The organism is Plantibacter sp. CFBP 8798, from assembly GCF_014841195.1.
Taxonomy (GTDB): domain Bacteria; phylum Actinomycetota; class Actinomycetes; order Actinomycetales; family Microbacteriaceae; genus Plantibacter; species Plantibacter auratus.
Map to the genome: position 1 here is coordinate 897120 of NZ_JACYTS010000001.1, position 112582 is coordinate 1009701.

At 70.3% G+C, this 112582-nt stretch carries 105 protein-coding genes (1 of these 105 running past the window's edge); 57 read left to right on the forward strand and 48 right to left on the reverse strand.

All coding sequences use genetic code 11. The features are described from left to right. Positions 1–348 carry the 5' portion of a type 1 glutamine amidotransferase gene (locus IFU30_RS04300; protein ID WP_079704920.1) on the reverse strand. Its footprint begins 402 nt before the window's first position, so the window shows 348 of its 750 coding nt (coding positions 1–348); its start codon is at positions 346–348; the stop codon falls past the left edge of the window. Between the two features lie 137 nt (positions 349–485). Between IFU30_RS04300 and dcd the strand changes: the two genes are divergently transcribed. After that, a complete protein-coding gene (gene dcd, locus IFU30_RS04305; RefSeq protein WP_056009122.1) occupies positions 486–1076 on the forward strand; it encodes a dCTP deaminase in 591 nt (196 codons plus the stop codon). Between the two features lie 63 nt (positions 1077–1139). Then, the gene (locus IFU30_RS04310) at positions 1140–1667 is read left to right on the forward strand and encodes a hypothetical protein (protein WP_071261813.1); all 528 of its coding nucleotides are present in this window, start codon (positions 1140–1142) and stop codon (positions 1665–1667) included. 24 nt (positions 1668–1691) lie between these two features. On the opposite strand, the gene IFU30_RS04315 is transcribed toward IFU30_RS04310, so the two are convergent. Next, a complete protein-coding gene (locus IFU30_RS04315) occupies positions 1692–2177 on the reverse strand; it encodes a MarR family winged helix-turn-helix transcriptional regulator (RefSeq protein WP_124768553.1) in 486 nt (161 codons plus the stop codon). Positions 2178–2222: 45 nt separating this feature from the next. Here IFU30_RS04315 and IFU30_RS04320 point away from each other — a divergent pair, with 45 nt between their 5' ends. Together IFU30_RS04320 and IFU30_RS04325 are read left to right on the forward strand one after the other, a co-directional pair. Then, the gene (locus IFU30_RS04320; RefSeq protein ID WP_124768554.1) at positions 2223–3173 is read left to right on the forward strand and encodes an EamA family transporter; all 951 of its coding nucleotides are present in this window, start codon (positions 2223–2225) and stop codon (positions 3171–3173) included. Further along, positions 3170–3607 carry a YdeI/OmpD-associated family protein gene (locus IFU30_RS04325; protein WP_192004431.1) on the forward strand — a complete coding sequence of 146 codons (438 nt, stop codon included), beginning with the start codon at positions 3170–3172 and terminating at the stop codon, positions 3605–3607. Before IFU30_RS04320 ends, IFU30_RS04325 begins: the two co-directional genes overlap by 4 nt. Before the next feature lie 60 nt (positions 3608–3667). On the opposite strand, the gene idi is transcribed toward IFU30_RS04325, so the two are convergent. Then, positions 3668–4213, reverse strand: a complete 546-nt coding sequence (gene idi / locus IFU30_RS04330) for an isopentenyl-diphosphate Delta-isomerase (protein ID WP_064297132.1) — start codon at positions 4211–4213, stop codon at positions 3668–3670. An 85-nt stretch (positions 4214–4298) separates the two neighbouring features. Between idi and IFU30_RS04335 the strand changes: the two genes are divergently transcribed. The 6 genes from IFU30_RS04335 to IFU30_RS04360 are packed head-to-tail and all read left to right on the forward strand — an operon-like array spanning position 4299 to position 9507. Further along, a complete protein-coding gene (locus IFU30_RS04335) occupies positions 4299–5372 on the forward strand; it encodes a polyprenyl synthetase family protein (protein ID WP_124768556.1) in 1074 nt (357 codons plus the stop codon). Further along, a complete protein-coding gene (locus IFU30_RS04340; RefSeq protein ID WP_192004432.1) occupies positions 5369–6337 on the forward strand; it encodes a phytoene/squalene synthase family protein in 969 nt (322 codons plus the stop codon). The genes IFU30_RS04335 and IFU30_RS04340 overlap by 4 nt, the downstream gene beginning before the upstream one ends. Beyond that, positions 6334–7914 carry a phytoene desaturase family protein gene (crtI, locus tag IFU30_RS04345; protein ID WP_192004433.1) on the forward strand — a complete coding sequence of 527 codons (1581 nt, stop codon included), beginning with the start codon at positions 6334–6336 and terminating at the stop codon, positions 7912–7914. The genes IFU30_RS04340 and crtI overlap by 4 nt, the downstream gene beginning before the upstream one ends. After that, on the forward strand, positions 7914–8267 hold the full coding sequence (locus IFU30_RS04350) for a lycopene cyclase domain-containing protein (RefSeq protein ID WP_159877475.1): 354 nt from the start codon (positions 7914–7916) through the stop codon (positions 8265–8267). Before crtI ends, IFU30_RS04350 begins: the two co-directional genes overlap by 1 nt. Then, the gene (locus tag IFU30_RS04355) at positions 8264–8644 is read left to right on the forward strand and encodes a lycopene cyclase (protein WP_124768559.1); all 381 of its coding nucleotides are present in this window, start codon (positions 8264–8266) and stop codon (positions 8642–8644) included. Before IFU30_RS04350 ends, IFU30_RS04355 begins: the two co-directional genes overlap by 4 nt. Further along, positions 8641–9507: a prenyltransferase gene (locus IFU30_RS04360; protein WP_192004434.1), complete on the forward strand. Its 867-nt coding sequence runs from the start codon at positions 8641–8643 to the stop codon at positions 9505–9507. The genes IFU30_RS04355 and IFU30_RS04360 overlap by 4 nt, the downstream gene beginning before the upstream one ends. Before the next feature lie 99 nt (positions 9508–9606). Here the strand turns inward: IFU30_RS04360 and IFU30_RS04365 are convergent, their stop codons facing one another. Beyond that, the gene (locus tag IFU30_RS04365) at positions 9607–10407 is read right to left on the reverse strand and encodes an isocitrate lyase/PEP mutase family protein (RefSeq protein WP_064297138.1); all 801 of its coding nucleotides are present in this window, start codon (positions 10405–10407) and stop codon (positions 9607–9609) included. A 205-nt stretch (positions 10408–10612) separates the two neighbouring features. Between IFU30_RS04365 and IFU30_RS04370 the strand changes: the two genes are divergently transcribed. The 6 genes from IFU30_RS04370 to IFU30_RS04395 all read left to right on the forward strand — a co-directional run bounded on the left by IFU30_RS04370 (position 10613) and on the right by IFU30_RS04395 (position 18567). Then, positions 10613–11722 carry a LacI family DNA-binding transcriptional regulator gene (locus IFU30_RS04370; protein WP_192004435.1) on the forward strand — a complete coding sequence of 370 codons (1110 nt, stop codon included), beginning with the start codon at positions 10613–10615 and terminating at the stop codon, positions 11720–11722. Positions 11723–11909: 187 nt separating this feature from the next. Then, complete coding sequence (locus IFU30_RS04375; RefSeq protein WP_191940389.1) at positions 11910–13586, forward strand: ABC transporter substrate-binding protein; 1677 nt, start codon at positions 11910–11912, stop codon at positions 13584–13586. 8 nt (positions 13587–13594) lie between these two features. Continuing rightward, positions 13595–14566, forward strand: a complete 972-nt coding sequence (locus tag IFU30_RS04380; protein ID WP_085512196.1) for an ABC transporter permease — start codon at positions 13595–13597, stop codon at positions 14564–14566. Beyond that, on the forward strand, positions 14563–15483 hold the full coding sequence (locus tag IFU30_RS04385) for an ABC transporter permease (protein ID WP_124768560.1): 921 nt from the start codon (positions 14563–14565) through the stop codon (positions 15481–15483). The genes IFU30_RS04380 and IFU30_RS04385 overlap by 4 nt, the downstream gene beginning before the upstream one ends. Continuing rightward, entirely contained in the window at positions 15480–17249 is a 1770-nt protein-coding gene (locus IFU30_RS04390) for an ABC transporter ATP-binding protein (protein ID WP_159877481.1), read from the forward strand. The genes IFU30_RS04385 and IFU30_RS04390 overlap by 4 nt, the downstream gene beginning before the upstream one ends. A 139-nt stretch (positions 17250–17388) precedes the next feature. Beyond that, complete coding sequence (locus IFU30_RS04395) at positions 17389–18567, forward strand: glycoside hydrolase family 1 protein (RefSeq protein WP_124768561.1); 1179 nt, start codon at positions 17389–17391, stop codon at positions 18565–18567. A 290-nt stretch (positions 18568–18857) separates the two neighbouring features. Here the strand turns inward: IFU30_RS04395 and IFU30_RS04400 are convergent, their stop codons facing one another. Then, on the reverse strand, positions 18858–19619 hold the full coding sequence (locus tag IFU30_RS04400) for a hypothetical protein (RefSeq protein ID WP_192004436.1): 762 nt from the start codon (positions 19617–19619) through the stop codon (positions 18858–18860). A gap of 149 nt (positions 19620–19768) precedes the next feature. Then, on the reverse strand, positions 19769–19954 hold the full coding sequence (locus IFU30_RS20295; RefSeq protein ID WP_249404632.1) for a hypothetical protein: 186 nt from the start codon (positions 19952–19954) through the stop codon (positions 19769–19771). Between the two features lie 39 nt (positions 19955–19993). Between IFU30_RS20295 and IFU30_RS20300 the strand changes: the two genes are divergently transcribed. Beyond that, entirely contained in the window at positions 19994–20329 is a 336-nt protein-coding gene (locus IFU30_RS20300; RefSeq protein ID WP_249404633.1) for a MarR family winged helix-turn-helix transcriptional regulator, read from the forward strand. 141 nt (positions 20330–20470) lie between these two features. Here the strand turns inward: IFU30_RS20300 and IFU30_RS04410 are convergent, their stop codons facing one another. Together IFU30_RS04410 and IFU30_RS04415 are read right to left on the reverse strand one after the other, a co-directional pair. Beyond that, the gene (locus IFU30_RS04410; RefSeq protein ID WP_079704937.1) at positions 20471–21241 is read right to left on the reverse strand and encodes an SDR family NAD(P)-dependent oxidoreductase; all 771 of its coding nucleotides are present in this window, start codon (positions 21239–21241) and stop codon (positions 20471–20473) included. After that, positions 21238–22140 (reverse strand): fumarylacetoacetate hydrolase family protein, encoded by a 903-nt coding sequence (locus IFU30_RS04415; RefSeq protein ID WP_192004437.1) that lies wholly within the window; start codon positions 22138–22140, stop codon positions 21238–21240. The genes IFU30_RS04410 and IFU30_RS04415 overlap by 4 nt, the downstream gene beginning before the upstream one ends. A 180-nt stretch (positions 22141–22320) precedes the next feature. Here IFU30_RS04415 and IFU30_RS04420 point away from each other — a divergent pair, with 180 nt between their 5' ends. From IFU30_RS04420 to IFU30_RS04435, 4 genes are read left to right on the forward strand one after another with little or no spacing between them, the layout of a single operon-like run. Beyond that, positions 22321–23610: an L-fuconate dehydratase gene (locus IFU30_RS04420; RefSeq protein ID WP_192004438.1), complete on the forward strand. Its 1290-nt coding sequence runs from the start codon at positions 22321–22323 to the stop codon at positions 23608–23610. Beyond that, on the forward strand, positions 23603–24556 hold the full coding sequence (locus IFU30_RS04425) for an aldo/keto reductase (RefSeq protein WP_085511962.1): 954 nt from the start codon (positions 23603–23605) through the stop codon (positions 24554–24556). The genes IFU30_RS04420 and IFU30_RS04425 overlap by 8 nt, the downstream gene beginning before the upstream one ends. After that, complete coding sequence (locus tag IFU30_RS04430; RefSeq protein WP_192004439.1) at positions 24556–25419, forward strand: amidohydrolase family protein; 864 nt, start codon at positions 24556–24558, stop codon at positions 25417–25419. The genes IFU30_RS04425 and IFU30_RS04430 overlap by 1 nt, the downstream gene beginning before the upstream one ends. Positions 25420–25462: 43 nt before the next feature. Then, positions 25463–25879, forward strand: a complete 417-nt coding sequence (locus IFU30_RS04435) for an RbsD/FucU family protein (RefSeq protein WP_192004440.1) — start codon at positions 25463–25465, stop codon at positions 25877–25879. A 22-nt stretch (positions 25880–25901) separates the two neighbouring features. On the opposite strand, the gene IFU30_RS04440 is transcribed toward IFU30_RS04435, so the two are convergent. The 4 genes from IFU30_RS04440 to IFU30_RS04455 all read right to left on the reverse strand — a co-directional run bounded on the left by IFU30_RS04440 (position 25902) and on the right by IFU30_RS04455 (position 29548). Continuing rightward, positions 25902–26312, reverse strand: a complete 411-nt coding sequence (locus tag IFU30_RS04440; protein ID WP_192004441.1) for a hypothetical protein — start codon at positions 26310–26312, stop codon at positions 25902–25904. Continuing rightward, complete coding sequence (locus IFU30_RS04445; protein ID WP_192004442.1) at positions 26309–27406, reverse strand: serine hydrolase domain-containing protein; 1098 nt, start codon at positions 27404–27406, stop codon at positions 26309–26311. The genes IFU30_RS04440 and IFU30_RS04445 overlap by 4 nt, the downstream gene beginning before the upstream one ends. 25 nt (positions 27407–27431) lie before the next feature. Then, entirely contained in the window at positions 27432–28007 is a 576-nt protein-coding gene (locus IFU30_RS04450) for an ArsR family transcriptional regulator (protein WP_192004443.1), read from the reverse strand. A 74-nt stretch (positions 28008–28081) separates the two neighbouring features. Next, entirely contained in the window at positions 28082–29548 is a 1467-nt protein-coding gene (locus IFU30_RS04455; protein ID WP_192004444.1) for an MFS transporter, read from the reverse strand. A gap of 178 nt (positions 29549–29726) precedes the next feature. Here IFU30_RS04455 and IFU30_RS04460 point away from each other — a divergent pair, with 178 nt between their 5' ends. From IFU30_RS04460 to IFU30_RS04500, 9 genes are all read left to right on the forward strand, one after another. Continuing rightward, entirely contained in the window at positions 29727–30473 is a 747-nt protein-coding gene (locus IFU30_RS04460) for an ABC transporter ATP-binding protein (RefSeq protein WP_192004445.1), read from the forward strand. A 2-nt stretch (positions 30474–30475) separates the two neighbouring features. Continuing rightward, positions 30476–31849: an FtsX-like permease family protein gene (locus tag IFU30_RS04465; protein WP_192004446.1), complete on the forward strand. Its 1374-nt coding sequence runs from the start codon at positions 30476–30478 to the stop codon at positions 31847–31849. A 97-nt stretch (positions 31850–31946) separates the two neighbouring features. After that, complete coding sequence (locus tag IFU30_RS04470) at positions 31947–34529, forward strand: AAA family ATPase (protein ID WP_192004447.1); 2583 nt, start codon at positions 31947–31949, stop codon at positions 34527–34529. A gap of 345 nt (positions 34530–34874) precedes the next feature. Then, positions 34875–36737 (forward strand): molecular chaperone DnaK, encoded by a 1863-nt coding sequence (gene dnaK, locus IFU30_RS04475; protein ID WP_064297153.1) that lies wholly within the window; start codon positions 34875–34877, stop codon positions 36735–36737. A gap of 2 nt (positions 36738–36739) precedes the next feature. Further along, entirely contained in the window at positions 36740–37414 is a 675-nt protein-coding gene (locus tag IFU30_RS04480; protein WP_192004448.1) for a nucleotide exchange factor GrpE, read from the forward strand. Between the two features lie 2 nt (positions 37415–37416). Beyond that, positions 37417–38418 (forward strand): DnaJ C-terminal domain-containing protein, encoded by a 1002-nt coding sequence (locus IFU30_RS04485; protein WP_079704948.1) that lies wholly within the window; start codon positions 37417–37419, stop codon positions 38416–38418. 30 nt (positions 38419–38448) lie between these two features. Beyond that, on the forward strand, positions 38449–38865 hold the full coding sequence (locus IFU30_RS04490) for a heat shock protein transcriptional repressor HspR (protein WP_064297156.1): 417 nt from the start codon (positions 38449–38451) through the stop codon (positions 38863–38865). 90 nt (positions 38866–38955) lie between these two features. Then, complete coding sequence (locus IFU30_RS04495; RefSeq protein WP_192004449.1) at positions 38956–39597, forward strand: hypothetical protein; 642 nt, start codon at positions 38956–38958, stop codon at positions 39595–39597. A gap of 39 nt (positions 39598–39636) precedes the next feature. After that, on the forward strand, positions 39637–40836 hold the full coding sequence (locus IFU30_RS04500; protein ID WP_192004450.1) for a class I SAM-dependent methyltransferase: 1200 nt from the start codon (positions 39637–39639) through the stop codon (positions 40834–40836). 90 nt (positions 40837–40926) lie between these two features. Here the strand turns inward: IFU30_RS04500 and IFU30_RS04505 are convergent, their stop codons facing one another. Continuing rightward, positions 40927–42399 carry a hypothetical protein gene (locus IFU30_RS04505; RefSeq protein ID WP_192004451.1) on the reverse strand — a complete coding sequence of 491 codons (1473 nt, stop codon included), beginning with the start codon at positions 42397–42399 and terminating at the stop codon, positions 40927–40929. 91 nt (positions 42400–42490) lie between these two features. Between IFU30_RS04505 and IFU30_RS04510 the strand changes: the two genes are divergently transcribed. The 6 genes from IFU30_RS04510 to IFU30_RS04535 all read left to right on the forward strand — a co-directional run bounded on the left by IFU30_RS04510 (position 42491) and on the right by IFU30_RS04535 (position 48917). Continuing rightward, on the forward strand, positions 42491–43408 hold the full coding sequence (locus IFU30_RS04510) for a DUF817 domain-containing protein (protein ID WP_192004452.1): 918 nt from the start codon (positions 42491–42493) through the stop codon (positions 43406–43408). 105 nt (positions 43409–43513) lie between these two features. Continuing rightward, positions 43514–45283, forward strand: a complete 1770-nt coding sequence (locus IFU30_RS04515; RefSeq protein WP_192004453.1) for a PAS domain-containing sensor histidine kinase — start codon at positions 43514–43516, stop codon at positions 45281–45283. A gap of 52 nt (positions 45284–45335) precedes the next feature. Continuing rightward, entirely contained in the window at positions 45336–45620 is a 285-nt protein-coding gene (clpS, locus tag IFU30_RS04520; protein WP_056009029.1) for an ATP-dependent Clp protease adapter ClpS, read from the forward strand. Then, positions 45617–46186: a DUF2017 family protein gene (locus IFU30_RS04525; RefSeq protein WP_192004454.1), complete on the forward strand. Its 570-nt coding sequence runs from the start codon at positions 45617–45619 to the stop codon at positions 46184–46186. The genes clpS and IFU30_RS04525 overlap by 4 nt, the downstream gene beginning before the upstream one ends. Positions 46187–46238: 52 nt before the next feature. Beyond that, positions 46239–47444, forward strand: coding sequence for a glycosyltransferase (locus tag IFU30_RS04530; protein WP_137242401.1), 1206 nt, complete (start codon positions 46239–46241; stop codon positions 47442–47444). A gap of 9 nt (positions 47445–47453) precedes the next feature. Then, on the forward strand, positions 47454–48917 hold the full coding sequence (locus IFU30_RS04535; RefSeq protein ID WP_192004455.1) for an MGDG synthase family glycosyltransferase: 1464 nt from the start codon (positions 47454–47456) through the stop codon (positions 48915–48917). Positions 48918–48927: 10 nt separating this feature from the next. On the opposite strand, the gene IFU30_RS04540 is transcribed toward IFU30_RS04535, so the two are convergent. Further along, complete coding sequence (locus IFU30_RS04540; RefSeq protein ID WP_192004456.1) at positions 48928–51186, reverse strand: beta-glucosidase family protein; 2259 nt, start codon at positions 51184–51186, stop codon at positions 48928–48930. Positions 51187–51292: 106 nt separating this feature from the next. Between IFU30_RS04540 and IFU30_RS04545 the strand changes: the two genes are divergently transcribed. Beyond that, positions 51293–51961: an ABC transporter ATP-binding protein gene (locus IFU30_RS04545; RefSeq protein ID WP_192004457.1), complete on the forward strand. Its 669-nt coding sequence runs from the start codon at positions 51293–51295 to the stop codon at positions 51959–51961. After that, the gene (locus IFU30_RS04550) at positions 51958–53700 is read left to right on the forward strand and encodes a hypothetical protein (protein WP_192004458.1); all 1743 of its coding nucleotides are present in this window, start codon (positions 51958–51960) and stop codon (positions 53698–53700) included. Before IFU30_RS04545 ends, IFU30_RS04550 begins: the two co-directional genes overlap by 4 nt. 112 nt (positions 53701–53812) lie before the next feature. On the opposite strand, the gene IFU30_RS04555 is transcribed toward IFU30_RS04550, so the two are convergent. Continuing rightward, positions 53813–54814 carry an ABC transporter substrate-binding protein gene (locus tag IFU30_RS04555; protein WP_197977379.1) on the reverse strand — a complete coding sequence of 334 codons (1002 nt, stop codon included), beginning with the start codon at positions 54812–54814 and terminating at the stop codon, positions 53813–53815. Between the two features lie 290 nt (positions 54815–55104). Here IFU30_RS04555 and IFU30_RS04560 point away from each other — a divergent pair, with 290 nt between their 5' ends. Together IFU30_RS04560 and IFU30_RS04565 are read left to right on the forward strand one after the other, a co-directional pair. After that, the gene (locus tag IFU30_RS04560) at positions 55105–55671 is read left to right on the forward strand and encodes a hypothetical protein (protein WP_192004459.1); all 567 of its coding nucleotides are present in this window, start codon (positions 55105–55107) and stop codon (positions 55669–55671) included. Next, a complete protein-coding gene (locus IFU30_RS04565; RefSeq protein WP_192004460.1) occupies positions 55662–56510 on the forward strand; it encodes a hypothetical protein in 849 nt (282 codons plus the stop codon). Before IFU30_RS04560 ends, IFU30_RS04565 begins: the two co-directional genes overlap by 10 nt. Before the next feature lie 19 nt (positions 56511–56529). Here IFU30_RS04565 and IFU30_RS04570 read toward each other — a convergent pair whose 3' ends face one another. The 4 genes from IFU30_RS04570 to IFU30_RS04585 are packed head-to-tail and all read right to left on the reverse strand — an operon-like array spanning position 56530 to position 60400. Further along, positions 56530–57333: an ABC transporter ATP-binding protein gene (locus IFU30_RS04570; RefSeq protein ID WP_192004461.1), complete on the reverse strand. Its 804-nt coding sequence runs from the start codon at positions 57331–57333 to the stop codon at positions 56530–56532. Position 57334: 1 nt separating this feature from the next. After that, positions 57335–58378: an iron chelate uptake ABC transporter family permease subunit gene (locus IFU30_RS04575; protein ID WP_192004462.1), complete on the reverse strand. Its 1044-nt coding sequence runs from the start codon at positions 58376–58378 to the stop codon at positions 57335–57337. Next, positions 58375–59445 (reverse strand): iron chelate uptake ABC transporter family permease subunit, encoded by a 1071-nt coding sequence (locus tag IFU30_RS04580; RefSeq protein ID WP_342450800.1) that lies wholly within the window; start codon positions 59443–59445, stop codon positions 58375–58377. Before IFU30_RS04580 ends, IFU30_RS04575 begins: the two co-directional genes overlap by 4 nt. A 4-nt stretch (positions 59446–59449) precedes the next feature. Continuing rightward, positions 59450–60400 (reverse strand): siderophore-interacting protein, encoded by a 951-nt coding sequence (locus IFU30_RS04585; RefSeq protein ID WP_192004463.1) that lies wholly within the window; start codon positions 60398–60400, stop codon positions 59450–59452. 122 nt (positions 60401–60522) lie between these two features. Between IFU30_RS04585 and IFU30_RS04590 the strand changes: the two genes are divergently transcribed. From IFU30_RS04590 to IFU30_RS04605, 4 genes are all read left to right on the forward strand, one after another. Continuing rightward, a complete protein-coding gene (locus tag IFU30_RS04590) occupies positions 60523–62685 on the forward strand; it encodes an ATP-dependent Clp protease ATP-binding subunit (protein ID WP_192004464.1) in 2163 nt (720 codons plus the stop codon). A 223-nt stretch (positions 62686–62908) separates the two neighbouring features. After that, positions 62909–63886: a PrsW family glutamic-type intramembrane protease gene (locus tag IFU30_RS04595; RefSeq protein ID WP_192004465.1), complete on the forward strand. Its 978-nt coding sequence runs from the start codon at positions 62909–62911 to the stop codon at positions 63884–63886. A gap of 87 nt (positions 63887–63973) precedes the next feature. Further along, the gene (locus tag IFU30_RS04600; RefSeq protein WP_159877549.1) at positions 63974–64393 is read left to right on the forward strand and encodes a hypothetical protein; all 420 of its coding nucleotides are present in this window, start codon (positions 63974–63976) and stop codon (positions 64391–64393) included. A 60-nt stretch (positions 64394–64453) separates the two neighbouring features. Then, on the forward strand, positions 64454–65107 hold the full coding sequence (locus tag IFU30_RS04605) for a DUF1345 domain-containing protein (protein WP_229940487.1): 654 nt from the start codon (positions 64454–64456) through the stop codon (positions 65105–65107). Between the two features lie 167 nt (positions 65108–65274). On the opposite strand, the gene IFU30_RS04610 is transcribed toward IFU30_RS04605, so the two are convergent. Both IFU30_RS04610 and acs read right to left on the reverse strand, forming a co-directional pair. Further along, entirely contained in the window at positions 65275–65856 is a 582-nt protein-coding gene (locus IFU30_RS04610; RefSeq protein ID WP_192004466.1) for a nitroreductase family protein, read from the reverse strand. Between the two features lie 80 nt (positions 65857–65936). After that, positions 65937–68033 carry an acetate--CoA ligase gene (acs, locus tag IFU30_RS04615; RefSeq protein ID WP_192004467.1) on the reverse strand — a complete coding sequence of 699 codons (2097 nt, stop codon included), beginning with the start codon at positions 68031–68033 and terminating at the stop codon, positions 65937–65939. A gap of 175 nt (positions 68034–68208) precedes the next feature. Here acs and IFU30_RS04620 point away from each other — a divergent pair, with 175 nt between their 5' ends. Further along, positions 68209–69150 (forward strand): NADP-dependent oxidoreductase, encoded by a 942-nt coding sequence (locus IFU30_RS04620; RefSeq protein ID WP_192004468.1) that lies wholly within the window; start codon positions 68209–68211, stop codon positions 69148–69150. A gap of 87 nt (positions 69151–69237) precedes the next feature. Here IFU30_RS04620 and IFU30_RS04625 read toward each other — a convergent pair whose 3' ends face one another. From IFU30_RS04625 to IFU30_RS04690, 14 genes are all read right to left on the reverse strand, one after another. After that, positions 69238–69582 carry a hypothetical protein gene (locus tag IFU30_RS04625; RefSeq protein ID WP_192004469.1) on the reverse strand — a complete coding sequence of 115 codons (345 nt, stop codon included), beginning with the start codon at positions 69580–69582 and terminating at the stop codon, positions 69238–69240. A gap of 159 nt (positions 69583–69741) precedes the next feature. Then, positions 69742–71187: a threonine synthase gene (thrC, locus tag IFU30_RS04630; RefSeq protein ID WP_079704979.1), complete on the reverse strand. Its 1446-nt coding sequence runs from the start codon at positions 71185–71187 to the stop codon at positions 69742–69744. Between the two features lie 92 nt (positions 71188–71279). After that, positions 71280–72389, reverse strand: a complete 1110-nt coding sequence (locus IFU30_RS04635; protein ID WP_192004470.1) for a threonine aldolase family protein — start codon at positions 72387–72389, stop codon at positions 71280–71282. 161 nt (positions 72390–72550) lie between these two features. Beyond that, entirely contained in the window at positions 72551–72988 is a 438-nt protein-coding gene (locus IFU30_RS04640; protein ID WP_079704981.1) for a hypothetical protein, read from the reverse strand. After that, positions 72985–74136 carry an ABC transporter permease gene (locus tag IFU30_RS04645; protein WP_342450801.1) on the reverse strand — a complete coding sequence of 384 codons (1152 nt, stop codon included), beginning with the start codon at positions 74134–74136 and terminating at the stop codon, positions 72985–72987. Before IFU30_RS04645 ends, IFU30_RS04640 begins: the two co-directional genes overlap by 4 nt. Continuing rightward, positions 74133–75017 carry an ABC transporter ATP-binding protein gene (locus IFU30_RS04650; protein WP_192004471.1) on the reverse strand — a complete coding sequence of 295 codons (885 nt, stop codon included), beginning with the start codon at positions 75015–75017 and terminating at the stop codon, positions 74133–74135. The genes IFU30_RS04645 and IFU30_RS04650 overlap by 4 nt, the downstream gene beginning before the upstream one ends. Positions 75018–75204: 187 nt before the next feature. Then, positions 75205–76209 (reverse strand): aldo/keto reductase family protein, encoded by a 1005-nt coding sequence (locus IFU30_RS04655; protein ID WP_064295523.1) that lies wholly within the window; start codon positions 76207–76209, stop codon positions 75205–75207. Between the two features lie 63 nt (positions 76210–76272). Beyond that, entirely contained in the window at positions 76273–76980 is a 708-nt protein-coding gene (locus tag IFU30_RS04660; RefSeq protein WP_192004472.1) for a response regulator, read from the reverse strand. Beyond that, entirely contained in the window at positions 76977–78380 is a 1404-nt protein-coding gene (locus tag IFU30_RS04665) for a sensor histidine kinase (RefSeq protein WP_192004473.1), read from the reverse strand. Before IFU30_RS04665 ends, IFU30_RS04660 begins: the two co-directional genes overlap by 4 nt. 134 nt (positions 78381–78514) lie before the next feature. Further along, positions 78515–79948: a DUF6421 family protein gene (locus IFU30_RS04670; protein ID WP_192004474.1), complete on the reverse strand. Its 1434-nt coding sequence runs from the start codon at positions 79946–79948 to the stop codon at positions 78515–78517. Between the two features lie 160 nt (positions 79949–80108). Next, entirely contained in the window at positions 80109–80948 is an 840-nt protein-coding gene (locus IFU30_RS04675) for an ABC transporter permease (protein WP_192004475.1), read from the reverse strand. Positions 80949–80979: 31 nt separating this feature from the next. Beyond that, the gene (locus IFU30_RS04680) at positions 80980–82041 is read right to left on the reverse strand and encodes an aliphatic sulfonate ABC transporter substrate-binding protein (RefSeq protein ID WP_192004476.1); all 1062 of its coding nucleotides are present in this window, start codon (positions 82039–82041) and stop codon (positions 80980–80982) included. 54 nt (positions 82042–82095) lie between these two features. Beyond that, positions 82096–83004, reverse strand: a complete 909-nt coding sequence (locus IFU30_RS04685; protein WP_192004477.1) for an ABC transporter ATP-binding protein — start codon at positions 83002–83004, stop codon at positions 82096–82098. A gap of 131 nt (positions 83005–83135) precedes the next feature. Then, the gene (locus IFU30_RS04690) at positions 83136–83717 is read right to left on the reverse strand and encodes a TetR/AcrR family transcriptional regulator (RefSeq protein WP_192004478.1); all 582 of its coding nucleotides are present in this window, start codon (positions 83715–83717) and stop codon (positions 83136–83138) included. 134 nt (positions 83718–83851) lie between these two features. On the opposite strand from IFU30_RS04690, the gene IFU30_RS04695 reads away from it, so the two are divergent. Continuing rightward, positions 83852–84238 (forward strand): DUF1304 domain-containing protein, encoded by a 387-nt coding sequence (locus IFU30_RS04695; RefSeq protein ID WP_079003829.1) that lies wholly within the window; start codon positions 83852–83854, stop codon positions 84236–84238. A 92-nt stretch (positions 84239–84330) separates the two neighbouring features. Beyond that, positions 84331–85344: an NADP-dependent oxidoreductase gene (locus IFU30_RS04700; protein WP_079001323.1), complete on the forward strand. Its 1014-nt coding sequence runs from the start codon at positions 84331–84333 to the stop codon at positions 85342–85344. 79 nt (positions 85345–85423) lie between these two features. On the opposite strand, the gene IFU30_RS04705 is transcribed toward IFU30_RS04700, so the two are convergent. Beyond that, positions 85424–86521: a Glu/Leu/Phe/Val dehydrogenase family protein gene (locus IFU30_RS04705; RefSeq protein WP_249404634.1), complete on the reverse strand. Its 1098-nt coding sequence runs from the start codon at positions 86519–86521 to the stop codon at positions 85424–85426. Positions 86522–86685: 164 nt separating this feature from the next. Here IFU30_RS04705 and IFU30_RS04710 point away from each other — a divergent pair, with 164 nt between their 5' ends. From IFU30_RS04710 to IFU30_RS04720, 3 genes are all read left to right on the forward strand, one after another. Then, positions 86686–87606, forward strand: a complete 921-nt coding sequence (locus IFU30_RS04710; RefSeq protein ID WP_079704991.1) for an AEC family transporter — start codon at positions 86686–86688, stop codon at positions 87604–87606. 161 nt (positions 87607–87767) lie between these two features. Beyond that, positions 87768–89360 carry an amino acid permease gene (locus IFU30_RS04715; protein WP_192004479.1) on the forward strand — a complete coding sequence of 531 codons (1593 nt, stop codon included), beginning with the start codon at positions 87768–87770 and terminating at the stop codon, positions 89358–89360. 159 nt (positions 89361–89519) lie between these two features. After that, positions 89520–91100, forward strand: a complete 1581-nt coding sequence (locus tag IFU30_RS04720) for a DUF4832 domain-containing protein (RefSeq protein ID WP_192004480.1) — start codon at positions 89520–89522, stop codon at positions 91098–91100. Between the two features lie 26 nt (positions 91101–91126). Here the strand turns inward: IFU30_RS04720 and IFU30_RS04725 are convergent, their stop codons facing one another. Next, positions 91127–92002 carry an exodeoxyribonuclease III gene (locus tag IFU30_RS04725; protein WP_192004481.1) on the reverse strand — a complete coding sequence of 292 codons (876 nt, stop codon included), beginning with the start codon at positions 92000–92002 and terminating at the stop codon, positions 91127–91129. Between the two features lie 171 nt (positions 92003–92173). On the opposite strand from IFU30_RS04725, the gene IFU30_RS04730 reads away from it, so the two are divergent. After that, entirely contained in the window at positions 92174–92872 is a 699-nt protein-coding gene (locus IFU30_RS04730; RefSeq protein WP_192004482.1) for a DedA family protein, read from the forward strand. Positions 92873–92962: 90 nt separating this feature from the next. Here IFU30_RS04730 and IFU30_RS04735 read toward each other — a convergent pair whose 3' ends face one another. Then, positions 92963–93913 (reverse strand): LysR family transcriptional regulator, encoded by a 951-nt coding sequence (locus tag IFU30_RS04735; RefSeq protein ID WP_079704995.1) that lies wholly within the window; start codon positions 93911–93913, stop codon positions 92963–92965. Positions 93914–93984: 71 nt separating this feature from the next. On the opposite strand from IFU30_RS04735, the gene IFU30_RS20620 reads away from it, so the two are divergent. Further along, positions 93985–94107: a hypothetical protein gene (locus tag IFU30_RS20620; protein WP_255376692.1), complete on the forward strand. Its 123-nt coding sequence runs from the start codon at positions 93985–93987 to the stop codon at positions 94105–94107. A 90-nt stretch (positions 94108–94197) separates the two neighbouring features. On the opposite strand, the gene IFU30_RS04740 is transcribed toward IFU30_RS20620, so the two are convergent. The 5 genes from IFU30_RS04740 to IFU30_RS04760 all read right to left on the reverse strand — a co-directional run bounded on the left by IFU30_RS04740 (position 94198) and on the right by IFU30_RS04760 (position 99410). After that, complete coding sequence (locus IFU30_RS04740) at positions 94198–94962, reverse strand: FadR/GntR family transcriptional regulator (protein ID WP_192004483.1); 765 nt, start codon at positions 94960–94962, stop codon at positions 94198–94200. Between the two features lie 53 nt (positions 94963–95015). Beyond that, complete coding sequence (locus tag IFU30_RS04745; protein ID WP_194718745.1) at positions 95016–95804, reverse strand: 3-oxoacyl-ACP reductase; 789 nt, start codon at positions 95802–95804, stop codon at positions 95016–95018. Between the two features lie 63 nt (positions 95805–95867). Next, complete coding sequence (locus IFU30_RS04750) at positions 95868–97223, reverse strand: aldehyde dehydrogenase family protein (RefSeq protein ID WP_192004484.1); 1356 nt, start codon at positions 97221–97223, stop codon at positions 95868–95870. After that, positions 97220–98056 carry a gamma-glutamyl-gamma-aminobutyrate hydrolase family protein gene (locus tag IFU30_RS04755; RefSeq protein ID WP_192004485.1) on the reverse strand — a complete coding sequence of 279 codons (837 nt, stop codon included), beginning with the start codon at positions 98054–98056 and terminating at the stop codon, positions 97220–97222. The genes IFU30_RS04750 and IFU30_RS04755 overlap by 4 nt, the downstream gene beginning before the upstream one ends. Beyond that, positions 98043–99410: a glutamine synthetase family protein gene (locus IFU30_RS04760; protein WP_079704999.1), complete on the reverse strand. Its 1368-nt coding sequence runs from the start codon at positions 99408–99410 to the stop codon at positions 98043–98045. The genes IFU30_RS04755 and IFU30_RS04760 overlap by 14 nt, the downstream gene beginning before the upstream one ends. A gap of 239 nt (positions 99411–99649) precedes the next feature. On the opposite strand from IFU30_RS04760, the gene IFU30_RS04765 reads away from it, so the two are divergent. From IFU30_RS04765 to IFU30_RS04775, 3 genes are all read left to right on the forward strand, one after another. After that, positions 99650–101206, forward strand: coding sequence for an amino acid permease (locus IFU30_RS04765; RefSeq protein ID WP_192004486.1), 1557 nt, complete (start codon positions 99650–99652; stop codon positions 101204–101206). Positions 101207–101367: 161 nt separating this feature from the next. Then, positions 101368–101916 carry an orotate phosphoribosyltransferase gene (pyrE, locus tag IFU30_RS04770; protein ID WP_175116436.1) on the forward strand — a complete coding sequence of 183 codons (549 nt, stop codon included), beginning with the start codon at positions 101368–101370 and terminating at the stop codon, positions 101914–101916. Beyond that, a complete protein-coding gene (locus IFU30_RS04775) occupies positions 101916–105566 on the forward strand; it encodes a hypothetical protein (protein ID WP_192004487.1) in 3651 nt (1216 codons plus the stop codon). Before pyrE ends, IFU30_RS04775 begins: the two co-directional genes overlap by 1 nt. A 24-nt stretch (positions 105567–105590) precedes the next feature. On the opposite strand, the gene IFU30_RS04780 is transcribed toward IFU30_RS04775, so the two are convergent. Further along, entirely contained in the window at positions 105591–106631 is a 1041-nt protein-coding gene (locus IFU30_RS04780; RefSeq protein WP_192004488.1) for an alcohol dehydrogenase catalytic domain-containing protein, read from the reverse strand. 61 nt (positions 106632–106692) lie between these two features. Beyond that, entirely contained in the window at positions 106693–107490 is a 798-nt protein-coding gene (locus IFU30_RS04785; RefSeq protein ID WP_079705004.1) for an HAD-IIA family hydrolase, read from the reverse strand. A 170-nt stretch (positions 107491–107660) separates the two neighbouring features. Here IFU30_RS04785 and IFU30_RS04790 point away from each other — a divergent pair, with 170 nt between their 5' ends. Next, on the forward strand, positions 107661–108266 hold the full coding sequence (locus tag IFU30_RS04790) for a TrmH family RNA methyltransferase (RefSeq protein ID WP_137243139.1): 606 nt from the start codon (positions 107661–107663) through the stop codon (positions 108264–108266). A gap of 247 nt (positions 108267–108513) precedes the next feature. After that, complete coding sequence (locus tag IFU30_RS04795; RefSeq protein ID WP_137242369.1) at positions 108514–108834, forward strand: hypothetical protein; 321 nt, start codon at positions 108514–108516, stop codon at positions 108832–108834. 430 nt (positions 108835–109264) lie between these two features. On the opposite strand, the gene IFU30_RS04800 is transcribed toward IFU30_RS04795, so the two are convergent. The 3 genes from IFU30_RS04800 to IFU30_RS04810 all read right to left on the reverse strand — a co-directional run bounded on the left by IFU30_RS04800 (position 109265) and on the right by IFU30_RS04810 (position 112554). Next, complete coding sequence (locus IFU30_RS04800; protein WP_079705006.1) at positions 109265–111142, reverse strand: YhgE/Pip family protein; 1878 nt, start codon at positions 111140–111142, stop codon at positions 109265–109267. A gap of 70 nt (positions 111143–111212) precedes the next feature. Next, positions 111213–111869, reverse strand: a complete 657-nt coding sequence (locus IFU30_RS04805; protein WP_192004489.1) for a hypothetical protein — start codon at positions 111867–111869, stop codon at positions 111213–111215. Continuing rightward, positions 111859–112554 carry a TetR/AcrR family transcriptional regulator gene (locus IFU30_RS04810; RefSeq protein WP_192004490.1) on the reverse strand — a complete coding sequence of 232 codons (696 nt, stop codon included), beginning with the start codon at positions 112552–112554 and terminating at the stop codon, positions 111859–111861. The genes IFU30_RS04805 and IFU30_RS04810 overlap by 11 nt, the downstream gene beginning before the upstream one ends. Positions 112555–112582: the final 28 nt, after the last annotated feature.

Here is a 112582-nt window from a genome sequence, read left to right on the forward strand (position 1 = left end):
ACCCACTTCGTGCGCGGCCGCCGAGTGGAGCGTGGCTCCGAGGGCCGTCGCGATGAGCTGATGCCCGAGACAGACTCCGAACACCGGGATGCCGAGCACCGCCGCATCGCGCACGAGCTGCGCTTCGAGCCCGAGGCCCGGGTGCTCCTCCACGTCGAGCGCGCCCATCGGGCCGCCGAGGAGGACGAGCCCGTCGAACCCGGTGATCTCGCGCGCCGGCGGCAGCTCACGACGCTCGACGATCGTGTCGAGCGTCCAGTCGATCCCCGACGCCGTCAGCACCTCGCCGAGCACCGCCGGTCGTTCCCAGGGGACGTGCTGCAGGACGAGGACGTGCGGTCTGGTCATCGGAGACCTCCAGGTCGCTGGGGCGGCACGACAGGTCTCCGCCGGGTCGCGGAGGTCGTCGCCGTGCGAGCATCGTAGCGAATCCGGGCGTCGTCACCGGCCCGAGGCATCGGGCTCCCGGCCGATACACTGTCACCGTGCTGCTCTCGGACCGTGACATCAAAGCCGAACTCGACGCCTCCCGCATCGCGCTCGACCCCTACTCGCCGGAGATGATCCAGCCGTCGTCCATCGACGTCCGCCTCGATCGTTTCTTCCGCCTCTTCGACAACCACAAGTACCCCTTCATCGATCCCGCGGAGGATCAGCCGGAGCTGACGCGCCTCATCGAGACGCTGCCGAACGAGCCGTTCATCCTGCACCCCGGCGAGTTCGTCCTGGGGTCCACGTACGAGCGGGTGTCCCTCCCGGACGACGTCGCCGCACGCCTCGAGGGCAAGAGCTCGCTCGGTCGTCTCGGGCTCCTCACGCACTCCACCGCCGGCTTCATCGACCCGGGCTTCACGGGCCACGTCACCCTCGAGCTCAGCAACGTCGCGACGCTGCCGATCAAGCTCTGGCCGGGGATGAAGATCGGGCAGATGTGCTTCTTCCGGCTCACGTCACCGGCCGAGCGCCCGTACGGTTCGAGCGAGTACAGTTCCAGGTATCAGGGACAGCGTGGACCCACCGCCTCCCGTTCCTTCCAGAACTTCCACCGGACCGACGTCGGCGAGACGCAGCGCTGACGCAGGACTGAGGCGGGCGTCCCGACGACGGGCGGGCAGGTGGACCAGCAGAAAGGCCCCGCCATGAGCACGTCAGAGCGACCCGACTTCGCCCGCGCGATCACCGCCGACGGGCCGACGCCGCTCTACCCGCGTCGCATGGTCCGGTTCGGGCAGTTCGTCGGGTCCTGGGACGTCCACTCGAAGCGCCTCGACGACGAGAGTGGCGAGTGGGTCGAGTCCGACTTCCGTTGGATCGTGTCGTACATCCTCGAGGGGCGGGCCGTGCAGGACGTCCAGCTCGTCGCGAACGACGCGGAACCGTCGGGCTGGGAGACGGTCAGTACGGCTCTCCGCGTCTACGACCGGTTGATGGGCGCCTGGCGGGTGAACTACGTCGAGCCACGGCGCGGCGAGTTCTGCCAGCTCGTCGCGACGCCGCACCGCTCCGACGGCATCCGTCAGGACGGCACGCGGAACGACGACAAGCTCATCCGATGGAACTTCAGCGGCATCACCGAGGACTCGTACACCTGGGAGAGCTGGGTGTCCGACGACGAGGGCGTGACCTGGTGGCTGCAGGAGCACAACGAGGGTCGCCGCATCGCCTGAGCGGATCCGTCTCCACCGCGACACTCAGGGGTCGGTCCGCGCCAGGCGCTCCAGGAACGACGCCAGCTGCTCGCGCTCGGCCGTGGAGAAGCCGTCGAGGACACGCTCCTCGGCGGCGAGATGATCGGGCAGAGCCGCTTCGACGAGGCGCTTGCCGGCCGGGGTGAGGGCGACGACCGTGCCGCGCCCGTCCTGCTCGCTCGGACGGCGCGTGACGAGACCGCGCTCGACGAGCTTGTTCACGCGCTGGGCGATCGCGCTCGACGTCACCATCGACCAGTGGGCGAGGTCCTTCGGCGCGAGCTCGTGCGGTGAGCCGGCGCGGAGCAGGGTGGCGAGCACGTCGAACGAGGCGCTGTCGAGACCGTGCTCGGCGAAGGTCGAGGACAGACGGGCGTCGACCGCCGTCGCCGCTCGCGACAGTCGTCCGATGACGGCCATGGGCGAGACGTCGAGATCGGGTCGCTCGGTCCGCCACTGGCTCAGGATGTCGTCGACGCGCGTGCTCATGCAGCCAGCGTAGCAATTCACTTAGCACTGAGCTATTCTTGCTCAGTGCTTAGCAATCAAATCCGTATCGCCGCCGTCACCGCCATCGCCCCGATCAGCTGGGGGACCACCTACCTCGTCACGAGCGAACTGCTCCCGCCGGGACGACCGCTGTTGGCAGCCGTGCTCCGGGCGCTGCCCGCGGGCCTCCTGCTCCTCGCGATCACGCGAACCCTGCCGGTCGGTGGCTGGTGGTGGCGGTCGCTCGTGCTCGGCACGCTCAACATCGGCGCCTTCTTCGCGTTCCTCTTCCTCGCCGCCTACCGACTGCCCGGCGGGGTTGCCGCGACCATGGGGGCGATCGGGCCCGTGCTCGTCGCCGTGCTCGCGAGCCTGCTGGTGGGGGAGGCGTTGACCGTACGTCGCGTCGTCGCCGGGTTCGCCGGGGTGCTGGGCGTCGCCCTCATCGTGCTGCAGGCCGACGCGCGTCTCGACGCGGTCGGCGTCGTCGCCGCACTCGCGGGGGCGGTCTCGATGTCGCTCGGATCGGTGCTGAGCAAGCGGTGGGGGAGACCGGAGGTCGGCCGCCGGATCGGCGCGCGTCGGCGCACGAACCCGGACCTCGACCCGAACGCCGGCAGCGGCGCACCGGTCTCCGGCCTCGCGCTGACCGCCTGGCAGCTCGTCGCCGGCGGTCTCGTCCTCGTGCCGGTGCTGCTCGTCGTCGAGGGACTTCCGTCGGCCGCCCCGGACGCAGCGGCGATCGGCGGGTACGCCTACCTCTCCCTCGTCGGCACGGCCCTCGCGTACGCCCTGTGGTTCCGTGGCATCGCCGCGCTGCCCGTCGGGTCAGTGTCCTTCCTCGGCCTGCTCAGTCCCGTCGTCGCCGTACTGGCAGGCCTCGTGGTCCTCGGCGAAGCGCTGAGCCTCGGACAAGTGCTCGGGATCGCGGTCGTCGCCGGCTCCCTCGTCCTGGTCTTCACCGCGAGGCGGCCCCGGGCCATACTGAGCGCATGAGATTCCGCACCGTCATCGAACTCCAGGGCAACAACACCGGCATCCTCATCCCCGACGCCGTCGTCGAGGGCCTGGATCGTGGCAAGCGCGTGCCCGTCGTCGTCACCGTCGGTGCGACCACCTACCGCAGCACCATCACGCCGATGGGCGGCCGGTACCTGATCGCATTGAGCGCCGCCAACCGCGCCGCCGCCGGGGTCGCAGGAGGCGACGAGGTCGACGTGGACCTCGAGGTCGACGACGCACCGCGCGTGTTCCCGCTGCCGCCCGAGCTCGAGACGGCGCTCAGGGGAGACGAGCAGGCGCTCGCCGCCTACGGAGCCCTGTCGTTCAGCCGGCAGCGCGCGCTGGCCGAGCCGGTCGCGTTGGCGAAGACGGACGCGACGCGCGACAAGCGACTTGCCGCGGCCGTCGAAGCGCTCCGCGGCGCCTGACCTCGCCCAGTCGCCTGAATCTGTTCGGAAACCGGCTCGATCCGCGCAGATCCGGGCGACTCAGCGGGCTGTGGACTCCGCGAGCAGCGGCACGACGAGCGGCAGCTGGAGCGTCAGCCACGGGCTGAACGCGAAGGGCGCCTGTTCGACGGACGCGAGGAGTGATTCGGGCTCGGCCCAGGCCCACTCCACGACCTCGTCGGGGTTCGGCTCGGGTGTCGCGTCCGTGTAGGCGACGTAGACCGGGCAGATCTCGTACTCGACCACACCCGAGGCGTCGACGGCGCGATACCGGAAGTCGGGCAGCACCAGTTCCGGCGCGGAGATCGGCAGGCCCAGCTCGGCGCTCGCCCGACGCAGTACGGCGTCCACGCTGTCCTCGTCCGGGCCGGGGTGTCCGCAGAACGAGTTCGTCCAGACGCCCGGCCACGTGAGCTTCGAGAGCGCGCGGCGGGTCACGAGGATCCGACCGTCGGGCCCGATGACGTGGCAGGAGAACGCGAGGTGGAGTGGCGTCTCCAGCGTGTGGACGGTCGCCTTCGGCGTGGTGCCGATGCGGGTGCCGTCCTCGGCGAGCAGGACGACGAGTTCTTCGGGTACCGACATGCGTCCATTCTCCCCGACGATCGGGGTGAACGCGAATGGACAGCTAGCGTACTAATCTCGCCGCTCCGTGAAGTAGCCTCGTGATATGGAGACCCACCACGTCGTCGACGCGCCCTATCGACAACAGCATCAGGTCGAGGATGCCCTCGAGCGTTTCCTCGAACTGGCGAAGACGCAGGCGGTGTCGTTCGGCGGCGCCGGCTATCTGCGGCTCTGGGAGACCATCGAGCGCAGCATGGCCGGCGGCAAGCGGTTCCGCCCACGGATGGTCATGACGGCCTACGAGGCGCTGGGTGGAACGGACATCGTCGCCGCGGCTCACGTCGCCGCCGCCTACGAACTCCTGCACACCGCGCTGATCGTCCACGACGACGTGATCGACCGCGACTTCGTCCGGCGCGGCAGCCCCAACGTCTCCGGCAGCTACCGCGACATCGCACAGACCGCGGGCATCCCGTTGCCGCTCGCCGAGCACCGCGGCATGTCCGTCGCCGTCATCGCCGGCGACCTCGCCCTGTCCGCGTCCTATCGCCTGATCGACCGGGCCGGGAGCGCCGACGCGGTCCGCACCCGCCTGCGCGAGATCCTCGACGACGCGATCTCCGCCTCGGCGGCCGGCGAGCTGGCCGACGTCGACTTCACGGTCGGCGGCGTCGTCCCGACGGTCGACGACATCATCCGCATGGAGCGCCTGAAGACCGCCTACTACTCGTTCGAGGCGCCCCTGCAGTCGGGCGGCGTCCTGGCCGGCGCTCCGGAGGCGACGATCGACGCGCTCGGAGCGTTCGGGCAGCAGATCGGTATCGCCTACCAGATCATCGACGACGTCCTCGGCGTCTTCGGCGACTCGAAGACGACCGGTAAGACGACGATCGGCGACCTCCGCGAGGGCAAGTTGACGGTCATGGTGGCGTTCGCGGCGGAGCAGCCCGAGTGGCACGCCGTCGAGCACCTCTTCGGCGACCCGGACCTCGACGAGGAGGGGGCCGCCGTCCTGCGCGACGTCCTCACGACGACGGGCGCCCGCCAGCACGCGACCCTGCTCGCCGGTGACTACGCCAACCGCGCCTGGGAGCAGCTGGCTTCGCCGAGCATCCCGGCGCAGCTCCGCGACGAGCTCCGCCCGATCGTCGCCACCGTGCTCGAGCGGTCGCGATGACCGCAGCAGGGGACGGGACCGGGCGACCGGCCGACGACGCCTCGGCGGTCGGCGACGCACGACAGCTCTACGACCGGGTCGCGCAGGAGACCGCCAGTATCGTCATCCGTCGGTACTCCACGTCCTTCGGTCTGGCGGCCAGGCTGCTGGGTGGCGACATCCGCCAGGACGTCGAGAACGTGTACGCACTCGTCCGCATCGCCGACGAGATCGTCGACGGCGTGGCCGCGGCAGCCGGGCTCGACCCCGAGCGGATCCTCCGCATGCTCGACGCCCTTGAACAGGACACCGAGGACGCGATGGAGACGGGGTACAGCAGCAACCTGGTCGTCCACGCCTTCGCCATCTCGGCGCGGTCGGCGGGGATCGAGGCCGACCTCACCCGTCCGTTCTTCGCGTCCATGCGCGCGGACCTCTCGCGCACCGTCCACACGCCGGAGACGTTCCGCGACTACGTGTACGGCTCCGCCGAGGTCGTCGGGCTCATGTGCCTGCGGATCTTCCTGCGCGGCCATGACGTCGACGACGCCCAGCGCTCCGCGTTCGTCGTCGGCGCCAGGAGTCTCGGTGCCGCCTTCCAGAAGGTGAACTTCCTCCGCGACCTCTCGGCCGACCACGACGAGCTCGGCCGCAGCTACTTCCCGGGTGTCGCCGTCGACGAGCTCACCGAGGCGCAGAAGCACAGCCTGCTCGACGACATCGAAGCCGATCTCGACCGCTCGGCAGCGGTCCTCGGCCGGCTGCCGAAGTCGAGCCGTCGAGCGGTCGCCCTCGCCCAGGAGCTCTTCTCGGAACTCGCCCGACGTATCCGGACGACGCCGGCCTCGGCGCTCGTCCGCACGCGTGTCCGGGTGCCCGACCCGGTCAAGCTCCGCATCGCCGCCGGCGCGCTCGCCGGTCGCACACCGGCCACGACCGGTACCACCGCCTCCATCCCGACGATCGACGAGAGTTCGCAGTCATGACCACCTCCCACAACCGGACCGTCGTCATCGGCGGCGGCATCAGCGGTCTCGCCACCGCAGCCCTCCTCGCCCGCGACGGCCAGCGGGTCACGCTGCTGGAACGACGCGAGGTGCTCGGCGGCCGCGCCGGCACCTGGGAGCAGGACGGCTTCACCTTCGACACCGGCCCGAGCTGGTACCTCATGCCGGAGGTCTTCGACCACTTCTACCGCCTCCTCGGCACCTCTGCGGCCGAGCAGCTCGACCTCGGGCGACTCGACCCGGCCTACCGCGTCTACTCGGAGGGCCGCGACGGGCACCTCGACCTCGCCGCCGACCGGGCCGGCAACCTCGCCCTGTTTGAGTCGGTGGAGCCCGGTGCCGGCGCGAAGATGGACGAGTACCTCCGCAGCGCGAAGGAGACGTACGAGATCGCCATCCGGAGCTTCCTGTACACGACGTTCGAGTCGTACCGGACGCTCGCGAGCCGTGAGGTCCTCGCCCGGATGCCGAAGCTCGCGAAGCTCCTCACGGAGGACCTCGACACCCTGGCCGCGCGCACCGTCTCCGACGTCCGGTTGCAGCAGATCCTCGGCTACCCGGCCGTGTTCCTCGGCTCCTCGCCTTTCGAAGCGCCGAGCATGTACCACCTCATGAGCTACCTCGACCTCGAGGACGGCGTGCTCTACCCGCAGGGCGGCTTCTCGCGGATCATCGACACGATCGCCGAGCTCGCCCGCGCCGAGGGTGTGGAGATCATCACGGGCGCCGAGGTCACCGGCATCACCACGATGGCCGCCGGCCGCCGAGCCAGGGTCGACGGCGTCAACTACCTCGATGCCGACGGTCGTCGGCAGCTGCTCCGCGCCGACCGCGTCGTGTCCGCCGCCGACCTGCACCACACCGAGACGACGCTGCTTCCCCGCGAACTCCAGACCTACCCGGCCGAGTACTGGGAGAAGCGCACCGCCGGTCCCGGAGCCGTGCTCGTCATGCTCGGCGTCCGTGGCGAGCTCCCGGAGCTCCTGCACCACAGCCTGTTCTTCACGGCCGACTGGCGCGACAACTTCGGCCGCATCTTCGGCGAGGAGACGAGCGTGCCCGACCCCGCGTCGCTGTACGTCTGCCGTCCGAGCGCGACCGATGCGGGCGTCGCACCGGACGGCCACGAGAACCTGTTCATCCTGGTGCCGGTCCCGGCCGATCCGTCCATCGGTGGCGGTGGAGACGCCCGGGTCGCGGAGATCGGCGACGCCGCCATCGCGCAGATCGCCGAGTGGGCCGGCGTCCCCGACCTCGCCGAGCGTATCGTGGTGCGTCGCGACGTCGGCCCGGCCGACTTCGCGACCGACCTCAACGTCTGGAAGGGCACCGCCCTCGGGCCGGCGCACATCCTCTCGCAGAGCGCGATGTTCCGGAGCGGCAACGTCAGCAAGAAGGTCGACGGCCTGTTCTACACCGGCGGCTCGACCATCCCGGGCATCGGCCTGCCGATGTGCCTCATCAGTGCGGAGCTCGTCGTGAAGCGCATGCGCGGCGACATCACCACCGGCCCGATGGCGGAGCCGTTGCGCGCGCGCGCCGAGGCGACCGGCTGATGGGTCTGCTGTACCTGCTGGCGCTGCTCGTCTCGATCACCGGGATGGTCATGCTCGACCGGCGGTTCCGGCTGTTCTTCTGGGCCGACCGACGGCGGGCCGCGATCATCCTGCCGATCGGCGTCGTGTTCTTCCTCGTGTGGGACCTGCTCGGTATCGGCACCGGCATCTTCTTCCGCGGTGAGACCTCGTTCATGACCGGGCTGCAGGTCGCGCCCGAGCTGCCGATCGAGGAGGTCTTCTTCCTGACGCTGCTCTGCTACCTCACGATGAACCTGTTCGGTGCGGCGCGACACACGCTCGGCCGGGTGTCCCGCCGGACGACCGGCGCCGCCGAGGTGAGCGGACGATGACCTACTGGGCCCTCAACGCATGGTTCCTCGCCGTCGTGGCGGTCGTCGCCCTGCTCGCGGTCGTGCGGCTCGATCGACGCCGTGCGAACGGACCGCGATCCACCGGTCTGTCGGCGGGCACCTGGCTGCTCGCGGTGGGCGGTGGGCTCGTCGTCCTCCTGCTCATGACCGCGCTGTTCGACAACATCATGATCGGCATCGGGCTCGTCGGCTACGACCCCGCACTCATCTCCGGCGCCTTCATCGGCATCGCGCCCCTCGAGGACTTCGCCTACGCCATCGCCGCGGCCGTCCTGCTCCCGTCGCTCTGGGTGCTCCTCGAGCGCCGAACCCCTGCTCCCGTCTCCCCATCCCCGTCCCAGGAGGACCCGGCATGAACCGACTCGGCCAGCTCGTGCTGTCCTCCCGACCGCTGTCGTGGATCAACACCGCGTACCCGTTCGCAGCGGCGTACCTGCTGACCACGCGTGAACTCGACCTCACGTTCTGGCTCGGGACGCTGTACTTCCTCATCCCGTACAATCTCGCGATGTACGGCATCAACGACGTCTTCGATTACGAGTCCGACCTGCGGAACCCGCGCAAGGGCGGCGTCGAGGGCGCGGTCCTGGACCGCCGGATGCACCGGTTGACGATCTTCGCGGCGGTCGTGACGAACGTCCCGTTCCTCGTCTACCTCGTCGTCATCGGGTCGCCGCTGTCGTGGCTCGTCCTCGCGATCAGCGTGTTCGCGCTCATCGCGTACAGCGCACCCGGCCTGCGGTTCAAGGAGCGGCCGTTCATCGATTCGCTCACCTCGAGCACGCACTTCGTGAGCCCGGCGGTCTACGGCCTCGTCCTCGCCGGCGCGGTCTTCACCCCCGCGCTCTGGGCGCTGCTCGTCGGCTACTTCCTCTGGGGGATCGCGAGCCACGCCTTCGGTGCGGTGCAGGACATCATCGCCGACCGGCAGGGCGGGATCGGCTCGATCGCGACGGTCATCGGCGCGGCGGCGACCGTCCGGTTCGCCTTCGTCGCCTACCTGGCCGGCGGTGCGCTGATGCTCGTGACCCCGTGGCCCATCCCGCTGGCCGGCCTGCTCGCGCTGCCCTACGCCGCGAGTGTGCTGCCGTTCTGGAACCTCCGCGAGGAGGACGCCGAACGGGCCAACGCGGGCTGGAAGCGGTTCCTCCGCCTCAACTTCCTGACGGGCTTCCTCATCACGATGCTCATCATCTGGTACTGGTTCCTGACGTCCTGACGGGAACCCGTGACCCTGTCTCAGGAGTCCCCGGGCGCGCCGCCGAGGTCACTTGGCGCCACGCCCGGATCCTCCTGAGAACGGGTCGTCAGTCGAGGCTCAGAGCTCGAAGGAGAAGCCGAGGTCCTCGGGGTACTCGCCGAGCTCGGTGAGGCCGGTCGCCGCGCGCTGGAGGGCGGCGAGGGTCAGGCCGAGCGTGCCGGGGCCGAAGCTGACGCGTGAGACGCCGAGTTCAGCGAGGCGCTTGAGCGGGACCGCGCCGGGGTAGCCGATGACGGAGATGCGTCCGTGCACCTGCTCGATCGCCTTGGCGACGAGCTCCTCCGTGCCGAGTCCGAGGAAGAAGACGACGTCCGCACCGGCCTCGAGGTAGGCGTTGGCGCGCGCGACGGCCTCGTCCCACGCCTCGGGGTCGCCTGCGAGGGTGTCGACCCGGGCGTTGATGACGAGCGGGATGCCCGCGTCTTCTGCTCCGGCGCGAGCGGCGGCGACGCGGGCCGCGGCCTCCTCGATCGGGAACTGCGGGGCCTTCGCGGCACCGACGGAGTCCTCGAGGTTGATGCCGACGGCACCCGACTCGACGATGAGGCGGCGGACGTTCTCGCGAACTCCGGCCGCGTCGGAGGCGTAGCCCTTCTCGAAGTCGATCGTCACCGGCAGGTCGACGGCGCCCACGATGATCTTCGCGGCGGCGATCGCCTCATCGACGTCGAGGCCGCCGCCGTCTTCGAGCCCGCGGACGTTCGACACCGAGTGGCTCGCCGAGGCGAGGGCGACGACGCCGGGGGCTTCGGAGACGACTTTCGCGGTGATGGCGTCCCAGACGTTGGTGACGATGAGCGGGGAACCCGGCTCGTGGAGGGAGTTGAGGAGGACGGCTTTGGCATGCTGATCGGTCATGTCCGCAGTCTGTCAGCGGACGTCCGCCGCCTAGCCGACAAGCGTCGAGAATTCAGGGAACGTTCGGGTTGGCTGCGGTTCCCGGCTCGTCGGGGCCGCTCCCGTGACGCAAGACGAGGGCGGTCCGCGCGTCAGCCCACGCCGCCGGTGGACCGGGCGGGCAGGATGCCGTGCGTATCATTGGTGGCCGAAGGAAGGCGTTCCCATGACGAAACCGCCGACGGTCTACGACGTCGCGCACCACGCCGGCGTCTCCATCGCGACGGTCTCGCGGGTGCTCAGCCGCCCCGACGACGTGAAACCGGCCACGCGAGACCGCGTGCTCGCCTCGGTCGGTGAACTCGGGTACGTCCCGAGTGGGGCCGCACGAGGACTCGCCGCGCGCCGCACCGGCGTCATCGGCCTGTTCTTCCAGGGGCTCGACGCGATGGACGACCTCGGGGACATCGCCCTCGAGGGTGACGAAGCGGCGGCCGGGGGAGCGCGCATCGTCCGCGACATCCCGGAGCGGACCGACACACGGACGCTCAACCTCTACTTCGACGAGGTGCTGCGCGGCTGCGAGCTGGAGTCCTGGCGGAGCGGGTTCGCACTGCTCGTCGGCGTCGGACGGGGATCCACGGCGACGCAGACCGTGCGCGACATGGCAGGTCGGGTGGACGGCCTCATGGTGTTGGCCGGGAGCGCGAGCGAGGAGGAGCTCGCGCGCCTGTCGCGGCACGTCCCGATCGTCGTGATGGCGGGGCCCCGGCGCGGCGACGACCTCGACCACGTCTCCGTGAGCAACGCCGAGGGGATGCGCACGCTCACGGCGCACCTCATCGACGACCTCGGTGCCCGAGAGCTCGAGTACGTGGCCGGAAGCCTCGGCTCGCCCGATGACGCGGAGCGCTGGAGTGGCTTCCGCGCGGCCCTCGCGGACCGGTCGCTCGTCGCCCCGGAGGAGCCGACCCTCCGCGGCGACTTCACCCGCGAGGGCGGGCGACGGGTCGGTCGGGAGCTGTTCCGACGCGACGGGCTGCCGCGGGCCGTCGTGTGCGCCAACGACCAGATGGCGCTCGGTGTGATCGACGCCGCCAGGATCGCCGGGGTCGCGGTCCCGGAGGAGCTCATCGTCACCGGATTCGACGGCATCGACGCCGGCCGCCTGTCCGCTCCGCGGCTCACGACGGTCCGGCAGCCGATGGAGACGCTCGGCCGGGTCTCCGTGCAGGCACTCGCCCGTCGTCTCGCCGAACCGAAGCTGCCCGCGATGTCCGTCCGACTCCCCGTCGAGGTCGTCCTCCGCGAGAGTTCCGAGTCGATCACGTCCTGATCATCGCCTCCCCTCGCGTTCACCATTCAGGAAGCCCGCGGCGTGCCGCGGCGCGTCCGTCCGCCACGAGGTCGCCGCGCCGAGGCTCTCCTGAATTGCGAACAGGACCGGATGTCCGACACGGGTTGCGCCGGGCAATGTATGCGCTTACACTCGACCGGTACAGACTTCAGCAAGGACGGTGGCGATGACGCACACGACGCACGAGCGGACCAAGGTCCGCAGGCGCAGACGACTCGGAGCAGCGGCGATGATCGCCGCGGCGGCCCTGCTCGTCTCCGGCTGCAGCATCCAGATCAAGAGCGAGCCGGATCCCTCGATCCCCGCCGACACGATGCTGCTGGCCTCCGACAAGGGCACCCCGATGCTCGAGCGGAACTTCAACCCCTACCTCGTGAACAAGCGCTCGGCCTCGAGTTACATCTACGAGCCGCTCGTGATCATCAACGTGCTCGACGGCAAGGAGACGCCGTGGCTCGCCGAGAAGGTCGACCTCCCGGACGCCCGCACGATCGACTACACGATCCGCGACGGCGCCACCTGGTCCGACGGTGAAGCCTTCACCCCTGAGGACGTCAAGTTCACCTTCGACCTCATCAAGCAGTACCCGACGCTCGACCAGAAGGGCGCCTGGCAGCACATCGACACGATCGAGGTGAAGGGCCAGCACGTCATCATGCACCTGCTCGACGACGACGCCCCCGCGGCCGACATCGTCTCGCAGACGCTCATCGTCCCGGAGCACATCTGGAAGGACGTCAAGAGCCCCGACACCTGGCGGAACCCGAACCCGGTCGGCACCGGCCCCTACGTCCTCGGCAACTACACCTCGCAGCAGTACACGATGGACAAGAACGAGACGTACTGGCAGGCCGACAAGATCGAGGTCAACCACCTCGTGATCCCCGCGGCCACCGGTGAACTCGACATCGTGACCAAGGGCTTCGACTGGGCGTACTCGTTCCTGTCGAACGTCGAAGGCACCTGGGGTGCGGCAAACGACCACAACAAGTTCTGGTTCCCGCCGGGAGGCGTGATCGGGCTCGTGCCCAACATGGACGTCGCCCCGTTCGACAACGTCGACGTCCGTCGCGGCATCGCCCTGGCGCTCGACCGCGACAAGATCGCCGACGCAGCGACCGAGGGCTACCTCGGTGCCGCCGGCCAGTCGAGCCTTATGCTCCCCAACCAGGAGGCAGAACTCGACCCGACCCTGCCGAACCAGGGCATGATCACGCAGGACACCGCCGGCGCCCTCGAGGCCTTCGCGGCCGCTGGGTACACCCAGCAGGGCGGCAAGCTCGTCGACGCGGCGGGCAAGCAGTTCAGCTTCTCGATCACGACCGCCAACGGCTACGCGGACTGGCTCCGCGCGGTCCAGGAGGTCCGCAAGGAGCTCGGCGCCCTCGGCATCGACGTGCAGATCAAGCAGCCGCAGCCGCCGGGGTACCAGCAGGCGATCCAGAGCGGCGCCTTCGAGGTCGCCATGGGTGGCATGGGCAACGGCATCATGTTCCAGGGCTTCAACAACAGCTTCAACAGCGAGTTCGCGAAGCCGATCGGCGAGACGACGTCCAGCAACTTCGGTCGTTACCGCAACCCGCAGATGGACCAGCTGCTCGCCCAGTACAAGGAGACCACCGACGAGGCCACTCGCCTGGGGCTGAGTCACCAGATGCAGCAGATCGTCTACAGCGACTTCCCGGTCATCGGCATGTACTACGGCGGACTCTGGGGCCTCTACAACGACAAGAAGTTCACCGGCTGGCCCGATGCGGACAACCCCTACGCGCCGCTGCAGACCTACGACCAGACCCCGCTCCTCGTGTTCACGCACCTCAAGCTCCGGAAGGACGGTGAGTGACCGTGTACATGGTGCGCAAACTCGGCCTCTTCGTCCTCACCCTGTGGGCGGCGGTCACGCTGAACTTCCTCCTGCCGCGGCTCATGCCCGGCTCCCCGACCGACGCCGCGATCGCGAAGCTCGCGCAGAACGGCCCGGTCTCCGCGGCCACGCGTGCGGCGATCGAGGCCCAACTCGGTGTCCCCGGCGGCAACCTCTGGGAGCAGTACGTCACGTACCTCCACCAGGTCGTCACGCTCGACTTCGGGGTCTCGTACACCTTCTTCCCGCAGTCGGTCGGTGAGCTCATCTGGCAGGCGTTCCCGTACACGATCATCCTGCTCGGGATCGTGACGATCGTCGCCTTCATCCTCGGCACCCTCATCGGCGTGCTCGCGGCCTGGCGGCGGAACACCTGGCTCGACGCCCTGCCGACGCTGAGCGGCACCTTCGCCAGCACGTTCCCGTACTTCTGGACCGCACTGCTCCTGCTGTTCTTCGCCGGCTACGTGCTCCACTGGTTCCCGACCTCGGGTGCCTTCGGCCCGACGGCTTCGCCTGCCTTCACCTGGGACTTCATCGTCGACGTCGCGTACCACGCGGTGCTGCCGGCGCTGACGATCCTCGTGACGAGCCTCGGTGGCTGGATCATCGGCATGCGCAACGCGATGATCAACACCCTCGGTGACGACTACGTGACCTTCGCCGAGGCGAACGGTCTCCGTGGTCGCACGGTCGCCATCAAGTACGCGGCCCGCAACGCGATCCTCCCGAACCTCACCGGCTTCGGGCTCGCGCTCGGCGGTGTGGTCGGCGGCTCGATCCTCGTGGAGCAGGTCTTCGGATACCCGGGCATCGGCTTCCTCCTGTTCAACGCGGTGATCGGACAGGACTACCCGCTCATGCAGGCGCTCTTCCTGCTCATCACCGTGAGCGTGCTCATCGCCAACTTCCTCGTCGACATCCTGTACGGCGTACTCGACCCAAGGACCCGCCGATGACCACCACACAGCACGTCAAGACACTGCAGTCCGACGCACCCGTCCGTCCGCCGCGGAGGTTCGCCTTCATCGGTCGATCGGCGGCGACGCTCTGGGCCAACTGGAAGTCCCGCCTCGGGCTCATCATCCTCGCGTTCTTCATCCTCGTCGCGATCTTCGCCCCGGTGCTCGCACCGTACGGCGCGAGCCAGGACGGGTTCCCCCGGAACGCCGACTCGAGTCCCGAGCACTGGTTCGGGACGACGGCGGCGGGCGAGGACGTCCTCAGCCAGCTCATCTACGGTTCGCAGATCAGCGTCACGGTCGGTTTCATCGCCGGCATCCTGTCGACGATCGTCGCCGTCCTGATCGGCCTCAGCTGGGGCTACATCAAGGGCTTCGGCGCCGAGGTCGTGAACTTCATCGTCAACCTGTTCCTCGTGGTGCCCGGCCTGCCGCTCATGATCGTCATCGCCGCGTACCTCCAGAACGGTGGGCTCGTGATGATCGTCGCGGTCATCGTCATCACCGGGTGGGCGTGGGGTGCCCGCGTGCTCCGCAGCCAGACGCAGTCGCTGCGTTCGCGTGACTTCGTGACCGCGGCCCGCTTCTCCGGCGACCGACCGTTCCGCATCGTGTTCAACGAGATCCTGCCGAACATGACGTCCCTCATCGCCGGTGGCTTCTTCGGTGCCGCGACGAGTGCGATCCTCGCGGAGGCCGGCCTCGAGTTCCTGGGCCTCGGCGACTCGTCGATCGTCAGCTGGGGCACCATCCTCTACTGGGCGCAGAACTCCAACGCCCTGCTCACCGGTCAGTGGATCCTCCTCTTCGCCCCCGGTCTCTGCATCGCGCTCCTCGCGATGAGCCTCACCCTCATCAACTTCGGTGTCGACGCGATCAGCAACCCGCGCCTCCGTGAAGGGAAGTCACGATGAACGCCGTCAACCTCCAGGCCGAGAGCGCATCCGCGCCGGCAGCCGGGACCGGAGCGCTCCTCGAGGTCCGCGACCTGTCCGTCGTCTACGAGTCCGTCGGCGCCGCGCCGGTCCAGGCGGTCGACCACGTGTCGTTCTCCGTCGGTGCCGGTGAGTTCATCGGGCTCGTCGGCGAGTCCGGCTCCGGGAAGTCGACGCTCGGCTTCGCGGCCACCCGCTTGCAGAAGCCGCCTGCCCGCATCAACGGCGGGCAGATCCTCTTCGGTGGCAAGGACATCCGCGAGCTCGGCGACGAGGCGCTCCGTGAGCAGCGTCAGGGCGGCTTCGCCATGGTGCTGCAGTCGGGCATGAACGCACTCAACCCGGTCCGCACGATCCGCAACCACTTCGTGGACATCTTCAAGGCGCACGGCCACGTCTCCCGCGACCGCTGGGACGCCCGGATGGCCGAGCTGGTCGACAAGGTCGGGCTGACGCCGCAGGTGCTCGCGCGTTTCCCCGGCGAGCTGTCCGGCGGCATGCGTCAGCGCGTGTCCATCGCACTGGCCCTGTCGCTCGAGCCCCGCCTCATGGTGTTCGACGAGCCGACCACCGCGCTCGACGTCCTCGTGCAGCACGCGATCATGGACACGATCACCGAGCTGCAGCAGGCCGAGGGGTTCACCGCCATCCTCATCAGCCACGACCTCGGCGTCGTGCTCGAGGCGACGCAGCGCGTGCTCGTCATGCACGAGGGTCGCATCGTCGAGGACGCCCCGAGTCGCGACATCCTCGAGCGTCCGCAGGACCCGTACACGCGGATGCTGCTCAGTCACTACGCCGACCCGCGCGCCGCGGTCGTCGAGCTGCCCGGCTTCCCCTCGCGTGCGAACCGGGGCACTGCTCCGGTGTCCGGCACCACGACGAGCGTCCCGACCGCGACGAGCGCGAGCTCCGAGTCGGGCAAGGCCTCGTCGCGCGCCGGTCGTTCGGCCGAGTCGGCGGTCATCGTCGACGCCGTCTCGAAGGTCTACCCGCCGCCGCGCCGCGGTGAGTCCGCGGTGACGGCCGTCGACGACGTGTCGTTCACGCTCGAACCCGGCCAGTCGCTCGCGCTCGTCGGGGCCTCGGGCTCCGGCAAGTCGACCATCGCGAAGCTCATCACGGGCATCGAGAAGCCGACCTCCGGCGCGGTCCGCTTCGGTGACCTCGACGTCGCCCAGCTGAACCGCAAGGGCATCCGGAACCTGCACAAGAACGTGCAGATGATCTTCCAGGACCCCTACGCGGCCCTCAACCCGCTGCACACGGTCGAGTACACGCTCACCCGCCCGGTGGTGAACTTCACCGGGCTGAAGGGCGACGCCGTCCGCAAACGGGTGCTCGAACTCCTCGAGACGGTGGGCCTCTCGCCGGTCGAGCAGTTTGCGGCGAAGCTGCCCCACCAGCTCTCCGGTGGACAGCGGCAGCGCGTCGTGATCGCCCGGGCGCTCGCGAGCGACCCGCAGGTGCTCATCGCCGACGAGCCCGTGTCGATGCTCGACGTGTCGCTGCGTGCCGGTGTGCTCGCACTGCTCGAGGACCTGCGCGAGCAGTGGGGCGTCTCGATGCTCTACATCACGCACGACCTGCTGTCGGCGCGACTCGTGACCGACAACATCATGGTCCTCAACCAGGGTCGCGTCGTCGAACGTGGCGAGACCGCGCACGTCCTGCAGCACCCGCAGGATCCGTACACGATCCAGCTGCTCGACGCCGTCCCCAACCCGGCCCGCGCCAAGCGCTGACGCCCGTCCCGTCCCTGCGTTTTCCCCGGCCCCGGCGCCCACCCTTCCGGTCCCTGAGCTTGTCGAAGGGCCCGGTCTTCCTCCCGGTCCCTGAGCTTGTCGAAGGGCCACACCTCTACATGAAACAGGAGCAACACCCGTGCTGACCTTCCCCGACGGCTTCCTCTGGGGCGCCGCCACCGCTGCCCACCAGATCGAGGGCAACAACATCAACAGCAACTGGTGGGTGCACGAGCACGAAGCCGGGACGAACATCGTCGAGCCCTCGGGTGACGCGATGGACAGCTACCACCGCTACCGCGAGGACATGCAGCTGCTCGCCGACGCCGGGCTCAACACCTACCGGTTCAGCATCGAGTGGGCGCGGATCGAGCCCGAGCGCGGCATCGTCTCGCGTGCCGAGGTCGACCACTACCGTCGCATGGTCGACACCGCGCACGAGCTGGGACTCAACCCGGTCGTCACGCTCATGCACTTCACGGTGCCGCGCTGGTTCGAGCGCGACGGGTTCTGGCGGGCGAAGGACGCCGCCGACCTCTTCGCGCGGTACACCGAGCTGACCCTGCCGATCGTCGGCGAGGGTGTCGATCACGTCTGCACCATCAACGAGCCGAACATCGCCGCGATGCTCGCCGGTGGTGAGGACGCGGCGAACCTCGTCGCGTACGGCCTGCCGAACCCGGACCTGTTCGTGGCGGATGCTCTCCTCGAGTCCCACAAGCGTTCGCGCGAGGTGCTCTCGCAGGTGTCCGGCCTGAAGTCCGGCTGGACCATCGCGACGCAGGCGTTCCGGTCGAACGGTGAGCCGGGCTCCGACGAGATGCTGCGCGAGTACGGCTACCCGCGTGACGACTGGTACCTCGAGCAGTCCGCCGGCGACGATTTCCTCGGCGTCCAGGCGTACACGCGCACGTTCATCGGGCCGAAGGGTCCGCTGCCCGTCGAGGACGGCGTCGAGACGACGCTCACCGGTTGGGAGTTCTACCCTCCGGCCGCAGCCGAGGGCGTGCGGAGCGCCTGGGAGCTGTCGGGCGGGGTGCCGATCATGATCACCGAGAACGGCATCGCGACCTCAGACGACACGCGTCGGATCGACTACACGGACGGCGCCCTGCGCGAGCTGCACGCCTGCATCCAGGACGGGATCCAGCTCGAGGGGTACCTCCACTGGAGCGCGCTCGACAACTACGAGTGGGCGAGCGGCTTCCGACCGACCTTCGGCCTCATCGCCGTCGATCGCGAGACCTTCGTGCGTACGCCGAAGCCGAGCCTCGCGTGGCTCGGGAACGTCGCGAAGGCGAACGGCCTCACGGAGTAGCTGAAGTGGTGCCGTCCCCAACTCAGGAGATGTCCGGTGTGTCGGGCTCGTGTGGGTTGCGACACGCGTCGGAGTCCTGAGATAGGGGCGCCGGGGTCGCGTGTGGTTTGGTCGTCCCCAACTCAGGAGATGTCCGGTGTGTCGGGCTGGTGTGGGTGGCGACACGCGACGGAGTCCTGAGAACGGGACGGTGGGTCGAACGGAGAGAGCCCCGGGCAGCGATTGCTGCCCGGGGCTCTGTGCATGGTGTTCGGCTGGGGTCCGCATGGGCGGAAGACGCCGGCGGCCGGTCAGCGCTCGCTGCGGGGGCCGCGACCGAAGCGACCACGCGGGCCGTGCTCGTGCGCTGTGTGCTCGTCCCGGCCGAAGGCTCGGGCGATGCTCTCGAGGCTGGCGAGCGTCGTCGCGAGGTCCTCGGGCGAGACGGCGTCGGCGACGGTCTGGCGGACCGCGTCGACCTTGGTGCGGAGCGCGTCGTGCGCCTCGCGACCGGTGTCCGTCAGGGTGATGCCGTCGGCGTCGACGATGACCCAGCCGCGGGCGGCGAAGTCCATGACGATGTCCGCGGTCGAGCGACGAGGGCCGCGGTGGTGGCCGTGGCCCGGGCCGAACGGTGCGCCGCCGGGTCGGTGATCACGACCGAAGCCGCGACCGGACTCGAGGCCGCGCCCGAAGGCCCGATCGCGAGCGGGGTGGCCGTGCTCGTGGCCGCTCGGACGCTCGGCGGATGCGGTGTCCGCCGTCGTCTCGGCGGTGCGCTCCGGGCGACCGAAGCCGCGACCGGGGCCGAACCCGCCGCGGCGGCCGAACCGTTCGGGGCTGCGCGGTCCGTGGCGGTGTGGCGGGAGCGAGGCGTCGATCTCCTCGACGCTCGACGCGCCGGAGGCGATGAGCTCGAGCGTGCGCCAGCTGCGGCGGCCGAGGCCGTCCTCGGCGAGCACCTCGTGCATCGAGTGCTTGAGCGCGTGATCGACGGTGCGGAGCCAGAAGCCGAGCGGGCGCTCGGCGGACTGGGTGGTGGACTGCTCTGGGGAAGTCGTGGGGGTGTTCATGGGTGGTCTCCTTATTTGCATGCTCTGTTACATGTAAATGTATAATGACATGTATGTCCGATGATCGTCAAGCGCAGCCCAGCGAACCCACAGCAACCGACCCGGTGGAGATGATCGAGCAGGCCCTCGTCCAGATTCGACGGGACCAGTCAGGCCGTCGCTTCGGCGGACGCGGTGGGCGCGGTGGGCCCGGTCATCACCACCACGATGAGCACGGGGGCGGTCATCGGCACGACGCTGACGGCGGCGCTGAGGACGAACGCGGGCGTGGGCGCGGTCCGGGCTTCGGACCCGGCTTCGGTGGACCCTGGGGTCCAGGCGGTGGCGCCCGTCACCCGCGCGAGCAGGCGATCGCCCAGGCGGCTCGATTCCGGATGCTGGACGCGCTCGCTCGTGACGAGGCGGCCGGTGGCATGGGGATCAGTGCGCTCGCGGAGTCGATCGGCGTCGACCAGCCGCGGGCGAGTCGGCTCGTGGCCGAAGCGACGAAGCGCGGCGAGGTCGCTCGCGCGGTCGACCCGAACGACGGTCGACGCAGCGTGGTGCAGCTGAGCGCCGCCGGCCGCGCGGTCCTGCAGGAGGCGCGCCGGGGTCGACGCGACGCGGTCACGACCGCGCTCTCGGGGTTCACGCCCGGGGAGGCGGCCCAGTTCGCCGCGTACCTCGAGCGCTTCGTCGCCGCGTGGCCGCGCCCCGACACCGACCGGTAGCTCGCCCGCCTGATCCTCGGGCCAGGGTTCGCAATTCAGGAGGAGTCAGGCGTGTCGGCCTGGGGATGGCCGTCTCGCGGGAGAACCGCCGGGGCGCTCCTGCGTTGTGGACGGTGAGGCGGCATCGGGACTCGGCCCTCGCTACTCGGGGCGGAGGCGGAGCTCCTGCATCCCGCCGTCGACGGCGATCGAGGTGCCGGTCGTTGAGCCTGATCGCGGGCTCGCCAGGTAGGCGACGGCACCGGCGACCTCGGTCGCGGCGACGAGTCGGCCATGCGGCTGGCGTGCCTCGAGTGCGGCGCGTTCGGCGGCCGGGTCGGCGGCGCTGTCGAGCAGCCGGCCAACCCAGGGGGTGTCGGCCGTGCCCGGGTTGACGCAGTTCACCCGGATGCCCTCGCGCAGGTGGTCGGCGGCCATCGCTCGCGTCAAGGACAGCACGGCTCCCTTCGTCGCCGTGTAGAGCGCGCGCTGGGGGAGTCCCGCCGTCGCGGCGATCGACGCGGTGTTCACGATCGCGGCCGACGGCGACTCGCGCAGGTGTGGGAGGGCCGCGCGCGTCACGCGAGCCATGCCGACCACGTTGATGTCGAAGACGCGGTGCCACTCGTCGTCGTCGTTGGACTCGATGGTGCCCTGCGCGCCGATACCGGCGTTGTTCACGATGATGTCGAGGCGGCCGAACCGTGCGACGACGGCGTCGATCGCCGCGCGGACCGACGCGTCGTCGGCGACGTTCGCCCGCACCGACAGGCGGGTGGCGGAGTCCTCGTCGGGCGACGGGTTCAGGTCGAGGATCGCGACGCTCGCGCCAGCTGCGGCGAGGCGTTCGACGATCGCGGCGCCGATCCCCGAAGCGCCGCCGGTGACGATCGCGACGAGTCCGTCGAACTCGCCGGTGTCTGCCGCGCTCATGCGCGGGCTCCGAGTGCCTCGGCGGGCTTGGCAGACGGCGCGATTCCGGGGACCGGGTCGACGAACCGCTGTCGCTGGCGGCCGAGGCCCTCGATCTCGACCTCGCAGACGTCGCCCGGTGCGAGGTAGGGGAACCGGCCGGAGAGCGCGACGCCCTCGGGTGTGCCGGTCAGGACCAGGTCGCCGGGTTCGAGCTGCAGGTACTGGCTGAGGTGCCAGATGACGGTGGCGACGTCGAAGATGAGGTCGGCCGTGCTCGAGTCCTGGCGCGGTTCGCCGTTGACCCAGCTGCGGAGTCGCAGGGCGCCGGCGTCGACCTCGTCCGGCGTCACGAGCCAGGGGCCGGTCGGGTTGAAGCCCGGAGCGCACTTGCCCTTCGACCACTGCCCGCCGCTCGCCGCCATCTGGAAGTCGCGCTCCGACACGTCGTTCGCGGTGACGAAGCCGGCGATGCGGCCGAGGGCGTCCTCAGGGCTGTCGAGGTAGGAGGTGCGCTCGCCGATGACGACGCCCAGCTCGACCTCCCAATCGGTCTTCGTGCTGCCGCGCGGGATGCGGACGTCGTCGTTCGGGCCGACGACCGTGTTCGGCGTCTTCAGGAACATGATCGGGATCTCGGGCGGAGCGGATCCGGACTCCGCCGCATGCGCCGCGTAGTTCATGCCGATGCAGACGACCGCACTCGGCCGGGCGATCGGAGCGCCGATCCGGAGCTCGTCGGCGCCGTCGAGGACGGGGAGCGCACCCGACTCGAGCGCGGCGCGAACGCGGGCGACGCCGCCGCCGGCGAGGAACGCTCCGTCGATGTCGGGGGTGATCGATCGGAGGTCGTAGGCGGTGTCGCCCGCGAACACGACGGGGGTCTCCCCGTCCGCGGGGCCGAGTCTGGCGAAGCGCATGCTGGTCCTTCCGGTTCCGCCGGTGCCCGCGTGCGGACCCGGCTCCGTAGCCGATAACGTCTGAACTCTACCGCCCGATCCGGCCGTCGCAACAGGTGATCTGGTCCACGCTGGGCGCATTGACAGCCCAGACATCGGATGTCTAAGCTCGGTGGCACCAGCCCGAAGGAGCATGCCGACGTGAGTACCATCATCGGATTCGAGACGCACGACGTCCGGTTCCCGACCTCGACCACCCTCGACGGCTCGGACGCCATGAACCCCGACCCCGATTACTCCGCCGCCTACCTGCGGCTCGTGACGGACGCGGACGACGGTCACGAGGGCCACGGCTTCGTCTTCACGATCGGACGCGGCAACGACGTCGAGGTCGCAGCGATCACCGCCCTCCGGGAGCACCTCCTCGGTCGCGAGGTCGAGCCCGTGCTCGACGCCCTCGGAGCCTTCTGGCGCGAACTCGTCTACGACTCTCAGCTCCGGTGGCTCGGCCCCGAGAAGGGCGTCATGCACATGGCGATCGGCGCCGTCGTCAACGCGCTCTGGGACCTCAAGGCCAAACGTGCCGGCCTGCCGCTCTGGCGGCTGCTCGCCATGATGACGCCGGAGGAGCTCGTCGAGCTCGTCGACTTCCGCTACCTGAGCGACGTCCTCACCCCGGATGACGCCCTCACGATCCTCCGACGCGCCGAACCGGGACGGGAGGCCAGGATCGAGGCCCTGCTCGCAGCCGGGTACCCCGCCTACACGACCACGCCCGGGTGGCTCGGCTACTCCGACGAGAAGCTCGACCGCCTGTGTCGCGAAGCGGTCGCTGACGGATTCACACAGGTCAAACTCAAGGTCGGCGGGAACGTGGAAGACGACGTCCGTCGCCTCGTCATCGCCCGCAACGCCGTGGGACCCGACATTCGGATCGCCGTCGACGCCAACCAGCGGTGGGACGTCGCGGAGGCGATCGACTGGATGTCGCGACTCGCCCCCTACGGCATCGCCTGGATCGAGGAGCCGACGAGCCCCGACGACATCCTCGGCCACGCGGCGATCGCCCGCGGCGTCGCCCCGATCCCGGTCGCGACCGGCGAGCACATGGCCAACCGCATCATGTTCAAGCAGTTCCTGCAGGCCGACGCCCTCCAGGTGCTCCAGATCGACTCCACGCGGGTCGCCGGCGTGAACGAGAACATCACGATCCTCCTCCTGGCCGCGAAGTTCGGTGTCCCGGTCTGCCCGCACGCCGGTGGCGTCGGGCTGTGCGAAGCGGTGCAGCACCTCTCGATGTTCGACTTCATCGCCGTGTCCGGGAGCGAGGATGGACGCATGATCGAATTCGTCGACCACCTGCACGAGCACTTCGTCGAGCCCGTCGAGATCGTTGCCGGCCGATACCGCGCGCCGCTCGCCCCCGGCGGCGGTTCGGAGATGCTCGCGACGTCGATCGCCGAGTTCACCTTCCGGGGCGCCGGTGCCTGACCTGCTCGTCCCGCGGCTCGCGTACGGCGCCGCCAACCTCGGCAACCTCTACCGCGAGCTCAGCGATGAGGAGGCCTGGGCGATCCTCGATGCGGCCTGGGAACACGGCGTCCGCTTCTACGACACGGCTCCGCACTACGGCCTCGGTCTCTCCGAGCGTCGGCTCGGCGCCTTCCTGCGGACGAAACCGCGCGACGAGTACGTCCTGTCCACCAAGGTCGGCCGTCTCCTCGTGCCGAACCCCGCGGGGGAGGGTGCGCTCGACACCGACAACGACTTCGTCGTCCCGGCGACCTTGCGGCGCGAGTGGGACGCGAGCGAGGCCGGCGTGCGGCGCTCGCTCGACGAGTCCCTCGAACGACTCGGACTCGACCACGTCGACGTGCTCTACCTCCACGACCCCGAACGCAACGATCCGGAGTCCGGGATCTCCGAGGGGATACCGGCGCTCGCCGCCCTCCGCGATGAAGGACTCGTCGGGGCGGTCGGGATCGGGTCGATGGACGTCGCCGCACTCCTCGCCGCGGTGCGCACGGGCCTGACCGATCTCATCATGATCGCCGGTCGGTACACGCTCGCCGAGCAGCCGGCGGGCGAGGAGGTGCTGCCCGCCTGTCTGGAACACGGGGTCGGTGTGGTCGCTGCCTCGGTGTTCAACTCCGGCCTGCTGGCCCGCGCCGTCCCCGACCGCGACGGACGCTACGAGTACGGTGCCGTCCCGCCGGAGGTCTTCGACCGCGCCGTCGACATCGCCGAGATCTGCCGTCGGTTCGAGGTCGAACTGCCCGCGGCCGCCCTCCAGTTCCCGCTCCGCCACCCCGCCGTGCGGACGGTCGCGGTCGGCGCCTCGCGGCCGGAGCAGATGATCCAGAACGTGGAGCGCTTCGAGGCTCCGATCCCCGAGACCTTCTGGACGGAGCTGCGCACCAGAGGGCTGCTCGGCTGATGCGGACGATCGACGCGCACCTCCATCTGTGGAATCGCGCCGACGGGTATCACTGGCTCGCTTCGGCCGACGAGGCACTTCGCGAGGACTTCACGCCGGAGTGCGCGGCCGCGGAGCTGCAGGCGGCCGGTGTCGATGCGGCGGTCCTCGTCCAGGCCGACGACACCGAGCTCGACACGATGTCCATGCTCAGCGCATCGGACGCTTTCAGTTGGGTGGCCGGCGTCGTCGGCTGGGTGCCGATCGACGATGCGAAGCGGGCCGAGGCCCTGCTCGACCGTTGGGGCGCGCATCCACGGTTCCGCGGCGTTCGTCAGCTGCTGCACGACGATCCCCGGGACGGACTGCTCCTTGCCGCCCCCGCCCGCCGGCTGGCGGCGGTCCTCGCGGACCGGGGGCTTCCGCTCGACCTCCCGAACGCCTTCCCTCGGCTGCTCAGTGACGCCACCGGACTCGCGCGGCTGGAGGAGGGGCTGACGATCGTCGTCGACCACCTCGCGAAGCCGCCGCGCGACGATCAGGCCTTCGCACGATGGGCGACCGAGCTGGCCGCGGCGGCGGCGTCACCGAACGTGGTCGCGAAGGTGTCCGGCCTCAACTGTGCCGGTCGGCCGTTCGTGGCGGCCGACGTGCGTCGGGCCTGGGACACCGCGCTCGCCTGCTTCGGACCCGAGCGGTTGATGCTCGGCGGCGACTGGCCGATGACCGTCACGAGCGGTGGGTACGGTGCGGTCTGGCACGAGCTGTCCGGTCTCGTCGACGAGTTGTCGCCGTCGGAACGCGATGCACTCCGTGGCGGGACGGCGACGCGCGTCTACCGGCTCGACCCCCGCGGGCCGGTCGGCGACGACGGACTGACATGATCGGGCAGACGGATGGACACGGAACCATGACGAGGAGGTCACCATGCTGACAGGGATCGACCCGGTGCTGAGCGGCGAACTGCTGCTGCACCTGGACGCGATGGGACATTCGGACGCGGTGGTGATCGCCGACGCGCACTTCCCGGCCGCCCGACTCGGCGAAAGGGTCGTGGTCCTCCCGACGCTGTCGACGCCGGAGGTCCTCCGAGCGGTGCGCACGGTGATCCCGCTCGACGACGAGCCCGTGCTCGACCTCATGGCGAGCGCCGACGGCACGGTGCTCGACGTCCAGCGGGAACTCATCGCAGCCGCCAGCACGACCGAGGACGCCGTGCGCTTCGTCGACCGCTTCGCCTACTACGACGAGGCCGCCACGGCGTTCCTCATCATCCGCACGGGCGAGACCAGGAAGTACGGGAACGTCACCCTGCGGAAGGGGCTCGTGCTCCCAGGCGCCTGACCCGCCCGTGGGCTGCGGTCGCTCACCAGCAGAGCGCGACGATCGCGGCACCGACGACGGCGTAGATCCCCGAGAGGACCTGCCGACCGCGGGTGCGGGGTGCGACCGCGGTCTCGACCGTCGCCCCGTGCTCGTCGATGGTCCGCTTCGGCTTGGGTGCGTGCCAGGGGAGAGTGTTCCAGCGGAGTGCTGCGCCAGCGAGTCCGAAGCCGACGATCGCGACGGCGAGGACCCAGGCCCAGGACCAGACGCCGACCGGCGCGGCGAGGGCGCGGGCGAGGGCGAGGATCACGATGCTGTCCACCGCGTCGACGACCAGTCGGTAGCGCTCGGTCGCCGCCCAGCGTCCCGTACTCCACGCGTGGACGACCTGGAGGGCGAGGACCCACGCGACGACGAGGGCGACGACGGCGGGGATCAGGATCTCGATCATCGTGCTGCTCCGATCTGCTCGAGGAGGGCGACGCCGGCCGCATCGACCGACTCCTGGGTCGCCGAGACGAGGACCACCGTGGTGCCGGTCGCCGGAACGACGCCGACGAAGGACGCGAAGCCGCCCGTGGCACCGTTGTGCCAGACGAGGTCCTCGCCGTCGATCGCCGTCCGATCGGTGATCCAGGCCCAGCCGATCTCGCGATCGCCGAACGCCGCCTGTGGAGCGAGTGCCTCGATGCCCGGCGCGCTGCCGTCGGCCAGTCGTTCCGCGAAACGCGCGAGATCCTCCGTGTCCGAGCGGATGCCGCCGGCAGGCCCGATCGCCGTGCCGGTCCATGCTGCGGCGGTCCGTCCGCCGGCGGTCTCGCCGAGGAGGTCGCGGCCGCCGAGGTCGGCCGCATCGCTCACGGGGCTGGTCGAGTCGAGTCCCATCGGACCGGTGATCCGCTCCTCGAGGAGGTCGGCGTAGCTGGTGCCGGCTGCCGAGCCGAGGGCGGCACCGAGCAGTTCGAAACCGAGGTTGGAGTAGGTGCCCTTCGGGGTGTCGAGGGACGCGGACCGCGCCTGCTCGAGCAGCTGGTCGAGGTCCTCGCCGTACGGATTCGCCGTCGTGAGCGCGAACCACGCCGAGGAGAGGATCGTCGAGAGGTCGATCGGCAGCCGGGGCAGGCCGGAGGTGTGGGTGGCGAGCTGCGCGAGGGTGACGTCCGCCGCTGGCGCGTCGCCCAGTTCGAGGAGGTCACCGAGCCTGGTCTCCGGGGTGACCTCGCCGCGCTCGATCGCGTCGGCGAGCAACAGTCCCGTGAAGGCCTTGCTCACCGATCCGATCTCGAACCGGGTGTCCGGCTGGGCGCCGATCGTCGCGGTGCGGGTGCCGTCCGGGGTGACCACGACGGCCAGCAGGGCCTTGCGGTCGGGGCCGGCGAGCTCGCGGACGGTGGCCGCGAGTTCGGCGTCGCCCGTCGCCTCGGAGGGAAGCGTCGAGGGCCCTGGCCGGAAGGCGAGCCCGATCGCGAGTGCGACGGCGGTGCTGACAACGGCGATGACCCAGACCCGTCTGGGTCGGGACGTGCTGCGTGGTGTGGTGGTCATGCGGGGTCCTTCCTGGGGTCGGTGGTCATTCCATGGCGGCGACGGCGACGAGCAGCGGGACGAGTCGCATGGGTGGGACCGCGACCCGTCCGCGGCCGGCGGGCTGCAGCCAGCCGGCGGCCGTCAGGACGCGGACGTGGTGGTAGACCTGGCCGGTCGTCCCGATGCCGTCGAGTTCGCCGAGGTCCGCGAGTGCGGAGGTGCCGTTGGCGACGGCCAGGAGCAGCTGCAGTCGGACGGGGGAGCCGATGGCTGCGAGTCGTGCCGCCGCCGTCGCGAGTGGACCGGAGCCTGCTGATTCCGCGGCGTCGGGGTCGTCACCGAGCGCGAGGAGGTCGTCGGTCGCTCTGGCGTACTGCCACTGCACGGGTCCACCGCCCGCGACGACCGATCCGGTGAAGAGGACCGCCCCGTGCTCGAGCGCCGCCGTGCGCTGTTCGAGCCCGCGGAGCGCCCAGAAGGTGTCGTCGGCATCGCCCGTCGCGGACGCGACGTCGTCCGGTCGCTCGGTGGTCGTGTCGTCGTCGGCCGGTCGGGCGAACACGGCGGCTTCGAGACGCGCGAGACGTGCCTCGAGATCGCCGGGGTCGATGGTCGTCATGACCTAAGTGTACAAATATCGTAATTACGAAATCAAGCTAGAAGGTCCGATGGCCCGAGCGGTGGCGGCGCGTGTCACACCCGCGAGGCGAGCCGCCCCTGCTTCGCGTGCACCGGGATCAGTAGTCCGAGGCCGATGAGCAGCACGAGCACGATCCCGAGGATCCCCCAGAACTGCGCCCCACCGAGCGTGACGAACAGTGCGAAGGCGGTCGGCGCGAGGAAGGACACGGCGCGGCCGGTCGTGGCGTAGAGGCCGAAGACCTCACCCTCGCGGCCCTCGGGGATGATGCGCGCCAGGAACGAGCGGCTCGCCGACTGCGCGGGGCCGACGAACAGGCACAGCATGAGGCCGAAGATCCAGAAGATCGTCGCGCCGCCCTCGTGGAGGAAGAACACGGCGCTTCCCGCGACGACGAGGCCGATGAGCGACGCGACGATGACGGGTTTCGGCCCCACCTTGTCGTCGAGCAGGCCGATCGTGATCGTCGCGATCCCGGCGACGACGTTGGCGGCGATCGCGAAGATGATCACCTCGCCGGGTGAGAAGCCGAAGGTCCCCGCGGCCAGGACGCCACCGAAGGTGAAGACACCGGCGAGCCCGTCGCGGAACACGGCGCTCGCGAGCAGGAAGTAGAGCGTCTGTCGGCTGTCGCGCCAGAGTTCCGCGATGCTCTTGGCAAGGACGCCGTAGGAGGCGAAGAACCCGACGTGCGGCCGGGCGACAGCCTGGGGTGCGTGGTACTCGGGCACCGCGAACAGCACGGGCAGGGCGAAGATCCCGAACCACGCCGCAGACACGAGCATCGCGACGCGGACGTCCATGCCGTCTTCGCCGGTGACGCCGAAGAGTCCGACCTCGGGGGAGATGAAGCCGAAGTAGACGATGAGCAGCAGCACGATGCCGCCGATGTACCCCATGCCCCAGCCGAGACCGGAGACCTTGCCGATGGAGGTGGGCGTCGACACCTGGGCGAGCATCGCGTTGTAGTTGACGCCGGCGAACTCGAACACGATGTTGCCGACCGCGAGGAGGACGAGGCCCAGCCAGAGGAAGTTCGGATCGGGGGCGACGAAGAAGAGGAGCGCGGTGATCGCGACGACGACGTAGGTGTTGAAGCCGAGCCAGAACTTCCGCCGCCCGGCGGAGTCCGACCGCTGGCCGACGACCGGCGCGAGGATCGCGATCAGCAGCCCGGCGGCGGCGAGCGCCCACCCGAGGGACGCCGACACCGCGGCCTCCTCGCCGAACGAGTCACTCGTCAGATAGACGGTGAACACGAAGGTGGTGACGACGGCGTTGAACGACGCCGAGCCCCAGTCCCACAGGCTCCACGCGAAGATGCGACCCTTACGACCCGCCTGCGCTTTCACGGCGGCGACCTGCGAGGTGTCGAGGTCGACGGTGGCTGCTGCGGCGTCGGGGGTGACGAGCGGTGGTGGCGGGAAGTTGCGGGGCCGGGATCCGAGACGCGGGGCTTCGTCGCCGTGCCCGCCTGTCCGGCCGGTGTCGTCGGTGCCACCTGGGGGAGTCGTGCTCATGCACTGAGGCTAGTGCCGCGTGGTGAACGGGCGGTAGCGCGGAGGCCCGGCGTTGCAGTCGACGACACCGAACTCTACATTTGATATTTCAAGGACATCGAGCGTAGCAGCCCCGATGCTCACGACCGACCTGAGGTGGTGGAGACACCGTGCTTGAACGACGAAAGACACTGCAACGATGAGCCTGGAAGCACGCGATCTCTCCTTCGGCTATTCACTGCATCGCCGCGACCCGGTCCACGTGTTGCGGGGGGTGAGTCTTTCTGTAGCCGCCGGTGAGTCGTTGGCGGTCGTCGGGCCCTCGGGATCCGGGAAGTCGACACTCTTGCACTGCCTATCTGGTCTCCGAGCGCCGACACATGGAAGCGTCGTGGCGTTGGGGACGGAGCTGTCATCCCTGACCGAGTGGGGTCGTTCCCGATTCCGGCGGCGGTCCGTCGGCTTCGTGTTTCAGGACTACAACCTGATCCCCTCCATTAACGTGCGGGACAATCTCGCGTTGCCAGCGCTCTTCGCCGGTCGCGCAGCCGGGCGTCAGGCGGTCGCAGATATCGCCGCAGACATCGGACTGTCGTCGCGCCTCCGGCATCGCCCGGACGAGCTGTCAGGCGGTGAACGGCAGCGCGTCGCGATCGGCCGGGTGTTGCTGTCGCAGGCTGAATTGGTCTTCGCCGACGAACCCACCGGTGCACTTGACACGTCGTCAGGACGGGTCGTGCTCGACCTCCTGTTCGGATCGCTCGGTCCCGAACGCACGATGGTGATGGTTACCCATGACCTCGATGCTGCTGCGCGGGCGGATCGTGTGCTGGTCCTCTGTGACGGTTCTGTCCACGCCGAGCTGACGTCCGCCACCCCGGCAGCGCTCTGGTCCGCCATCGAAACGGCCCGCGCGGACAGTGTCCATACGTCCGTGGGAGCATGACGATGGCCGGTCTCGTTCTCCGCACACTCCTGCAGCAGTGGCGGGTGTGGATCTCCCTGCTCCTGTTCCTGGCACTCGCGAACGCGCTCCTTGTCAGCGTGGGAGCGCTCGTGGAGGTCGCCGATCGGCTGCCCGTCCGGGAACAGCGCATCGTCCGGAATCTGAGCACGCCGATGTCCGGGATGGCCTCGGTCGCCGTCTTCGTCATCACCTCGAGCGCGGTCTCCTTGGCGGTGCAACTCCAGCGTCGACCGTTCGCGACCTGGAAGCTCGCGGGGATGTCGTCAGTGCGGATCGCCGGCGTCCTTGTGTCGCAGCTGATCGTGCTCGGGACCGTGGGTGGAGCGCTCGGGCTGCCGCTGGCCCTATTGGTCGCACCGCGGTTCACCAGCTGGGTCCTGCAGGCCAACGCGGTCACCGCGATCGTCGATGCCCCGGCGAGCACGCTGGTGCTCCTGTCGACCTGGGCGCTGCTCATCGGCATCCTGTTGCTCGCCGGTCTGCAAGGTGTCGGCTCGATCCTCCGGGTACCGGCGGTCGACGCGGTCCTGAGCGCGGAAGTCGTCCGCCGTCGCCCGACCGCGTTCAGGCTCACGCTCAGCCTGGTCATGTCGGCGGCGGTCCTCGCAGTGGCGGCCGGAATGGTCGGTTCGGCTAGCGGCGACGTGTCCAGTCGGCTCGGTCTCCTAGTAGGCCTCGCGATGCTCCTGTCGTTGCTCATCATCCCGCTGATCGCGCTGCACGTCTCGCGGATCGCTGCACTGTTCCTCGCGGCGTGGACATGGATCGTCCCACGTCGGTGGTCGACGGCTTGGTACCTCGCGCGTCGTGGCTGCGCCTTCCGCTTGGATCGTGTAGGCGTCTCCCTCGTTCCGCTCTACGTCGCGGTCGCCCTCGCGAATTCGATCTACACCGTGTTCGAGACCGCCGATTCCGCCAGGAGGGCGGCCGGGCTTGTGCCCGCCGGCGAGCACGGCATCAACCACTCCGGCGTCTGGACCATTCTCGGTCCGACGGTCGTCCTGGCGATCGCCGGCACCGCGACGGTCGTGGTGATGGCTGCTCGTGAGCGGGCGCGCGAGCGCGCGCTGCTGGCTGTGGGCGGCGTCAGTCACCGCTCGATCGTCGGAGCCGTCGTCGTCGAAGCCTTCATGTATGCCGTGACCGCGACGTTCCTCGGGCTCCTGACGGCAGCGGCTGTCTCAGCGGTGGAGGCTGAGGCGTTCGGTCGCCTCGAAGCGGGGGCGCGCCCGGTGCTCGCCGTCGCGCCAGGCCTCGCGGTCGGCGCTGGAGGCTTCTGTGTGCTGGCTGCCGCCCTCGCTTTGCCCGCGGCGCTGGAGCATGGTCGGGCCGCGGTGGACAGGCTCGCTCGCTGAAGGTTCGCTGGGACGAGGATCGTTGCCGGGAATAGCTTTGGGCATCCCGCGTTGGACTTGAGCGTACGACACTCAAGTTTGAATCCAGGAGGTTCACGTGCCCGAAGACTTCACCCAGGGCGGCGCAGCAGCAGACGGCGGATCGTCGTCGTTCGACGACTTCCTCGCCCGATACCTCGAGGGCGAGCGGGCGCGTTCGGCGCGGACCATCGACCTCAGCCGCTTCCTCACCGCACGGACGCAGGAGATCCTGCAGCGTGCCGGCCGGTTCGCGCTCGAGCGCGGCCAGAACGAGCTGGACGCGCTGCACATCCTGCGCGTCATCGTGAGCGAGGAGCCCGCGAAGGACGCCGTCGCGCGCCTCGGCGTCGACCCGAAGGTCATCGCCAAGGCCGCCGAGCAGCGCCTGCCGCAGGCGTCCTCGCCGAGCGTCAAGGACCCGGCCATCACGCCGTCGGCCCAGCGCGCGCTGTTCCACGCCTACCAGGTGGCCCGCGCCGCCGGATCGACGTACGTCGACCCCGAGCACCTCTTCTTCGCGCTCGTCATCAACCAGGACTCGCCCGCCGGTGAGGTCCTCGCCCGAGCCGGCGTCACGGCGGAGGCGTTGACCCAGGGCATGCGCCAGGCCGTCGGCGACCCCGGCGTCGCCACCGACGACCGGAGCGACGCCGAGGCGGACGACGCCGACTCCGACACCCCCATGCTCGACCGCTTCGGCACGGACCTCACGGCGCTGGCCGCCAGCGGCTCGCTCGACCCCGTGATCGGCCGCGCCGACGAGATCGAGCAGACCATCGAGATCCTCTCCCGCCGCACGAAGAACAACCCCGTGCTCGTCGGCGAGGCCGGCGTCGGCAAGACCGCGGTCGTCGAGGGGCTCGCCCAGGCGATCGTCGACGGCGGCGTCCCGGAGCAGCTGCGCGGGAAGCGCGTCATCTCACTCGACCTGCCGGCCATGGTCGCCGGAACCCGGTACCGCGGTGACTTCGAGGAGCGCCTCACCGGCCTGCTCGACGAGATCGCAGCGAACCGCTCCGAGCTCATCGTCTTCATCGACGAGGTCCACACCGTCGTCGGCGCCGGAGGTACCGGCGAGGGCGGCATGGACGCCGGCAACATGCTCAAGCCGCGTCTCGCGCGCGGTGAGCTGCACCTCATCGGTGCGACCACGCTCCGTGAATACCGCGGGATCGAGAAGGACCCGGCACTCGAACGCCGCTTCCAGCCCGTGCGCGTCGGCGAGCCGTCGATCGAGGACGCCGTCCTCATCCTCGACGGTCTCCGTCCGGCCTACGAGGAGCACCACGACGTCCGCTTCACCGACGCCGCCCTCCGCGCCGCCGTCGAGTTGTCGGCGCGGTACCTGCCCGACCGTGTCCTGCCCGACAAGGCCATCGACCTCGTCGACCAGGCCGGAGCCCGGCTGCGATTGCGGCTCGGGAAAGCGGTCGACGTGAGCGCCCTCGTCGAGGAGCTCGCGACACTCGAGGCGTCGAAGAACGCGGCCGTGTCGGCCGAGCACTACGAGGAGGCCTCGCGCATCCGCGACGAGATCACCGCCGTGCAGGCGAAGCTCGACGCCGCCTCCAACGGACCCGGTGCCCGCACCGACCGTGACGCGGTCGTCGACGAGGCCCAGATCGCCGGCGTCGTGTCCCGTGCGACCGGGATCCCGGTCAGTCGGCTCACGGAGGGCGAGCGGGAACGTCTCGCCGGCCTCGAGGACGAGCTGCACGCTCGTGTCGTCGGCCAGCACGACGCCGTGACCGCGGTGTCGAAGGCTGTCCGTCGCAACCGCACGGGCATGGGGGATGCGAACCGACCCGTCGGCAGCTTCCTGTTCCTCGGCCCCACCGGCGTGGGTAAGACGGAGCTCGCGAAGGCGCTCGCAGGATCCCTCTTCGCGGACGAGCACTCGGTGATCCGCTTCGACATGAGCGAGTTCGGCGAACGCCACACGGTGTCGCGACTCGTCGGTGCCCCTCCCGGGTACGTCGGGTTCGACGAGGCGGGCCAGCTCACCGAGCGCGTGCGCCGGAACCCCTACTCGATCGTGCTGTTCGACGAGATCGAGAAGGCGCACCCGGACGTCTTCAACCTGCTCCTGCAGGTGCTCGACGACGGTCGCCTGACCGACGGTCAGGGGCGGACGATCGACTTCCGCAACACGGTCGTCGTCATGACCTCGAACCTCGGTTCCGAGTTCCTCGCATCCCGTTCCGGTGCGATGGGCTTCGTCGCCGGCGGCGCGGACGACCTGACGGGCTTCGGTTCCGAGGAGGCGCTGCGGGCCCGGGTCATGGGCAAGCTGCGCGAGGCGATGCGTCCGGAGTTCCTCAACCGCATCGATGAGATCGTCCTCTTCCGCAAGCTCGACCAGCAGCAGCTGCAGGAGATCGTCGGACTGATGCTCGGCCGCACGACCGAACGGTTGGCCGCGCGCGGTGCGTCACTCGAGACGACGCCCGAGGCGCTCACGCTCCTCGCGGAGCTGGGCTACGAGCCGGAGTACGGCGCGCGCCCCCTGCGTCGCCTGATCCAGCGTGAGGTCGACGACCGCATCGCCGAGCTCGTCGTGGGCGGCGGGGTCGGCGACGGCTCGACCGTGCACGTCGACGCGGTCGGCGGGAAGATCGTCGTCACCGAGCATGCTGCGGTGCTGGTGGACGCCGCGTAGGCAATACCCCTTCGACAGGCTCAGGGACCGGCATTCGTTCCGGACCCTGAGCCTGTCGTCACTCGCGGACCGTTCCCCGTCCTGGTCCCCGAGCTTGTCGAAGGGCACCTGGGTCGCGGTCACCCTGGCCATCCGCTGGGAGTTGAGCCAGGCGGACTCAACTTTCTTGACGCCGAAACCGGGCCTCGGTAGCATTGAGTCATCGGGGCTCAAGTCTCGACGTCACACCAGCATCACCCCATCAACCAGCTCGGTGCCGAGCTCGTCGAGTCGGCCGGACGCCATCCGCATGCCGCCCGAGTCGACGAGTTCCGAACCGGCAGTCAACACAAGGAGAACCAACACATGGCACGTGCAGTAGGCATCGACCTCGGTACCACCAACTCGGTGGTCGCCGTCCTCGAAGGTGGAGAACCCACCGTCATCGCCAACGCCGAGGGCTTCCGCACCACCCCCTCCGTCGTCGCATTCACCAAGGACGGCGAGGTGCTCGTCGGCGAGACCGCGAAGCGCCAGGCCGTCACCAACGTCGACCGCACCATCGCGAGCGTCAAGCGCCACATGGGCACCGACTGGAAGTTCGACGTCGACGGCAAGAAGTACACGCCGCAGGAGCTGTCCGCCCGCATCCTCGCGAAGCTGAAGCGCGACGCCGAGCAGTACCTGGGCGACACCGTGACCGACGCGGTCATCACCGTCCCCGCCTACTTCAACGACGCCGAGCGTCAGGCCACGAAGGAGGCCGGTGAGGTCGCGGGCCTCAACGTGCTCCGCATCATCAACGAGCCGACCGCCGCAGCCCTCGCCTACGGCCTCGACCGCGGCAAGGAGGACGAGCTCATCCTCGTCTTCGACCTCGGTGGCGGTACCTTCGACGTCTCGCTGCTCGAAGTGGGCAAGGACGACGACTTCTCCACCATCCAGGTCCGCTCGACCTCGGGTGACAACCGCCTCGGTGGAGACGACTGGGACCAGCGCGTCGTCGACTACCTGATCAAGCGCTTCAAGGACTCGACCGGTGTCGACGTCTCGGGCGACAAGATCGCGAAGCAGCGCCTCAAGGAAGCCGCCGAGCAGGCGAAGAAGGAGCTCAGCTCCTCGATGTCGACCTCGATCCAGCTCCCGTACCTCTCCCTCACGGAGAACGGCCCGGCGAACCTCGATGAGACCCTCAGTCGCGCGAAGTTCGAGGAGCTCACGCAGGACCTGCTCGAGCGCACCCGCAAGCCGTTCAACGACGTCATCGCCGAGGCCGGCGTGAAGGTCTCCGACATCGCGCACGTCGTGCTCGTCGGTGGATCGACCCGTATGCCCGCCGTCGCCGAGCTCGTCAAGAAGCTCACCGGTGGTCAGGAGCCCAACAAGGGCGTCAACCCTGACGAGGTCGTCGCCGTCGGCGCCGCCCTCCAGGCCGGCGTGCTGAAGGGTGAGCGCAAGGACGTGCTGCTCATCGACGTCACCCCCCTGTCGCTCGGTATCGAGACCAAGGGTGGCATCATGACGAAGCTCATCGAGCGCAACACCGCGATCCCCACGAAGCGGAGCGAGACCTTCACCACGGCCGACGACAACCAGCCGTCCGTCGCGATCCAGGTCTTCCAGGGCGAGCGCGAGTTCACCCGCGACAACAAGAACCTCGGCACCTTCGAGCTGACCGGCATCGCGCCGGCTCCGCGCGGTGTGCCGCAGGTCGAGGTCACCTTCGACATCGACGCCAACGGCATCGTGCACGTGTCCGCCAAGGACAAGGGCACCGGCAAGGAGCAGTCGATGACCATCACCGGTGGCTCGTCCCTCGGCAAGGAGGACATCGAGCGCATGGTCCGCGAGGCCGAGGAGCACGCTGCGGACGACAAGGCCCGCCGTGAGCAGGCCGAGGTCCGCAACAGCGCCGAGCAGCTCGCCTACTCGATCGACAAGCTCATCAAGGAGAACGACGACAAGCTGCCCGAGGACGTCAAGACCGACGTCCAGGCCGACGTCGACGCTCTGAAGAGCGCGCTCGCCGGTGAGGACGAGGACGCGGTGAAGACCGCGTTCGACAAGCTCAACGAGAGCCAGGTCAAGCTCGGCGAGGCGATCTACGCCCAGGCGCAGGCCTCCGAGTCCGCCGCAGGAACCGAGGCCCCGGCCGAGGAGGCGACCTCCGATGAGGACGTCGTCGACGCCGAGGTCGTCGAGGACGAAGACGACAAGGACAAGAAGTAACCATGACTGACGAGAACCAGAACCAGAACCAGGACGATCCCATCATCCGCGACAAGCGGCGGATCGACCCGGAGACCGGCGAGGTTCGTCAGCCTGGCACCGAGGGGGCTGACGCCGACGCGTCGGCCCCCTCGGGCGCACCTGCCGAATCCGCCGACGCCGACGCACCGGCCGCAGACGACGAGCTGACCGTCGAGGACATCCTCAACGCGGCTCCCGAGGAGCCCTTGCAGGGCGGCGACCTCTCCCCGGCCGAGCAGCTCGCTGCGGAACGCCTCGGCGACCTGCAGCGCGTCACGGCCGAGTACGCGAACTACCGGAAGCGCACCGAGGCCGGCCGCGAGGTGGAGCGCGAGCGCACCACCGGCGAGGTCGCCAAGGTCCTGCTGCCGGTGCTCGACGACCTCGACCGCGCTGACAAGCACGGCGACCTCGAGGGCGACGCCCCCTTCACGCAGATCGCGGCCAAGCTCCGCGGCGCTGCCGAGAAGCTCGGGCTGAAGCCGTTCGGAGCGGTCGGCGAGACCTTCGACCCCAACGTGCACGAGGCCATCTTCCAGCAGCCCACGCCGGGCGCCGAGGGCGAGACCGTCCTCGACGTCGTGGAGACCGGGTACCACCTGGGCTCCACCCTGCTGCGCGCCGCGAAGGTGGTCGTCGCGGTCCCGGCGAGCTAGCCATGGCGAGTCAGGACTGGTTCGACAAGGACTTCTACAAGGTCCTCGGCGTCAAGAAGGACGTGACGCCGGCGGAACTGAAGAAGGTCTACCGGAAGCTCGCCCGGCAGTACCACCCGGACTCCAACCCGGGTGATGCGAAGGCCGAGGCGAAGTTCAAGGAGATCAGCGAGGCCCACTCGGTCCTCGGCGACCCCGAGCAGCGCAAGGAGTACGACGCCGTTCGCGCCATGGGCGGTGGAGCACGCTTCACCGCTCCGGGTGCCGGCGGCGGCCAGGGCGGCTTCGAGGACGTCTTCGGGACGATGTTCGGTGGGGGCGGTGGTGGTGGCGGTCGCCAGAGCTACAGCTACCAGCAGGCTCCTCCCGGATACGAGGACATCCTCGGCGGCATGTTCGGCCAGGGTGGCTTCGGCCAGACCTCCGGTGGCTTCCGCGGCTACGGCGGACCCACGCCGGGCCGCGACATCACCGCGCACACGACGATCGACTTCATCACGGCCACGCAGGGCGACACCATCTCCCTGCAGACCTCCGAGGGACGCACCATCAAGGTGAAGATCCCGGCGGGTGTGTCGGATGGACAGAAGATCCGCCTGCGCGGCAAGGGGCAGCCGAGTCCGGACGGCGGCGAACCCGGCGATATCGTGGTCACCGTGAGTGTCCGCAAGCATCCCGTGTTCGAACGCGACGGCCTGAACCTTCGCGTCACCGTGCCGGTCACCTTCGTGGAGGCCGCGCTCGGCGCGACGATCGAGGTTCCGACGCTCGGCGGCGACCCCGTCAAGCTGCGCGTCGCCCCCGGTACGCCGAGCGGCCGCGTCCTCCGCGTCAAGGGCCGTGGTGTCGCGACGACGAAGGGCACCGGCGACCTTTTGGCCGTCGTGCAGATCGTCGTCCCGGCGCATCTCGGCGGCGAGGCCAAGGAAGCACTCGAACGGTTCCACGAGCTGGAGCCGAAGGACAACCCCCGCGACGAGCTCATCGCCAGGGCTCGGGGCTAGTAGCCAGCAGCACACGGAAGGGCAGGGAGCATGGACGAGCATTCGCCGGTCTTCGCGATCGCGATGGCTGCCGAGCTCGCCGGCATGCACCCGCAGACGCTTCGGCAGTACGACCGGCTCGGGCTCGTGTCGCCGACGCGGACCGCCGGGAAGTCGCGCAGGTACTCGATGCGCGACATCGCCCAACTCCGTGAGGTGTCCAGGCTCAGTGCCGAGGGCGTCAGCCTCGAGGGCATCTCCCGCATCCTGACCCTGGAGAACGAGGTCAGCTCGCTCCAGGGTCGGGTGCGGGAGCTCGAGCACGCGCTCGCCAACGCCCTGCTGCGAACCCCGGGCAACCGGGTGTTCGCCGCCGGCATGGAGGGGAGCGTCGTCCCGATGCGGAGCGGCACCCGCACCCGCCGCCGGACCGAGGTCGTCGTCTGGCGGCCGTCGCTCTCCGAGTAGCCGACGACAGCGCACCCGTGGTCGTCATCCCCCGTGGATGACGACCACGGGTGCGCTGTCGTATGTCTGCGCGCCGCGTAGGGTTGGGGCATGAGCGCGCAGCCCGTGGTGACGAAGCCGGACCCGGCGCAGACCGCACCCGCGACGGCCCGGAGGCGGCGCGGCGCCCGCCTGACCGGACTGACCGCCTACCCGCTCATGTACTTCGGCGTCATCGCGGGCGTGCTTCCACTACTGACGCTCGTCATGATCGGCGCCCCCATCCTCGTCGGCGTCCTGCTCGGTGCGGGCGAGGCCGAATGGGTCGACGGCTTCTCTCGGGTGTTCGGGTTCATCCTGCTCTTCCTGACACCGCCGTTCGGCGCCTGGGTGTGGGGGTACGTCGCGCTCGGGGTCCTCGCCTTCCTCGGTGGCATCGCGCTCAGCCTGCGGATCCTGCGGCGTCACGGCGTGCGTCGCGCAGGAGCCGTCACGCACTGGGGCATGTGGGCCACCGTCCCGCTGCAGCTCATCTTCGCGGTCATCAGCCTCGTGATCGTGTTCGGTGCGATCGCGTCCGTCCGAGCCGAAGACGCCAGCGGCCTCGAGACCGTCCGCGCCTTCGGCCAGGGCGTCGCCATCGCCACGGTCGTCAACCTCCTCGTCTCCGCCGGGCTCGGCGTCCTCGTCTTCCCGGCAGTCCTCCGAGCAGTGAAGGCGGAGAAGCCGGCTCGGCGCGCGCGCCGTCGGTGACGCCGTTCCTCGTATCGCGTGGCCGGTTACGCTGAGGGGATGCCCGAGTTCCCCTTCGACGCGCTGCGCCGGTTCCCCGATCACGAGGCACCCAACCTCTTCGCCGTCGACGCGACCGACCGGCTCCTGCTCGACGAAGCGGCCGAGGCCCTGGCCGGGCGGGTGCCGACGCCCGGCGAGATCGTCGTGGTCGGCGACGCCTACGGGGCGCTGACCCTCGGCGCCATCGCGCTTCTGGGGGCGACCGACGTCCGGGTCCACCAGGACGCCGCCGTCGGGGAACGCGCCCTCGCGGCCAACGCCGAACGGCTCGGCGTCGACGGCGGCTTCCGCAACCTGCCGCTCGGCGAGGAGCTGTTCACGGGCGCATCACTCGTCCTCCTCCAACTCCCGAAGCACCTCGAAGCCCTGCATGAGATCGCCGCCGCCGTGGCCCGCTGGGGCGCCGTCGACGTCCGTCTCCTGGCCGGTGGCCGGGTGAAGCACCTCACGCCCGCGATGAACGAGGTCCTCGGTCGGAGCTTCGCGACCGTCACCGCGAGCCTCGCCCGGCAGAAGTCCCGCGTGCTCCGTGCGAGCGATCCGGTGACCGCCGCCGTCGAGGGAGCGCGTGACGAGGCCGACACCACGGCCTCGACCGCGCTGCGCACCGAGCACCATGCCGACATCGGCCTGACCATCGCCGCCGCCGGCGCAGCGTTCGCCGGCACGAAGCTCGACATCGGCACCCGCTTCCTGCTGGAGGCGCTGCCGGAGATCGCGCCCGACGCCCGGACGGCCATCGACCTCGGCTGCGGCACCGGCGTCCTCGCGGTGTCGCTCGCCATCGCCCGGCCCGAGCTCGCGGTCATCGCGACCGACCAGTCCGCTGCGGCCGTCGCCTCGACCACCGCGACCATCGCCGCCAACGACGACGCCGACCGCCGGCTGGCCGAGCGCATCACGGTGCTCCGCGACGACGGCCTGTCGATGCAGCCGGACGCGTCAGCCGACCTCATCGTCCTGAACCCGCCGTTCCACAGCGGGACCACCGTCCACACTGGCGTCGCCCACGATCTGTTCGCCGAGGCCGCGCGCGTCCTGCAGCCGGGCGGGACGCTCGCCGTCGTGTGGAACTCGCACCTCGGCTACCGGGCTGCCCTCGAGCGGCTCGTCGGTCCGACGACGCAGTTCGCGCGCAACCAGAAGTTCACGGTGACGGTCTCGCGCCCCCGGGCCGCCGGCGAACCGCGTCCGTAACTCCTGCTGCTTGGACCGTCCTGTGGGCACTGGCCGCTCGGACACCGGCGTCCTCGACAGTCCGGGCGGGCGTTGCAGGAGTTGTGACCGTCAGGCGGCGTTCCAGAGGCGCTCGATGCGCTCGCGGAGCGCGGTCTCCTCCGGGGACTCGTCGGCGTACTCGGAAGCGTCGATGGTGATGGTGTCCGTGGCGTCGAACCACCAGGTCCCCCGCTCACCCTCGACCTCGATGCTGGTCCACGTTCCCGGAGCGACGCTCGCCTTGACCAGGCCGATCGCCGCCCCGAGCGTCGCGTCGTCGCCCGCGTGGAATTCGACCTGCAGGCGACCGACACTGGTCTCGGCGGACGCCAGCGAGCCCATGGCGGTCAACCGCTCGACCAGGCCGAACAGCGCGGTCGCGTCCCCGCGAGCGCCACGCACGGAGAACGTTCCAGGGGAACCGCTCACGACGGGGCCGTCGATGCCGAGCGACTCGACGATTGACGCCTCGGGCAGGGCGTCGAGGACGTCGAGGGCGGTGCGCCCGGCACCCGGGCCTGCGACGGTGAGCCTGACGCTGTCACTCGACGCCGCGATCCCGGTCACGCCGGGCACCGCACCGAGCGCCTGGACGACCGGCAGCATGTCCGCCGACTGGGCACCGTCATCCCAGGTGACGATGCCGCCCTGGATCTCCACTGCGACGTCCGCCGGTACCGCACCCGTCGCCACCGCGGTCGCGGCGGCCACGTCGTCGACGCTCGAGACGCGGAGGTCGATCGTGGCCGGGGTCAGCGTGGCGCCGATGACCTCGAACTGTCCGGCGACGGCCAGGTAGGCGGCACGGGTCGTACCGGGGTCGCCGCTGACCGTCGCGTCGTCGTCGACGCCTGAGGAGATGGAGAACCGCGCGTCCCCGTCCCAGTTGGGGAAGCCGGGGGCCGCATCGTCGGCGTCGTCCTCGTCGGGTCCGGCCGGGTCGACACCGTCGTCGCTGCGGCCGCTGACGACCGCGGCGGCGTAGGCGGGCGTCGCGTCGGCGGTCGCCCTGGCCAGGTCGTAGGCGTCGAGGAAGTCCTCTCCGGGACGCGCCACGAGGGAGAGCGAGGACGCACGCGCACCGTCGGTTCCAGCGGAGGCGAGCTGCAGCTCACCGCCCGGCACGCCCTCGTCCTCGAGTGACGCGAGCAGCTCCAGCTGGGTCGCGTTGTCGGCTCGTCGGTCGAGGACGGACAGGGTGAACCCACGGACGGTGAGGTCGACGCCCTCCCACGTCGCTCCGCCGCTCCGTTTCGCCTGCTCGTTCAGGAACCCGCCGATGCGGTCCACGATCGCGCTCAGCCGATCGTCGGTGACGTCGTCGTCCATGAGCACCGACGCCGATGCCGTGCCGCTCCACGGCAGGGTGTTGCTCCCGGTCGTGTCGACATCGGCCACCTCCGGGACGCCGTCCAGGAGGTGCTCGAAGTCCCGCCCGGCGGCGGAAGCCGCGTTCACGTCGCCACAGCCCGAGAGGCCGAGGACGGCTGCCATGGCGAGCAACGCCGTGGCGGCGGTCCGGAGCGTGCGGTTCTGCGGCATGGATCCACCCTAGGAGCTGCCCGTCGCAGCCCGCGTCGGGGCGGTCCCGACGTCTCAGGTCCGCTGCGGCGTGTGCCCGTATGCTGGCCCGATGTCCGAGCCGCCCACCCCCGCAGACGGAGCGGGTCGCGACGCACGTCGGGTGGACCAGCACGAACTGACCGCGGTCGAGCGCTGGATCGACGACCGGGCCAACCGGCTCCTGCGCGACGCCCCCGACGGCGGTGCGCGGGCGAAGGCCGTCGAGTTCCTCGTCTTCGGGGCGAAACAGGCGTGGGCGTGCATCTTCGGCGCAGCGATGCTCGCGGTCATCGTCGCCGCCCGCCTCTGGTACCCGGACGATGTCTGGCTCGCCCGGAACGACGCGCTCGTCGTCGCTGCCATCGCCATCCAGGTGGTCATGATCGTCACCAGGCTCGAGACGGGCCGCGAGCTCTGGGTGATCGTCCTGTTCCACGTCGTCGGGACGGGCATGGAGCTGTTCAAGACCGGGGTGGGGTCGTGGGAGTACGACGGCGGCGGGGTCCTGCACCTCGGCTCCGTGCCCTTGTACACCGGCTTCATGTACGCGGCCGTCGGGTCGTACATGGTGCGCGTGTACCGGCTCTTCGACCTCCGGTTCGACCGCTATCCACGGGTGTGGCTCACGACGATCATCGCAGCCGGCATCTACGTGAACTTCTTCAGCCAGCACTTCATCGTGGATCTGCGATGGGTGCTGCTCGCAGCCGTCCTCGTCGTGTTCGCCCGGACGATGATGCACTTCCGCGTGTTCCGTCGGACGCACCGCATGCCCGTGCTGGTGGCGTTCCTGCTCGTGGCCTGCTTCATCTGGATCGCCGAGAACATCGGGACGATCACGGGCGCTTGGCTGTACCCGAATCAGGAGGACGGCTGGCAGCTGGTCCCGCTCACCAAGCTGGTGTCGTGGTTCCTCCTCATGATGATCTCGGTGGTGATGGTCACCTGGGTGTACCCGCCCAAGCGGCCCGATCGACTCCCGACCTGAGTCGCCTACTGTCAACAGTTGCTGAAGGCGGTGCGCTCACCGGGTAGGGTTCGGGAGTGAGCGACCCGATCCCGGTGATCGCTCGTCCCCTTCCGGAGAGCAGCCATGGCCCAGCGTCAGCCCCAGGACCCACGCTTCCGTGATCGTGGCGGCGCTCGGCCAGCCTCCACGCAGCCGGGCCAGGCTCGGCCCGCCCCGGCTCGACCTGCCGCCGCCCCACGGCCCGCATCCCCGGCCGTCGGCATCTCCGTCCCGGTCGCGGCAGCCGCACCGCTGCCGCGGACCAATCACCTCTTCGCCGGTGCGCAGTTCGCGTTCATCGCCTCGATCCTGATGCTCGGGCTGTACATCGGCCTGACCTCGACGTGGACCCTGCTGGAGCCCGACTTCCTCATCGGGCTCTCCCTGACCGCTGCGGCCACGTCCCTGCTCTTCGCCGTGCCGCCGTCAGGCAAGCTCCGTGGCCTGCTCGTGCTCGTTCCGACCATCGACATCCTCGCCGTCGGGTTCTTCCGCGACACCCTGCCGAACCTGCCGACGTCGGGTCTCCTCATCGTGATCCCGGTGCTCTGGCTCGCGGGTGGGTTCGGGGTCTCGGCACTGCCCGTGCCGGTGTTCGGAGCGATCTTCGTCTCCCTGGTGCCGGTCGCGCGCGCCGGAGCGTGGCCGACGACGCCTGGCGGGTGGGGTGCGATCTGCATCCTGCCGGCCCTGGTCCTCATCATGACCGTCACCGTGCACCTGGCCGCGCGCCAGCTCCGCGCCCACGAGGGACGTGCGCGCATCGCGCTCGCCGCGGCGACGGAAGCGGCGGCCGTCGCGACGACGGTCTCGGAATCCGTCGACGCCGCCGTCGCCTTCTTCCGGCCCGACGGCACGGTGGCGCTCCGGAATGAGGCCACGTACGAGCAGGCCCGACTGGCGGGGTTCGACCCCACGACCCGCGCCGGCGTCCACGTCTACGGACCGGACCGGAAGACCCGGCTGCGGCCCGACGAGCAGGTCATCAACCGGGCGCTGCGCGGAGAGAGCTTCCGCGGCGATCTGTACTGGGTGGGGGAGCCGGGCGACCAGCGCGCCATCATCGGGAACGCGCGACAGGTGCACACCGACGACGGCACGTTCGTCGGCACCATCACCGTCGGTCACGACGTGACCGACCTCGCGAACGCGGTGGCGCTGCGGGAAGCGTTCCTCATCGACGTGTCCCACGAACTCCGCACCCCGTTGACGTCGATCATCGGCTACCTCGACCTCCTCACCGAGGGACATGACCTGCGGCAGCTCGGGCTCGAGCGCGAGGTCTCGACGATCCAGCGCAACGCGGAGCAGTTGTACGCGATCATCGGCGACCTGCTCGCGGCGGGCGACGCCGAGATGCGGGTGCGGATCGCCCTCACCGACGTCGCCGACATCGCCCGGCAGAGCGTGGGAGCGATCCTGCCGCAGGCGTCGGAGGCCGGTGTCGTCGTCCGAGCCGAGGTCCCGCCGCACGTTGAACTGGAGGGCGACGGTGGCCGGCTCCGCCAGGTCCTCGACAACCTGCTGTCGAACGCGGTGAAGTACACCCCCCGAGGTGGGCGGGTCGTCGTGACCGTCGCAGTGGACGGTGAGACCTGCACCGTGAACGTCGCGGACACCGGCATCGGCATCTCACCGGACGCCCAGCGGCAGCTCTTCGACCGCTTCTTCCGGGCCAGGGAGGTCCGCGACGACGCGCGGCCCGGCGTCGGCCTCGGGCTGTCGATCGTGAAGTCCATCACCGAGGCGCACCATGGCTGGATCACCGTGTCCAGCCGCCCGGGCCGCGGCTCCACCTTCACCGTGACCCTGCCGCTCCGCCAGCCGCGGGCCGGCGCACCGTCCGCTTCCTGAGTCGGACCCCGGCAGGGAGGCGCTGCGGCACGCATCGTGGGAGGCTTGGAGGATGGCGCAGATCCTCGACCAGCCGATCGTCGACGAGGCGACCCTCACCATGCAGCCGTGGGTCACCATCGTGTGGAACGACCCGGTGAACCTCATGTCCTACGTCTCGCTCGTGTTCCGCAGCTACTTCGGCTACACCCACGAGGAGGCGGAGCGACTCATGCTCGCCGTGCACCACGAGGGCCGTGCGGTCGTCGCGACCGGCAACCGCGAGGAGATGGAGCGCCACGTCGAGGCCATGCACGGGTACGGGCTCTGGGCCTCGCTCGCGAAGGCCGACGCATGAGCGCCTTCGTCCGTCCGCCCGTCGGACCCGTCGTGCTCCGTCTCGACGAGCAGGAGACCTCGATCCTCGAACAGTTGGCGAGCCAGCTCGTCGACATGCTCGAGGACGCGACGCGCGCCGGGCTGGCGACCGCCGTGGAGCTCGACCCCGCCATGGCGCGACTGGTGCCGGAGGGGTACCGCGACGACCCCGAGGCCGCCGCGGAGTTCCGACGCTTCACCGCCGACGACCTCGTCGGCGGCAAGGTGACTGCGGCGCGGACCGTCCTGGCGGCGCTCACCGCCGACGCGTCCGACGCGGCTCAGCCGACGGACGTCCCAGCCGGGCACGAGGACGGTGCAGCCGTGACCCTCGAGGGCGAGACGGCCTGGACCTGGCTGCGGTTCCTCAACGACACCCGGCTCACCATCGCGGCTCGACTCGGCATCGAGGAGGACGACGCGGAGCCGTTCGACCCGTCTCCGACGAGCTCGGACGACGAGCAGGATCCCCAGCTCATGATGGCGATCTACGCCTGGCTCGGGTACCTGCAGGAGTCGATCGTCGCCGTCCTCGACGAAGCCTGAGTCGCGGCGCCGGACACCTGCGACCCGGGTGCCACGGGTAGCCTTGGTGACCATGCACATCCTCGTCTTCAGCGACCAGCACCCCGAGTCGTCCGGCGGGGCCCAAGTCTCGATCCGGCTGCAGCGGCGCTTCCTGGAGGCCGCGGGACACACCGTCACGGTGTGCTCGCCGCGGATGCACCAGGAGCACGACGACGACCCGCACTATCTCGACACCCCTTCGATCCCCATCACGCTCGACCGCGAGTACTCGATGACCGTGCCAGGCCGCCTCACCGACCGCTGGCTCGACGCACGCCTGGCCGAGCTACCCCCGGTCGACGTCGTCCACGTGCAGGCCGACTTCTGGCAGGCGCTCACGGCCTACCGCTACGCCGAACGGCACGGGATCCCGGCCCTCCACACGATGCACAACCGCATGGACGTCGGCATCGAGCAGACCATGCCGGCGCCGGGCCTCGTCGTCGGAGCCCTGTCGTGGTGGCAGCGCCGGGTCCTCCGGCCGCGGCTCTCGACCTTGCCGACCGGCGTCTGGTCCTACCTGCAGGAGTTCGCCAAGCGTGCGGCCGTCGTCATCGCGCCGTCGCACCACTTCGCGCGCGTCCTCCGTGAGCAGGGCGTGACCGCCCACGCCGAGGTCCTGTCGACGGGCGTCGACGACGCGGTGCTCGACGAGATCCTCGACGAACGCGCGACCACGCTCCACGTGCCGCACCGGCTGCCGTCGTTCGTGTGGATCGGCCGCTTCAGCCAGGAGAAGCGGCTCATGGAGTTCCTAGAGGCGGTCCGGCTCGCGGACGTCGACGCGGTGTTCCGCCTGTACGGGGCCGGACTCCTGCTCGCGAAGGCCCAGGCGTTCGTCGCACAACACGACCTCGCCGACCACGTCGTCTTCGCCGGTCGTGTCTCGTACCCCGACTCGCTGCGCGCGATCGCCGACGCCGACGCCCTCGTGCAGACGTCGATCGGGTTCGAGACGCAGGGCATGACCGTGTTCGAGGCGGCCGCACTCGGCACACCGTCGATCATCAGCGACCCGAACATTGCGGCGGAGCTCCCGGCCGACTCGATGTGGCAGCCGACGGACGGTGGGGTCGAGGCGCTCGCCGAAGCGATCCGCCGCGCCGTCGCCGACATCGAGGCGGGAACCGCACCGGTCGTCGCACCGGGCCTCGCCCGCACCCTGCGCCAGTCGACGCAGACCACCCGCCTCATCAGCCTGTACGAGGCAGCCCTGGCGCCGGAGGCCGCGCGCTAGCATCGGCTCATGCGCAGGACATCGAAGCAGCACCCCGGACCGGATGGCGGCGAACGCGTCCTGATCCTGTCGGCCGGGGTCGGGTCCGGACACAACAGCGCCGCCGCCGCCGTGGCACAGGCGTGTGCCGGGCGTCCCGACGTCACCGAGGTCGAGGTGCTGGACGTCCTGCAGGCGAGCACCTCCCTGTACCGCGACGTCCTCGGCAAGGGGTACTTCGTGCTCGTCGAGGAGACGCCCTGGCTCGTGGAGTGGGGTTACGACCTCAGCGACGCACCGTTCCGTCGTCGCGGCCCGCTCGACCCCTGGACGCGGGCGAACGCGATGCCGGTGGTCAGCGCGATCAAACGCTTCAGACCCACGGCGATCATCTGCACCCACTTCCTCCCGGCCCAGTTGCTGGCCTCCCTCATCCTCCGCGGCGCCGTCGACGCCAGGACCGCGATCGTCACCACGGACTACGACTTCCAGGGGCTGTGGTTGACGAGCGCCTTCCATGCGCTCTTCCTCGCCCGGGAGGAGGGGCGGGTCCAGCTGACGGCCCTCGGTCTCCCGCCCGACCGCGTCGTGGCTTCGGGGATCCCCATCGCCGCCCAGCCGAGCACCCCGGCCGAGCGCGACCCGGCAGCACCGCCCATGTTGCTCATCTCGGCCGGTGCGTCCGGCGGTGACTACGCGCTCGCGGTCGTCCGACAGACGCTACACCTGCGGTCGCCGTTCACCGCGACGATCGTGTGCGGGCGGAACGAGGCACTGCGGCGGAGCGTCGAGGACCTCATCGCGCCCGGCGACGACCGCTACACCGTGCTCGGCTTCACCGACGAGATGCCGCGGCTCCTGCGCCGAGCCGACCTGTTCATCGGCAAGCCCGGAGGACTGTCGGCGTCGGAGTGCATGGCCGCCGGTCTGCCGATGGTCCTCGTGAACCCCATCCCCGGGCAGGAGGTCCGCAACGGCGACTACCTCATGGAGCAGGGTGCCGCCGTCCGGTGCAACACCGCGACGACGATCGGGTGGAAGATCGACGGGATCCTCGGCGAGCCGGGTCGTCTGGCGCGGATGCAGGCCGCGGCCCGACGGGTCGGTCGCCCCGACGCGGCCCGCGACGTCGTCGACCGGCTGCTCGACGGTCCGGCACGACCGTTCGTCGTGACCCGGGCGGCGCAGAAGACGATCTTCGACGCGAGCGCCCGGCGGGTGGTCGCGAGCGAGCTCGAGGGCGAGTCGGCCCTCGTGCGTCTCGTCGACCCGGCGGCGTCCAGCACGGTGGCGCTGCTCCGGGCCGGTGAGCTGGACGACCTGCAGCAGCGCTACACCGGGCCGGACGGCACCCTCCTGCTGCGACGCGACGACGCGGTGCTCTCCGTCCGGCGTGACTCGCAGCGCCTCCTCCGCGCCGTCCTCGGACGGGATGAGGAGCTCGCCGTGCGGGTCGAGGGTCTCGCCGACCTCGAGTCGGCCGGCCCGAGCTGATCGGGTCGGGTCAGCCGGCTGTGTCCGGCAGTCGGGCGGGGTCGTCGTGGAGGTCGCTGTCACCGTTCCGCAGCGGGGTCGCGTCCGCCCAGGTCGACGGGCTGTGCTGGGCGGCCTGCAGTGCCCAGTCGCCGGTGCGGGGTGACCAGTGGCGGGTGACCGGGTCGCGTTCGAGCGTCGGTGTCGGATCGAGGACGACCCGGACGACGCGTTCCTCGCCCGCCTGCAGGGTCACCTTCCGGAACCCGAGGAGCTGGGCGACCGGTCGCTCGAGTGCGGTGTCGGCGGCGTAGAGCTGGACGACGGTCGACCCCTCGCGGTGACCGGTGTTCGTCACAAAGACCTCGGCGGTCCCACCGGTGTCGTCGAACCGGTGCCCGAGCAGGCGGTGGTCGATCGTCGTGTACCCGAGGCCGAAGCCGAACGGGAAAGCCGGCGTGTGACCCTCCTCGTCCAACCGCCGCTGTCCCCAGCGGTCGTCGTACACGACGGCCTTCGCCTCGCGGTCGAAGGGCGGCAGGTGTGCGGGATCGGTCGGGATCACGAACGGCAGTCGCCCGCCGGGCTCGACCACACCGGTCAGGACGTCGGCGAGCGCTCGACCGCCCTCCATCCCGCCGTACCAGGCGAGGACGAGCGCCGGGACGCGGTCGCGCCAGGCCTCGGTCAGGATCGCGCTCCCGCCGATGAGCACGACGACCGTTCGCGGGTTGGCTGCGGCGACGGCCAGGATGAGGCGTTCATCCGACGGCCGGAGCCGGAGCGAGGTGCGATCGCCGCCACGAACGAACCGCGACGCCAGGTGTGCAACGCCCGTGATCGCGCTGCGGAGTCGACCCGAGTCCAGGGCCGCCCCGAGGACGCCGACGTCGACGCCGCCGGTGACGACCGACTCGCCCTCGTCGTGCTGGTCGAAGCCGACGACGACGACGGCCGTGTCGGCTGCCGCCGCCGCAGCGACCGCGGCCCGCACGTTCCCGGCCGGGGTGGTCGTGATCTGCGCGTCGGGGAGTGCCTCACGGAGCCCTTGCAGCGGCGAGACGGTGGTCGGCGGACGGACGCGCGACGAGCCGTGGTCGCCGAGGTTCGCCCGGTCCGCGAGACGGCCGACCACCGCGATCCGACGGGTCGTCGCCGACAGGGGGAGGAGTGGTACGCCGTCGTCGACCGGGCGGTTGGCGAGGAGCACGATCGACTCCTCGGCGACGTGTCGGGCGAGCGCGCGGTGGGCCGAGCCGGCGACGACGTCCGCCGAGGGTTGCGGTTCGGTGCGGGTCGCGGCGTGCAGGAGGGTCGTCCGCAGGATGCGCCGGGCCGAGCGCAGAACGGTGGCGTGGTGGAGGGTGCCTGCCCGCAGGGCGGCGGGCAACTCGTGTGCCCGTCGCAGGCGGAGCGGCATCTCCACGTCCATCCCGGCTTCCAGGCTGCCGACCGCGTCATGGGTCCCGAAGACCCAGTCGCTCGTCACGAAGCCCGTGAAGCCCCACTCCTCCCGCAGCACCTCGGTGAGCAGCGGACGGTTGACGTCCATGTACTCGCCCCGCACCCGGTTGTACGCGCTCATGACCGAGTCCGCGCCGGCGTCGATCACGGCCTTGAAGTGCGGCAGGTAGACCTCGTGCAGTGCGTGGTCGTCCACCGAGACGTCGACCTCGAACCGCTCGTCCTCCATGGAGTTGAGCGCGAAGTGCTTCACGCACGCCATCGTGTGGACGCGGACGCCGCGGGTCATGGCCGACCCCATCCGGCCCGTCAGCACCGGATCCTCGCCGTAGCACTCCTGTGCGCGGCCCCACGCGGGATGGCGGAGCAGGTTGACGCAGACGGACGCCGAATAGTTCGCCCCGCGGATCCGAGTCTCCGCACCGATCGCCTCACCCACCTGCTCCTCGAGCACCGGGTCCCAGGTGGCCGCCCGCGCCATCGTCACGGGGAACGCGGTGGACTCGCCGATGACGACACCGCGGGCGCCGTCACTGAACCGGACCCCCGGGATCCCGAGCCGGGGGACGGCTCCGGCCACGAACGGACGCCGGTGGAGCAGCACGGGGATCAGCGGGAGGAGTCGGCGCGGGGAGTCGCCGTCGAGCAGGCCGAGGAGCTCCGCGTCGGTCAGCCGCTCGATCAGTCGTTCGGCGCCTGCGTCGGCGTCGAGGCGTCCGGCGCGGATCTCCCGCACGACCTCGTCGTAGGCGTCGCCCTCGGGTGGTCCGCCTGCGCGGCGCTGCTTCGGCGGACGCGCGTTGCGGCGCCCGGTGACGATTCCCATGCTCTGCATTCTGCACCCTCGACCGGCGTGCTGAGCCCCGACGCCCGACCGCGCGATCCGCCGCACGGTGGAGGACACCTCGGCGGACGCCTGCGAGGATGGGACGATGTCGGGACACGAGGGGGAGTCGGTTGCCGCGATGCAGCCGCTGATCGAGGCGGACGGCGTCGGAGCGGTGATCGACGGGGAGACCCTGCTGGCGCCGACGGACATCCGGGTCGAGCCTGGGATGGCGCTCGCCGTCCGGGGCCGGAACGGATCGGGCAAGACGACCCTGCTGCGGATCCTCAGCGGACGGCTGCGTCCGTCGAGCGGGACGGCGACGATCGGCGGCCGGACCATCGACGACCGCGACCGCACGGTGCGTCGCTCCGTCTCGGCCCTCATCGGCACCCCGGCCTACGCGCCGGACCTGACGCTGCGCGAACACCTGCGCTACATCTCGACGACCTGGGGTGTGACCGGCCAGGCGGCGGACGACGCCGCCGACGAGCTGCTCGCGGCCCTGCGCATCGACACGCTCGCGCGCCGCTTCGCCACCGAGCTGTCCTCGGGTCAGTCGCAGCTGTTCGCCCTGGCGACGGCGCTCGTCCGGCCCTTCGACGTCCTCGTGCTCGACGAACCGGAGCAGCGCCTCGACGCCGAGCGGCGCGGCCTCGTCGCCGACCGCATCCTGCTCGCGAAGGAGCGCGGGGCGGCCATCGTCGTCGCGAGCCACGACGCCGGGCTCGTCGAACGGGTCGCGGACGAGGCGATCACGGTCGAAGCCCCGTGAGCACCGATTCCGGGCACATCTCGCGCGACGACCGTCGGATCCTCCGCGCCGGCCGGGCGGTGCTCGCCGCGCGCGACGGGCGTCCGCGGGTCGCCGACGTCGCGTTCGTCGTCTATGCCGCGCTGCTCGTCGCACTCATCGTGGGCGCACCGCTCGTGCGGTTCGCAGTCCTCGGACTGATCGAGCCGGATGCCGCGGGCGTCGTGGCGGCCGTCCGGCCCGGGATGGTCGCGCTGCTCTCGGCGATCGCGACGATCGTCGTCGTGCTCGGTGGTCGGACGAGGGGACCGGTCGTGCCGAGGCCCGCGGCGGTGCAGTTCCTCGCCGATTCGCCACTGCCGCGTCGGCTCACGCTGCGGCGTCCCTTCGTCGTATCCACGCTCGCACTCGCGGGGCTCTCGGTCCTCGTGGCCGGGGTGGTCGGCTTGTCGCGACTCCTGGTGCCGGGGGAGCGGGCGACCGTCTCGGTGGGAGTGGCTGCCGACACGGCCTCGGTGATCGGCATGACCGGACCGACCGTGCCCGCCGCCGTGGTGGCCTTCGTGATCGGTGCCGTGGGCTTCTCCCTGCTCCTCGCGGTGGCGTGGCTGCTCGGTCAGCACGGTTCGCGACGGACGGTCGCCGCCGTCGTCATCGTCGCCGGTGTGGGCGGAGTGCTCGGTCTCCTCGTCCCCGGCATGCTGCTCGTTTCGCCGTGGGGCTGGCTGGGGCTCCTCTGGTCGCCCGTGGCTGGCGGCATCGAGGCCATGGTGCTCGGCAGCGCGCTCGCGACAGGGGACTGGGCGGGGCTCTTCACCTGGGGTGGCGGCGGTGGCTGGTTCGCGTCGGTGGGGGTGCCGGTGTCGTGGTGGCCGGCAGTCGCGCTCGTCGTGCTCGGGGCGGTCTCCCTCCAGCTCGTTCCGAGGGCGCTGGACGGGCTGCGGAGCGGACCCCTCCTCGACCAGGCGCTGCGCTGGCAGCGGGTCGGGATGATGCTGCAGAGCGGCGATGCCTCGGGTGCCGTCGGCGGGCTGCGAGCCTCCCCGACGAGCGGTCGCCGTGTCCCGCTGCGGATGACCGGGCCGTTCTGGCTCGTCGTCCTCCGGCGGTCGATCGTCGGAGCTCGGCGGACACCCGGGCGGGTCGCCCTCGGTTCGCTGATCCTGGCGGCGTCAGGTGCGGCGGTCGGTCTCTCCTTCGGGCTCCCGGACGGCGTGCGATGGATGCTCGCCGTTCCCGCGGCGTTCCTCGCCTACCTCGCGGTGGGTGTCTGGTGCGACGCGGTGCGACACGGGGTCGAGAGCGCCGGGACGCCGACGCTCTACGGTCGGAGCCCGCGCTCGCTCGTGCTCGCCGGAGCCGTCGCCCCGCTGCTGGCCGCGGTCGTGATCGGTGGGATCGGTGCCCTGCTCGGGGTGCTCGCCTCCGCGGCTCCCGGTGGGATGGCGCTCCTCCAGCCGCTCGGGTGGTGGCTGCTGCTCGCGGTGTGGATCGTCGTGCTCCGGACGTTCGACGCCGCGAAGGGACCGCTGCCGATCCTGCTGCTCATGCCCGTCCCGACGCCGTTCGGCGATGCCTCCTCGCTGAACGTCCTGCTCTGGCAGTCGGACGCCATCCTGCTGGCGCTCCTCGTCGGTGGTGGGTTGACCGCGCTGGCGCCGGTGGCGCCGGGTGCGGCCGTCGTGGTGCTGGTGGGGGTGCTCGTGATCGTCGCGGCGTTGGGGTTCGCGCGGTTGCGGAAGCTGTCCCGGCCGGCCTGAGCGTCGGGGCGCTCAGCGTGAGAGCCGGAGAACAGCGCGAGAGCCGGACGGAAGACGCGATTCCGTCCGGCTCTCGCGCGGATCTCCTGCTGTGGTGCTGGTGGGCTGGACCCTACTTCGCGACCTTGGCGGCGGCCTCGGCGAGCTTCGGGACGAGCTGCTCGAGGACGACGGGGATGCTCAGCACGGACGCCGCGCTGTAGGCCTGCGTGAGCTCGTCGGCGGGGTCGAGGACGATCGCGCGACCGTCCTGCACCACGGGGAGGCTCGCGAGGAGCGGGTCGGCGGTGGTGTCGGCTGCGCTGAACCCGATCGGGAGGAGGACGGCGACGTCGGCGTCGAACGCGGACACCTGCTCGGCGGAGACCGCCGCGTAGAAACCGGAGGCCTCGAGGTCGAGGACGGCCGGGTTCTGTTGGAAGCCGAGGTCGGCGAGGATGTCGAAGCGACCGTCGCCCTCGAGGTAGGCGCCGTAGGCGTCGCCGAACTTCGTCGCGGCGACGGTGGTGAGCCCGGCGAACTCCTGGTGGAGGTCGGCGGCCTCGTTGATCGACTGCTTCGTGGCGGAGACGAGTGCGTCGCCCTCCTGGGTCTTGCCGAGCGCGGCGGCGACCTGCTCGAGCTGGACGTCCCACGGGGTCGCGAACGCGGCGGTCCCCTTGGGTGCGAAGACGGTCGGGGCGATCTCCGAGAGCCGCTCGTACTGCTTCTCGTCGCCGGCGGACCGGGTGTTGAGGATGAGGTCGGGTTCGAGCGCCTGGATCTGCTCGTAGTTGACCGTGTCGCCGCTGTCCTCGATGATCTCGGGGGTGACGTCACCGAACAGGTCGGTGGCCCATGGGCCGACGGCCTTGTTGTCGGCGCCGAATGACTGCCAGTCGTAGACACCGACGGGCACGACGCCGAGGGAGAGCGCCATCTCCGCGTCGGACCAGCCGAGGGCGACGACGGTGAGGTCGCCGGCGGGCTCCGGGACGGTCACCTCGCCGAACATCGTGTCGACGGTGCCGAGCGTGCCGGTGGAGGCGTCGTCGGTGGAGGACCCGGCGGTGCAGCCGGCGAGGGCGAGGCCGGCGACCGCGAGGGCGGCGACGGCGGTGAGGGTGCGGGGCATGCGGCGCATGATCTGCTTTCCGTTGAAGACGTGGGGTATGAGGTAAGCCTAAGCTTCCCAAGTCACGTCCCGGTAACGCTTGTGCTTCGGCCAGCGCGGTGCGCTGACGTGAGCGCGGGTCACTGACGCGAGCGCACCCCTCCGGAGACCCGCGCTCACGTCCCCTGAGGTGCGCTCGCGTCAGCGCATCGCGCTGGCACACGGACTACTTGCGCGGCATATGTCCGTGTAGGCATATTTGCTCTGTGGATAACCCTAGGCGGGAGTCGGGGCGCGCTTAGCGTCGAGGGATGCCAAAGACCTCGCTGCCTCGAATTGTTTCCACGCTGGCCTTCGTGTCAGGACTCCTGGGCCTGGTGGCCTGCACCGGCCCGGCGCCAGCCCTGCCACCGACGAGCACGCCTCCGGTCTTCGAGAACGAGGAGGCGGCTCTTGCGGCGGTGACAGAGATCTATCAGCAGTTCCTCGACATCTCGAACACGATCCTTCATGAGGGAGGCGTCAATCCGGAGCGCATCGATGTGATCGCGTCCGCCGACGTTGCGGCGATCGAATACGAGGCCTACTCCCGAATGCGCGATGGTGGCTACAGCACCCGAGGAGATATAACTCTGTCCGGTGTCCAGGTCCGCGAGTTCTACAACTCGCCCGACTCAGTCGGAGTCGTCGCTCGAGCGTTTGCATGCGAGATCATCGGATCCGTCGAGATTTTGGATGCGAACGGTCAACCCCAACCGCAACCTGACCGCCTGCCCGCCATCGGATTCGAGATATCCCTCGGCGTTGACCCGGCAAGCTCCGGCCGCTTCCTCATCACGTCGAAGGATGCGGAAGAAGGTGCTTCATCATGCGCGTGAAGACGGCAATTGCAACGCTCGCCGTGGCTCTCATCGTGGGAGTGACGACCACAATGGCCGCTCCTGGACCTGCGAGGGCCGCGAGTTGCGGGTCCGCGGATGCGATCTGGGGATGCATCGGTAACGGTTCGGTCGACATCGGTGGCAGCGTCGAACGCCCGGGCACTGGCGTTGGTTCCGGCGGCGGAACGGGCGGAGGCGACGACGAAGGAGGCGGCTCGGCGGAGCTGCCGCCCGGTGTGACCGACGGGCCCAACGGTGAGCGGACGGTCTGCAGTCTCATGCGGCCGGACGAGTGTTACACCTTCACCCCCGGCGACCTCGGCACCGACCTCGAAGCAGCACCGGCGGCCCCCGTCACGATCCGCGACGTCGCCAGCTTCGCCCCCGCCGCCCCCACCGTCACGACCGAACCCACCGCCTGGGGTGTCCGCGGGCTCCACACCAACGTCATCGCAGCTGCTTCCGGACACACCCGCACCGGCACCCTCTTGGGCCAGGTCGCAGAGGTGAACTTCATCCCCGTCGGATTCACCTTCGACTACAGCGACGGCGACACGACCACCACCCGGACCGGCGGATCCTCGTGGGCGTCGCTCGGACTCGCGGAGTTCTCCAAGACCCCGACCAGCCACCGCTACACGACGGTCGGGACGAAGACCATCACCGTCGAAGTCGAGTACGCCGCCGAATACCGCATCGGCGACAGCGGGTGGCTTCCCGTCGTCGGAACCCTCTCGATCCCGACCGAAGAACCCCACACGGTCCAGATCGTGCGCAACTCGACCGTCGGCGTCGACAAACCCTGCCGCCCCGGCAAACCAGCCATCGGCTGCTGACGCCGGCCAGAAACACGGGTCAGTGCGCGCCCATCAGCGGGATGACGAGCGGCGTGTGCGACTCGGGATCGTCGATGATCCGGCAGCGGAGCCCGAAGACCTCCTCGACGAGTTCGGCCGTCACGATGTCCGCCGGCGCACCCTGCGCGACCACGTGACCGTCGCGCATCGCGATCAGGTGCGTCGCGTATCGCGCAGCCTGGTTGAGGTCGTGCAGGACCGCGACGAGGGTGCGGCCACCCTCCTGGTTGAGCCGGGTGAAGAGGTCGAGCAGCTCCACCTGATGCGTGATGTCGAGGAAGGTCGTCGGCTCGTCGAGCAGCAGCAACGGCGTCTCCTGAGCGAGGGCCATCGCCACCCACACCCGTTGGCGCTGGCCGCCGGACAGTTCGTCGACGAGGCGACCGGACAGCTCCGTGACGTTCGTCGCCTCCATCGCCGCGAGCACCGCCGCCTCATCGGCCGCCGACCAGCGTCGGAGGAGCGACTGGTGCGGGTACCGGCCACGCGACACGAGGTCGATCACGGAGATGCCGTCCGGAGCGATCGAGGTCTGCGGCAGCAGCCCGATGCGCTTCGCGACCTCCTTCGACGGGTACCGCGTGATCTCCTGACCGTCGAGCACGACCTGTCCCTGCGTCGGCTTCAGCAGCCGGGCGAGGGCACGCAGGAGCGTCGACTTGCCGCAGGCGTTCGGGCCGACGATGACCGTGAACGAGTCGTCGGGGATCGCGATGTCCAGCTCGTGGATGATCGTCCGCTGGTCGTAGCCGACGCGGAGGCCGGTTCCGGCGAGTCTCGTGGTGGGGGTGTCGGTCTTCATGTCAGCGCTTTCCCGCCTGCGTGATGAGCAGGGCGATGAGGTAGATGCCGCCGAGGGTCACGGTCACCGCACCGACCGGCAGGGCGGCCGGGGCGATGACCCGCTGAGCCACGACGTCGCTCACGAGGAGCAACGCCGCACCCATGGCGGCCGAGGGGACGAGGGTGATGCCGGCGGACTTCGTCAGCCGCCGGGCGAGTTGGGGTGCGGCGAGGGCGACGAAGACGATCGGGCCGGCGACCGCGGTGACGGTCGCGGTGAGGGCGACCCCGATCACGAGCAGCAGCAGCCGTGTGCGTTCGACCGGGATGCCGAGGGCGCTCGCGATGTCGTCGCCGAACTCCAGCATGCCGAGTCGGCGGGACATGAGCGCGAGGATGGGGACGAGGACCGCGACCGCGATCGTCACGGGCACGACGTCCTGCCACCCGAGGTCGGCGAGCGAACCCATGCCCCAGCTGGCAGCGGCGATGGCGGCGTTGAGGTCCGCCCGCAGCTGCAGGTAGTCGTTGAACGCGTTGAGGACGGCGCTGATCGCGATGCCGATCACGATGAGCCGGAACCCCTGGACGCCCCGGGACCACGCGAGGAGGTAGACGACGAGGGCCGTCGCGAGCCCGCCGATCAACGCCCCGGAGACCATCGCCGCATAGTTCCCGCCGACGACGAGGGTGACGATGAGCGCGCCGGTGAACGCGCCGGAGTTGAACCCGATGATGTCGGGGCTGCCGAGTGGGTTCCGGGTGATCGATTGGAAGATCGCGCCGGAGAGCCCGAGAGCGATCCCGCCGACGACGGCGATCACGACCCGCGGCAGGCGCCACTCCAACACGATGCGGACGACGCTCTCCGAACCCGTGCCGGTGAACGCGGCGAGCAGTTTGTCGAGCGGGATGCGGTACTCGCCCTGGGTGAGCGCGAAGGCGCCGACCCCCACGATGACGGCGACCAGAGCGCCGACGACGATCAGCTCACGCCGGTGGACCACCCAGCTGACCCGACCGATCCGCACGGTGCGCCGGCCCGGCTCGGCGACCGCGGTCACAGCCCCTGCGCCTTCGAACGGCGGATGAGCACGATGAGGAGCGGGGCACCCACGAACGCCGTGACGATCCCGACCGGCATCTCGCCGGGGACGGCGACCCGCCCGACGAGGTCGGACAGCAGGAAGATGATCGGCGCGAACACCATCGTGAACGGCAGTACCCAGCGCTGGTCCGGTCCGACGACGGCCCGGGCGAGGTAGGGCGACATCAGTCCGAGGAAGGCGATCGGTCCGGCCGCCGCGGTGGCCGAGCCGCACAACAGGGTGATCGCGACGACCGACAGCACCCGCGTCCGGAGCACCTTCGTGCCGAGTGAGGTCGCGAGGTCGTCTCCGAGGGCGACGGCGTTGAGTGATCGGGAGACGACGAGGGCGAGGACGACCCCGACGACGAGGAACGGCAGCACCCCGAGGAACACGTCCATCTGGCGGTTCTGCAGCGAGCCGGCCTGCCAGAAGCGGATCTTGTCGAAGATGTCGGGGTTGCGGATCGTGATGGCGAAGGTCACCCCCTGGAGCGCTGCGGAGAGCGCGACACCGGCGAGGACGAGACGCACCGGGGTCGCCCCGGCGCGGCCCCGGGAGCCGATCACGTACACGATGACGGAGGCCAGGCCCGCGCCGGCGAAGGACCACCACACGTAGGAGCTCAGGTCGGCGGTGCCGGCGATGGCGACGGCGAGCACGACCGCGATGTACGCCCCGGCGTTGACGCCGAGGATGCCGGGGTCGGCGAGCGGGTTCCGCGTGACGGCCTGCATCATCGCTCCGGCGAGGCCGAGCGCCGCACCGACGCCGATGGCCAGGAGCATGCGCGGCACCCGGAACCCGGTGACGAGGATCGCATTGGTGTCGTCGCCGCCCTGTGACAGTGCCCGCCAGACCTCGGCGGCACTGATCGTCCCCGAGCCGATGAAGAGGCTGCCCGCGGCGATGGCGGCGAGCACGACGAGCGCGGCGACGAGTAGGAGCCAGCGCGACGCGGTCGATCGGGCGATGCCGGTCGACGCCTCTCGTGCGCGGGCGGCCGCGGTCGGGAGCCGCAGGCTGTCGAGGTCGGCGCTCACCGGCTCATCGGTTGTCTTCGGCCTTGCCGTGTCGCCAGTAGCCCATGAACGCGACCGACTTGCGGTCGACGCCGCACCCGGAGACGAGGTGTCGGCGGAGCGTCTTGATCGCCGACGCCTCTCCGGCGAGCCACGCGTAGAGCGGTGCGCTCTCGAGGACGGGGCCTCCGGTCGCGTTGACCGGCGCTTCCCAGAGCAGCTCGGTGTCGACGTCGATGTCCTCGAGTGCCGGCTGCGTGGCGATCGTGGCGGTGTCGACGCTCGGCGCGAGGCGGCTCGCGATGCGCTCGACCTCGGGGATGAGCAGGGTGCCCACGGGCTGGTCGCCGCGGGGGAGGACGACGACCTCGACCCCGTCGGGCTTCGTGGACAGCGCGGCGATGTCGTCCTCGTGCGGCAGCTCGACGACCGCGATCCCGCGCGCGGTGCTCGGCAGGCGCTCGAGGATCCCGGCGATCCCGGGCAGGGCCGTCTCGTCGCCGGCGAGGAGCACCTGGTCGACGGTGGCCGGCGCGTGCCAGTCGATGCCGCCGGCCGGGACGGCCGACCGGGCGTTGGGGACGTTGACGACGAGCTCGTCGCCGACCTTCGCGTCCATCGCCCAGGTGGACGCGGGGCCGACGCGGCCGTGCAGCGCGATGTCGACGTCGAACTCGGCGAGCTCGGGCCGGACCTCGCGGATCGTGTACGTGCGCATCGGGTGACGCTTGTCGTTCGGCAGCAGTCGCCACGCCTGGTACCAGTCGTCGTGCATCGGCAGCTCGTCGAAACCGGTGTCGGGCAGCGGGAAGAGCAGCTTGATGCGCTGGTCGTGACGGTTGTCCGCGATGTGCTGGACCTCGGGGCCGGTGAACGTGAATCGCCGATAGCTCGGGCTCACCTGCTCGATGCGCCGGACGACGGCTGCGAGGAGGATGAAGATCGAGTCGGGGGTCTGTTCACTGAGGCGAGGCATCGATAGGTAAGCCTACCCTTCGATGCGCTGGAGATCACCTGCCGATCGCATCTTGTCGGCAGAGAGTGGCGGTGGTAAACTTGAGTCACATCCACTCAAGTTTTGAACAGGAGACCGTACCCATGCCAGCAGGCCAGACGCCTCAGCAAGACGATCAGCGCAGCGCGCTCGAGCAGTACGGCGTCAACCTGACCGAGATCGCCGCCTCCGGCAAGCTCGATCCGGTCATCGGCCGCGACGCCGAGATCCGCCGCGTGAGCCAGGTGCTCACGCGACGCACCAAGAACAACCCCGTCCTCATCGGCGAGCCCGGCGTCGGCAAGACCGCCGTCGTCGAAGGCCTCGCCCAGCGCATCGTCGCGGGCGACGTCGCCGAGAGCCTCAAGGGCAAGCAGCTCATCTCCCTCGACCTCTCCGCGCTCGTGGCGGGTGCCATGTACCGCGGGCAGTTCGAGGAGCGCCTCAAGGCGGTGCTCAAGGAGATCGACGAGTCCGACGGACAGATCATCACCTTCATCGACGAGCTCCACGTCCTCATGGGCGCCGGTGGCGGCGAAGGGTCCGTAGCCGCGGCCAACATGCTGAAGCCCATGCTCGCCCGCGGTGAGCTCCGGCTCATCGGCGCGACCACGCTCGACGAGTACCGCGAGTTCATCGAGAAGGACGCCGCCATGGAGCGTCGCTTCCAGCAGGTGTTCGTGGGTGAGCCGAGCGTCGAGGACACGGTCGCCATCCTCCGTGGCCTCAAGGAGCGGTACGAGGCGCACCACAAGGTGGCCATCGCCGACAACGCGCTCGTCGCCGCAGCAGCCCTGTCCAACCGCTACATCACGTCGCGGCAGCTGCCCGACAAGGCGATCGACCTCATCGACGAGGCTGCCAGCCGACTGCGCATGGAGATCGACTCGGCACCCGTCGAGATCGACGAACTGCGACGCAGCGTCGACCGCCTGAAGCTCGAGGAGCTCGCCCTGAAGAAGGAGAAGGACGACGCCTCCAAGGAGCGCCTCGCCCGCCTCCGGGAGGACCTCGCGACCCGCCAGGCCGCGCTCGGCGAGCTGCAGGCGCGCTGGGAGCGCGAGCGTGCGAGCCTCAACCGGGTCGGCGACCTCAAGAAGCAGCTCGACGCCGCCCGGAGCAAGGCCGAACGCGCCCAGCGCGAGGGCAAGCTCGAACAGGCGTCCAAGCTCCTCTACGCCGACATCCCGCAGCTCGAACGCGAACTCGCGCTCGCGGAGTCGGCCGAGCAGGACACCGACGGCGAGCCCCGGATGGTCAACGACCAGGTGACCGCCGAGGACATCGCCGCTGTCATCGCCGCGTGGACCGGCATCCCCGTCGGTCGCCTGTTGCAGGGCGAGACGGAGAAACTGCTGCACCTCGAGCAGGAGCTGTCCCGCCGACTCATCGGGCAGCACCGTGCGGTCGCCGCCGTGTCCGACGCCGTCCGGCGCACCCGGGCCGGCATCTCCGACCCCGACCGCCCGACCGGTTCGTTCATGTTCCTCGGCCCCACCGGCGTCGGCAAGACCGAGCTGGCCAAGGCGCTCGCCGAGTTCCTCTTCGACGACGAGAAGGCCATGGTCCGCATCGACATGTCCGAGTACGGCGAGAAGCACTCGGTCTCCCGGCTCGTCGGTGCACCTCCGGGGTACGTCGGCTACGAGCAGGGCGGGCAGCTCACCGAGGCCGTTCGTCGACGCCCGTACTCCGTCGTGCTGCTCGACGAGGTCGAGAAGGCGCACCCCGAGGTGTTCGACATCCTCCTGCAGGTGCTCGACGACGGTCGGCTGACCGATGGACAGGGGCGCACCGTCGACTTCCGGAACGTCATCCTCGTGCTGACCTCCAACCTCGGCTCGCAGTACCTGATGGATGCCTCGCTCTCCCTCGAGCAGAAGGAGGAGGCAGTGCAGCAGCTCGTGCGCCAGGCGTTCAAGCCGGAGTTCATCAACCGTCTCGACGACATCGTCGTGTTCCAGCCGCTCAGCGAGGCGGAGCTCGGCCAGATCGTCGAGCTGTACATCGACCGCCTGCAGCGCCGACTGGGTGAGCGTCGGCTCCACCTCGCCGTCACGCCCGACGCCCGTGCGTGGCTCGCGGAGCGCGGATACGACCCGATGTACGGCGCGCGTCCGCTGCGTCGACTCATGCAGCGGGAGATCGACGACCGCCTCGCGCGGGCGATCCTCGACGGCTCGATCCGCGACGGCGACACCGTGCACGTGGGCCTGGCGCTCGACGGCGACGGCCTGACGGTGGAGCGCGCGGCGGTCCCGGCCTAGCCGGCTGCTTGCGGCCAGCGCGGTGCGCTGACCCGAGCGCGACCCACCGATGTGAGCGCGCCCCTCCGGAGGGGCGCGCTCACGCGTATGCCCCGCTCTCGCGCGACAGCACCGCGCTGGCCGTGACCCCCGAGTGGGGGAGGAAACCCCTGGTGCGCGACGGATGCCGCGCACTAGCGTGATCCTCGCGGTGGGCCCGATCGGCGCGCCCTGAGAGGACCCGATGTCACACGCAGCCCCGAGCACGACGCCTGAGACCAGCGACACCGCCGTGCCCCTCTGGCGTCACGCGCACGCCCCCGCCTGGTTCTTCTTCGGCGGCCTGGCCCTCTGGCTGTTCCTGCTGCTGGTGCCGCACGTCCTCCTCGGCAACCCGGCGGTGATCCCCGCGTGGATCCTGCTCGGCTCGGGGCTGGCCGCGTCCACCCTGCTGCTCATCATGGCCCGACGTCTCCAGTCGGGCGACGGCGTCACGACGGCGACGCTCCTCTGGGCGGTCCTGGTCGGAGGCTTCATCGCCATCACGCTCGGCAGCACCTTCGACTCCCTCATCGGCGTCGCCGCGACCGATGCCGGTGAGAACCCGCACGACATCGGGCTGTTCTTCGCCGGGGTCGCCGAGGAGCTGGCGAAGATCATCGCCGTCGTGATCGTGGCGTGGCGGCTGCCGGTGAAGACCGCCCGGGGCGGGCTCTTCGTCGGCGGCGCCGTCGGGATCGGCTTCGCCGTCCTCGAGAACCTCTGGTACATCGGGCAAGGGTGGGCGGACGGGGTCGAAGCCTCCCAGAAGCTCACCGCCGGTTCGCCACCACTCGAGACGATCCTCTCGCACCCGGCGTTCCAAGCGGCCGGGGCCGCGTTCGCCCGGACGATCTTCGACCCGGTCGGACACCCGCTGTGGACGGCACTGTTCGCCGCGGCGCTGTTCGCGGCCACACGCAACGGCCGGTTCCGGATCACCGTGGGCGTGCTCCTGACCTACCTGCTCGTCGCGGTCATGCACGGCCTCTGGGACGGCAACGCCGTGCTCTGGGGGCTGCTGTTCCCGAGCATGCCGGTGCTCAAGATGCTCGCCGTGCCGGCCCTGATCGTGCTCGTCGTCGCATTCGCGCTCATCTGGCGGGCACGGGTCCGTCGCATCAACCGCGAGGCCGGCGTCGTGTCGCTCCACGTCCCGCGTCGCGAGCGGAAGCAGGCCTGACCAACGGACGCGCGAGGCCTGCTGTGATCCGGGCGTGCCGGGGAGTAGCGTGAAGCGCACCCGATCCGCGACGCCGAGGAGACACCCATGCTGGGACGCAAGACCTTCGAACAGCGAGAGGTCGACCAGGCGAAGACGATGATCGCCGCGCTCGTCGCCGGACGCGAGACGCTGGCCGAGGCCGGAGCGGACCCCGCAGCACTGGCCGTGGTCGACCCCGAGTTCTTCACCGGCCTCACCCTGGTGCTCGACCGGCCGTTCGTCCACCGGGTGCGCTCGGTGCTCGGCAAAGGTCCCGGGGCCCTCAACGAGCTCGAACTCATCGTCGCGTCGATCCTCGACCACGACCGGGTGTTCACGGTGGGGACCGTCCTGCAGTACGCCGAGGGGACGTCGTTCACCGGCCTCGTCCCGGGCGAGACGATCCTGCTGAGCGCCGAGCAGTTCGAGCGCCTCGCCGTCGGCGTCTTCGCCGAGTTGGAGGAGTTGTTCGTCGAAGCGGTGTGAGGTGCGGCGTCGGCCGCGAGTCTGCGTCACGCGCTCCGCGGACGGTGCCACGATCAGCTCGTGAGCTCATCGACGTCCGGAACGATCATGGTGCGGCACGGCGCGAAGCTCCGGTTGACCGTCTCCGCCCTCGTCGGTGTCGCCGTGGGCGTGATCGTCGGCCTGAACTGGTTCTGGGCGGGTGCGATCCTCGCCGGTTGGGGGACCACGTGCGTGGTCTTCGTCGGTTCCCTCTGGATCCGCATCTGGCGGATGGGCCCGGAGCGGACGCGCGAACACGCGACCTCGGAGGAGCCCGGGCGGACGACCAGCGAGGTGCTCATCGTGCTCGCGAGTGTCGGGAGCCTCGTGGCCCTGAGTGTCGTCATCCTGCAGGCGAGGGCGTCCTCCGGGGTCGAGCAGGGCGTGCTCGCCGGGTTCGCGGTCGTGAGCGTGGCGCTCTCCTGGGCGCTCATCCACACGATCTACACCCTGCGGTACGCGCGCATGTACTTCGCGGCGCCGGAGGGCGGTATCGACTTCAACCAGGAGGAGGCGCCGCAGTACAGTGACTTCGCCTACCTCTCGTTCGACCTCGGCATGACCTACCAGGTATCCGACACGACGCTGCGGTCCAGCGAGCTGCGCCGCACCGTCCTCAAGCACACCCTGCTGTCGTACCTCTTCGGCTCCGTGATCCTGGCGACCGTCATCAACCTCGTCGCGGGGCTGTAGCGGCGCGACGGACACGCCCTTCGACAGGCGGTTCCTGAGCCTGTCGAAGGGCAGGGACCGGGGACGGTGCTCAGGGACCGGTTACGACGACAATGAGCCCCGCGAACGACGACTGCGCAGCCCGGCGAACCGGACTGCGCAGCGTGGTGGTGCAGGAACCGAGCGGACTACTCCTGGACGATCACGAGGTCGGCGAGGGGACGACGCTCACGCGGAGCGGTCTCGCGGTCGCGGAGCATGCCCTCGGGCAGGAGCTCGGGTTCGCCGAGCTCGCCGAGCGCGGTGACGGTGAACGGCACGAGGCCGTCCGGCAGCGAGAACGCCTCGCGGATGCCGTCGGCGGAGAAGCCGGCCATCTGATGCGCGAAGAGACCGTCGCTGTGGGCCTGGATGCTCAGGTGGGCCATCGCCTGGCCGAGGTCGTAGATGGCCCAGGGGCGCTCGTTGCCCTCGTCGTCGAGCGTCTCGGCGACGGCGACGATGAGCGCGCCGGCCTGAGCGGCCCAACCACGGTTGAAGGCCACCAGCTGCTCAGCGATCGTGTCGAACGTGGCGGTCCCCTTGGTGCCGACGATGAACCGCCAGGGCTGCACGTTGTTGGCGCTCGGCGACCAACGCGCGGCTTCCAGGGCCGAAGCCATCTTCGCTACGGCGACGGGCTCGCTCACGAAGGCGCGGGGGCTCCAACGGTCGGCGAGGACGTCGAGGATGGGGGCGTCGGTCTGGGCGGTACGGGTGACGATGGACATGCGGTCTCCAAGCGAAACAAGGGAAGTGGACAGAGGTTGCGTCGCCGTTGACGATGGATGCAACTGCATCGATCGGGGCGCTATTCCCGGGCTTGAAGGGTCCGTGCAGCAGTGACGATCTCGGCGATCCGGTGCGGGGCCGCTTCGTCCTGCAGCGACGTCGTGTCGCCGAGGGGCCGCTGGTCGACGATGTCGCCGAGCAGACGCCGCATGATCTTCCCCGAGCGGGTCTTCGGGAGGTCTGGGACCACGAAGACGTCGCGGGGCTTCGCGATCGGGCCGATCTCGTTCGCCACGTGGGAGCGCAGTGCCTCGCGGAGTGCCGCGGAGCGCTCCAACCAGTACGCCTCGCCGTCGGCCTCCGGACCGTGGGATCGCGAGGACGGGATGACGAACGCGGCGATCGCGCTCCCCGTGATCGGGTCGTGCACGCCGACCACGCCGGCTTCGCCCACGTGGGGATGCGACACGAGGGCCGACTCGATCTCGATGGTCGACAGGCGGTGGCCCGAGACGTTGATGACGTCGTCGACGCGCCCGAGGACCCAGATGTCGCCGTCCTCGTCCCACTTGGCGCCGTCGCCGGAGAAGAAGTAGCCCTGCTTCCAGTACTTCGCCCAGTACGAGTTGCGGTAGCGCTCCGGGTTGCCCCAGACCGTGCGCGCGAGCGACGGCCCGAAGCGGCTGACGACCAGATACCCGCCGGATCCGTACGGCACCGTCTCGCCGTCCTCGTCGACGACTAGCGCCTCCAGGCCGGGGAGTGCGCGACTGCCGGAACCCGGCTTGATCGTGGTCGCACCGGGGAGCGGTGCGATGACGGCCGACCCCGTCTCCGACTGCCACCAGGTGTCGACGACCGGGGTCTCGCCGCGCCCGATGCGCTCGCGGAACCACATCCAGGCCTCGGGGTTGATCGCCTCGCCGACGGTACCGAGGAGCCGGAGGGTCGAGAGGTCGTACTCGGCGGGCGGCCCCTCGGGGAACCACGTCATGAGGGTCCGGATGAGCGTGGGCGCCGTGTAGTACGTCGTCACGCCGTAACGCTCGATGATTTCGAAGTGCCGTGCCTGGTGCGGGGTGTTCGGCGTGCCCTCGTAGATCACCTGGGTGAGCCCGTTCGAGAGTGGACCGTAGATCTCATAGGTGTGTGCCGTGACCCAGGCGAGGTCGGCGGTGCACCAGTGGACGTCGTCGTCCTTGGCGTCGAAGATCGCCCAATGGGTCCAGGACGCCTGCGTGAGATAGCCGCCTGACGTGTGGACGAGTCCCTTGGGCTTCCCGGTGGTGCCGCTCGTGTAGATGATGAAGAGCGGGTTCTCCGCATCGAACGCCTCGGGCTCGTGGGTGTCGGCGGCGACACCCACGGTGTCGTGCCACCAGACGTCGCGGCCGGGGGTCCAGGGCACGTTCGGCGTCTCGTCGCCCGTGCGTGCGACGACGAGCACGTGCTCGACGGACGGCACGCCGTCGACCGCGGCGTCGGCGTTCTGCTTGACCGGCACGGCCGTACCCCGGCGGTACTGGCCGTCGGTGGTGATGAGCAGCTTGGCCTCGGTGTCCTCCACGCGGAATCGCAGCGCCTCGGCCGAGAACCCACCGAACACGAGGGAGTGGATGGCGCCGATGCGGGCGACGGCGAGGGTGGCGATGACCGTCTCGGGGATGACCGGCAGGTAGATGACGACGCGGTCTCCCTGGCCGATGCCGAGTGCCGTCAGGGCGTTGGCCGCCTTCGCGACCTCGCGCTGCAACTCGGCGTAGGTGATGGAGCGGCGGTCGCCCGGCTCTCCCTCGAAGTGGAGGGCCACTTTGTCGCCTCGTCCGGCGTCGACGTGCCGGTCGACGCAGTTGACCGCCACGTTGAGCGTTCCCCCGGCGAACCAGGTGGCGGCGGGGACGGTGAGTTCGGGCTCGGGGTCCGACGGGTCGGACCCCTCGACCGGCCGGGCCGGGTCCCAGGTGTGAGCCGTCTCCCACGGGGTGACCCAGTCGAGGCGTCGGGCCTGCTCCTCCCAGAACGCCACGGGGTCGGCGGCCGCGCGAGCCCATTCCTCCGGGCCGACGTTCGCCGTCTGGGCGAGGTCGGCCGGTGGGGCGTAGCTGCGGGTCTCGGCGAGGAGGTTCGCGATGGTGGCGGCGGGCGCTGCGGACGTCGATCCATCAGTGGGAGGCATGCTGCAACGCTACGCGGGAGGCCGGGGCCGGTGCCATCCGCGGGTCATGCGGCGTCATGGTCCGGAGGTTCCGAGGGGCTGTGGAGGAGCGTCGGGAGTAGCCTCGAAGGGCCGTCGCGATGCGCGGCGGACGTCGATCAGGAGCGCGCACGGCGCGTCTCGAGAAGGGAACGACATGGCGACCGTCATCCAGTACCAGGAGCTCGGCCCGGCCGACGTCCTCGAGCTCGTCGAGGTGCCGACGCCTCAGGCGGGCCACGGCGAACTCGTCGTCGAGGTGCGCGCCGCGGGCGTGAACCCGATCGACTGGAAGCTCCGCAGCGGTGTCCGCGGCGGCGAGCTGCACGGCACCCGACGCGTCGGGAGCGACGGCGCCGGCGTCGTCGTCGAGGTCGGCGACGGGGTCGAGGGCTGGTCGATCGGCGACGAGGTCGTCGTCGTCAACGCCTCCGGGACGTACGCGACCCATGTCGTCGTCACGCCCGACCAGATCATCCGCAAACCGGCGGCCATCTCCTTCGAGGAGGCGGCGGCGATCGGCATCCCCGTGAGCACGGCCTACCAGGCGCTCCGGTCGCTCGGCGTGACCGAGGGGACGACCCTCCTGATCCACGGCGGATCGGGCTCGGTGGGGCACGCGGCAGTGCAGTTCGCCGTGGCGTGGGGAGCGACCGTCGTCGCCACCGCGAGCGAGGGGAACCATGCGCGCCTGCGGGAGCTCGGGGCGATCCCCGTCACCTACGGTCCCGGGCTCGTCGAGCGCGTGCGCGAGGCCGCCCCGCAGGGCGTCGACCGGGTGCTCGACGCCGTCGGCACCGACGAGGCGCTCGAGACCTCGTTCGAGCTGGTGGAGGACCGGCAGCACATCGGCACGATCGTCGTCGGTGCGAAGGCGGCCGACCTCGGGATCCAGGCGTGGTCCGGCGGGAACCCGCTCCCGCTCACGGCGCAGGAGCAGGCCTGGCGGGCGGAGGCGATCCCGGCGGTCGCGTCCCTCGTCGAACAGGGTCGCTTCAGCTTCGAGCTCGGCACCGTCCGGCCTCTCGCCGAGGCCGCCGATGCGCACCGCGAGAGCGAGTCGGGTCGCCCGAGCGGGAAGCTCATCCTCGTCCCCTGAGCGCCCTTCGACAGGCTCAGGGCCCCGGGGGGGGGGGGGGGGGGGCTCGGGCGGGAGTGCCCTTCGACAGGCTCAGGGACCGGGGCGCTACTCCGGGCCCTCGCCGAAGCTGTCGCCGACGGGAGCGCGGTCCGCCAGGTCGTCCTGGTCGTCGAGGTCCTCGACGGCGTCCTCGGTGTCCGAGTCGTCGTCCAGACCCGCATCGCCGACGACGTCGTCACCACCGACGCCGTCACCGGCGTTGCTCAGGCCGCCGTCACCGGGGGCCGCGTCGTCGGCCGAGCGGTCGACCGCACCGCCGTCGGGCACGACACCGCCGACCGAGCTGTCGGTATGGTCCTCACCGGGCACGTGTGCCTGGGCACCCGGGCCGCCGTGGGCGAGGGCGTCGCGTTGGGCGTCTGCTGCTGCTTGATCCATGGGATTGCTCATGACGGCAGCGTAGGCCGGACGCCGAGACGTCGCGGGGGCTTGGCTCAGGGACGCCGGACGCCTATCCTCCGTGCTCCCCGCCGGACCCGACGCGGTGTCGACAGCGTGGTGCCCTTCGACAGGCTCAGGGACCGGGGCAGGCTCAGGGACCGGGGAGGGTCAGCGGCCGGTGTGCTCCACGATGATCGCCTTGATGCGGTCGACGTCGGCCGGCACGATCTCGAAGCGCTGCTCGAGCCCCTCGATGCCCTCGAACGCCTCGGGTCGCTCCGGTTCCTCGCCGAGCGCCTCGCGGACGATCTCGGCGAACTTCGCCGGCAGCGCGGTCTCGAGGACGAGCATCGGGACGCCCTCGCGCAGGTGGCGGCGGGCGACCGTGACGCCGTCGGCGGTGTGCGGGTCGATCGTGACGCCGTAGCGCTCGTGCACGTCGCGGATGGTGGCGACGCGGTCGGCGTGCGTGCTGCGACCGGAGACGAAGCCGAACTCGCTGATCCGCTCGAACTCGGGCGTCCCGGAGAGGTCGAACCCGCCCTCCTCGTCGAGGGACCGGAACAGCTCACCGAGGCGGGTCGCGTCCTGACCGACGAGGTCGTAGAGGAAGCGCTCGAAGTTCGACGCCTTCGAGATGTCCATGCTCGGGCTGGAGGTGTGGTGCGTCTCGGCCGCCGAGCGCGGGCGGTACACGCCCGTGCGGAAGAACTCGTCGAGGACGTCGTTCTCGTTCGTCGCGACGACGAGCTGGTCGATCGGGAGCCCCATGGAGCGGGCGATGTGCCCGGCGCAGACGTTGCCGAAGTTGCCGGACGGCACCGAGAACGACACCTTCTGGCCCGGACCGTCGGTCGCGAGCAGCCAGCCGTGCACGTAGTACACGACCTGCGCGACGACGCGGGCCCAGTTGATCGAGTTGACCGTACCGACGGCGTGGAGTGCCTTGAACGGAGCGTCCTTCGAGACGGCCTTCACGATGTCCTGGCAGTCGTCGAAGTTCCCCTCGACGGCGAGGTTCACGATGTTGTCGTCCTGGAGGCTGAACATCTGCGCGCGCTGGAAGCTACTCATGCGGCCGTGCGGGCTCAGCATGATGACCCGGATGCCGGTCTTGCCGCGCATGGCGTGCTCGGCCGCGCTCCCGGTGTCGCCGGACGTCGCGCCGAGGATGTTGAGCTCGTCGCCGCTCTTCGCGAGCGTGTACTCGAACAGGTTGCCGAGCAGCTGCATCGCCATGTCCTTGAAGGCGAGCGTCGGGCCGTTCGAGAGGCCGAGGAGCTGCAGCTCGGTGCCGCCCTCCTCGCCGAGGGTGCGCAGCGGGGTGATGAGCGAGGCGTCGTCGCCGGCGCGGCCGTTCGAGTACACCTCGGCGGTGTAGGTGCGACGGGTGATGTCCTGGAGGTCGGCGGCGGGGATGTCGTCGGCGAACTTCGACAGCACGGCGAACGCGAGGTCGGCATAGGACAGCTCGCGCCACGACTCGAGCTCCTCAGCGGTCAGCTGCGGGTACTCGGCCGGGAGGTACAGGCCGCCGTCCGGGGCGAGCCCGCCGAGGAGGATGTCCGAGAAGTGCTGGGGCAGATCGTGGCCCCGCGTCGACTGATAGTGCATGACCGTCTCTCTCATCCGGTTGGAAGCCCGATCTCCAACCTTGCCATATCGGGGGTCGACGCGCAGAGGCCTGCCGTCATCGTGACCGGCCGCTACGCGCGGGCGAGTTCCTCGCGGATCGCGGCGACGAACGCGTCGATGTCGTCCTCCGTGGTGTCGAACGAGCACATCCAGCGGACCTCGTCCTTCGCGGCGTCCCAGTCGTAGAAGCGGAAGCGTTCGCGCAAGCGGTCGGGGACGCCCGCTGGCAGGGTCGCGAATACCGCGTTGGCCTGGGTCGGCTGGCTGAAGCCGAGTCCCGGTGCCTCGCCGGCGGCGATGAGGGCCTCGAGGGAGGTGCGGAGGCGCGCGGCCATCGCATTGGCGTGGGTAGCGGAGCGGAGCCAGAGCCCGTCGCCACCGTCGGCCGCCGGCTCGAGCAGGGCGATGAGCTGCGCCGCACCGAAGCGCATCTTCGACGCCAGCTGCATGTTGAGCTTCCGCAGGTAGACGAGGCCCTCCGATGCCGACGGTTCGAGCACGACGATGGCCTCGCCGAACATGAGTCCGTTCTTCGTCCCACCGAAGGACAGCACGTCGACGCCGGCATCGGCGGTGAACGCGCGTAGTGGGACGCCGAGGGCTGCTGCGGCGTTGGCGATGCGGGCGCCGTCGAGGTGCAGCTTCATGCCGTGACCGTGCGCGTGGTCGGCGATCGCGCGGATCTCCTCGGGCGTGTACAGGGTGCCGAGCTCGGTGGTCTGCGTGATCGAGACGACGAGCGGCTGTGCACGGTGCTCGTCGCCCCAGCCCCACGCTTCGCGGTCGATGAGGTCGGGCGTGAGCTTGCCGTCGGGGGCGTCGACCGTCAGGAGCTTGATGCCACCGACCCGCTCCGGCGCGCCGCCCTCGTCGGAGTTGATGTGCGCGGTCGACGCCGAGATGACGGCACCCCAGCGCGGGAGCATGGACTGCAGACCGACGACGTTCGCGCCGGTGCCGTTGAAGACGGGGAACACGGCGACGTCGCGGCCGAAGTGATCGGCGAAGACCTCGTGCAGCCGGCGGGTGTAGTCGTCCTCGCCGTACGCGATCTGGTGGCCGCCGTTGGCCGCCGCGAGTGCATCGAGGATCTCGGGGTGGACGCCGGAGTAGTTGTCGGAGGCGAAGCCACGGATGCTGGTGTCATGCAGAGAGTCGGTCACTGATCCATCCTCGCGCATGCCACACGCAGCTTCCGTGCATCGCGGGCCGACTTCCTGCGTGCTTGGGTCGCCGTCGGGCATGTTCACAATTCAGGAGCGCCCGGGAGTGGCGCCCCCGCACCTTGCATGTCGGCGGGGACGCGCCGAGGCGCTCCTGAATTGTGAACCGAGAAACGGGGTCAGTCGGCGGCGTGACGCGGGCCGTCGGAGGAGGGGACGACCTCCTCGGGCACGGCGTCGATCGCGGCGTCGACGTCGGCGTGCGCACCGGGCTCCGGCTCCGCGTCCGGGGTCTCCTGCGCGAGCGCGTGCTCGTAGGCGAGCGCGTGAACGGCGATCGAGGAGGCGACGGCGGCCTGCTGCTCGTCCTCGGCGGAGGGCTGAGCCGGCTGCTCGGCCGCCAGCGCGGCGGCCTGCTCGGGCGTCAGCCGGGCGTCCTGGTCCTCTTCGTCCTCGTCCACGAGGTCGAGCACGATGGGCTCGTCGCCGTAGATGTCGCCCGCCGGATCGCCCGCGAGCGGGGCCGGCGCGGGGAGGCGCTGCTCGGCGTCGAGGAACTGCTTGGCCTCGAAGGCGCCCGGGTTGAAGACCTCGTCGATCCCGCCGAGCCCGCTCATGCCTTGAGCGCTTCCGAGAGTTTGACCCGGCCACCCATTTTCAGCAGCGAGTTCTCGTAGATCCGCGAGCCGACGAGGATGACGAGCGCCGCGGTGATCGCGAGGATCAGCAGGGACAGGATCGGCTCCCACCACTGCGCCGAGCCGACGAAGAGGCGGACGGGCATGCCCACGGCTGCCGAGAACGGCACGTAGGACATGATCGTCATCACCACCGGGTTGTCGTTGAAGAAGATGACGGCGAAGTACGGGATCATGATCAGCATCGTAATCGGGGTCGTCGTCGAACCGATGTCCTCTTGACGCGAGACCAGCGATCCGGCAGCGGCGAACAGCGCGGCCAGCAGGATGAAGCCGAGCACGAAGAAGACCACGAACCAGACGACCGGGGTCCCGAGTCCGGCGAGCAGCTCCGTCTGGCCCGTCACGGTCAGCCCGATCACCGACAGCGCCGCGATCGCCAGGATCTGCCCGAACGCCAGGATGCTGTTGCCGAGCACCTTGCCTGCGAGGAGCGCCTTCACGGGGATGGCGGACATGAGGATCTCGACGACGCGGGTCTGCTTCTCCTCGACGACGCTCTGCGCGATCGACGCCCCGAAGGTGGTGGCGGAGACGAAGAACACGAGACCGAACCCGAGCGACACGATGTACAGCAGGAAGCCCGCGGAGCCGTCGGCGTCGGGATCGAGGATGGTGACCTGCGGCTGGGCGCTCAGCTGCATGATGAGCGTGCTGGAGGCCTCGGAGTCGAAGATGACCTGGACACCCGTGGGGTTGTCGTCGGTGGCCGGTGCGATCGCCGCCTCCACATCGCCCGACTTCACCAGGGCTTCAGCGGCGGCGACGTCGCTCGCCTCGGTCACGTCGAAGGTCTTGCCGTCGACGAGTCCCGCACCCGCGTTCCCGACGACCGCGATCTTCGTGGTCTCCGAGGCGGTGTTCTTCGCGAGGAACCCGCCGACGACGATGCCGGCGAGGATCACGAGGAGCAGGATGCCCGTCGAGATGAGGAACGTCTTGCTGCGCAGACGCATCTTGACCTCGCGCTCGGCGACGAGACCGATGCTCTGCACGAGGCTGGGGGAGGCCGGGCCGGAGCGACGACGACCGGCGGGCTGGATCGGGGACTCGGTTGCCGTGGTCACTGGATGACCTCCTTGAAGATCTGGGCGAGGGTGGGGCGGAGGGGGGCGAAGCTCGTGACGTCACCGTGGCTCAGTGCCTCACGGAGCACGGCCTGCGCCGCCTGGGCGTCGTCGGCGTCGAAGAGGGCGTAGCCACCGTCGAAGTCGACGACGGAGATCCCCGCACGCTCGCGCAGCCAGCCGGTGTCGGCCGCGGTGAGCAGCTCGTAGCGGTTGCCGGCGTGGGCTTCGCGGAGGGACTCGCGCGAGCCGGAGGCGCGGATCCTGCCACCGGCGATGATCACGAGGTCGTCGCAGAGGCGTTCCACGATGTCGAGCTGGTGACTGGAGAACAGGACGGGCGAGCCGCCTGCGGCGAACTCGCTGAGCACGCCGACGACCACGTCGACGGCCATCGGGTCGAGGCCCGAGAACGGCTCGTCGAGGACGAGGACGTCGGGGTCGTGCACGAGCGCCGCGGCGATCTGCGCCCGCTGCTGGTTGCCGAGCGACAGGCTCTCGAGGGCGTCGTTCCGGCGCTCGCCGAGGCCGAGACGCTCGAGCAGCTCGCCGGCGTTGCGCTTGGCGGCGTGGGTCGTGAACCCGTGGAGGCGGGCCAGGTAGACGAGCTGTTCCTCGACCCGCATCTTCGGGTAGAGGCCGCGCTCCTCCGGCATGTAGCCGAACCGGCGGCGGTCCTCCGGGGTGAGCGGGGTGCCGTCGAGGGTGACGGTTCCGGCGTTCGCGGCGAGGACACCGAGCAGGATGCGCATCGTCGTCGTCTTGCCGGCACCGTTCCCGCCGACGAACCCCGTCATGCGACCGGGGGCGACCTGGAAGCTGACGTCGTCGAGCACCTTCCGCTCGCCGTACGACTTGTCGATGTGGCTGAGTTCGAGCATCGGCCGCCTCCTGTGATCTGCGTGCTGGACCGAGTGTCCTGCGTCGGGTTCTCCCGGTATGGCGATCACGCTACGCGGCGTGGTGTGCCACCGGCATCCGCCGTAGGACGGGTTGACGCGACGACGCCCGGTCCCCTTCTCCGTCGAGTGGGGGATACCGGGCGTCGTGGACCAGCCGAGCGCTGGATCAGGCGGGGCGGGACTCCGGGGAGACCGTCTTCGAGGGGTCGGTCTCGGCGACGGAGCCGATGGCCTCGTCGATGCGGGCGATGACCGCGTCGTCGAGCTTCACACCGGCCGCGGCGGCGTTCGCGGTGACCTGCTCAGGACGCGAGGCACCGACGATCGCACCGGCGATGTTGTCGTTGTGCAGCACCCAGGCGAGCGCCAGCTGCGCCATGGTGAGGTCGAGCTCGTCGGCGATGGGCTTCAGCTGCTGGACGGCCGTCAGCACCTCGTCGTCGAGGAAGCGCTTGATGGTGTCGGCGCCGCCCTTCTCGTCGGTGGCCCGGCTGCCCTGCGGGAGCTCTGCGCCCGGCAGGTACTTGCCGCTGAGGACGCCCTGCGCCACCGGCGACCAGACGATCTGTGAGATGCCGAGTTCGCGCGAGGTCGGGACGACCTCCTCCTCGATGACCCGCCACAGCATCGAATACTGCGGCTGGTTCGAGATGAGCTGGAAGCCCAGCTCCTTGGACAGGGCGTGGCCGGCGCGCAGCTGCTCGGCGTTCCACTCGCTCACGCCGATGTAGAGCGCCTTGCCCGCCCGGACGACGTCGGCGAAGGCCTGCATCGTCTCCTCGAGGGGCGTCTCGCTGTCGTAGCGGTGGGCCTGGTACAGGTCGACGTAGTCGGTACCGAGACGCGTGAGTGAACCGTCGATCGACTCCATGATGTGCTTGCGCGACAGCCCGACGTCGTTGTGCCCCTTCGGGCCGGTGGGCCAGTAGACCTTCGTGAAGATCTCCAGGCTCGCGCGTCGTTCGTCCTTGAGGGCGTCGCCGAGCACCTGCTCAGCCGCCGTGTTCGCGTAGGCGTCGGCGGTGTCGAAGGTGGTGATGCCCGCGTCAAGGGCGGCGCGAACGCTCGCCGTGGCGACGTCGTTCTCCACCTGCGAGGCGTGGGTCAGCCAGTTGCCGAAGATGATCTCTGAGATCTTGAGTCCGCTGTTGCCGAGGTATCGAAATTCCATGGTCGTCACGCTACTCCTCGCATCCGACCGACCGACGGGGTTGCGCGGAGACGGAGCGAACCCTCAGCTGCGCGGCGACGCCAGCCCGTGCTCGTAGGTGTAGATGACCGCCTGGATGCGATCACGGAGGGCGAGCTTCTGCAGCACCTTCGAGACGTGCGACTTCACGGTCGCCTCGCCGACGAAGAGCGTGGTCGCGATCTCCTGGTTGGACAGGCCCTGGGCGACCAGCTGCAGGACCTCGCGCTCGCGCTCCGTCAGCTGCTCATAGTCGGCGCCGGTCGTCGGCCCGGCCGGGACGGCGGGGTCCTGCGCGGCGTCCTCGACGACGGGGCTCTGACGGGTGAACCCCTCGATGACCCGGCGCGTGACCGCCGGGGAGAGGAGCGCCTCCCCGCCCGCGATCACCGAGACCGCCGCGACGAGTTCCTCCGGCGAGGAGTTCTTCAGGAGGAACCCGCTCGCGCCGGCACGGAGCGCCTCGGCCAGGTAGTCGTCGCGGTCGAAGGTGGTGAGGATGAGGACGGCGGCGTTGGTGTCCGGATCCGCGACGATCCGACGGGTGGCCTCGAGGCCGTCCATGCCCGGCATCTGGACGTCCATGCAGATCACGTCCGGCGCGAGCGTCGTCGCGAGCGCGACGGCCTCGGCACCGTCCGACGCCTCACCGACGATCTCGATCCCGGGCTGTGAGCCCAGGATGATGCGGAAGCCCGCACGCAGCAGCTCCTGGTCGTCGACGAGGAGGATGCGGGTGGGCTGCTCGGTCATGCCTGGTCCTTCGTGGTGGTGGTCTGGGGTCGTCCTGCGGCGGCGGAGGCGAGGCGGGCGTCGGCGATGGACGCGGCGACGGGCTCCATCGCCTGGTCGCCCGGCCGGCCGAGCGGGATGGCGGCCCGCACGAGGAAGCCGCCGCGGGCGCGTGCCCCGACCTCGAGGACGCCACCGGACGACGCCACGCGCTCCCGCATCCCGATGAGCCCGAGCCCGCCGCGTCGGGCCACCGTCGGGACGGTCCCCGTGTTCGTGACCTCGAGTTCGACCGCGTCGTCCAGATAGCGGAGCCTGAGTTCGGCCGTCGCCGTGGTACCGCCGTACTTGCGGGCGTTCGTGAGCGCCTCCTGCGCGATCCGGTACAGGTTGAACGAGACGACGGCCGGGATCGCGACCGGTGTCCCCACGAGTTCGAACCTCGTCGGCAGCCCGTTCGCCGTCGACTCGTCGGCGAGCCGACCCAACTGGCCGACGCCGACGGTCGACGGGCTGCTCTCCTCGTCGGTCGGTTCGCCGTGTGCGCGGAGGGTGCCGAGCATCTTGCGCAGCTCGTCGATCGCGCTCCGTGCGCCGAGCTCGACGTTCGTGAGTGCATCCCGCGCGGCGGCCGGGTCCGCATCGAGCACGGTGCGCGCGGCACCGGCCTGGACGCCCATGACCGAGACGTGGTGGGCGACGACGTCGTGCAGCTCGCGCGCGATCCGCACCCGCTCGAGGGCGACCGCCTGCCGGGCGGACCGGGCGCGTTCCGCCTCGAGCTCGGCCGTGCGCTGTTCGAGCGCCGCCCGTTCCCGGGAGGACTGGTACACGCGCTCGCCGAAGAAGTACGCGGCTCCGAAGTAGAGGATGTTCGTCAGGATCTGGATGAGGATGAACGCCACGAGGGGCGAGAAGAGCCCCACCCGGGAGAGGCTGGGCAAGGCGTCGGGGTCGGTCGCCTGGATGAACATGGAGACGAGCAGCCAGACGAACATGGCGACGATGATGAGCACGCGGACGAGCACAGCGCGACGTCGGTTCGGAACCCACGCCCCGACCGTGTAGATCGCGAGGAACAGGGCGATGTTCGTGAAGAGGACCTCGGGTACGAGCACCGTGCCGCCCACGATGAACATGACGGCGACGATGACGGCGACCGAGCACGGGAAGCGGCGACGGAACGCGAGCGGCGCGGTGATGCCGATCGCCCAGAGGACGGACGCCCACATCGGTGCGGGCTCGGGGTAGAACCCGGCGATCGTGTACAGCGTCAGGCTGAGGAGGGTGCCGACGCCGAGCGCGATGGCGAGGATGATGTCGGATCGCTGTTCCGACGGCGTCGCGGCCGGACGCCGCCACTCGGCGTCGTAGGGGTCGACCGGGCGGTCCTCCTGCTGGTCGACGGCGGGCTCGCTCATGCCGTCCACGCTAGCGCGACGCCCCGCCGGGGACATCCGTCGAGCGACGGAGCGCGGCGGTCCGGCACTCGGACAAGAGCCCGGAGCGGCACTCAGGAGAGTGCTGCTCCGGGCTCCTCCGCGGCACGGTCGGGTCAGGCCGCGGATCGCCCCGTGATCCCGGCGGTCGACGTGATGACGTCCGCCATCTTCTTGCCGAGCGCTTCGTAGAACATCGACAGGGGGAACTCGTCGTCGAGGACCGCGTCGGTGAGTCCGCGCGGCGGTCCGCTCAGGATCTCGTCGGACAGCCCGCGCGCCCACTGCGACGCGGGGTGCGGCGTCAGCGTCGTCCGGACGAGCTCGTACGCGGCGAGCCAGTGCGCGGTCTTCGGACGGTCGATCGATCGCCAGTACAACTCGTCGATGCTCTCGCCGAGCCGCACGACCACGTCGGGGACCTCGTCCCAGTCGATCGTGAGCCTGGTGTCGGTCCAGTGCAGCACGCCGTGCTGGTGCATCCACGCGAACAGCAGCTGGCCGCCGACGCCGTCGTAGTTCCGGACGCGCGAGCCGGTGATGGCGAACCGGAAGATGCGGTCGAAGATGATCGCGTACTGGACGAGCTTCGCGTGCTCGAGGATCGCCACGTCGGCCGCGTCGAGCGTCTCGGTCTCCGCGCGGGTCGTTAGCGTGCGCTCCAGCCGGACCGACTCGCGGAACGCCGTGAGGTCGCAGCGCAGCTCCTCGAGGGAGTACAGGAAGAACGGCATCCGCTGCTTGATCATGAACGGGTCGAACGGGAGGTCACCGCGCATGTGCGTGCGGTCGTGGATGAGGTCCCACATCACGAAGGTCTCCTCGGCCAGCTGCTGGTCGTCCAGGAGGGACGCGGCGTCGGCCGGGAGCTCGAGCTTGGTGATCTCGGCAGCGGCTCGGACGACCCGCCGGTACCGGGCCGCCTCGCGGTCCTGGAAGATCGCGCCCCAGGTGAACGCCGGGATCGCGCGCATCGCGACCGTCTCGGGGAAGAGGACCGCTGAGTTCGTGTCGTACCCCGGCGTGAAGTCGAGGAAGCGGATCGGTACGAAGAGCGCGTTCGTGTAGTCGCCGGCCTCGAGCGCGGCGATGAACTCGGGCCAGATGACCTCGACGAGCACGGCCTCGATGTGGCGGTCGGTCGAACCGTTCTGCGTGACCATCGGGAACACGACGAGGTGTCCCAGGCCGTCCACGCGATGCCGCTCGGGGTGGAAGGCGACGAGCGAGTCGAGGAAGTCCGGGACGCCGAACCCGTCGCGCTCCCAGCGGTCGAAGTCGGCGACGAGCGCGTCGAGATACTCGGCGTCGTGCGGGAAGTTCGGAGCGAGGGTGCGGACGCTCGCGACGATCGCGGCGACGTGCCCTGCCGCCGACTCGTGGTCGTTTGACTCGGGGATCGAGCCGTCCTTCACCTGGACGGCCTGCAGCGCGGTCGCGGCGGCCTTGAGGTCCGTCCAGGCCGGGTGCCCGACGAGTGCGGCGGCGTCTTCGACGACCTCCGGCTCTCCGACGATGCTCTTCGTGTGGGTGGTGGCGACGTTCGACATGGTGAACCTCCTTCCGCGTGCGCAGGCGTCGCCCGGGGTGGGTGACGATTCCTTCGAGCGTAGGGGCGGAGGGGGTGCGGATTTCTTGCGTCAGGAGCGACTTCGCTGCAACATTCGGCCGTTCGCGCTGGGGAACTGCACGGCCGACCGCGGCGGGCCGCTACCCCCAGCGGCGCTTGATCCAGCGGTCGAGGACACCGACGAGCGCGTCGGTGATCGCGCCGAGCAGCGCGAGCACGATGATGACGAAGAAGATGCGGTCGACGCGGCCGTTGTTCTGCGAGTCCACCAGGCGGAATCCGAGTCCAATGGACGAGGCGATGAGCTCCGCCGCCACGAGGAACAGCCACGACTGCGCCAGCGCGAGCCGGAGGCCGGAGACGACCGAGGGCGTCACGGCGGGCAGCTGCACCGTCCGGAACAACGCGACGCCGTTCAGGCCGAACGCGCGGCCGGCTTCGACCAGGTGCTTGTCGACGTGTCGGAGCGCGGCGGAGACCGTCGTGTACACCGGGAAGAACGCGCCGATCGCGATGAGCGTGATCTTCGACTCCTCACCGATCTTCAGCCAGAGGATGAGCAGCGGGACCCACGCGAGCGACGGGACGGCCCGGATCGCCGCGAAGGTCGTCGACAGCAGGATGTCGCCGAGGCGCGAGAGCCCCACGACCGCGCCGAGGACGAGGCCGAGGACAGCACCGATGAGGAAGCCGATGAGGACCCGCTGCACCGAGATGGCGACGTCCTGCTGCAACCAGCCGCGCTGCGCGAGATCCACGCCGGCCGCCCAGACCTCGGCGGGTGCCGGGAGTTGCGAGGCGGGGACGAGGCCGAACGCGGTGACGAGCTGCCAGGCCCCGAGGATGACGACGGGGACGAGGAAGCCGCCGAGGACGACGACGATCCTGCGGGACCCGAGGACGGCGCGCGCGTCGCGGCCGGACTGGGTCGCCTGGGCACCCGCGGCTGCGGTGGTGCCGAGACCGGCGAACTCGGTCATGGGTTCCTCTCTGGACGGTTCAGGCGCCGGACTACTTCGCGCCGATGGCGGACGGGTCCGCGTCGTCCACGAAGCTCGGGTTGAAGAGGTCGGCCAGGGCGTCGTCGACCTTGTCCTGCGACGACACGTCGCCGGACTCCACGAAGATCGGGCCGATGATCGACAGGACCTGCTTCTGCGCCTTGCCCGGGGCCGGGTCGACGTCGAGGTTCGAGCGCTCCGTGATCACCTTCGTCGCCACGGCGAGGTCGAGGCCCGCGGCGTCCGCGAGGATCTGCGCCGTCTCGTCGGGGTTCGACGCAGCCCATTCACGAGCGTGCTCATAGGCGTTCACGACGGTCTGCGCGACGTCCGGACGCTCGTCGATGAAGGACTCGGTCGCGGCCAGGATGCCGTAGCTGTTGAAGTCGACGTTGCGGTAGATGAGCTTCGCGCCCGCCTCCTCGGCGCCGGCCATGATCGGGTCGAGACCGGCCCACGCGTCGACGGAACCGTTCTGCAGGGCAGCCCAGCCGTCGGCGTGCTGGAGGTTCTCGATCGTGACGTCCGAGGCGGACATGCCGGCCTCCTCCAGCGCCTGCAGGAGGAAGAAGTAGGGGTCGGTGCCCTTCGTCGCGGCGACCTTCTTGCCCTTGAGCTCGGCGACGTCCGTGATCGTCGAGCCCTGGCCGACGACGATCGCCGACCACTCGGGCTGCGAGAAGACGTCGATCGCCTGGATGGCCGATCCGTTCGCCCGGTTCAGGAGTGCGGCGGACCCGGCGGTGGACCCGACGTCGATCGCGTCGGCCCGCAGTGCCTCGTTCGCCTTGTTGGAGCCGGCCGACTGGACCCAGTTGACGGTGATGTCCTGGTCGTCGAGTGCGTCCTCGAGCCAGCCCTGATCCTTGATGATGAGGGAGAGCGGGTTGTAGGTCGCGAAGTCGATGTCGAGCGTGCCGCCCTCGGTGGTGCCGGCGGTGCTGTCGCCGCCGGCCGCAGGAGCGTTCTCGCCCGCGACGCAGCCGCTGAGGAGGAGCGCTGCGGCGGCGGTCGCGGCGACGATGGCCGCGCGCCCGGCGCGGGAGGTGGTGAAGCGGCGTCGTGAGGTCATGCGTTGGTCCTTGCTGTGGATCGGTGCGGGATGACGGCGGAGGTGGTGGGTGGCTCAGTACGGGAAGTGCGGGATGGACGGCAGTCGTTGGTCGCCGCGGGCGAGACCGTGGCGGTCGATGCCGAGTCCGTCGAGGAGGCGGCCGCGCAGCTCGGCGAGCTCTGCCGACCCGCGGTCGCGCGGGCGGTTGCCGGGGACGGTCACGGTCTGCGCGATGGTCGAACCGGGCTGTCCCTCCTCGCGACCCAGGAGGATGACCCGGTCGGCGAGCTGGAGGGCCTCGTCGACGTCGTGCGTCACGAGCAGGATGGTGGTGGGCGCGGCGAGGTGGATGGCGAGCAGCAGGTCCTGCATCTTCAGCCGGGTGAGGGCGTCGAGGGCGCCGAACGGTTCGTCGAGGAGCAGGACGCCCGGCCGGCGGGCGAGGGCCCTGGCGAGTGAGGCGCGTTGCGCCATGCCGCCGGAGACCTCCCGTGGGCGGTGCTCGGCGAAGTCCGCGAGCCCGACGAGTTCGAGCAGCTCGGCGACGCGGGCACGTCCTTCGGTTGCGGGTGTCCGCTTGGGCAGACCGAGTGCGACGTTCGCCGCGATGGTGCGCCAGGGGAGGAGTCGAGGCTCCTGGAAGCCGAAGGCCGTGCGCGGGTCGATGCCGGCGACGGGTGTGCCGTCGATGAGCACGGAGCCGGCGGTCGGGTGGTCGAGACCGGCCGCGATGCGCAGCAGGGTGGACTTGCCGCAGCCGCTCGTGCCGAGGATCGCCACGACCTCGCCGGCCTCGGCGGTGATCGTGACGTCGCGCAGCACGGGCCGCGGGGCGTCGGCGCGTTTGCCGGCACCGCTCGCGAAGGTGCGGCCGACCCCGGTGAACGCGACCGTGGAGGCACGATCCGCCGAACCGACGGGAACGGCGTCGCGGGTGACCGGCGAGCTCGCGGCGAGCGGGCTTGGGGCAGCGTTCGTCATGGGTCTCGGGCTCCAGGGGTGGGGTGCCCGCCATGCTACGCGAGGGCGACGGACCCCTCTCGGTCGCCGAAACAGAGCGTCACATTGGCGTCCGCCGGTGACATCCGGAGGGTTCCGGTGTTATGCGTCCGCTACCAGCTGCCGACCTGCGCGAGGGCGACGTCGAGGATGGCGACGGCCTCCTCCCGGTTGACCCGGGCGAGCAGCAGCGCGCTGACCGACAACGACGTGAGCTGCCGTGCGGCCGCGGCCAATTCGCCCGCGTCCACCTCGGGACGTGCGAGGGCCAGGGCGTCCGAGACGGCGGTGGTGAGCTCGGCCCGGTAGCCGTCGACGACCTCGCGCAGTGCGTCGTCGTGGGCCGCGAGGCCGGCCGCGCTGTTGAGGAGGAGGCAGCCGCGGCGAGGGGAGTCCTCGGGCAGGGTCGCGATGACCGTCTGCACGCCGGAGAAGTAGGTGGTGAGCCCGGCTCTGCCGTCCGTCGCCAGCGCGAGGACCGCGAGGCGCGGCCGGATGACGGTGTCGAGGTAGTCCTGCACGGCGGCGTCGAACAGCCCGCGCTTGCTGTCGAAGGCGTGGTAGAGGCTCGACCGCCGCAGGCCGGTGGCCGCTTCGAGGTCGGCGAGCGAGGTCGCCTCGTACCCGCGGTCCCAGAAGACGTCGCGCGCCGCCTGGACGACGGCGACGGTGTCGAACTCCTGCGTGCGTCCCATGGGTGCCTCCTCCTCGCTCGGCATCCGTGTGACGGGGTTGTGGACCGAGCGTTCTACTATTATAGTAGACCCATCGGTACAGAATGTCGCTCCGTCCGGACGACTCGACGCCGATCTCCCGGAAGGCCCGTCCCATGCTCGTCGTCAGTCTCGTCCTCGTCGGCATCGCCGCCCTCCTGCACGTCTACATCTTCGTGCTCGAGTCGCTGCGCTGGACCGAGCCGGCCACCCGCAAGACCTTCGGCACCTCGGAGCTCGAGGCCGAGACCACCCGCGGGATGGCGTACAACCAGGGGTTCTACAACCTGTTCCTCGCGATCGGCACGATCGTCGGCATCGTCTTCCTCATCACCGGCTCGACCGGTATCGGCGCGGCCCTCGTCTTCGCCTCCGCCGGCTCCATGCTCCTCGCCTCGCTCGTCCTCATCACCTCGGACCGCACGAAGGCCCGCGCCGCGATCGTCCAGGGGACCACCCCGTTGCTCGGACTCATCGCGCTCGTCATCGCACTGGCCGTCTGACACCTCCGCGACGCCCCAGGCGTCACCCCGTCCGCAACCCGACGACGTGCTGCGCCCGCCCATCGAATCACCGCACCAAGGAAAGGCACCACATGAACACCCCCGCGCTCAGCACCCAGATCCAGCTCGTCTCGCGACCGGTCGGCTGGCCGACCGAGTCCGACTTCCGGACCGTCTCCGTCGAACTCCCGGAGCTCGCGCCCGGCCAGCTCCGGGTCCAGAACCTCTTCCTCTCCGTCGACCCCTACATGCGCGGTCGCATGAACGACGCCCGCTCCTACGTCGCGCCGTACCAGCTCGGTGAGACGATGACCGGCGGCGCCATCGGCCGGGTCGTCGAGTCGGCCGCCGAGGGCTTCTCCGTCGGCGACGTCGTCCTGCACCAGTTCGGCTGGCGCGACCTCGTCCAGGAGGACGCCGGCGGGTTCCGCGTCGTGCCTGAGCTCCCCGGCGTCCCGCTGTCCGCCTACCTCGGCGTCCTCGGCATGACGGCCCTCACCGCGTACGTCGGTCTGCTCGAGGTCGCCAAGTTCCGGGAGGGCGACACGGTGTTCGTCTCCGGTGCGGCAGGTGCCGTCGGCACGATGGTCGGCCAGATCGCCCGTCTCAAGGGCGCGAAGCGCGTCATCGGTTCGGCCGGATCGGCTGAGAAGGTCGCCCTGCTGACGGAGAAGTACGGCTACGACGCCGCGTTCAACTACAAGGACGGTCCCGTCACCGAGCAGCTCGCGGCCGCGGCACCCGACGGCATCGACGTGTACTTCGACAACGTCGGCGGCGAGCACCTCGAAGCGGCGATCGACGCCTTCAACGACGGCGGACGCGCAGCGCTCTGCGGCGTCATCTCGCAGATCAACGACACCGAGCGTGCCGAGGGCCCGCGCAACCTGTCGAACATCGTGACCCGTGGGCTGACCCTCACGGGCTTCACCGTCGGCAACTACACGCAGCACTTCCCGGCGTTCTCCGGTGAGATGGGCGCCTGGTTGCAGAACGGTGACGTCGTCTTCGACGAGACCGTCTACGAGGGCCTCGACCACACGCTCGACGCGTTCCTCGCGCTCATGCGCGGCGCCAACACCGGGAAGATGGTCGTCAAGCTCTGACGCGATCCCTCGACCTCGCCTGACACCGGCGATCGACGGCCCGTCCACCCGCTCCGGGTGGACGGGCCGTTCGTCGTCGTCAGACCGTTGCGAGGACCCCGCCGGCCGCATCGATGCGGGCCATCGCGAGGCGTTCGGCGGCGACGAGCGTCGTGACGCCCTCCGCTGCGGCGTCCCGGTAGATCGACTGCACGGTCCGCCCGATCGCCGACACCCGCTGCTCGATGGCCGCGGCATCGGCGCCCGGTTCGGACGCCATGGCGAGGTAGATCACGCCGCCCGCGTTCGCGACGAAGTCCGGCGCCCACAGGATGCCGCGCTCCTCGAGGGCCACCGCGTCGGCGCGGGAGGCGAGCTGGTTGTTCGCCGCCCCGACCACGGCGCGACACCGCAGCTGCCCGATCACCCGGGCGTTCAGGGCGCCGCCGACGCCGCACGGCACGAAGAGGTCCGTCTCGACGAGGTGCTCGTCGCCCGGTTCGATCCAGCTGGCGCCGATCTCCTCGGCGAGGGCGCGCTTCCGTGGGTCGACGTCGGTGACGATGAGGCGAGCCCCCTCGGCCGCGAGCCGTCGGGCCAGACGGCCGCCGACCTGGCCGAGCCCGGAGATCGTCGCCCGGTGGCCCGCGACGAGCGGGGTGCCGAAGACCGTCTCGAGCGTCGCGGTGATGGCCGCGTGCACGCCGGCAGCCGTCGCCTCGCTCGGTTCGCCGACGCCACCGCGGTCAGCCGGCAGCCCGCTGACGTGGTCGGTCCGCTCGGCGACGACGGCCATGTCCTCGGCGGTCGTGCCCACGTCCTCCGCGGTGCGATAGGCGCCGCCGAGCGCTTCGACCGCGTCGCCGAGGTCGAGCATCGCGTCGCGGCGCTCCGCGGGGTCGAGGGTCGTGCCGACGGGCAGGTGGATGACGGACTTGCCGCCGCCGTGCGCGAGACCGGCGGCCGCGTTCTTCATCGTCATCCCCGCGGCCAGGCGGAGGGAGTCGTCGACGGCCTCGAGCCAGGACCCGTACCGCCAGAGCCGCGCGCCGCCGAGGGCCGGCCCCAGGGCGGTGGAGTGCAGGGCGACGCTGATGGTCAGCCCGGAGCGCGGTCCGCGGCTGATGGAGAGGCGTTCGTGGGGGAGGGTGGTGCTGTGCATCGCGTCGCTGGACGCGACCGGGTCGAATGACGTCATCGTCGGATCTCCTCGTGGGTGATTGGTGCGGGCTCCTGGTGGGAGCGGATCGCAGGGCGATGGTGGTGCCCGGCTCTCCTCCCCAGATTCTCCACGCCGACCGCCCGCTCCACAACCGTCGGCTCGACCGGGCCGCCGGACGGGCTGCACCTAGGCTGGACGGCATGGGCGGAGTGCTGACGGGGTTCGCGATCATCGGCACCGTGATCCTCGTCGGCTACCTCGCCGGGCGTCTCGAGGTCGGGGGCCCGACGACCGGGCACGTGCTCAACCGGGTGGCGTTCTTCGTCACCAACCCGGCGCTGCTGTTCACCGTGCTCGCCACGGCCGACCTGCACGAGGTGTTCAGCAGTTTCATCTGGGTCGCCCTCGCGAGTGCCCTGTCGGCCGCCGCGCTCTTCGTGCTGCTGAACGCCGTGTGGCTCCGCAAGGACCTCTCGGTCGCGACGATCGGCGCGCTCGGCTCGGGCTACGTCAACGCCAACAACATCGGCATCCCGGTGGCGGTCTACGTCCTCGGCGAGGCCGGCTACGTCGCCCCGGTCATCCTGCTGCAGCTCCTCGTCTTCGCCCCGATCGCGCTCACCATCCTCGACGTCAGACAGCGCGGCTCCGTCTCCTTCCTCGGCATCGTGACGCAGCCCTTCCGCAACCCGATGATCGTCGCGTCGATCGTCGGCGTCGTACTCAACCTCTTCGGCGTCCGGCTCCCCGAGCCCGTCATGGCCCCGTTCGAGCTCCTCGGCGGCGCGGCCGTACCGCTCATCCTCATGGCGTTCGGCATGTCGCTGCACGGCATGCGGCCGTTGCAGGCCGGCAGCGGACGTCGGGAGATCTTCGTGGCGACGGCGATCAAATCGGTCGTGATGCCCGGATTCGCCTACCTCATCGCGCACTTCGGGTTCGGGCTGAGCGGCACGCCGTTGTTCGCCTCCGTCGTCCTCGCCGCCCTCCCGGCGGCCCAGAACGTCTACAACTTCGCCAGCCGGTACGAGCAGGGCGTCACGCTCGCCCGCGACACGGTCCTGCTGACGACGATCCTCTCCGTGCCGGTCCTCGTCGTCGTCGCCGCCCTGCTCGCCTGACCCCCGGGAACCGGTCCGTCCGAAGCGCCGCTGTCCTCCGAAGCATGGACAGCGATGGCCGGAAATGCCGAACGATCGCGACTACTCTTGGGCGGGCACGACTGAGATATACCACCGTCCAGTCCGGCGGAGCGCCGTCGGACCCGACCCGATGGGACGACATGACCGAAGGCACGACCCCACGACACAAACGTTCCGGAGACTGGGCCGCATCCCGCGAGACCGTCGGCGACGAGATGCTCGCCGTGCAGGACTTCTCCAGCGAGGAGGAGGGGTACCACAAGACCCTCAAGCCGCGGCAGATCCAGATGATCGCGATCGGCGGTGCGATCGGCACGGGGCTCTTCCTCGGTGCGGGTGGCCGCCTGAACAGCGCCGGCCCGGCGCTCATCCTCGTGTACGCGCTCTGCGGGTTCTTCGCCTTCCTCATCCTGCGCGCCCTCGGTGAACTCGTCCTCCACCGTCCGTCCTCGGGCTCGTTCATCTCCTACGCCCGGGAGTTCTACGGCGAGAAGATGGCGTTCGGCGCGGGGTGGTTGTACTTCCTCAACTGGGCGATGACCTCGATCGTCGACGTCACCGCGGCCGCGCTCTACATCAAGACCTTCGGCAAGCTGTTCGGCTGGAAGGAGCTCGAGGACTTCCCGCAGTGGGTCTTCGCGCTCGCCGCTCTGGTGGTGGTGCTGGCGCTCAACCTCGTCTCCGTCAAGCTGTTCGGCGAGATGGAGTTCTGGTTCGCGCTCATCAAGGTGTCGGCGCTGGTGATCTTCCTCATCGTCGGCGTCTGCTTCATCGTCTTCGGCGGACGCACCGACATCGGCGCCGTCGGATTCTCGGTCATCGGCGACAACGGCGGGCTGTTCCCGGTCGGGGCCTTCGCGCCGATGATCGCGATCTCCGGTGTGGTCTTCGCCTACGCGGCCATCGAGCTCGTGGGTACGGCGGCCGGTGAGACGGCCGAACCGAAGAAGATCATGCCGAAGGCCGTCAACACGGTCATCTTCCGCATCGCGATCTTCTACGTCGGCTCGGTGCTGCTCCTGTCGCTCCTGCTGCCTTACACGGCCTACCAGGCCGGTGAGAGCCCGTTCGTCACCTTCTTCTCGCACATCGGGTCGGAGCAGGCCGGGGCGATCTCGGCGTCGGTCATGAACTTCGTCGTGTTGACGGCGGCGCTGTCGAGCCTCAACGCGGGGCTCTACTCGACCGGTCGCATCCTCCGCTCGATGGCCGTCAACGGTTCGGCCCCCGCGTTCACCGGCAAGATGAGCAAGAACGGCGTCCCCTTCGGCGGCATCCTGCTCACCGCAGCGCTCACCCTGCTCGGCGTCCTGCTGAACGCGCTCTACCCGTCGAAGGCGTTCGAGATCGTGCTCGAGATCTCGGCCATCGGCATCATCGGCGGTTGGGCGACGATCATCCTCTGCCAGATCCAGCTGCAGCGCTGGGCGAAGCAGGGCAAGGTCGAGCGGCCGTCGTTCCGCTTGTTCGGGGCACCGTTCACGTCGTATCTGACCCTCGCGTTCCTCCTGTTCGTCCTCGTGACCATGGGCTTCTCGGAGACCGGGCGCTGGGTCCTCGCCTCCCTCATCGTCCTCATCCCGATGCTCATCGTCGGATGGTTCGCCGCCAAGCCGCGGATCATGGCCGCCGCGGCCGCACGCGAGGGGCACACGGGCACCTGGCCGGTGGTGGCCGAGCGCCCCGCCATCGATGCGAACAAGCGGAAGCGCGGGGGCGCACCGCGGTCCTAGCGGGAGTGCGGGTACCGGCGGGTCGGCGGTTCACGGGGAATCGCTAAGCGATAGTGATCACTTCGGGTCGGTTTCGAGCATTCCCTTGCACCTCGGGAGTCGGTTCAGCAGGATGTGGGCAACCTCTTCCGTGCACCACCGGACCCCGCTGGAGTTCCCGTGAACCGTCGTCTCCGTCTCGTCGCCGTGCTCGCCGCGTGCGGCATCGTCGTCGCCACACCGCTGAGCGCTGCGGCGCAAGCACCCGCCCCGACCTCGGCCGACACGGTCGCCTACGAGCCGAGCGACGCGATCATCGCGAATCCCGAGCGCGGCTTCGACCACACGAACAACACGCACTACTACCCCGAGGGGACCGAGGGCGGGCCGGGGTACACGCCGCTCGACGTCGCCACCCTCGCGGCCTATCGCGAGGAGGGCATCACCGAACTCGTCCGCGTCTTCTACCTGGAACGGTTCGTGGCCGAGCCGACCCTCGACCCGGCCTGGCTCGCGCTCGTCCAGGCTGACTTCGACGCGGCTCGCACCGCCGGCATCTCGATCATCCCCCGCTTCGCGTACCTCGCCGGTGGCGACTTCCCGTACACGCCGCCGTATGGCGACGCACCGCTCGACATCGTGCTCACCCACATCGAGCAGCTCGCGCCGATCTTCCAGGACAACGCCGACGTCATCTCCGTCGTCCAGGCCGGCTTCGTCGGCCTCTGGGGTGAGGGCTACTACACGGACCACTTCGCCGCGGACCCGGCGAATCCCGGTGTCCTCACGGACGAGGACTGGGCGAAGCGTCGCGCGGTCGTCGAGGCGCTCCTCGAGGCGGTGCCCGCCGACCGCTCCATCCAGGTGCGGACCATGAACATGAAGCAGAACATCCTCGGGGTGCCGTCCGGGACCGCTGGGGCCATCACCGAGGCGCAGGCGTTCGACGGCAGCGCCATCTCACGCATCGGTCACCACAACGACTGCTTCCTCGCGGCACCCGACGACTGGGGCACGTACCTGTCGGACCCGATCTCGCTCGATCAGGACTACCTCGCGCAGGAGAGCGACTGGGTGCCGGTCGGTGGTGAGACCTGCAACGTGAACCCGCCGCGGTCGGAGTGGGCTACCGCCTCGGCCGAGATGGAACGCTACAACTTCAGCTACCTCAACTGGGACTACCTGCAGGACGTCCTGCAGTCCTGGGGGCAGGAGAACCTCGACACCACCGCGAAGCGACTCGGCTACCGCTTCGTGATGACGGAGAGCTCGGTCGTGGACGGCACGCTCTCGCTCACGGTCCGGAACGACGGCTGGGCGGCTCCGTACAACAGCCGGCCCGCCTACCTCGTGCTGTCGAACGCCGAGCGCACGGTGCGCGTCCCGTTCGGTTCGGACGCCCGCACCTGGGGTGCGGGGGAGACCGTCACACTCCAGGCGTCACTCGCCGACGTCCCGGCCGGTCGCTACGACACGGCGCTGTCGCTGCCGGCCACGCACGAGTCGGTCGCGGCGAACCCGCTCTACGCCGTCCAGACGGCGAACGTCGGCACCTGGGACGCGGTGACCGGCGTGAACAGCCTGCAGCGTCAGGTGACCGTCGGCGCCGACGGGGTCGTCATGGCCGAACCGGTGGCCGGTGCTGCGGCCAGACTGCCCGACACGGGCGTCTCGTCGCTCGCTCCCGCGGTCCTCGGCGGTGGCGTGGTGGCACTCGGAGCCCTCGCGCTCCTGCTCGCCCGCCGGCGTCGGAACGCCTGACCGGACTCGAGTGAGGGGGCACCGGCTCAGCCGAAGATCATCGGCGAGTCGTCGTCCTCTTCGTCGGAGAGGGTGAAGTCGAGGTCGACGACGACGGGAACGTGGTCGCTCGGACTGTCGCCCTTGCGCTCGTTGCGGTGGATCGACGCCTCGACGACGTGGTCCGCGAACGCCTGCGAGCCGTAGATGAAGTCGATCCGGAGGCCCTCGTTCCGTGGGAACCGGAGCTGCTTGTAGTCCCAGAAGGTGTAGCCCTCGGGGACGAACGGTCGGACGGTGTCCTGGAGTCCCGCGTCGACGAAGGCCGCGAGGGCGGCGCGCTCCGGCGCGGAGATGTGGGTCGAGCCAGGGCCGAAGCTCGGGTCGCCGACGTCGGAGTCGAGCGGCGCGACGTTCCAGTCGCCCATGAGTGCGAGCGGCAGCTCGGGGTTCTCGGCGAGCCAGGAGCGGGTGTCGGCTTCGAGCGCGGCGAGCCAGCGGAGCTTGTAGTCGTAGTGCGGGTCGCCGACCGCGCGGCCGTTCGGGACGTACAGGCTCCAGAGGCGGACGCCGTCGACCGTCGCGCCGATGGCTCGCGCTTCGAGCGGCAGGCCGTCGGCGTCGAAGCCGGGACCGCCCAGCGCGAGGCTCGCCGGTGGCTTGCCGAAGCCGGGCATGTCGGGGAAGCCGATCTGCACGTCCTCCATCGGAAGGCGGCTGGCGATGCCGACGCCGTTCCACTGGCTGAGCCCGTGGAGCTCCACCTGGTAGCCGGCCTTCGTGAAGGCCTCCATCGGGAACTGCTCGGGCTTGCACTTGAGCTCCTGCATGGCGAGGACGTCGACGTCCTCGCGGACGAGCCAGTCGACCACGCGGCCGACGCGGGTACGGATCGAGTTGACGTTCCAGGTGGCGATGCGCATGCCCCAACGCTATCGGTTTCCTTTCTCAGGAGACCTCCGGCGTGTCGCCCCGGGGGAGGGTCGCCACGCCGGAGAGGTCCTGAGAAAGGACCGGTTCGGTGGAGCCGACGGGTGGGGGATTGAGCGGAGGTTCCCAGGGATGGCGAGCGGGTGTCGCGTAGCGTCGAGGGTATGACGACGTCCACCGCCGCCACGTTCAGCCTGTCCGCAGCCTCGACCGGAGGGGACAGTGCCCTCGGAGGGGTCGCCGACTGGGCGGTCGACCTCATGGAGAGGTTGGGTGGTCCGGGAGCCGGGCTCGCCATCGCCCTCGAGAACCTCTTCCCGCCGTTGCCGAGCGAGATCATCCTGCCGCTCGCCGGATTCGCCGCCAGTCAGGGCAAGCTCGGTCTCGTCGAGGTCCTCATCTGGACGACGGCCGGTTCCGTGATCGGCGCGCTGGCCCTCTACGCGATCGGCGCCGTCCTCGGACGTGACCGCATGCGCCGCCTCGCTGAGCGGGTCCCGCTCGTCCACGTCGAGGACGTCGACCGCGTCGAGGCCTGGTTCCAGAAGCACGGCTCGAAGGCGGTGTTCTTCGGGCGGATGCTCCCGATCTTCCGGAGCCTCATCTCGGTCCCCGCCGGCGTCGAACGCATGCCGGTCCTGCGGTTCACCCTGCTCACCTTCGCGGGCAGCGCCATCTGGAACACCATCTTCGTGCTCGCCGGGTTCTTCCTGGGCGAGCAGTGGCACATCGTCGAGGAGTACGCGGGCATCCTGCAGAAGGTGGTCATCGCAGGCGTCGTGATCGCCGTCGGCGTCGCGGTCTGGCGCGGCGTGCAGCGGTACCGCCGGGAGCGCAGCGGCGCCGGTCGGGCCGAGGGCTGACCGTCCCCGCGGGACCGTTCTCAGGACGCTTGCGGTGTGTCCGTCGCCGCCGCCACCGGCGCACCGACGGACTCCTGAGAACGGTCCCGCTCACACCCAGCGGGGCGTGGTGAGTTCCTCGGGCTCCGGCGCGGTGTGCGAAGCGGCGACCGACTGCGCCTCCACGCGGATCGCGTCGAGGACGGTCCGCACCGCCAGCCGTTCGGCGCGGTCGGGACGCGACAGCGCGACGATCCGACGCGTCGCGTCGAGCCCCGCGAGCGGACGGAGGACGATGCCGCGCTCCGGCCCGCTGGCCGTGTATCGCGGGAGGAGGCCGATACCGAGGCCGGCCGCGACCATCGCCTCCGCGATGCGGTTGTCGCTCACCCGCTGCACCACTCGGAGCTCGCCGCCCGATTCGGCCTCGATGCTGCGGAGCAGGCGGTCGAGCGGATAGCCGACCGGCACGCCGATCCAGGACTCGTCCGCGAGGTCCGCCGGGGTCAGGACGGTCTGGCCACTGAGGCGATGCCCGACCGGCAGCACGACGTCGAGCGGCTCGGAGAGCAGCTGCGTGATGCGGAGACCGCGACGGACCCAGTTGCGCTCGCCGCTGATCGCCTGCGCGATGACGATGTCGAAGTCGGCCGCCAGGTCGGGGAAGTCCTCGAGGTCGGGGTCTCGGTCGCTCACGACGACCCGTAGGCCGGGTACCGCTTCGAGCGTGCGGAGCACGGCGGGTACGACCATCTGCCCGAAGGTGGGGAAGGTCGCGACCGTGACGGTGCCGATCGGACGGTTGCGGTACTCGTCCCACACGCTCGTCGCCCGTTCGATCGCGACGGCGACGTCCGTGGCGCTGGCCGCGAGTGCCCGGCCGGCGTCGGTGAGGACGAGGCCGCGACCACGCCGTTCGGTGAGCGGCAGGCCGGCCTCGCGCTCGAGGACCTTGAGCTGTTGGGAGACCGCGGACGGCGTGCGATGCGTGGCTTCGGCGACGGCGTGCACGGTGCCGCGCTCGGCGAGTTCGCGAAGCAGGTCGAGTCGGCGGACGTCCATGTAGCGATGCTACCGAGTGACGTCAGTATTGTCCGCTTGTCCTTCACGGCTGACAGGCGTTTCATTGAACCATGACCATCTATCTCGGCATCATCGCCCTCCTCGCTGCGAGTGCAGCCGTCGGATCGGTCGTCGTCGTCAAGCGCGACGGCTACCGTGCCATCCCGGCCCGCACCTACCCGAAGTCCTTCTAGGACCTCGCACCCGCCGGCCCGGCCGGCGCATCCGACCTCCTTGCGACTCGTCGCCGGGAGGTCGTTCCATGTCCGCGCGGCGACAGGCGCTCAGGCGAGGAAGCCGCGCAGGAGCGCCTCGGAGCCGGCGACGTGCTCGGCCATCGCCTGCGCCGCCTCCTCGGGGTGACCGCGCAGGATCGCCTTGACGATGCGCTCGTGCTGCTCGTCGGAGTGCGCGATGTTCACGGCCAGCAGCGGGATGCCGTTGAGGAGTTCGTTGACCCGCATGCGCGACTCGGCGACGAGTGGCAGGAGGCTGGGGGCACCCACGAGCTCCGCGATGAGCAGGTGGAGGCGGGAGTCGTGGCGGCGGTAGTCGGCGGGCGCCGCGTCCCGGCAGTCTCCGAGCGCCTGCCACAGGCGTTCGCGGTCGGCGCCGGAGAGCTTGCACTGCGCCGCTTCGCGCGCCGCACCGACCTCGAGGATGCTGCGGAGCGTGAGCGTGTCCTCGATCTCCGCCGCCGAGATCGTGACCCTGCCGACCTCGGGGGAGTCGGTCCCGTTGATCGCTTCGTCGTCGGGCAACTCGTCCATGACGAACGTCCCGCCGTAGCGCCCGCGCCGCGAGGTCAGGTAACCGGCCTCGGTGAGTGCGGCGATCGCATCCCGCACGGTGTCGCGGCTGACCCCCTGCATCGTCGCGAGTTCGCGCTCGGCAGGCAGACGACCGCCCGGCTCGATGAGCCCGAGGCGGATGGACTGCAGGAGCCGCTGGACAGTCTCCTCGAAGGCGTTCCCGGCGCGGCCCGGACGCAGGAGGAGCTCGGCGCTGAGCACCTCGGTCGCCTCGTCGCCCTTCCGCGTCTCGCTCATCGGATCAGTCTATTTCCCCGGGGTCGCGTCCCCCGCCCGGGCATGTCGTCAGCTCATTCCGGTGTCACGTAGGCGGAGGAGATGCCGCCGTCGACGAGGAACGTCGACCCGGTGATGAAGGACGAGTCGTCGCTCGCGAGGAAGGCGACGGAGGCGGCCAACTCCTCGGGCTCCGCGAACCGACCGAGGGGGATGTGCACGAGTCGCCGCTGCGCGCGCACCGGATCCTTCGCGAAGAGCTCCTGCAGCAGCGCGGTGTTGACGGGACCCGGGCAGAGGGCGTTGACGCGGATGCCCTGCCGCGCGAACTGCACGCCGAGCTCGCGGCTCATCGCGAGCACTCCGCCCTTGGACGCCGTGTACGAGATCTGCGAGGTGGCCGAGCCGAGGACGGCGACGAACGACGCCGTGTTGATGATCGAGCCCTTCCCCTGCCGCACCATGTGGCGGATGGCGGCGCGCGAGCACAGGTAGACCGACTTGAGGTTCACGTCCTGCACGCGCTCCCAGGCCGGGAGCTCGGTCGTCTCGATCGAGTCGTCGTCGGGCGGGGAGATGCCGGCGTTGTTGAAGGCGATGTCGACCGAGCCGTAGGTCTCGGCCGCGGTGTCGAACAGGTGGTCGACCTGCGCCTGGTCGGTCACGTCGACCTGGACGAAGAGCCCACCGACGAGCTCGGCCGCCGCCTGGCCGGTCGTGGGGTCGAGGTCGCCGATGACGACGGTCGCGCCCTCCGCGGCGAAGCGCTTCGCGGTGGCGAGGCCGATGCCGCTCGCGCCGCCGGTGATCACGGCGACCTTCCCGGCGAGCCGCTGGGTGAGGTCGATGGGGGTGATGGTCATGTGGTGCTCTTTCTCTCTGCCCCGCCCTTCGACAAGCTCAGGGACCGGGGTGGTGCGGGTCGTTCAGTCGACGGCGAGGAAGACGTTCTTCGTCTCGGTGAAGGCGAGCGGGGCGTCGGGACCGAGCTCGCGCCCGAGACCCGACTGCTTGAACCCGCCGAAGGGGGTCGAGTAGCGGACGGAGGAGTGGGAGTTGACGGACAGGTTGCCCGACTCCACCGCTCGAGCGGCCCGCATCGCACGGCCGATGTCACGGGTCCAGATCGAGCCGGAGAGGCCGTACTCCGTGTCGTTCGCGAGGGTGAGGGCGTCGGCCTCGTCCTCGAAGGGCAGCACGGCGACGACGGGACCGAAGATCTCCTCCCGGACGGTGCGGTCGTCGCGGCCGGGCGTCAGCACGGTCGGCGCGAACCAGTACCCCGGGCCGTCCGGGGTGCTCCCGGTGAAGGCGACCGGCGCACCCTCGGGCACGTACGAGCGCACGGCGGCCAGATGCGGAGCGGAGACGAGCGGCCCCATCTCAGTGGCCTCGTCGTTCGGATCGCCGACGACCACACCCTGCACAGCCGGCTCCAACAGCTCCATGAACCGCTCGTACACGCTCCGCTGCACGAGGATCCGGCTCCGGGCGCAGCAGTCCTGGCCCGCGTTCTCGAAGACGCCGTAGGGGGCGGCGGCGGCCGCGCGTTCGAGGTCGGCGTCCGCGAACACGATGTTGGCGCTCTTGCCGCCGAGTTCGAGGGTGACCCGCTTCACCTGCTCGGCCGCGCCGGCCATGATGCGCTTGCCGACGGCGGTCGATCCGGTGAAGACCACCTTCCGGACGGTCTCGCTCGTGACGAAGCGCTCGCCGACGACCGATCCGCGGCCCGGCAACACCTGGAACAGTCCCTCGGGCAGGCCGGACTCGAGGGCGAGTTCCCCGAGGCGGATGCTCGTCAGTGGCGTCCACTCCGCGGGCTTCAGGACCACGGCGTTCCCCGCCGCGAGCGCCGGCGCGAAGCCCCAGGCGGCGATCGTCATCGGGAAGTTCCACGGGGTGATGATGCCGACGACGCCGAGCGGTTCGTGGAAGGTGAGGTCGATGCCCCCTGCGACGGGGATCTGCTGACCGAAGAGCCGTTCGGGTGACGCGGAGTAGTACTCGAGGACGTCGCGGACGTGACCGGCCTCCCACCGCGCCTGGGTGATGGGGTGGCCCGAGTTGACGACCTCGAGGCTCGCGAGGTGCTCGCGGTCGGCGTCGACCGATGCGGCGAAACGGCGGAGCGCCTGGGCGCGGTCGGCGGGGCTGACGGCTGCCCAGGATCGCTGGGCGACGGCGGCGCGGGCGATGGCGGCGTCCGTCTCGGCGAGGTCGAGGTGCTCGACGGTCGTGACGACGTGCTCGTTCGCCGGATTGAGGATCGTGTAGCTCACGGTGCGGTGCTCCTGCTCTCGGTGCCGGGTGTGGTGCTGGTGCTGCGTCCTGCGGTGGTCCCGGCGTCGCGGTGTCGACGCGCGGCGTCCACGAGCCCGGCGAAGAGACGCCGGTCGGCCGTCTCCTCCTCGGGGTGCCACTGCACGGCGAGACCGAAGGGGACCGTCGGCAGCTCGACCGCCTCGATGACGCCCTCCTCGGTGCGGGCGGTGACGACGAGTCCGTCGGCGACGCGGTCGATCGACTGGTGGTGGTAGACGTGCACGTCGAGCTCGTCGTCGTCCTGCCGGAGCAGCGCGGCCAGTCGCGAGTCGGCATCGATCGCCACGGTCTTCGGCCCGAAGACGCCCTCGCCGGGCTGGAAGGAGTCGTCGCCGACGAGGTCGGGGAGGTGCTGGACCAGCGTCCCTCCGAGCGCGACGTTCAGCAGTTGCGCGCCACGACAGATGCCGAGGAACGGCAGCTCGGCGTCGATCGCCGCCGTGAGCAGCGCCTCCTCCCAGGCGTCCCGGTCGGTCCGTGGCCGACCCGTGCGCGGGTGGGCGACCTGCCCGTACAGGCCGGGGTCGACGTCGGCGCCACCCGAGACGATGAGGCCGTCGAGGCGGGCGAGCACGGACGCGGCCACCGCTCGGGTGACCGGCTGGGGTGGGAGGAGGACCGCGATCCCGCCCGCATCCGTCACTGCGTCGAGGTACACCTTCGGCAGGAAGGACGCCGGGACGTCCCACACCCCGGTCTGGGCCTGTTCGAGGTAGGTCGTGATGCCGATGAGCGGAGCGCTCGAGACGGGCGGGTCTGTCGCTGGGACGTTCGGGTCAGAGGCGTTCAAAGCCGCGCACCCGCTCCCAGTCCGTCACCGCGGCGTCGAAGGCGGCGAGTTCCACCTTCGCGAAGTTCAGGTAGTGGTCGACGACCTCGTCACCGAAGGCCTCGCGGGCGATCGTCGACTGCGAGAAGAGCTCGGCCGCCTCCCGGAGCGACGTCGGGACACGGGGCGCACCGCCCGTGTAGGCGTTGCCGCTGGTCGGATCCTCGAGCTCCAGTTCGTTCTCGATGCCGTGCAGTCCGGCTGCGATGAGCGCGGCGACGGCGAGGTACTGGTTGACGTCGCCGCCCGGCACCCGGTTCTCGACGCGCATGCCGAGCCCCCGGCCGACGACCCGGAGTGAACAGGTGCGGTTGTCGTGCCCCCAGGCGACGGCCGTCGGGGCGAAGCTGCCGTCGACGTAGCGCTTGTAGGAGTTGATGTTCGGGGCGAAGAACATCGTCAGCTCGCGCATCGCGGCGAGCTGCCCGGCCAGGAAGTGCCGGAAGAGCTTCGACATGCCGTCGGGCGCGTCGGGGTCCGCGAACACGGCCGAACCGTCCTCGCCGCGGAGGCTGATGTGGATGTGGCAGCTGTTGCCCTCGCGTTCGTCGAACTTCGCCATGAACGTGAGGCTCTTGCCGTGGGCGTCGGCGATCTCCTTCGCCCCGTTCTTGTAGATCGAGTGGTTGTCGCAGGTGACGAGGGCGTGGTCGTAGCGGAACGCGATCTCCTGCTGCCCGAGGTTGCACTCGCCCTTGACGCCCTCGCAGTACATGCCGGCGCCGTCCATGGCGTTGCGGATGTCGCGCAGCAACGGTTCCATGCGGGTCGACGCGAGGATCGCGTAGTCGATGTTGTAGTCGGTGGCGGGGGTCAGCTTCGTGTAGTCCTTCGCCCAAGCCTCCCGGAAGGTGTCGTCGAAGACGAGGAACTCGAGCTCCGTGCCGACGAACGGGACGAGGCCGCGTTCGGCGAGCCGTTCGAGCTGGGCGATGAGGATCTGACGGGGCGAAGCGACCACCGGGGCGTCGTCGAGCCACTGGAGGTCGGCGGTGACGAGGGCCGTGCCCGGCAGCCAGGGCACGCGGCGAAGGGTCGAGAAGTCGGGGATCATCGCCATGTCGCCGTAGCCGCGTTCCCAACTCGACATCGCGTAGCCGTCGACCGTGTTCATCTCGACGTCGACCGCGAGCAGGTAGTTGCAGCACTCCGCCCCGTGCTCGGCGACGTCCTCGACGAAGAGGCGGGCCGAGACGCGCTTGCCGACGAGTCGGCCCTGCATGTCGGTGAACGCGAGGATCACGGTGTCGATCTCGCGTGCGGCGACGGCCGTCGTGAGCTCCTCGAGCGTCAGGTTTCCTGAGCGTGGGTGCATGGCAGCTCCTCGTTGATCCGGGGGACCCGTCGTCGGCGTTCTGCCTCGATGGAGAACTGAAAGGTCGCGAACTCGACCATTACATCACAGCACCTCCACCGGATCGAAGCAATTGTGAGACGGGTTTCCTCACAAAGGTATGTACACGCGACCATTGCAGGTCCTAGAGTCGGGCCAACCGAATCTGAGGACGTTGTGCGAGCCCGACGAGCGCGCAACCCGAGCGACAGGACGCATCGATGGCTGACGACACGCGCAAGATCTCCGGGGTGACCTACACCGCGGCCGGCGAGGGGTACTTCGAGAAACGCAGCCTGAAGCGGTCCGCCGGGGTGTGGGGCCTCTGGGGTCTCGCCGTCGCGGCGGTCATCTCCGGCGACTTCTCCGGCTGGAACTTCGGCATCGACTTCGCCGGGTTCGGCGGCATGCTCATCGCCTTCGTCATCCTCGTCGCGATGTACTACGGCATGATCTTCTCGATCGGGGAGATGGCCGCGGCGATGCCGCACACCGGCGGGGCCTACTCCTTCGCGAGAGCGGCGATGGGACCACTCGGCGGGTTCGTGACCGGCCTCGCGGAGACCATCGAGTACGTCGCGACCACGGCCGTGATCGTGTACTTCTCGGCCTCCTACGCCGACGCCATCACGAGCGAGCTGCTCGGCTTCTCCATGCCGTCGCCCGTGTGGTGGGCGATCCTGTACGTCGCGTTCATCGCGCTGAACTCCGCGGGAGCGAGCATCTCCTTCCGCTTCGCGATCGTCGTCTCGATCATCTCCATCGGCATCCTGCTCGTCTTCTCCGCGATGGCGATCTTCTCCGGCCAGTTCGCCTGGGCCAACCTGTTCGACATCGCCCCCGACGCGGGCCAGACCGAGTTCCTGCCGCACGGCGTCCTCCCGATCCTGTTCGCCCTGCCCTTCGCGATGTGGTTCTTCCTCGGCATCGAGGAGCTGCCGCTCGCGGCGGAGGAGTCCCACAACCCGGTGCGCGACATCCCGAAGGCCGGGTTCTGGGCTCGTGGAACCCTGATCGTCACCGGTCTGCTCGTCCTGTTCCTCAACACCGGTGTGATCGGTGCGGAAGCGACGGGGACGGCGGGAGAGCCTCTGCTCGACGGCTTCCGGGCCATCGTCGGTGACGGTGCGGCGGCGGTCCTCGCCCTCTTCGCCCTCATCGGGCTCCTCGCCTCGCTGCAGGGCATCATGTTCGCCTACGGTCGCAACATGTACTCGCTGTCCCGCGCCGGGTACTACCCGCGGTTCCTCTCCCTCACCGGCAAGCGGCAGACGCCGTGGGTGGCCCTCGTGGCCGGGGCGATCATCGGGTTCATCGCGTTGCTCATCGTCGACGCGGCCGGCGGATCAGGCGGCGTCGCCGGGGCGATCGTGCTGAACATCGCGGTCTGGGGTGCGGTGCTCGCGTACCTCATGCAGATGATCGCGTTCCTGCTGCTGCGGAAGAAGTTCCCGAACGCCAAGCGGCCTTACCGCAGCCCGTGGGGTGTGCCGGGGGCGGTCATCGCGGCCGTCATCGCCGCGCTCATCTTCGTCGGCTTCCTGCTCAACCCGACGTTCCTCCCGGCGATCATCGCGATCGTCGTCGTGTACGTCGTCATGCTGGTCGCCTTCGCGGTCTGGGGTCGCCACCGGCTCGTCATGTCGCCCGAGGAGGAGTACGCGGTCTCGGGCGGCCTGCACGGCGACCCGGAGACCGAAGGCTACGGCGGCGCGACCGAGGCTGAGCTGCTCGCAGCCGACCGTCCCGAGGACCCGGGCTCCGGCACCGCGCGTTGACCCCCGGACGCAGCCGCCCCGACGCAGACCGGTGGCGGCGTCGCGTCCCGAGCCCCGGCGAGTCGTGCCCGACACGCCGGGGCTCTCCTGCCTCGGTGACGCGGAACGCCCCCATCCGGGCGACTGCGGCGATGGGGGTCACAGCTTGTAGACTCGTCGACGTGACGGACGCACGAGCTCAGCTCATTGACCACATCTCGGCGGAAGCCGTGTTCCACGGTGACTTCACCCTGACGAGCGGCAAGAAGGCGACGTACTACGTCGACCTCCGCAAGGTGAGTCTCGACCACCGCGTCGCGCCCCTCATCGGGCAGGTCATGATCGACCTCATCGCCGACGTCCCCGACGTCTTCGCGGTCGGTGGCCTCACCATGGGCGCCGACCCGGTCGCCGCCGCGATCCTGCACCAGGGTGCCGCGCGCGGACTCACGTACGACGCGTTCGTCGTCCGCAAGGAGCCGAAGGACCACGGTCGCGGCAAGCAGGTCGAGGGCCCCGACCTCCAGGGCAAGCGCGTGATCGTGCTGGAGGACACCTCGACCACCGGTGGGTCACCGCTCAAGGCGGCCGAAGCGCTCGAGAAGGTCGGAGCCGAGGTGGTCGCCGTCGCCGTCGTCGTCGACCGCGCGACCGGCGCCCGCGAGATCATCGAGGCCGCGGGCTACCAGTACCTTGCCGCGATCGGCCTGGAAGACCTGGGACTCGTCTGATGTCCGGCGACGGAACCGGACGCGGCGGGGCCGGGCTGCCGGACGAACCCGCGGACGGAACCGACTGGCTGCTCTCGCAGCTCGACGCCGACGACACGGAGGCGATCGAGACGCAGCCCGCCACCGACGCGATCGACGAGCAGCCGTCTGCTGCCGTCGCTCCGTCGCCCGTCGACGACGACGACCGGACGCGCGTCCTGCCGATCGTCGGCGACGCCGCTGCTTCGCCGGTGCCCGCGCCGGTTCCGGCAGAGCCCCAGTGGTCCGCACCGTCCGTGCCGGATGCGCCCGCGACCCCGACGGCCGCTGAGCCGACGCGGGCTCCGGTCGAGCCGCTGCCCGCTCCCGTCGAACAGACCCCCGCTCCCGTCGAGCAGACGCCCGCTGCCGCCGAGCCGACCCCCGCCGCCCCGGCCACCGCTCCCGGCGAGTTCGCGAGCGAGGCCGAACTCCTCGCCTGGTGGCAGAGCCAGGTGCCGAACCCGGCCGACGACACCACACCGGTCTCGGCGCCGCCGACGCCGGATGCACCCAGCGCGGAGCCCGTCCCACCCGCCACGCCTGCAGCCCCGGCCGACCCGATGCCTGAGGCTGCTCCCGTCCGGTCGGAGGGTCTGCGTCACCCGAACGCCCTCGAACTCCCGGTCGTCCCGCCGACCCCTGCCCCGGCATCGCCTGTCCCGCCCGCCCGCAACGAGCTGACGGTCGACACCGACTCCGTCCTCCAGCACGCGCCCGCAGGCACCTTCCGGCCCGCGCCCACGAACCCGGTCATCCTGCCACCGGTCGACGACGAGCCCTGGAGCCTCGGCGGCAGCGACGACACCGACGCCGATCCAGTGGCCGCGGAGGATGTCTCGACGGCCGTCCTGCCCACGGCCCGAGCACTCGCAGCCGACGACCCGGCGGCCTGGGCCGCGGTCGAAGCGGAGGAGACCGCCGCGACGACCTCCACCTCGACGCCCGCCGGCGGCACGCCCGCCGCACCGCTGCCGCCCACCGCCCCGCCGCCGACGCCGACGCCGCCCGCCGCGGACCACGATGTGCCGTCAGGCTCCGCGACGACGCCCGAAACCGAGCTGGACGACGATCTCCCGGAGGGCTCCTGGAGTCTCTCCGAGACGTTCGGCGACGACGTCCTCGGTGGCGAGACCGTCGAGGTCCGTGACACGACGATCGATGCTTCGGCGCCCGCCGACTCAGGACTCGACGAAGCCCCGGACGGCGAAGCAGCTACCGACGACGTCTGGACCGCCGAGCCGGCGACTGCCGAGGCCTCCGCGCCGCGCACGGATCCGCTGGCCTGGTTGACGGAACCGTTCGGTGCGACGTTCGGCGCCGCGCCGGCGGCACCGGAGGAGCAGGCGTCCGAGGAACCGCACGCTGAGCCGGTCGACGAGGCGCCCCAGCAGCTCGACACCGCGGACGAGTCCGTCGCCGTCGCCGCCACCGATGAGGCGACGTCCCCGTCCGCGAGCGAGCCGGTCGAGCCGACCACCGACTCGGACCCCGAGCCCGCATCCGACGGCATCGTCGCCTCCGAACCGATCACCCCCGCGGCACCGTTCCGCTGGGACACGGTCGCAGCGGCGTCGCCCACGAGCGCAGCGGAGCCGACCTCACCAGCCGACGTCCCGTGGCCCGAGACGGTCCCCGACGACGATGCCGAGCCGCTCGATGAGACGCGGCCGTTCGACAGCCTCGGCGGTCCGGGCTTCTCGGCCCTGGCGGGTGCCGCAGCCGCAGCAGCAGCCGTTCCTCCGGCGCCGACACCCGACACCGACGCCGAGGTCGGCCGTGACGACACACCGGTCGACGACGACGCGACGGGCGCCGCCGACGTCCCACCAGCCTTCGGCCCGCCGACTCCGAAGGCCGAGCGTTCCATCACGGAGCTCATCTCCCTCGACGGCGTGCAACCCGAACCCACGGTCAGCCCCTTCGGCACCGCGCCCTTCGTGTGGGACCTCGCGCCGAACGACGCCCTCGACCCGCTCGTGCACGCGGCTCCCACGACCCAGCCCATCCCGGTCCCGCCGGTGGAGTGGGAGGGCGCCGAGTCGTCAGCAGTGAGTGCGGAGTCCCCTTCGGAGCTCGCGCTCGAGGGCGAGGTGCCCGATGCCGCGTTCATCGCCGGCGACGTCCAGCCCTTCGCTCCGGGCCTCGCCGCCGTCACGCTCGGTCGCCCGCTCGTCGACGGACCCGGTGACGAGTTCGCCAGCTGGACCGACGACGCGACCGAGACCGACAGCTCCGCGCCGGACGCCGCACCGATCGTCCCCGCCGCGAACGACACGGTCGACCTCTTCCCGACGCTGTCGCTCGGCGGGTTCGACGCAGCCGTCGCGGCCGGAGGCCTCGCCGCCGCAGGGGCCGCAACCGCTGCGGGCGTCGCTTCCGGGCTCGGCTCGGGCGACGACACCGACACCGACGACACGGAGACCTCGGCCGACCTCGACGCCGACTCCGCTCCCGAGACGGCACCGACCCCCGTCACCGATGCTCCTGCTCCCGAGACCCCGGCGTTCGCCGTCGACCCGGAGGAGCTCGACGACGAGTTCGACGAGGAGATCGTCGAGTTCGACGCCGTCCCACTCGCTGCAGCGGGCGTCACCCCGCTTCCGTCGTTCGTGCCGGACGGCGCAGTCGCCGACGGTGCGACCGATCCCACCGAGGATGCCGCCGCGTCGGACGCCCCACTCGCCGACGAGGGCTCGATCGACGTTGAACCGGTCGGCGAGCCCGAGCCGGTCAGCGAGGAGCTGCGGCTCGAGTCGCTGTTCGACCTCGGACCCGACACGGATGCGGTCCCGATCGTCTCGGCGGATGGCGCCGCGACCGACGGCGAGCCGGCTGCCACGCCGCCCGCCGACACCGAGCAGGCCGACGACACGGCCACGTCCGAACCGTCCGATCAGCCGGACGCCACCGCCACGGCGGAGGCGGCCTCGGCACGGTCGCTCGCCGACGCCTTCGCCGCCGAGGGTGGGTGGTCGCTCCAGGCCGACGCGATCGCCGACCCTGATCTCCCGCTCGCCCCCATCCCGGGCCTCGTCGCCGCCGACGGTACCGATGTCGACGGCAAGGACGCCGACGACGACACCGGCGGGTCACGACGAACCGGGGCCCACGCTGCCGGAGACGACGACAACGCGGCGGACACCTCCCCGGTGGCCGAGCCCGATGTCGCCTCGAACACCGCGCCCACACCCGTGATCCCCGCCTCGGTCTCCGTCTTCGGCGCACACGCCGCGGCCGTCCCCTCGCAGGGACCGGTCGCGAACGTACCGCAGACGGCCCCGGCCGCGCTCCCCGGCGAGACGGTCGCGTTCCCGGAACTCGACGGCGCGAGCGCGCTCACGACCCCGGCCGCGGCTGCGGGTATCGTCGGCGCCACCTTGCCGCCTCAGGCCACGCAGTCCGCTCCCGATCGCGATCTCCCCGAATACCGCGGAGAGCACGCGGATCAGGGCATCCCGAAGGCGCTGCTCTGGGCGGTCGTCGGCCTGGGTGCAGCGGTCCTGCTCCTGCTCGCGTTCTACTTCGGAACGCTCGTCGGTGCCGCGAACGCGGCCGGTGCGGCTGCCGACGCCACGATGCCGAGCGTGTCCGCAGGGTGGTCGACGGCCGGAGCCCCGGACACCGTCTGACGACGCACCTGACGCCGACGCGGGTCAGGCGACGTCGATGACGGTCACGCCCGTCGAGCGGTCGCCGGACGCCAGGGCGGCGAGTGCTGCCGGTGCCTCGTCGAGGCCGATGCGGTGTTCGATGAGGTCCTGCGGGCGCAGCGCGCCGCTCGCGACGAGGTCGAGCAGCTCCGAGTAGTCGGACGCCGGCATGCCGTGGCTGCCGTGGAGCGACAGCTCCTGCGAGATGATGCGCGGCAGCGGGAGGGTCGGTTCGCTCGAGAACAGCCCGATCTGGACCTGACGGCCCATCGGAGCCAGCGCGAGGAGGCTGAGGCGCATCGTGGACTCGCGCCCGAGGGCTTCGACCGACACCTGCACGCCCGCCGGCGCGGCTTCGGCGATGCGAGCGAGGACGGCGGCCTCGTCGAGCCCGCTGGAGTCGATCGTGTGCGTGACGCCGATCGACGCCGCACGCGCCAGGGCAGAGGCGTCGATGTCGACGGCGATGACCTCGGCCCCGAGCGCGACGCCGATCATGGCCGCGCTCAGCCCCACGCCGCCGCAGCCGACGACGAGCAGGCGCTCCCCGCTGCGGAGCCCGGCGCGGTGGACGAGCCCGCGGAAGGCCGTCGCGAAGCGGCACCCGAGGAGGGCGGCGGCGCCGGCGTCGAGGGACTCGGGCACCGGGATGAGGTTCACGTCGGCGTCGTGCAGGGCGACGAGCTCCGCGTAGGACCCCCAGTGGGTGAAGCCCGGCTGGGTCTGGTTCGGGCAGACCTGCCCGTTCCCGGCGAGGCACTGGGCGCAGCGTCCGCACGCGCACACGAAGGGCACCGTGACGCGGTCGCCCACGCGGAACCGCTCGACGGCGGGGCCGACAGCGTGGATGTGCCCGACGAGTTCGTGGCCGGGCACGTGGGGGAGGGCGATGCCGTCATCGTGCCCGAGCCAGCCGTGCGCATCGCTCCGGCAGAGCCCCGTGGTCTCCACCCGCACCACGACGCCGGCGTCGGACGGCACCGGATCCGCGACGTCGCGGACCTCGGGCTCGGCGGTGAACTGGTCGTAGACGACGGCGCGCATGGAAGTCCTCGGTGCGTGGCTGGGCGGAGTGGATCGGTGTGGCTGGTGGTGGCGGGAGGGCCTAGATCTCGACCTCGACGGGCTCCGTCTTCACGAGGTCGATGACGCCGCTCAGGATCTCGTTCGGACGGAACGGGTAGCGGTTGATCTCGGCCTCGTCGCTGATGCCCGTGAGCACGAGGATCGTGTGGAGACCGGCCTCGATGCCCGCGACGATGTCGGTGTCCATGCGGTCGCCGATCATGCCGGTGTTCTCGGAGTGGGCGCCGATCTTGTTGAGCGCCGATCGGAACATCATCGGGTTCGGCTTGCCGACGACGTAGGGCTCCATGCCGGTGGCCTTCGTGATGAGGGCCGCGATGGCGCCGGTCGCCGGAAGCGGGCCGTCCTTGCTCGGTCCGGTCGCGTCGGGGTTCGTGACGATGAAGCGTGCGCCACCGGCGATGAGGCGGATCGCCTTGGTGATGGCCTCGAACGAGTAGTTGCGGGTCTCGCCGACGACCACGTAGTCGGGGTTCGTCTCCGTCATGGTGAAGCCGGCCTCGTGGATGGCCGTGGTGATCCCGGCCTCCCCGATGACGAACGCCGAACCGCCCGGCTCCTGCTCGGCAAGGAAGGCGGCCGTCGCGAGCGCGGAGGTCCAGATGAACTCCTCGGGCACGTCGAGCCCGGAGGCACGCAGTCGGGCGCTCAGGTCGCGCGGGGTGAAGATCGAGTTGTTGGTGAGCACCAGGAAGGGCGTCCGCTGGTCCTGCCACTGCTGCAGGAGCGCTGCGGCACCAGGGAGGGCGTGGTTCTCATGGACGAGCACGCCGTCCATGTCGGTGAGCCAGCATTCGACCTCGTCGCGTCGTGACATGCGTTCCTCCAGGTGCTCCGTGCGGGCTACGCGAGCGCTGCGCCGCGGGGGTGGCGCGGCGTCGGGCCCGGACCTCCAGTGTGGCACGGCGCGGGTAGGGTTGGCTGGTGCCAGAGACCCCGCTCCACCCGGTCGACCCGGTCGTCGGCCCTGATCAGGCCGAGAGCCCGATGGCCGGCGTCGGTCCATGGCAGGGGGAGTGGCCGGACGACCCCTGGTACGACCCCGAGCTGCTCCGCGACGGCGACACCCGGAACGTCGTCGACCGCTACCGGTACTGGTCGATGGAGGCCATCGTCGCCGACATCGACGACCACCGCCACCCGTTCCACGTCGCCATCGAGAACTGGCAGCACGACATGAACATCGGGTCGATCGTGCGCACCGCCAACGCGTTCGCCGCCGACACCGTCCACATCGTCGGACGCCGTCGCTGGAACAAACGCGGAGCCATGGTGACCGACCGCTACCAGCACGTCGAGCACCACGTCGACGTCGCGGCGCTCGTCGCCTGGGCGTCGGCGGCCGAGCTGCCGATCATCGCGATCGACAACGTGCCGGGGTCGGTCCCGATCGAGACGTTCAGGCTCCCCGAGCGGTGCCTCCTGCTCTTCGGACAGGAGGGGCCGGGGCTCTCGCCGGAAGCGCTCGCCGCGGCCGACGCCGTGCTCGAGATCACCCAGTTCGGGTCGACGAGATCGATCAACGCCTCCGCGGCGGCGGCCGTCGCGATGCACGCCTGGGTCATGCAGCACGTCTCCTTCGACGCCTCCTGATCGGGTTGACCCCCGTCCGCGGGTGGTTTCCAACGGCAGCGCTGCGCCTACCTCAGGAACACCTCAAGATTCCCTCAATTGACCCCGCGGTCCCCCAAAGTGCCGACACCGCCCGGCATACTGTCTAGCGGAGCAACACTCCACCGCTGAACCCGAATCCCTCCGGCACCCGAAGCCACCGAGGGCCACCGCACGGACCCGAATCCGTGCGGTGCGAATCGGCGGTCACCCGAAGGATGAATCGAAGATGACGCACCGTTCTGCCCTGGGAGCCTCGCCCGAACGAGGAACCCACCCGTCCAAGGTCCGTGGCATCGCCGCGCTCGCCGTCCCGGCAGCCCTCGCGGTCGCCCTCATCGTCGGCGTCGCCGCGCCGGCTCAGGCCGACGCCCGGGTCGACGAGGCGTCGAGCTCGATCAGTGCGACACAGACCGGCTCGGGCGAGCTCATCGCTCCGGCCGGTGCGTTGTTCGCGTCGCTCCTCATCTGGGGAGCCGGAGCCGCGTTCGCGACTCGTCGTCGGATGCTCGCCGAACAGCGCGAGGAGGCGTCGCTGCTCTCCAGCTGATCAGCGCGCTGCACCCGCAGCCGGTCGCCGTGGCCCGAACCACGTCGCTCAGCTGCTCCAGACGGAACACGCCCGTTCCGTCGCACCGGTGGCCGCCGGGAGTCCCCCCACTCCCGACGGCCTCCGGTGTTTCCGGGGTACGACGGCAGGGTCTCCGCCACGGACGACGGCCGGTCCGTCCGGTGGCTCGACGACGTTCCAGAGAATCTGCCGCGTTCCGCGTCATGAACGAGCGTTCGCACGATCACTCAAGGGAGTGCAACGCTGTCGGGCGGACCCGAACCCGGATCGACGCGGCGCTCAGACGCCGACGTCGAACGATGCCCGACCCGAATGGGCGTCGCACGCAGCAGGCGTACCGCACGCGCCGGAGCGTCGTCCCACCCGAGGACGACGCTCCTGCGCGGGCGCCTGCGCGCTCGACCGGTGCCTAGCCGATGAGGCTCGGCCGGAGGTCGCGGAGCGTCCTGGCGTGCGTCATCCGCGTCACGCCGATCGCCGAGAGGCTCAGCGCGATCGCCAGCCAGGCGAGCAGGACCCCGGCGTCCTGCAGGGCGGCGTCCATCCGTCCGCCGTACATCAACTGGCGCATGCCGTCGACCGCGTAGGACATCGGGAGCACGTGATGCAGGGCTGCGAGCGGCGCCGGGAGTGTCTGCCAGGGGAACGTCCCGCCGGCGGTGACGAGCTGGGCGACCATGAGCACGAGGCCGAGGAACTGCCCGACACTGCCGAACCACACGTTGAGCGTCAGGATGATCGCCGCGAAGGTGAGGGACGCCAGCGCCATCATCCCGTAGGTCGCGAGCGGGTTGTGGACCTCGAAGTGCAGGGCGCCGGCGAGGATGCCGAACAGCGCGACCATCTGGATCGTCCCGAGGAGGCCCGGCGTGAGCCAACCGGCGACGGTCACCTTGATGGGGCTGTGGAGCGCCGTGATCGCGCGCCGAGACACCGGCTTGACGATGAGGAAGAGCGCGTAGATGCCGATCCAGGCGGCGAGGCTGACGAAGAACGGCGCGAGTCCGGCTCCGTAGGTGCCCGCGCTCGTCACGGAGGAGTTGGTCAGCTTGACCGGATCGGCGATCGTCTTGGCCTGGAGTTCGCGGGAGTCCGCCGTGGTCGCGGGGATGGCGTCCGCGCCCGACTGCAGACCGTCGCGGAGGGTGACGATGCCGTCACGGAGGGTGCCGAGCCCCGTCTGCAGGCTCGTGAGGCCGGTCTGCAGCGATGCGGCACCATCGGCGGCCTGCTGTGTCCCCGAGGCGAGCGCGGGCATCGCGTCACTCAGCTTCCGGGCACCTCCCGCGACCTGCTGGGCGCCGCTGTTCAACTGGTCGACCTGCGACACGACGGTCTGGACGCGCTCGTTCGCCGTCGTGGCGTCAGCGGCCACCGGGTCGAGCAGTGCCAGCACCTGGGCGATCTGCTCGGGGGTGAAGCCGTTCTCCGCGAGGGTCTGCGAGATCTGCGCGCGGGCCGTGGGGATCGAGTCGACGAGCCGCTGGGCGGCTGCTCCGACCTCGTCGCCCTTGCCGGCGAGGGTCGAGGTCCCGGACGCCACCTGCTCGGCACCCGAGGCCAGCTGGTCGGTCTGGGCGGGCAGGCTGGCCGTCCCCGAGGCGATCTGCGCGGTGCCGGACGCGAGGGTCGCCGCGCCGGCCTGGGCCGTCCCGGCACCGTCGAAGGCCTGCTGGGCGCCGTCGGCCAACTGCGTCGCGCCCGAGGTGGCGTCGACGAGCTTCGTCTTGATCGTGTCGAGCGCGATGAGGAACCGGCCCGCGGCCTGGCGGTTCACCGTCTGCACGATGGTCGCCTTGATCTGCTTGACGGCCTGCTCGCCGATCGTCGTCGCGAGGTAGCTGTTGGCGTCGTTGGTCGTGAGCTGGACCGTCGCCTGCTGCGGGGCGTCGCCCGATGCGGAGGTGAGTGAGGTCGAGAAGTCGGCGGGGATCGTGACGCTGAAGTCGAAGGTCCCGTCGTTCACGCCCCGGGCGGCGTCGGCCGCGCTGACCTCGTGCCAGGCGAACGATCCGTCCTCGATGAGCTGGTCGGCGATGTCGTCGCCGTAGTTCTCCGTCTCGCCGGTCGCGTCGCCGGTGGTGTCGTCGGTCGCCGGCGCACCGGTGTCCTCGACGACGAGCGCCACGGGCACCTGGTCGAGCTTGGCGTACGGGTCCTGGTTCGCCCAGAGGTACAGGCCGCCGTAGAGCAACGGGACGCACATGAGGGCGACGAGGGCGAGCCGCGACATGGGCGTGGCCCACAGGCGGGACAGTTCGGCGCGGATCATCGCGAAGATCTTCACAGGAGGTCCTTCTGGGGACGGGTGGTGCGGGATGAGGGGAGGGCTGGACGGTCGTGGTGCACGGTGTGCGTCACGACCAGTCCTGCTGGAAGAGGGGGACGAGTTCGTCCGTGGCGTTCTCGGACACCGGGGCGTCGGCGGTGGCGTTGATGGCTGTCGCCGAGGCGTCACCGGCGATCACGAGGACGCCGTACCCGCGGGCGGCGAGTTTGCGGGCGAGGTTCCACCACTCGAGCGGGTCGCCGCCGTGGCGGTCGGGGGAGACGAGGACGAGCGCGGTGACGTCCTCCCGGAGGACGGCGAGCTCGGTGAGGAGCCGCACGCGGTCGGTCGGCGCGACGGTCGAGATCGGCTGCTTCGCGAGGTGCGCGAGGTCGAGCGACTCGAGGAACCGCGCGACGGCGAAGGGGTGGCTCGCCCGGCCGGCGAACATGAGCTCCTCGGCGACGACGCCGGCGACCGCGACGCCGCTGGCCGGTTCGGAGACGTCGGGGGCGTCGATGAGCGCGATCACGCGTCGCATCGTCTTGCGGTCGGTCGCTCCGTCGACGAGGACGGTCCCGGTGTCGGGCTTCATGCGGCCGGAGGCGATGAGGCCGAGAACGGTCGGCCGCTGCTCGGTCTCGGCGCGGGCGAAGGTCGCCTCGCCCGTCCGGAAGGAGAGGGAGGTCGGCTCGAGGACGATGCCGCCCTTGCCCTTGGAGACGCCGTCGAGTTCAACGCGCATGGGAGGACTCCTCGTTCGTAACGGTGCCGGTGGTGTGGCGGTGGGTGTCTGCGTGTTCGGTGTCGGCGCGGTCGGCGACCGCCGTGGCGTCCTGCCACGACAGGCCGACCGCCCCGAGGGTCGCGAGCATGACGAGGCGGCGGCCGGCGCTCGTCGAGAGGCCGGACCGGGTCGCCTCTTCGAGCACCCCGACGGCCGTGCTCTCGACGAGTCGGGCGAGCACGCCGGCGTCGATGTCGGGGCGGATGGAACCGTCCGCGACACCGGCCTCGACGGTGCGGAGGAGGAGGGTCCGAACGGGTTCGAGGGCGGCCGCCGTGACGGCGCGGAGCGGCCCGCGGACGGCGAGCGGCGCCATGATGCGGACGTGGTCCACCTGGGCCCAGAGGACGTCGCCGATGAGCGCGATGGTGGTGAGCGGGTCGTCGCCCTGGACGGCCGTGATCGACGAGGCGACGCGCTCGGCCCCCGCCACGACGACGGCGTTCACGAGCTCGTCACGCGTGGCGAAATGTCCATACACCGAACGGCGGGTGAGGCCGGCGGCCGCCGCGATGGTCTCGAGGCTGGCGTCGGGGTCGCTGCGGAGCGCCAGGCGGGCGGCTTCGAGCAGCGCGACGCGGTTCTCGGCGGCGTCGCGACGAGGGGCTCGCGATCCGCTCGCAGGCGCTTGGGTGGTGGTCATGACAGCGATCGTACTATCTTGCACAGCG

Excerpts from the sequence above, each read along its gene's own strand:
- IFU30_RS04600 (WP_159877549.1), top strand. The coding sequence starts at position 63,974 with ATGCTGGGACGCAAGACCTTCGAACAGCGAGAGGTCGACCAGGCGAAG.
- IFU30_RS04325 (WP_192004431.1), top strand. The coding sequence starts at position 3,170 with ATGAGATTCCGCACCGTCATCGAACTCCAGGGCAACAACACCGGCATC.
- IFU30_RS04710 (WP_079704991.1), top strand. The coding sequence starts at position 86,686 with ATGGGCGGAGTGCTGACGGGGTTCGCGATCATCGGCACCGTGATCCTC.
- IFU30_RS04620 (WP_192004468.1), top strand. The coding sequence starts at position 68,209 with ATGGCGACCGTCATCCAGTACCAGGAGCTCGGCCCGGCCGACGTCCTC.
- IFU30_RS04555 (WP_197977379.1), bottom strand. The coding sequence starts at position 54,814 with ATGCCCCGCACCCTCACCGCCGTCGCCGCCCTCGCGGTCGCCGGCCTC.
- IFU30_RS04315 (WP_124768553.1), bottom strand. The coding sequence starts at position 2,177 with ATGAGCACGCGCGTCGACGACATCCTGAGCCAGTGGCGGACCGAGCGA.
- IFU30_RS04530 (WP_137242401.1), top strand. The coding sequence starts at position 46,239 with ATGCACATCCTCGTCTTCAGCGACCAGCACCCCGAGTCGTCCGGCGGG.
- IFU30_RS04680 (WP_192004476.1), bottom strand. The coding sequence starts at position 82,041 with ATGACCTCACGACGCCGCTTCACCACCTCCCGCGCCGGGCGCGCGGCC.
- clpS (WP_056009029.1), top strand. The coding sequence starts at position 45,336 with ATGGCGCAGATCCTCGACCAGCCGATCGTCGACGAGGCGACCCTCACC.
- IFU30_RS04390 (WP_159877481.1), top strand. The coding sequence starts at position 15,480 with ATGAACGCCGTCAACCTCCAGGCCGAGAGCGCATCCGCGCCGGCAGCC.
- IFU30_RS04500 (WP_192004450.1), top strand. The coding sequence starts at position 39,637 with ATGCCCGAGTTCCCCTTCGACGCGCTGCGCCGGTTCCCCGATCACGAG.
- idi (WP_064297132.1), bottom strand. The coding sequence starts at position 4,213 with ATGTCGGTACCCGAAGAACTCGTCGTCCTGCTCGCCGAGGACGGCACC.
- IFU30_RS04340 (WP_192004432.1), top strand. The coding sequence starts at position 5,369 with ATGACCGCAGCAGGGGACGGGACCGGGCGACCGGCCGACGACGCCTCG.
- IFU30_RS04410 (WP_079704937.1), bottom strand. The coding sequence starts at position 21,241 with ATGAGCGCGGCAGACACCGGCGAGTTCGACGGACTCGTCGCGATCGTC.
- IFU30_RS04640 (WP_079704981.1), bottom strand. The coding sequence starts at position 72,988 with ATGAGCGGGCTCGGCGGGATCGACGAGGTCTTCAACCCGGGCGCCTTC.
- IFU30_RS04670 (WP_192004474.1), bottom strand. The coding sequence starts at position 79,948 with ATGTCGAACGTCGCCACCACCCACACGAAGAGCATCGTCGGAGAGCCG.
- IFU30_RS04540 (WP_192004456.1), bottom strand. The coding sequence starts at position 51,186 with ATGGGAATCGTCACCGGGCGCCGCAACGCGCGTCCGCCGAAGCAGCGC.
- IFU30_RS04780 (WP_192004488.1), bottom strand. The coding sequence starts at position 106,631 with ATGCGCGCCGTCGTCTACGACCAGTTCACCGCCGAGCCCGAGGTCCGC.
- IFU30_RS04690 (WP_192004478.1), bottom strand. The coding sequence starts at position 83,717 with ATGGGACGCACGCAGGAGTTCGACACCGTCGCCGTCGTCCAGGCGGCG.
- IFU30_RS04365 (WP_064297138.1), bottom strand. The coding sequence starts at position 10,407 with ATGACCGATCAGCATGCCAAAGCCGTCCTCCTCAACTCCCTCCACGAG.
- IFU30_RS04655 (WP_064295523.1), bottom strand. The coding sequence starts at position 76,209 with ATGGAATTTCGATACCTCGGCAACAGCGGACTCAAGATCTCAGAGATC.
- IFU30_RS04505 (WP_192004451.1), bottom strand. The coding sequence starts at position 42,399 with ATGCCGCAGAACCGCACGCTCCGGACCGCCGCCACGGCGTTGCTCGCC.
- IFU30_RS04545 (WP_192004457.1), top strand. The coding sequence starts at position 51,293 with ATGTCGGGACACGAGGGGGAGTCGGTTGCCGCGATGCAGCCGCTGATC.
- IFU30_RS04660 (WP_192004472.1), bottom strand. The coding sequence starts at position 76,980 with ATGACCGAGCAGCCCACCCGCATCCTCCTCGTCGACGACCAGGAGCTG.
- IFU30_RS04810 (WP_192004490.1), bottom strand. The coding sequence starts at position 112,554 with ATGACCACCACCCAAGCGCCTGCGAGCGGATCGCGAGCCCCTCGTCGC.
- IFU30_RS04445 (WP_192004442.1), bottom strand. The coding sequence starts at position 27,406 with ATGACCACCACACCACGCAGCACGTCCCGACCCAGACGGGTCTGGGTC.
- IFU30_RS04665 (WP_192004473.1), bottom strand. The coding sequence starts at position 78,380 with ATGAGCGAGCCCGCCGTCGACCAGCAGGAGGACCGCCCGGTCGACCCC.
- IFU30_RS04570 (WP_192004461.1), bottom strand. The coding sequence starts at position 57,333 with ATGAAGACCGACACCCCCACCACGAGACTCGCCGGAACCGGCCTCCGC.
- dnaK (WP_064297153.1), top strand. The coding sequence starts at position 34,875 with ATGGCACGTGCAGTAGGCATCGACCTCGGTACCACCAACTCGGTGGTC.
- IFU30_RS04725 (WP_192004481.1), bottom strand. The coding sequence starts at position 92,002 with ATGCGCATCGCCACCTGGAACGTCAACTCGATCCGTACCCGCGTCGGC.
- IFU30_RS04415 (WP_192004437.1), bottom strand. The coding sequence starts at position 22,140 with ATGCGCTTCGCCAGACTCGGCCCCGCGGACGGGGAGACCCCCGTCGTG.
- IFU30_RS04790 (WP_137243139.1), top strand. The coding sequence starts at position 107,661 with ATGGCCGGCGTCGGTCCATGGCAGGGGGAGTGGCCGGACGACCCCTGG.
- IFU30_RS04560 (WP_192004459.1), top strand. The coding sequence starts at position 55,105 with ATGCCAAAGACCTCGCTGCCTCGAATTGTTTCCACGCTGGCCTTCGTG.
- IFU30_RS04465 (WP_192004446.1), top strand. The coding sequence starts at position 30,476 with ATGGCCGGTCTCGTTCTCCGCACACTCCTGCAGCAGTGGCGGGTGTGG.
- IFU30_RS04510 (WP_192004452.1), top strand. The coding sequence starts at position 42,491 with ATGTCCGAGCCGCCCACCCCCGCAGACGGAGCGGGTCGCGACGCACGT.
- IFU30_RS04495 (WP_192004449.1), top strand. The coding sequence starts at position 38,956 with ATGAGCGCGCAGCCCGTGGTGACGAAGCCGGACCCGGCGCAGACCGCA.
- IFU30_RS04310 (WP_071261813.1), top strand. The coding sequence starts at position 1,140 with ATGAGCACGTCAGAGCGACCCGACTTCGCCCGCGCGATCACCGCCGAC.
- IFU30_RS04535 (WP_192004455.1), top strand. The coding sequence starts at position 47,454 with ATGCGCAGGACATCGAAGCAGCACCCCGGACCGGATGGCGGCGAACGC.
- IFU30_RS04735 (WP_079704995.1), bottom strand. The coding sequence starts at position 93,913 with ATGGACGTCCGCCGACTCGACCTGCTTCGCGAACTCGCCGAGCGCGGC.
- IFU30_RS04380 (WP_085512196.1), top strand. The coding sequence starts at position 13,595 with ATGGTGCGCAAACTCGGCCTCTTCGTCCTCACCCTGTGGGCGGCGGTC.
- IFU30_RS04785 (WP_079705004.1), bottom strand. The coding sequence starts at position 107,490 with ATGTCACGACGCGACGAGGTCGAATGCTGGCTCACCGACATGGACGGC.
- IFU30_RS04730 (WP_192004482.1), top strand. The coding sequence starts at position 92,174 with ATGACGACGTCCACCGCCGCCACGTTCAGCCTGTCCGCAGCCTCGACC.
- IFU30_RS04625 (WP_192004469.1), bottom strand. The coding sequence starts at position 69,582 with ATGAGCAATCCCATGGATCAAGCAGCAGCAGACGCCCAACGCGACGCC.
- IFU30_RS20300 (WP_249404633.1), top strand. The coding sequence starts at position 19,994 with ATGCTGGACGCGCTCGCTCGTGACGAGGCGGCCGGTGGCATGGGGATC.
- IFU30_RS04700 (WP_079001323.1), top strand. The coding sequence starts at position 84,331 with ATGAACACCCCCGCGCTCAGCACCCAGATCCAGCTCGTCTCGCGACCG.
- IFU30_RS04765 (WP_192004486.1), top strand. The coding sequence starts at position 99,650 with ATGGCTGACGACACGCGCAAGATCTCCGGGGTGACCTACACCGCGGCC.
- IFU30_RS04795 (WP_137242369.1), top strand. The coding sequence starts at position 108,514 with ATGACGCACCGTTCTGCCCTGGGAGCCTCGCCCGAACGAGGAACCCAC.
- IFU30_RS04430 (WP_192004439.1), top strand. The coding sequence starts at position 24,556 with ATGCGGACGATCGACGCGCACCTCCATCTGTGGAATCGCGCCGACGGG.
- IFU30_RS04435 (WP_192004440.1), top strand. The coding sequence starts at position 25,463 with ATGCTGACAGGGATCGACCCGGTGCTGAGCGGCGAACTGCTGCTGCAC.
- IFU30_RS04775 (WP_192004487.1), top strand. The coding sequence starts at position 101,916 with ATGTCCGGCGACGGAACCGGACGCGGCGGGGCCGGGCTGCCGGACGAA.
- IFU30_RS04745 (WP_194718745.1), bottom strand. The coding sequence starts at position 95,804 with ATGACCATCACCCCCATCGACCTCACCCAGCGGCTCGCCGGGAAGGTC.
- IFU30_RS04525 (WP_192004454.1), top strand. The coding sequence starts at position 45,617 with ATGAGCGCCTTCGTCCGTCCGCCCGTCGGACCCGTCGTGCTCCGTCTC.
- IFU30_RS04360 (WP_192004434.1), top strand. The coding sequence starts at position 8,641 with ATGAACCGACTCGGCCAGCTCGTGCTGTCCTCCCGACCGCTGTCGTGG.
- IFU30_RS04385 (WP_124768560.1), top strand. The coding sequence starts at position 14,563 with ATGACCACCACACAGCACGTCAAGACACTGCAGTCCGACGCACCCGTC.
- IFU30_RS04565 (WP_192004460.1), top strand. The coding sequence starts at position 55,662 with ATGCGCGTGAAGACGGCAATTGCAACGCTCGCCGTGGCTCTCATCGTG.
- IFU30_RS04455 (WP_192004444.1), bottom strand. The coding sequence starts at position 29,548 with ATGAGCACGACTCCCCCAGGTGGCACCGACGACACCGGCCGGACAGGC.
- IFU30_RS04460 (WP_192004445.1), top strand. The coding sequence starts at position 29,727 with ATGAGCCTGGAAGCACGCGATCTCTCCTTCGGCTATTCACTGCATCGC.
- crtI (WP_192004433.1), top strand. The coding sequence starts at position 6,334 with ATGACCACCTCCCACAACCGGACCGTCGTCATCGGCGGCGGCATCAGC.
- IFU30_RS04375 (WP_191940389.1), top strand. The coding sequence starts at position 11,910 with ATGACGCACACGACGCACGAGCGGACCAAGGTCCGCAGGCGCAGACGA.
- IFU30_RS04685 (WP_192004477.1), bottom strand. The coding sequence starts at position 83,004 with ATGACGAACGCTGCCCCAAGCCCGCTCGCCGCGAGCTCGCCGGTCACC.
- IFU30_RS04740 (WP_192004483.1), bottom strand. The coding sequence starts at position 94,962 with ATGAGCGAGACGCGGAAGGGCGACGAGGCGACCGAGGTGCTCAGCGCC.
- IFU30_RS04485 (WP_079704948.1), top strand. The coding sequence starts at position 37,417 with ATGGCGAGTCAGGACTGGTTCGACAAGGACTTCTACAAGGTCCTCGGC.
- IFU30_RS04350 (WP_159877475.1), top strand. The coding sequence starts at position 7,914 with ATGGGTCTGCTGTACCTGCTGGCGCTGCTCGTCTCGATCACCGGGATG.
- thrC (WP_079704979.1), bottom strand. The coding sequence starts at position 71,187 with ATGCACTATCAGTCGACGCGGGGCCACGATCTGCCCCAGCACTTCTCG.
- acs (WP_192004467.1), bottom strand. The coding sequence starts at position 68,033 with ATGCCTCCCACTGATGGATCGACGTCCGCAGCGCCCGCCGCCACCATC.
- IFU30_RS04695 (WP_079003829.1), top strand. The coding sequence starts at position 83,852 with ATGCTCGTCGTCAGTCTCGTCCTCGTCGGCATCGCCGCCCTCCTGCAC.
- IFU30_RS04705 (WP_249404634.1), bottom strand. The coding sequence starts at position 86,521 with ATGACGTCATTCGACCCGGTCGCGTCCAGCGACGCGATGCACAGCACC.
- IFU30_RS04610 (WP_192004466.1), bottom strand. The coding sequence starts at position 65,856 with ATGTCCATCGTCACCCGTACCGCCCAGACCGACGCCCCCATCCTCGAC.
- IFU30_RS04335 (WP_124768556.1), top strand. The coding sequence starts at position 4,299 with ATGGAGACCCACCACGTCGTCGACGCGCCCTATCGACAACAGCATCAG.
- IFU30_RS04480 (WP_192004448.1), top strand. The coding sequence starts at position 36,740 with ATGACTGACGAGAACCAGAACCAGAACCAGGACGATCCCATCATCCGC.
- IFU30_RS04400 (WP_192004436.1), bottom strand. The coding sequence starts at position 19,619 with ATGAACACCCCCACGACTTCCCCAGAGCAGTCCACCACCCAGTCCGCC.
- IFU30_RS04805 (WP_192004489.1), bottom strand. The coding sequence starts at position 111,869 with ATGCGCGTTGAACTCGACGGCGTCTCCAAGGGCAAGGGCGGCATCGTC.
- IFU30_RS04440 (WP_192004441.1), bottom strand. The coding sequence starts at position 26,312 with ATGATCGAGATCCTGATCCCCGCCGTCGTCGCCCTCGTCGTCGCGTGG.
- IFU30_RS04590 (WP_192004464.1), top strand. The coding sequence starts at position 60,523 with ATGCCAGCAGGCCAGACGCCTCAGCAAGACGATCAGCGCAGCGCGCTC.
- IFU30_RS04585 (WP_192004463.1), bottom strand. The coding sequence starts at position 60,400 with ATGCCTCGCCTCAGTGAACAGACCCCCGACTCGATCTTCATCCTCCTC.
- IFU30_RS04515 (WP_192004453.1), top strand. The coding sequence starts at position 43,514 with ATGGCCCAGCGTCAGCCCCAGGACCCACGCTTCCGTGATCGTGGCGGC.
- IFU30_RS20620 (WP_255376692.1), top strand. The coding sequence starts at position 93,985 with ATGACCATCTATCTCGGCATCATCGCCCTCCTCGCTGCGAGTGCAGCC.
- IFU30_RS04760 (WP_079704999.1), bottom strand. The coding sequence starts at position 99,410 with ATGCACCCACGCTCAGGAAACCTGACGCTCGAGGAGCTCACGACGGCC.
- IFU30_RS04450 (WP_192004443.1), bottom strand. The coding sequence starts at position 28,007 with ATGACGACCATCGACCCCGGCGATCTCGAGGCACGTCTCGCGCGTCTC.
- IFU30_RS04675 (WP_192004475.1), bottom strand. The coding sequence starts at position 80,948 with ATGACCGAGTTCGCCGGTCTCGGCACCACCGCAGCCGCGGGTGCCCAG.
- IFU30_RS04490 (WP_064297156.1), top strand. The coding sequence starts at position 38,449 with ATGGACGAGCATTCGCCGGTCTTCGCGATCGCGATGGCTGCCGAGCTC.
- IFU30_RS04635 (WP_192004470.1), bottom strand. The coding sequence starts at position 72,389 with ATGCGCGAGGATGGATCAGTGACCGACTCTCTGCATGACACCAGCATC.
- IFU30_RS04715 (WP_192004479.1), top strand. The coding sequence starts at position 87,768 with ATGACCGAAGGCACGACCCCACGACACAAACGTTCCGGAGACTGGGCC.
- IFU30_RS04595 (WP_192004465.1), top strand. The coding sequence starts at position 62,909 with ATGTCACACGCAGCCCCGAGCACGACGCCTGAGACCAGCGACACCGCC.
- IFU30_RS04650 (WP_192004471.1), bottom strand. The coding sequence starts at position 75,017 with ATGCTCGAACTCAGCCACATCGACAAGTCGTACGGCGAGCGGAAGGTG.
- IFU30_RS04370 (WP_192004435.1), top strand. The coding sequence starts at position 10,613 with ATGACGAAACCGCCGACGGTCTACGACGTCGCGCACCACGCCGGCGTC.
- IFU30_RS04355 (WP_124768559.1), top strand. The coding sequence starts at position 8,264 with ATGACCTACTGGGCCCTCAACGCATGGTTCCTCGCCGTCGTGGCGGTC.